The organism is Lactococcus protaetiae (assembly GCF_006965445.1).
In the GTDB taxonomy this organism is placed as follows: domain Bacteria; phylum Bacillota; class Bacilli; order Lactobacillales; family Streptococcaceae; genus Lactococcus; species Lactococcus protaetiae.
Genome location: NZ_CP041356.1, coordinates 980414 through 1095756 on the forward strand (window position 1 = coordinate 980414; position 115343 = coordinate 1095756).

Below are 115343 nucleotides of genomic sequence, written 5' to 3' on the forward strand. Positions count from 1 at the left end.
ATTTCTTTGATTTTCTAAATTGTTCTGAGTACGCGCAATATTTTCATCAAGACTCTGAATTTTGTTATAAAGTTCAGTAAATTCACTGTCTCCTTTTGGAGGGTTATTCTTTGATAAGTTTCCATTTTTGATGTCATCCATTTGTTTAGAGACATTTTGGAGTGCTTGATGTTGTTGAACAACAAAAAATAATACGAAAAGTAAAGAAAAAAGATAGTAGCCAAAAAAAGAACCAAAATGAGCAATATTATACTCAGGTTGACTAACAAAAAGAATGACAAAAAGAAGTAGATGAATAGCTACTCCTTTAAAGATGATTGAGTGAAAAAATTTAATCATGTGGGTTGCTCATGTAATAGCCGACACCACGACGTGTTGAAACATATTGTGGGCGACTTGGGGTGTCTTCAACTTTTTCGCGTAAGCGACGAACGGTAACGTCAACAGTACGAACATCACCAAAGTAGTCATAACCCCAAACAGTTTCGAGGAGGCTTTCACGAGTAATAACTTCACCAAGATGTTGTGCAAGATAGTAAAGTAACTCAAATTCGCGATGAGTAAGGTCAAGTTGTTTATCGTTTTTGTATGCAGCATAGTGAGTTGGGTTGATGCGGAGGTTTCCGATTGTCAATTCTTTTTTGACATTATCATTTGACTCAGCAGGGCTAGCATTGACACGACGTAAGTTAGCTTTAATACGAGCTAAAAGTTCACGATTTGAAAATGGTTTTGTAACGTAATCATCTGCACCGAGTTCAAGACCAATGACTTTGTCAAATTCACTATCTTTTGCTGAAACCATGATAATTGGTGTGTCAGAAGTTTTGCGAATTTCACGAGCAACATCAAGACCATCAATTTTTGGTAACATGAGGTCAAGTAAGATAAGGTCAGGTTGAAATTCTTTGAAAGCTTCAAGCGCTGCTTCACCGTCGAAAGCTGTAAAGACTTCAAAGCCTTCTTTAGTTAGATTAAATTTTACGATGTCAGAGATTGGTTTTTCATCGTCAACAACAAGGATTTTTTTCATAGTTGCCCTTTCAGAGAGGTTATTTTTTATTAGTGAATATTTCTTGCATTTATTTGTATTGACAAATAAAGAAAGCTGTTTCAGATATATTATACAATTTTTAGTAAAATTACGCAAAAAGTGATGCTTTTCGTTCAAAAAAAAGCGGATAAAATGTTCGATTTTTGGTATAATAAAGCCTATGAATGGAATTTTAATCACCCTTGAGGGTCCAGATGGCGCTGGTAAAACAAGCGTTTTAAAAAATATCTTGCCTGAATTAGAGAAAATGAAGCAAGAGGTTGTCGCCACACGCGAACCTGGTGGTGTTCGTATTGCTGAGGAGATTCGCCAAATCATCTTGAGCACTGAAAATAGAGAGATCGACTCTAAAACAGAACTAATGTTATTTGCGGCTGCGCGCCGTTTACACATGCAAGAGAAAATGTTACCCGCTTTGCGAGAGGGTAAATTGGTTATTGTTGACCGATTTATTGATTCATCAGTAGCTTACCAAGGCTATGGACGTGGTTTGGGTGTTGAGGTGGTTAATTGGCTGAATGAATTTGCTACAGATGGCTTGAAACCTGATTTAACACTATATTTTGATATTGATACAGATCTTGCTCTTGCGCGTATTATGAAAAATCGTTCAGAAGAAGTTAATCGTTTGGATCTTGAGCGTGCAGAAATGCATCGCAAAGTTCGTCAGGGTTATCTTGAGATTGTAGCAAAAGAGCCTGAACGCTTTGTGAAGATTGATGCAAGTCAGTCTCTTGAAAAAGTGGCTACTGATGCATTAACGGCAATAAAAGAACGATTTAACAGCAAATTTTAAGCTGTTTTGTTAAAATTCGATAGGATTTTATATCACGGGTGTCCATTCGTTCCATCTCCGCTTTGCTTCGCTGTCGATTTCACTAAGCCACCCACTAGGTGTAACAACTAGCATATCCGTTGCTGCTTTAGCGCAAACGGCTATCCTATAAAGTGGCAAGTTCAAATCGCAATTTGCTGAAGCAATAAGGCGAAATGGTTCACTACGACACGAAAATGTCTAGTCGAAGTCGCAACTCGCTGAAGCGATAAGTCGAAGTTCCTAGTGGTAAATGCAATTAGTGTAGCGTGGCGCCGTTTGTGTGCCATAAGGTTTGCGCAAGCAATGTCAATCTGTTCTTGGTTTTTACTACGGATTAGCTATAGTTAAGCAGCTCAAATTACTTCAGGTTTGAGCTGACTAATCCTGAAATGTACTGACAGAAAGTTGTCAGTAATCAAAAAAATTGTCAGTGAGTATTTTTTGATTTTTACTGACGAGAAGATTGCTAGTGAGAGAGGTTTTAATGGAGATAGCTGAAATACAACCCCGACTTTTTGGCCAATTTTCTGCGATATTGCGGCAGAAAAAATTGAGTCATGCCTACTTGTTTTCAGGTAGTTTTGGTTCTTTTGAAATGGCAATTTGGTTAAGTCAGGCGATATTTTGTGAAAATTTGACGGATGGAATTCCTTGTGGTCAGTGTCGTCCTTGCAGACTTGTTGTTAAGCAGGAATTTGCGGATTTACATCTCATTGTACCAGAAGGGCAAACGATAAAAACAGCACAGATTCGTGAGTTAACGCAAGTTTTTTCAGAAGCGGGTTATGAAGGGACAAGGCAGGTTGTTTTGATTCGTGATGCAGAAAAAATGCATCCGAATGCGGCGAATGCTTTATTAAAGTCTATCGAAGAACCTGAGAGTGATGTCGTCGTATTTTTGTTAACAAATAATGAAAATATGATATTACAAACGATAAAGTCTAGGACACAAGTGATTATATTTCCCAAAAATACCCTGTATTTGCAGGAGCTTTTGGAAAAAGAAGGAATTTTACGAACTCAAGCGGAGCTTCTTGCGGAAACTTCTGACTCGCTAGAGACGGCACTTAGCATTTCGCAACAAAGTTGGTTTATCGAGGGACTGAAGAAATTGCAGCAATTTGTAAAATTGTTAAAAACATCAACTGATGAAACTTTTTTGTATTTGTCAGAGCTGACAGATACTTTTGATGATAAAGAGAAGCAAAATCAGGCATTTGACTTGCTTTTGCAATTGTTAGCTCAAGAGAAAATGAGCTCATATCTTTTGAAAACATTTAAAGCAGTAAAAATGTGGAGAAGTAATGTGCGATTTGAGTCGTGTCTTGCTTTCGTGGTAATTGATGTTTATGATAATTGAGTTCGCACCACCAGAAGCTATGAAAAAAGATAAAATGGAACCTGCTCTACGAGCAGATCTACGCGACCTTGTCGCTCCGCTGTCCGTTTGCTTAGGAGCTGAGCTCCAAGAGCAAAAGGCAACCACATTTTTCTATCTACGTGCTTTCAGCACTACGCTGTCCATTGGATTGCCATTTGGCGTTGCTGCTTTAGCAGCTTACAGCTAATGGTCATGCGAAGCTATGTGCTGAAGCACAAAGAGCCAAATGGCATTTTTCTACGCTTCTTAGCGAGGTTGCTCATATCTTGATATAATGGTGGCACAAAGCATCGGAGGATTAAATGATTTATGAAGTGAAATTTGAACATGGTGAAGCAAACGCTTTTGCAGAGTCAAACCTTGAACTTGTGGCTCAAACAGGGGTCATAATGCAATCGGATAAAGGATTATTTTATGGCAAAATTATTCGAAAAATTGATGCGAACGTGGAAACCTGTTTCGATGTGTTAAAAGAAGTTTCAACAGAGGATAGAGAAGAGATAAAATCACTTGAAGTACACTCTTTAGAAGCTAAGACAAAAGTTCGGGAGTTGGTTAAAGCACAAGATTTGGATATGAAAGTGATTAATGTTGCTTATAACTTTGATAAAACTCAGTTGTTCATTTCGTTTACTGCGGAAAATCGTGTTGATTTTCGTGTTTTGCTAAAGGAATTAGCAACGACTTTTAAGACACGAATTGAGTTGCGTCAGATTGGAACGAGAGATGCGGCTCAACTTTTGGGAGGCATTGGACCTTGTGGGCGTCCTCTGTGTTGCACTAATTTTATGTATGAGTTTCCCAATGTGTCCATTAAAATGGCGAAAAATCAAAATTTATCTTTGAAACAAAGTAAGTTGAATGGACTTTGTGGTCGTTTGATGTGCTGTTTAACCTACGAGGATAAGTTTTATCAGGAAGCACAGGAGTTTTTCCCTGATTTTGGGGAAGCTGTTGCTACCGAAGAAGGTCGTGGCAAGGTAATCGGACTTAACATCTTAAAAAATCGTGTGAAAATCAGATTTGAAGAGTATAGCAAGGAATTTGACCTTGCGGAAATTGAGGTGAATCGTGGCTGAGAAATACGAAATTTTTGAACAATTGGGTGAACTGGAAAATACATTAAATACGACATTGGCACAAGTATCTAGTATTCGTCAGGTGTTAGAGGCATCAATGACAGAAAATGCAACGCTACGCATGGAGCTTGAGAAATTGCGTGAGCGCTTAGCGGAATTTGAAAAGAAGGAAGTCAAAAAGAGTCAGACTAAAGACCAGCCCAATCCAAATTTGATTCAGATTTTTAACGAAGGTTTTCACGTCTGTCACTTGCATTATGCAGAACGCTTGGCTGAAGGTGAGTCTTGCTTAGACTGCTTGGAGTTGTTATATCGATAATGGAAAAATTTAATATTCAGCGTTCATTCAAAGGCGAAAAAGTAGCAGGAACGCTCTATTTGGTCCCTACTCCGATTGGAAATATGCAGGATATGACGTTACGTTCGTTGGAAACGTTAAAAACTGTGGATTTAATTTGCTCGGAAGATACGAGAAATACGCTCCGTTTGCTCAATCATTTTGAAATCAAAGTGCCGCAAGAGTCCTTTCATGAACATAATTCACACGAGAAGATTCCTAAGTTGCTTGAATTTTTGCATTCTGGAAAGTCGATTGCACAGGTGTCTGATGCAGGAATGCCTTCAATTTCAGACCCTGGTCATGATTTGGTCAAGGCTGCGATTTCTGTAGGGATTGATGTGGTGGCTCTGCCTGGAGCTTCTGCTGGGATTACAGCGTTGATTGCTTCGGGATTGGCACCACAACCGCATATTTTTTATGGCTTTTTGCCACGAAAAAAAGGGAGCAACGGCAGTTTTTTGAGAGTAAGCGATACTATCCTGAAACTCAAATTTTTTACGAGAGTCCTTTTCGTGTGGCGGATACGTTAGAAAATATGAAGGAAAGTTATGGAAATCGACAAGTTGTTTTAGTGCGAGAATTGACAAAAATCTATGAAGAATATCGGCGAGGAACGATTTCTGAAGTTTTGTCATCGCTGACAGAACAAGCGATAAAAGGGGAATGTTTGATTATTGTATCGGGTGCTGATGAAAATGTTGTCAGTACTGACGAACCTGAGCTGACCGCTTTAGAAGCTGTCAGTACGCTGATTAATGAAGGTTTGAAGACTAATGTTGCAATTAAACAGGTTGCTAAAGAGCGTGGCTTGAATCGTCAGGAGTTGTATGCTCAATTTCATGATTTATAAAAATAGAAACCACCATAGTATTTTTTTATGGCGGCTTTTTTTAGTTTGTGTTAAGATAGTGTTTATATTGGCTTACATTTGTGAGTGAACAGTAAGATGTAATGAAGCAAAGACTTATTCAGTAGGAGTTTCAACTCCTACTGAATTTAGTCGGGCGAAATTCAAAGCTTAGAGCTGCTTCATCTCCCACCTGCAGGGTGGGAGTGTTAGCACGCTCTTGTTTTGATATAATCGCTCAAATCTTTCTGTCAGTACTGACAGCTTTTGATGTTTATAACTTGAGTCACTGAAAAAATTTTGACTCAAATGTTCAAGGAGAAATGGATGAAAAAAATAAAACTTATAGCTGTTGCAACACTTGGGCTTGCTTCTATCTCTCTGCTTGTGGCTTGCTCATCTCAAAAGAGTTCAGGCGCAGCTAAAGATAAGGTAACAACGGTAACCGTGGCGACTTCGGGAGACTCAAATCCGTATGAGTATACGACAAGCAACGGGAAAATGACGGGCTTTGAATACGACATTTTGAAGCAAGCAGACAAAGATTTGAAGGATTATCAATTCAAATTCAAGGTTTATGATGACAGTGCCATTTTAGCAGCTTTGGATGGTGGTCGTGCACAGATTGCTGCAAATAATTTTGGTAAAACAAAGGCGCGTGAAGAAAAATATTTATTTAGTTATCCGGTTCGCCAAGGGATTGATGCGATTTTCTCAACATCGAAAGAAAATATCACAAAAATTTCACAACTTGCGGGCAAAACAACAGAGATTCCGACAGGGACAAACTATGGAGATATGTTTGAAACTTGGAACAAGAATCATCCTGACAAAAAAATTAATGTTAAGTATAGTCAGCGTCCACTGACAGACCGGCTGTCAGCAATTTCATCTGGTCAGATTGATTTCTTATTTGCTTCAAAGTCTGCTGCTGAAAATTTGGTAAAAGAACACGCCATAACGGGTTTGGTGGATACTATTCCAACCGACTTGGATAAACAACCTGAATTTAAAACATACGATTATTTTGTGCTTGACAACAGTCAAACTAAACTTCAAAAAGCTTTAAATGCAGAACTTAAAAAGCTTTACGAAAATGGCACATTGAAAAAACTGTCAGAAAAATATTTCCATGACAGCCATATTCCAGCTGCTGATCAATTTCAATAAGTTGAAGTGATTACTTTATTGGTGGGGCTCTCTCCTCCACTAATGTTAGCACGCACTTGCTAAGTTAAAAATTACTGACAGTTTTTTGTCAGTAATTTTTTTGTTTTGGAGTGTTTATCAAAGCAAGGACGTGCTATCTCCGCCTTGCGGCTCCGCTGTCGATGCTTGCCAAGGCGCTACGTGCTTCGCACGCCGTTCTATGAACGGTCTATGCACCTTCGTTGATCCGCTGTCCGTTTGATTGCGACTAGAGAAAATGGACAAATGTTTTACGGAACTCCCACTGAATAAGTCTTGCATTCATTTTTAGCAATGACCATCCACATTCTCATTTATCCACTGATTTTTCTCATCATCAAAAATACGTAAATGTTTGTCAGCGCAGACAAAGTTAATAATTTCTTTTCGATTTAATCCTGTTTTATCAATGGCTGAACGGATGGTAACGATTTCCATTTTCTCAAGTGCAAGACGTAATTCTTCTAATTTATTTTCCATAATTTTATTATACTTTATTTTGTCAGTACTGACAGAAATTTGTCATTGACGAATTTTATGGTAAAAGCTTGATTTTCGTGTGGAAATTTTATAAAATTGTCAAGTACGTTTTCGTATCTATCAGGTTAAATGTGATGAGCTATGCTACAAGGCGAAGTATTTAATCGGTGAATAAAGCTTTGCGTAAGCAAAGTGTCGGAGGCAAAATGACAATTAACAAAATGGGCATAGGAATTGCTCATTCCAAATTAATTTTGATTGGCGAACACTCTGTTGTCTACGGACAGCCAGCGATTGCGCTTCCTGTCACAATCTTAAAGACAACAGTGACAATTACCGCTTCAAAATTTGGACAATACATTGAAAATAATGAATTTCGTAGAAGATTAGACTTGATGGGTGATGAGTTTGAAGGAATTCGTCAATTGATTATGCGCTTGCTTGCCAAATTTCATTCTTCAAGCATGCCATTTTCTTTAGAAATTGACTCAAATATTCCTCTAGGTCGTGGGCTTGGTGCATCAGCATCACTTGCGACAGCGATTACAAGAGCAATCTATGATTTCTTCGATACTGAACTTTTAGAAAAAGATTTAATCTTTTATGCCAATTTTTCAGAAAATATTACTCATGGGAAATCTTCTGGAATTGATGTGGCAACAGTCAACTCTGAACACCCACTTTGGTTCATCAAAGATGAAGCTATTGAGCCGTTTGAGCTAAATCTCCACGGTTTTATCGTCATCGGAGATACAGGAGTTCATGGATTCACAAGCCAAGCGATTAATATTGTTAGAGAAAAACTAGTAGAAGAAAAACAAGTGACACAAGCTTATATTGACCAACTTGGTGACTTGGCGAAAGCTTCAAAAAGTTTCCTCATGACAAATAAATTATCAGAACTCGGACAAGTCATGAATAAAGCACACTCCGTCCTATCTAGTCTTGGTGTTTCTCATCCAAGATTGGAAACTTTGGTTGATGTAGCACTGAAAAATGGAGCGCTCGGAGCGAAGCTTACAGGTTCAGGACTGGGTGGTGTGATGGTTGCCTTAGCTGAAAATGAAAAAGATGCGATTCGAATCAGCCAGCGTTTGTTGAAAAGTGGTGCAAAAAACACATGGATTTACTCTTTTTAGCCAAGCGTTTAACTTAACAAGTGCGTGCTATCTTCCGCCCTTTGGGTTCCACTGTCCATCCTCGCTACGGTGCTACGTGCTTCGCAAGCTGTTCTGTGAACGGTCTACGCAACTTCGTTGCCCCGCTGTCCATTCGTTCTAAGCCAGCAAAGCTGGCAAGACGAAATGGTAAGAGCAAAAGGCAAAGCACCTAGTAGGAGTGGCAATTCCCCCACCAATGAAGTAATTACTTCAAAAATTCAAACCTTATGCTTAGTACTGTCTATAAAGTAGTTTGTTTTAAATTTTTTATAAACAACTCAAAAATGAGTAGTATAAGAATTGGAATATTTTTGGAAAGTTTGGTCCAATAAGTAAAAAACATTGCTTGATAGCAGTGTTTTTTCATTCTAAGGCATCAACTAATCATCTGTTTCAAAGCTATCGTTCAATAAGCAGATTTAGCTAAAAAATAGTATAAATAATGTATAATTGTGGAACTGATACTGTTTAACTTTTGAAATGGTCTAATATATTTCTTACGGTATCGGGGAGCTAATGAAGAGAATCAGATGTTCTATGGTGTTCCGTTTGCAAAGGAGAAAGTAATGCGTAAACTTGTTTTGTTTTTACACTCGTCATTGGACGGGTTTGTTGAAGGTCCCAAGGGCGCGATGGATATTGGCTTTGTATCTTATGATGCTGACTTGGAAAATGAAGCTAAAAATATTCTGAGTACAGTGGATACGGTGGTTTGGGGACATGGCACCTATGAAATGATGTATAGTTATTGGCCGACCGTTCCAGAAAATCCTGATGCTTCGTCGTATGAGCGCAATCACGCAAAATGGATTGAACAGGTGGAGAAGCTTGTCTTTTCAACGACTTTGGATGAAGTAAAATGGAACAATACACGCTTAGTGAAAGAGAATATTGTCGAGGAGATTCAAAAACTTAAATCAACGTCAGGTGGTGATTTGCTGATTTTAGGGAGTCCGCGCTTAGCACATTTTTTGATGACACATGATTTGATTGATGAGTATAAAATTACAGTTTCTCCCGTTCTAGTAGGCGGTGGTTTGAGATTGTTTGAAAAAGGGGTCCACCCTACCAAACTCAAATTAATATCACAGAAAACTTTTGATTCAGGCGCTATGAGTCTTGATTATGAAGTGATAAGATAAGTGATGCTCTGGTTATCAGAGCATTTTTATATTTTAAAAGAGTTATTTTTCAAAGTGACAAAACTTATTACATTTTTGTTATAATAAATTAGAAAACGCATTCATCAATAATTTGGTGAAAAATAAATAACTTGAAATTTTCTATTTTAGTTGGTAGGATAAGCATCACTACAGATGATTCTGTGTACTTTAACGAGTTTACTAATTATCAACTGAACATTTAGTGGATGGATAATTGTGGTCCGAAATGCTCTTGAATTTTAAAGTGAGGCAGTATACTCACTATTTTTGTTTTTTTGCGAGTTTAGCTTCTAAATCATTAAACATGATGGAGAAAAAAAGTATACATTGCTTTTGTTCTGCTTCGGAAAGAACATTTCTTGTATTTTGAAAAGGAGATTAAAATGAAACAATATTTTTTAACAGAGGTGTCTGGTGGAGTTGTTCAAGGACATGATTTTGGTTCGTCAAAAATGGCAACAGATTATTTTGACCAAGCACAAAAGATTTATCCACAAGCTGAATTTGTAAATTTAGTTCGTTTAAATATTGCTTTACAAGATAAAGAGGGAAGCGAAACAGAGATTGTTTTGAACAAATATAATAACCAGCTTGAATCAGAACTAAAAATAAAATATCCAGAAGCAGAAATCAGTCACTTTGACCAGTTTTAAAAGGCTAATATTATCGTTAAGATTGTGTAAAAACTGAGTTTAATGTTTGAAATTTGTTCTAAACCATAATTTTTTTATCAAAACAAGTGTGTGCTATCTCCGCCTTATGGTTACGCTGTGGATGCTCGCTACGCCACTAGATGTAACAACTAGCATATCCGTTGCTGCTTTAGCGCAAACGGCTATCCTATAAAGTGGCTAGTCGCAATCGCAATACTCCGACCTCTTGGCTCGGAGATAAAGCAGCACTATCTTCGCTGCGTTACGCTGTCCATACTCGCTATGGTGCTACGTGCTTCGCACGCCGTTCTGCGAACGGTCTACGGCCACTGTCCGTTTGCTCTTGCAGGGTTCGCCTGCTAAGCAAACGGACAACGTAGCGTAGCGAAGATAGCGACTAGAGAAAATGGACAAATGTTTTACGAAACTCCCACTGAATACGTCTTGACTTCATTTTTTACTAGCTCTTATCAATCATGGTCATATTTTGATATAACTGAATTCGTACGATTAGAAATGAGAGAAAAAAGATAAATCTCCGTGCTTTCAGTACTACGCTGTCCGGCTTATGTTGCTTTCGTACAAAGAGCCAAATGGCATTTTTCATCATTTCTTGTCAATCGTACTCACATCTTGATATAATTGAGTTCGCAACACCAGAAGCTATGAGAGAAGATAGCTCCGCTGTCCATTCTCGCTACATCGCTGAAGCGATGAGTCGAAGTGGCAACTGGAACCTGCTCTTTGAGCAGAACCACATTTTCCTATTTCTCTCCGCTTCTTGACGGTGTTGCTCACATCTTGATATAATAGTTTCATGAAAAATATTGTCACTGCTAGAGCGCATACGAATATTGCGCTAATTAAATACTGGGGAAAGTCAAATATTGACCTTAATCTTCCAACAACGAGTTCTTTGTCAATGACGTTAGATTCTTTTTATACAACGACTTCAGTGAAGTTCACGGATAGAGCTACTGACAGCTTGATTTTAAATTCTGTCAGTGCTGACAGAACTCGTATCAGTAAGTTTTTGGATATGATGCGCACTCAATATGGTGATTTTCCAAAAATTTCAGTGACTTCTAAAAATCATGTACCAACTGCTGCAGGATTGGCTTCAAGTGCTTCAAGTTTTGCTGCCTTGACTGCAGCAATGTTTGGAATTTTGGAGCTGGAAAAAAATGAACAAGAAATGTCCAGAATTGCTAGACGAGGCTCTGGATCAGCTTCGCGCTCTATTTTTGGAAACTTCGCAGTGTGGAATAAAGGATGGGATGATGCATCGTCTTATGCCGAGTCTTTCTATGATCAAGATATCGGTTTATCTATGATTGTTGCTGAGATTTCGGCTGACCAGAAGAAAATGTCTTCAACAAAAGGAATGCAACTTGCTCAAACAGCTCCTACCTACAGTACATGGGTAAAAAGATCAGCGCTTCAACTTGAAGAGATGAAATCAGCAATTATTCAAAAGGATATTGAAAAAATTGGTCTCATTGCTCAAGACAATGCGTTAGGAATGCACGAACAAAATCGGTTATGCAAAATACCCTTTGACTATTTTACTAATCAAACAAGACGAATTATTGATTTTACCAATCACTGTTACAACAGCGGTTTGTTCGCATTTGTCACTATTGATGCAGGGCCAAATGTAAAAATTATAACAGATAGAGCAACTGAGCAGGAACTCTTGGCTCAATTTCGTGCTGAATTTCCAGAAATGACTTTTGATGTAGCTCACGCTGGAGGCGGCTATGAATATCTCTAATAAAGCTGTTACGGTAAGAGTGCCAGGTAAGCTGTTCTTTGCGGGAGAGTATGCTGTGACGCGTCCTAATGGGCTTGCGCTTGTCACAACAATCGAAACAGATTTTGTTGTGACGATTTCCAAAAGTGAAGGAAAATCGCGTTTACACACTAATGTCAACCTTCCTGACTTTGAATTTATGCTCGCTCATATAAGCTTTGACAAAGAAAATATGTGGAATTTTGCACTGACAACTCTTTTGAAAACGCTGTCAGCACAAATAAGAAATCTGTCAGTACTGACAGAAGAAATTTGTGTGGAAATACAAAGTGAAATGGGCTTTGGGGTGCAAAAAAAAGGCTATGGTTCAAGTGCCTCCGTTGTTTGTGGTATGGTCAATGCAGTAAACGAATATTTTGGTTTGGAGCTTACTCTGGAGGAACGTTTTGAAATCGCAGCAACCACGCACTTTGAGGTTCAAGGCAGCGGTTCAATGGGTGATATTGCAGCAATTATGTATGGTGGGAGTGTTTTTTACCAAAATCATCATCGAGTTATTCCAGTAGAAATTCCATGGAAAACTTATGTTCTTCAAACAGGAAAATCAGCGAAAACGAGTGAAAAGCTAAAAATTGATTTATCAGAAGATTTTTTTGTCGCATCAGATGAATTAGTCATTGAGATTGCCACAGCAATTGATATCAACGATTTTGAGTTATTTAAAGAAAAATTACTCGAAAATCAGTTGCTTTTATTAAAAAATATTCCAGATGGCTACATGACTTATAAATTGTCAGTAGGTTTAAATTTGGTAAATAGTCATCCTGAATTAGCTGGCAAGATTTCAGGAGCAGGATTTGGTGAGAATATTATTATCTTTGCAAAAAGTGATGAAAACATTGATGAACTGCGGGAAAGATTAAAGAATTATGAAATCGAATTGATAGAATCAAAGATTTCAATGAGAAATAAATAATGAAAAACGAAAAAGACATTCACCAACATCGTAAAGATGAACATCTTTCATTGGCCATTAAATATTGGAAAGAGGGAAGAAATCAGACTTCTGGTCTGGCTTTTTCTGATTTGCGCCTGATTCCCAATACACTTCCAGAACTTGCAATAGACGATATTGACTTGACGACAGAACTTTTTGGTGCAAAATTCGACTTTCCGTTTTATATTGAAGCCGTGACAGGCGGTACTGAGCGATGCGATAAGATTAATCAACAGTTTGCGCAAGTGGCTAAAAATCAAAATCTTGCAATGGCAGTTGGCTCTCAGTCTATCGCGCTAAAATTTCCAGAGCTTGCCAGCGGATTCAAAAAAGTTCGTGAAATTAATCCAAATGGTTTCTTATTTGCTAATCTTGGTGCGGGACATTCACTGGAAAATGCTAAACGAGCAGTTGATATGATTTCGGCCGATGCATTAGAAATTCATGTGAATACAGCACAAGAACTACCAATGGATGAAGGGGATAGAAGTTTCTATTGGTTAGAAAATATTAATGAGATTGCTACAAAATTAGAGGTTCCTGTTGTTGTAAAAGAAGTTGGTTTTGGTATTTCTCAGAAAACATTTAGACAACTTTCTGAAACAGCTATTTCAGCAATTAATGTTGGTGGTAATGGCGGGACAAATTTTGCTTGGATTGAACGTAGGCGCGGGAAAAATGGGTTTAATATTGACGAATTTGGTTTATCAACAGTAGAAAGCTTGTTTGAGGCAAAGTTTGCTGACAATAAAAAACCGTTGATTGCAACAGGAGGAATTTCCTGTGCGCAAGATATTCTGAAAAGCTTGATTTTAGGCGCAAAAATGACAAGTTCAGCTGGTTTCATCCTGTCAGTACTGATGGAATCGGGTTCTGAAGCTGTAGAACAGATGTTGAAAAATTGGAAGCAAGATTTGGAAAAGCTTTGTGTGCTGACAGGTTCGAAATCACTGACAGAGCTTCAAACAGTAGAGTTACTATTCTCAACGAACACATTGAATTTCATTCAACAACGAAAATAAGCAAATTATTTGGAAATGGAAGCGAAATCAACTATAATGTGAATAGAATTAAAATAAAATGAAGAGCTGAAATTCACAATAGAGTGAACAGTTCCCCATATTTTAAAGGAGAATGACCATGGCATTTACATTACCTGAACTTCCATACGCACACAATGCGCTTGAACCTTTCTTTGACGAAGAAACAATGCGTCTCCATCATGGAAAACACCATCAAACTTATGTGAATAATCTTAATGCAGCGATTGAAAAGCATAATGAACTTGATGACAAAACACTCGAAGAATTGCTTACAAACTTAGACACGATTCCTGAAGACATTCGTGCTGCCGTTCGTAACAATGGTGGTGGTCACTTGAATCACTCAATGTTCTGGGAATGGCTCTCACCAAATGGTGGTGGTGTTGCAACAGCAGAAATCGGTGATGCGATTACAGCGAAATTTGGTTCATTTGAAGAATTCAAACTTCAATTTAAGGCAGCTGCAACTGGACGTTTCGGTTCTGGTTGGGCATGGCTTGTTGTTAAAGATGGTGAACTTGCGATTACATCGACTGCAAACCAAGATAATCCAATTTCAGAAGGTGCAAAACCAATTCTTGGTCTCGATGTTTGGGAGCATGCATACTATCTCAAATATCACAATGTTCGTCCTGACTACATTGAAGCATTCTTCAACCTTATCAATTGGGATAAAGTGAATGAGCTTTATGCAGCAACTAAATAAAGATAAAAAATACTGATAGGATTTCTGTCAGTATTTTTTTGTTCTGTATCCTAATATGTTTTTTAAAGAAATAGAGGGAGTCAGCTATCTCACAGGTGGGTACAATGCGAGCGAGCTTGGTTACATGACGCACTATCTCTGCTCTTATGGTCAGCACTTAGTTATCGAATTTCCCGAAAATCTAAAGGTAAGTTATCTGGAGTAACTCCGAAAAATGCAGACATTGCAACAATAAAAACAAGTATCTTAAAAGTTTATTTTCTGTTATAATAGGTTGAAGTCCCTTCCATGGATAAAATAAGGTGTAAAGCCGATAAATGAAAGAAAAAAATGAATTTTACAGACTTTAATTTTAAAAAAGAAATCAATCAAACATTGGAAAATATTAATTTTCAAAAACCAACAGAAGTACAGGAAAAATTAATTCCGATTGTGCTTTCTGGACGTGATCTTGTAGGTGAATCAAAGACAGGTTCAGGAAAAACGCATACTTTCTTGCTTCCAATTTTTCAAAATTTAGACATGACATTAAACGAAGTTCAGGCAGTTATTACAGCACCATCAAGAGAACTTTCGACTCAAATTTATAAAGCTGCTCAGGAATTTGTAAAAATCAATCCATCAATTCGAGTATCAAACTTTGTGGGTGGAACAGATAAAGCTAGACAAATCAAGAAATTAGAAAACGGTCAACCACATATTGTTATTGGTACACCTGGACGAATTCATGACCTCATCAAGTCTGGAGCTTTGATTGTTTATACCGCAAATACGTTTGTCGTAGATGAAGCAGATATGACACTCGATATGGGATTTTTATCAGATGTTGATAATATTGCATCAGCTTTTGGCAAGAAGGTTCAAATGTTGATTTTCTCAGCAACAATCCCTCAAAAATTACAACCTTTTCTCAAAAAATATTTGCACAACCCAGTGATGCAAACGATTGCTAATAAAACAGTGATCTCAGATACTATTGAAAACTGGCTTGTTTCAACAAAAGGAGCCTCTCACAATCAACTTTTGTTACAAATTTCCCAAGCGATTAATCCTTATATGGCAATGATTTTTGCCAATACCAAAGGTCGGGTTGATGATATCCATCATTTCCTTGTAAGCAATGGAATTAAGGCGGCAAAAATTCATGGTGATATTCCTCCACGGGAACGCAAACGTATCATGAACAGTATCAAAAATCTTGATTATCAATATGTTGTTGCAACTGATATTGCTGCGCGTGGTATTGATATTGAAGGAGTCAGTCATATCATCAATGATGAGATTCCAAAAGATCTTACTTTCTTCGTGCACCGTGTTGGTCGTTCAGGACGTAATGGATTGACAGGAACAGCGATTACTCTATACAGTCCATCTGATGATTCAGCGATTCGCGAAATAGAAAAAATGGGTGTCACTTTCCAACCTAAAGCTGTAAAAAACGGTGAAATTGTTGACAGTTATGACCGTGACCGCCGTGAAAAGCGTGAGAAAAAACGGGACGAAATCTCATTGGCTACCAGAGGGGCATTAGCCAAAGGTAAAAAGAAAGTTAAGCCAGGCTATAAAAGAGCTATCAAATGGCAAATCGAAGAAGAAAATAAGAAAAAACGCCGTGCAGAACGTAATAAAAATGCACGCAAACAACGTGAAAGTCGTAAACAAAGTTTTTAACCTAGTAAATGCATGTTATCTCCGCCCTTTAGGCTACGCTGTCCTCTATTCGTGTGCAAGCATAGCTTGCAACGGTAGAGACAAAGCAATCAGACAAACTGGCAATCTCTGATTTCGTTCTACTGCCTTAGAGTCTTAGTTAGGGACAGAGTGACCTTATATTTTGTTAACATTGGTTGGAGAAAGCATCTCCCACCAATGAAGGAATCACTTCAATTTATGATGAAAAAAATATTAAAAATTTTCTTTGCCATCATTAGTCTAGGAATTATCTATGCCGTAATTTGTCTAGGATTGGTGCTGACAAAAATCAATACTCGTCCGTCAGTGCTGACAGGCTATCAGACTATTCTAATCTTAGGAAGTAAAATTGATGGAAACAATTTACAACATTCTAAACCGGCTCAGATGACTAGAAATCGATTAGATGCAGGGATAAAGTTAGCAAAACTTAATCCGGAAGCTAAAATCATTGTTACAGGTTATAAAGCTTCAAATGAAAATGTTAATGAGTCTGCTGGTATGGCAAAGTATTTAGAGGATAATTCTGTCAGTGCTGACAGAGTCATAAAAGAGCCAAAAGCACGTAATACCTATGAAAATTTACGCTATTCAAGTCATTATTTTAAAGGTAAAGTTATCTTAGTGACTAGCGATTTTCATTTAGAACGAAGTTTAGTTTTAGCTGAAAAACAACATTTGATTCACATTTCAGGATTTGCGGCAAAAACGACCTTAAAAAATAAGTTGGAGATTATGAGTGCTTATTTTCATGAAACGTTAGGACTAGGACGAGCTTTGATTTTTGGTCATTAACATGAGTTAGCTTACTTAATAAGTATTATTTAATTTCATATATTCTACACGAGAGGAAAAATATGTTTCAGCCTGAACAAATAAGTAAATTAAACGATCTCGAAACACTTGTATTTGATTTTATTATTAAATCACCTGAGCAGGTACAGCAGATGACTATTCGAGATTTAGCAAGTCATGTTCATGTTTCAACTTCTACAATTGTTCGTCTTTGTACCAAGCTTGGCTTTGAAGGTTGGGCAGATTTAAAATTTTATCTAAAAAATCAGACACGTGAAAAAACACCAGAGGAACAGCATTACGATAATATGCTTGAGTTCAATATGTTTCTCAGGAGAATGAATACAGATGCTTACCAATCTCGATTAAATAAGGCCGCACAAATGATCTCAGAAGCGGATTATACTGTATTTTTAGGATTAGGCACGTCAGGCTCTTTGAGCGATTATGCAACAAAATATTTTGTTAATACAGGACTTCGTAGTTTTGTGATAACAGACCCATTTCAAGCGATTCAAGTAAAAGGGATTGGAAACATTGTAGCGGTTATTTTGTCTGTATCTGGTGAAACAGAGCAAGTAGTTAACAAAGAGCTCGAATTTAAAGCGAGCGGAGCAAAAATTATTTCAATCACAAATCATGAAGATTGTACGGTCGCTAAATTAGCAGACCATCAACTTTCATATCATTTGATTAATGAATGGTCGAAACAATATCCTTTAGGCAATCTAACAACTCAACTTCCTGTATTAGCGATATTAGAGATTCTTGCTCATAAATCAATTGACTACCTTGTTAATAAAGAAAAATAAGTGTTTCATTGTAGCAGTAAAATTCTGTTTCAAAATTAGAAACATATTTTAAGAAAATTTCTGCTTTAGGCGGAAATTTTTTTTACAAAAATGTGAAAAAGCTCAAAAGAATAAGAGTTCTAAAGTATCGTATTTTGTTTTTTTATTGGTTGAATTCCTAGTTTAATCAATTAGATAACGCTTGCATTTCTAAAATGAAAACGTTATAATAATTTCATGGAAACGTTAATATGAGACGTTAAGAAAAGGAGAAATAATTATGGCAGAAAAAGTTATCGCACTCGCATGTGCCGCTGGTATGTCTACTTCATTGTTGGTTTCTAAAATGCAAAAAGCAGCAGCAGAGGGAGGAAAAGATTACGAAATCTTCGCTAAATCAACTGCAGATATTGACAATATGCTCGCTGGAACAGGTTCACCAAAACCAGATGTATTGTTGTTAGGACCACAAGTTGCATTCATGAAGGGTGAAGTTGCCAAAAAGGCAGAAGCCGCAGGTGTTCCTATGGAAGTTATCAAAATGCAAGACTACGGTATGATGCGTGGAGATAAGGTTCTTGCAGCAGCAGAAGCAATTATGAAATAGGATTCAATTTAACAGTTAAAAGTGGGGAGCGTTAAGCTCCTTTGCTATATCTTGGGTTTTGTAATTTGTTTTGACTTTTGAAACAAAAAAACAAGCGATATACAATCAAAAATAAGCGATTTATTGCAAATACTCTGTGATAAATTGACTAAAATGTAGCGAACAATAAAGTTTTGAGCGTCTGAAGTTATGGAGAACCTGATACCAAAATAAGCGCTCTCACATTTTAAAGGAGAAATTATGAGTGATAAATACGAAAATCCAACCAGTGATGAATACATGGGAGTAGTAATGGGAATCATCATGAGTGGTGGTAATGCCAAAGGGTTGGCTTTTCAAGCGATTCAACAAGCTAAAGATGGTGATTTTGAAGCAGCTGAAAATTCATTGAACGATGCAGGAGAACAACTTCGTGAAGCACATGATGTTCAGACAGACCTTTTGACGCGTCTAGCTCAAGGGGAAAAGATTGGTTGGAATCTTTATATGGTTCACGCTCAGGACCACTTGATGAATGCGATTACTTTTAAAGACCTTGCGGTTGAAGTTGTTAATCAAGAAAAACGCATCCAAGCCTTGGAAAATAAATAATTTTTAAAAGTTGCGTCTAACGCAGCTTTTTTATACTAGCTCCACTTTAAAATACAGCAGGATATTATATTACGACTATTCATACACAGTGACTATCCGTTCTATCTCCCTTTTGCACTGCTTCCGAGTTCACTAAGCCATTAGGAGAAACAATTAGCATATCCATTGCTGCTTTAGCATCCTATAAAGCCCGGAAGTTCAAATCGCAATTCAGCAAAGCTGGCAAGACGAAATGGTAAGAGCAAAAGGCAAAGCATTAAGGCGAAAGTGTTTGATACAGGAGTTGGAGTCGCAACCTGTTGGATAACAAGATAAGAAATGTCTCATTCACAGTCATAGAGTGAAGGAGAAGTGTCATCCAATTATAGTTTGTGAGACGAGTTGTTAGTGTGAAAAAATTTTTATCTTATCTTATCTTATTTTTAAATAGTTTATAGTAAATCTTATCCAAATCACAAAAGGAGGAAAATATGAGTTTTTTTGGGAATGTTGATTTTCAAAAACTGACCTACACAGAGCGTATAATCTATAGTTATCTACGTGATAATGTTGATAAAATTCCATACCTACATATTCGGGACATTGCCTCAGAAGCTCATGCTGGAACTTCGAGCGTCATGCGGTTGGTACATAAGATGGGATACAATTCTTATACAGAATTTAAAGAATATGTGACCAAGAAAAAACAACTTGAAGAAGTAGAACCTAGTGCCTCAACACCGTTTTCTTTAGATATTTTTCCAGAAAACTTTGAGCAACGTTTGGGTGAATTAGCACATCGAATCATGGAGAGCGATAATATTATATTTACAGGAGTGGGTTCCAGTGGCCTGATTTGTGACTATGCAGCCAGAAGACTTGCAGGAGTTGGAATTAATACTTTTTCATTTAGTGATGTGACTTATCCTATCACTTCAAAACTCCGTAACACGACAAATACATTAGTGATTGCACTGTCTATTTCAGGAGAAACTAATGAGATTATTGAGGTATTAAATAGTTTACGACCAAATAAAGATGTCTATATCTCGTGTATCACGCCAAAACTAAGTTCAACTATTGCCCAGTTGAGTGATTTTGTGCTTAATTATCGTGTCACTGAACGCAGAATTAACACACATTATGATTTGACAAGTCAGCTTCCGACGGTATATCTTGCTGAAAGACTTACTGATTTGGTATATGAATTATCCGAGTAAAAGCCAAGCCTGGCTTTTTTATTTTCTGTTTTGGCTAATAAGCCAGCAATAATTTGTAGAAAAATTGAATGAAACGAGGATTTTATCAAAAATATCTGTTCCAAAAGCTTAGAATCATAAAACAAAATAACATTAAAAATAGATGACAAAAATAACACAAAGTCCTAAAACTACGAGTTTAAGAATAGTTTAAGATGACATTTTTTGGTACAAGATAATTCAAAATTGGCACGAAACCTAATTAATGAAAACGCTTTGAATTTAATGGGAAATACTTGATAAGAAAGCGTTTTAATAATACAATGAAGATGTGAAAAATATGAATGGAATATAAATATTGTTTGCTGGACAAGCTTTATAGACCATTTGAAAAGTAAAGGAGACTGTTCTAATATGAACAATTTTATTCAAACAAAAATCATGCCTCCAATGATGAAATTTTTGAATACACGTGCTGTTACAGCAATCAAAAATGGTATGATTTATCCAATTCCATTTATCATCATTGGTTCGGTATTCTTGATTCTTGGACAATTACCATTCCAAGCAGGTCAAGATTTCATGAACAAAATTAAGCTTGGCCCCTATTCTTACAAATTAATAATGCTTCATTCGGTATTATGGCGTTGCTTGCCGTATTTGGGATTGCCTATGCTTGGGTACGCGATGCAGGGTATGAAGGCGTGCCTGCTGGTTTGACTGGTGTGATTGTTCACATCTTGCTTCAACCAGATACTGTCCATCAAGTAACAAGTGTTACTGACCCAACAAAAACTTCAACTGCTTATCAAGTCGGTGGTGTCATTGACCGTGCCTGGCTTGGTGGTAAAGGGATGGTTCTTTCAATCATCGTAGGGCTTTTAGTAGGTTGGATTTACACAGGATTTATGCGTCGTAATATCACAATCAAGATGCCAGAGCAAGTACCAGCAAACGTTGCGGCATCGTTCACAGCCCTTGTTCCTGCGGGAGCAATTATTACTTTGGCCGGTGTTGTTCATGGTATCACAACAATTGGCTTTAATACAACTTTTGTCGAATTGGTTTATAAATGGATTCAAACACCATTGCAACACGTAACTGATGGTCCTGTCGGGGTATTTGTTATTGCCTTTATGCCAGTATTTATCTGGTGGTTCGGTGTGCATGGTGCTACAATCATCGGTGGTATCATGGGTCCATTGCTTCAAGCAAATGCTGCTGATAACGCTGCACTTAATAAAGCGGGTCATCTTGATCTTGCTCATGGTGCGCATATCGTTACTCAATCATTCATGGACCAATACTTGACAGTTACTGGTTCTGGGTTGACCATTGGTCTTGTTGTATTCTTACTTATTGGTGCAAAATCTGTTCAAGGTAAGACACTTGGTAAGATGGAAATTGGACCTGCAGTCTTTAACATTAATGAACCTGTGTTATTTGGTCTTCCAATCGTTTTGAACCCAATCCTCGGTATTCCATTTATCTTGGCACCTTTGATTTCAGGTATCTTGACATATCTAGTTATCTATCTTGGTATTATTCCTCCGTTTAATGGGGCAGTAATTCCTTGGACAACTCCTGCTATCTTATCTGGCTTACTTGTTGGTGGATGGCAAGGTATGGTGTGGCAAATTATCATGCTTGCAATGACAGTTGTCCTTTATTGGCCATTTGCTCGTGCCTATGATAATGTCTTACTCAAAGAAGAAGCTGAAACAGAATCAGAACTTCATGCTGCAGAATAGTTTTTAAGGTAAAAAAGAGATGAGCTCAAGTATATCTTGGCTTGTCTTATTAAGAAATAAAATTTAACCAAGCAAGTGCCTGCTAATCCCCCCTCTCTTTTAGGTGGAGGGCTAAGCAGCACTATCTACGCTGTCCATTCGCTCTATCTCCGTTTCACTGCGCTGTCGATTCTCGCTACGGCACGGACGTGCCTAGTCGAAGTCGCAACTCGCTAAAAGCGATAAGGCGAAATGGCAAGCTTTGCTTTCGTTCTACTTCATTGGTGGGGATTCTTTCTCCCCACCAATGAAGTAGTCACTTCAATAATTTTAAAAAATATAAGGGAGAAAATATGGCTTTACGTAAAGATTTCCTCTGGGGAGGAGCTGTTGCTGCTCATCAACTTGAAGGAGGATGGAATGCTGGTGGAAAAGGACCATCGGTAGCCGATGTGATGACAGCAGGAAGTAATGGTGTTGAACGACGAATTACGGATGGTGTCCTTGCAGGGGAAAATTATCCGAATCATGAAGCAATAGACTTTTATCATCGTTACAAAGAAGATGTTGCTTTATTTGCCGAATTGGGTCTAAATTGTTTCCGTACATCTATTGCGTGGACGCGTATTTTTCCAAATGGAGATGAAGAAGAACCCAATGAAGAAGGATTGCAATTTTATGATGATTTATTTGATGAATGCTTGAAAAATGGGATTGAACCTGTGATTACACTTTCTCATTTTGAGCTACCTTATCATTTAGTGACAGAATATGGTGGTTTCAAGAATCGTAAATTGATTGATTTCTTTGTCCATTTTGCTGAAACGGTCATGACACGCTATAAAGATAAAGTCAAATATTGGATGACTTTTAATGAGATTAATAATCAAGCGAACTTTATGCGTGATTTTGCTCCTTTTACTAACTCAGGTTTGAAATTTCCAGAGGGAGCAAGTGATGTAGAACGTGAAGAAATCATGTATCAAGCGGCTCATTACGAGCTTGTTGCCTCTGCTAAAGTGGTTGAACTTGGGCATAATATCAATCCTGACTTCCAAATTGGGTGTATGATTGCGATGTGTCCGATTTATCCAGAATCTTGTAAACCAGAAGATATGATGGCAGCGACTGTTGCGATGCAAAGACGTTATTGGTTTGCCGATGTTCATGTTCGCGGACATTATCCAAACTATTTAAAGGCCTATTTCGACCGTAAAGCGTTTAAATTAGACATTACAGATGAAGATATTACAGCTTTAGCAAATGGATGTGTGGATTATATTGGCTTTAGTTATTATATGAGTTTTGCCATTAAGGATCATGATAAAGCGCCTTTCTTTGATTACAGTGAAGATAAAGATTTAGTTAGAAATCAGTTTGTTGAGGCTTCTGAATGGGGCTGGCAAATTGATCCTCTAGGCTTACGGTGGAGTATGTCATGGTTTTATGAGCGTTATGAAAAGCCCCTTTTCATTGTAGAAAATGGTTTTGGCGCTGTAGATGAATTAGAGGCTGATGGTACGATTCATGACCAATATCGCATTGATTATCTTAGTGCACACATCAAAGCGATGAAAGAGTCTGTCGAGTATGATGGTGTAGACTTGATGGGTTATACGCCTTGGGGCTTCATTGATTTAGTTTCTGCAGGTACTGGCGAAATGAAGAAACGTTATGGTTTTATCTATGTTGATAAAGACAACGACGGAAACGGAAGTTTATCACGGTCTAAAAAAGATTCTTTTGCGTGGTATCAAAAAGTAATTGCTACAAATGGTGAGAAGCTCTGAAAGTGATGTGACTTTTTTATACTAGTTTTATTTTAAAATCTGATAGACTTTTATACTCACGGGTATTCATTCGCTCTAAGTCGTTGAAGCGACAAGGCGAGGCAGCTGGCAGGTCATAGTCATGTTTTTGTGTCATGAAGTTGCGGAGTAAGGTTAATCTGTTGTTGATTTTTACGATGGATTAGTTGTAGCAGTAGGATTTGAATCAAGATTTACTTTTGAGATATGAGAATATCCTATACGAGAAATTTAGTGATTAGTAGGATAAAATAGATAGAAATGATACTTAATAAATTAAAAAGACGGTTATTCGTCTTTTTAATTTTAATTTTATTAAATTGTAATAAAACAATTCTTTTGAAAAACAAAAGAAGCTATACATAATTCAAAGAATACGCTGTAAAGAGTTTTGGTTTTTAATAGGACTGAGATACAAAGATTTTAAGGCTTAAATGAAAAAAATGAAATTTAGATGTTACTTTTTTATCATTATATTTCAAAACTGCGTATGATGGAGTTGAAAAGGCTTTGACATATTTTTTCATTTTGCTAAAATGAGTTTACTAAAAGTGCTTGATGTACTGGAAAGGAAACGCTATGCAGGCAAAATTTAAAGGTAAGCTTGTGGATGTTTGGAAAATTTCTCACAGGCCAGTCTATGAAACTTGGGTAAAGCAAGCTTTTGAGAAGTCAATACTTTCTTGGAATGAGAGAAATCAAAATGTGCTGAATTTTGAATCGGGTGATTTGGCGCTTGTTGGTGATTTTCTAGTGAGAGAGCAGTCTGGAGAATTTCAAGTTGTGAGCGAGGAGCGTGTAAGCCAAAAACTTGATATTTTGGAATTCAATATGTGATGGTGATTGTCGTTAGGGACAATTAGGGTCAAATTTTGGATTTTGGTTATGACAATTTAAAAATGTTTTTGAAAAAAATCTATTGAGGTTGCTAGTTGTAGTTCATGCTTGCCTTAAACTTAATTTTCCGCTATAATAGTTAATGTTGTGGCGGCGTAGTGAAGTGGTAACACATGGCTCTGCAAAAGCTTAATCGTCGGTTCAAATCCGATCGCCGCCTTAATAAAGCATGCTCTCTTGGGTATGCTTTTTTTGATGAATTTGTGTTAAAATATGGACATGAATATTGAGTCAAGAATTAAAGAATTAACAGAGTTACTTAATAAATATGCCTACGAATATTATACGTTAGATAGACCATCTGTAGAGGATGATGAGTATGACCGCCTTTATCATGAACTTGTTGCATTAGAGAGTGATAATCCACAGTTGATACGGGCTGATTCGCCAACTCATAGGACTGGTGATGTGATATTGGATGGTTTTGAGAAGTTTCGGCATCCGTACAATCTTTATAGTTTGGGGATGTTTTTTCTCGTGAAGAATTAGCGGTTTGGGAAGAACGTGTTCGTAAGGATATTCCCAATCCAGAATATATTTGTGAATTAAAAATTGACGGTCTCTCTCTTTCCCTTTATTATGAAGAAGGGATATTGGTTACTGCAGCGACACGGGGTGATGGTTTAGTTGGGGAGAATATTACTGAGAATGTAAAGAGGATAAAGGATGTGCCTCTTCAACTGTCTGAGCCGATTGATATTGTGGTACGTGGTGAGGTTTATTTACCTAGAACGAATTTTTCTAAATTGAATGCTGAACGTGAACAGGAGGGCTTGGCTGCTTTTGCTAATCCTAGAAATGCGGCGGCGGGAACGTTGCGGCAGTTGGATACGAAAGTTGTAGCAAAACGTGGTTTGGCAACTTTTCTCTATCAAGAAGCTAGTGATGCTACAAATGATACTCAAGAGGAGGTGCTTGAGTATTTCGTGCGGCTTGGTTTTCAAGTGAATCCTGTGCGGAAATTTGCACGCAATATGGATGAGATTTGGGAATTTATAGAGCAAGCAACCCTACTGAGAGATGAACTTGCTTATGATATTGATGGTGTGGTTGTAAAAGTAAACAATCTTGCACAACAAGAGGAACTTGGTTTTACTGTAAAAGCACCAAGATGGGCGATTGCTTATAAGTTTCCTGCTGAGGTTGCAGAAACAGAAATTTTGGATGTAGAATGGACAGTAGGACGCACAGGAGTTGTTACTCCGACAGCGGTAATGACACCTGTGCTTCTTGCACAAACAGTGGTAGCTCGTGCAACTTTGCATAATGTGGACTATATCAAAGAGAAAGATATTCGTAAACATGATAAAGTATTGATTTATAAAGCGGGAGATATTATCCCCAAAGTGAGTCGTGTGCTTTTTGAAAAGCGGAAGCCAGCTGAGCGTAAACGTAAAGGCGAGATGGTCACAAGGACAGTTTGGACAAGGTTTGGAAGACGTACTGTGAAGAAAAGGTCTGTTTTTTCAGAAAGAATAGATAACCAGCTTGATATTCCAACGAAGTGTCCAGAGTGTGATTCGAAGTTGCTCCATTTTGAGGATGAAGTAGCCTTGCGCTGTATCAATCCTCTTTGCCCGCGCAAATACGAGAAAAATTGATTCATTTTGCTAGTCGTGACGCGATGAATATCGTAGGACTTGGACCGTCGGTTATTTCACAATTATTTGATAAGAAATTGGTGGCAGATGTGGCGGATTTATATCAGTTGAAGGCTGAAAAACTGGCTGAGTTGGATAAGATTCAGATGAAGTCTGCTCAGAAAATTGTTGATGCGATAGGAAGTAGTCGTGAAAATTCTTCTGAAAAGTTACTTTTTGGTTTGGGGATTCGTCATGTTGGAGCAAAAGCTGCTAAGCTACTCTTGGAGCGCTTTGGTAATTTACGACAATTATCTTTGGCAACCGAGGAGGAGATTGCTGAGATTCCGTCTTTAGGTGGGGTAATTGCGACAGCACTTACAACGTATTTTGCAACTGATGGAGCAAAGCAATTGCTAGATGAGCTTGAAAATGCTGGGCTTAATTTTAATTATTTGGGTGCTGTCAGTACTGATGGAATTTTATCAGGGAAAACGGCAGTGCTGACAGGAAAATTAGTGACACTGAAGCGTTCTGAAGCTAAAGCAAAGCTCGAAAGCTTGGGAGCGAATGTATCGGGTTCGGTTTCTAAGAAAACAGACCTTGTGGTGGCTGGTGAGGATGCTGGCTCGAAGTTGACTAAAGCTCAAGAATTGGGTATTGAAATTTGGTCAGAACAAGATTTGTTGGATTTGTAGTCTGTCAGTATACTGACAGAAGGTTTTTTCTATAATTCAGTTGTTGTAAAAATAATGACGCTATGGTTTAACTTCATGGCGTAAAAACGGTGTTATGACAGGCGACTTGATGATCGTTTTGCGAAGCGGAGATGGAGCGAGCGATTTCGTCTTGTTGCTTTGCATTTTGCAAACGTACAGCGGAGCAACGAAGTTGCGGAGGTAGTGAAATCGGAAGTAGATCAAAGCGGAGATAGAACGAATGGACATCGTGGTATGGACCTCTGTCGGATTATAAAGTGGAACTGGCTAGTATAATACTGTTTTATTTCTGAGAGTTTTTTAGAAGTGAAAAGCTTGTGTAGAATGAATACCTTCATAATGTAAGGATTCAGCACACGCTCCTACTCGGCTTATTTTGCTGAGGAAGGTGTATAAAGAGAATGAGAAAGAGTGGGAAAATGAAGGCAAGATTGATTTATAATCCGACGTCGGGTCAAGAAATCATCAAAAAACATATTGCAGATATTCTTAACCGGCTTGAAGAGTATGGTTATGAAGCGAGTGCATATCAAACGACGCCGGAATCTAAATCAGCAGAAATTGAAGCTGCACGCGCAACGGAGGCTGGTTTTGATTTGATTATTGCTGCTGGTGGTGATGGAACGATTAATGAGGTCGTTTCAGGGATTGCTCCCTTTGAAAAGCGACCAAGACTTGCTATTGTGCCTACTGGAACGACGAATGATTTTGCTAGAGCTCTGAAAATTCCACGTGGTAAACCGCTTGAAGCGATAGAAATTATTGGTAAGAATCAGGTATTGAGTATCGATGTGGGTCATTCCACACGTGGTCTTGCTGAAGAGGATAAATACTTTATCAACATTGCTGCTGGTGGTGGGCTTACTGAGCTGACATACAGTGTGCCTAGTCATCTGAAAACAGCTTTTGGTTATCTTGCTTATTTGGCAAAAGGTGCAGAACTTTTGCCACGAGTCAGAAAAGCTCCTGTGCGTATCACACATGATAATGGTGTTTTTGAAGGTGATATTTCAATGTTTTTCGCAGCATTAACTAATTCTGTAGGTGGTTTTGAGAAAATTGCGCCAGATGCAAAATTGGATGATGGACTATTTACTTTAATTTTAGTTAAGACGGATAACCTTTTTGAGTTGATGGCTTTGCTTGCGATTGTTGCAAATGGGAAACATTTGGATGATATCAATATTGAGTATATCAAGACGAGTATGATTGAGATTGAGCCGATGGCGGGTCAGCGGATGTTGCTTAATTTGGATGGTGAATATGGTGGAGATGCACCTGTGAGATTTGACAACCTCAAGGGACATATCGATATGTATGTCAATCTTGATGAGATTAATGATGACCATTATATTGGCGATGAGGACACATTAGCACTTGAAGCTGTGGCGCAACGTTTTGCAGAAGAAACGAGTAAGATTAAAGATGAAGATTAATACTTTTGTATTAGGCTAACTTTGAAGTGATTACTTCATTGGTGGGGGATTCTCTCTCCACCAATTGTTAGAATATAACCTCTAGGTGTAACATCTAAGCGGCCTGTATGGACAATCTGTTTATCGCGCGGAGACTTGCTAGATTAAAAATTCAATAGGATTTTTTAATGACCCTATAAAAAGAATGGCTTCGCTGGAAATAATTTGTCGTAAAAAACAATATGCTAGTGTAAGTGCCAGTGTAGAAAAATATGAATTCTGTCAGCATACTGACAGTTTTTCTTTTTACTGACAAAACTTTTCTTTATGAAGTCAAGACTTATTCATTGGGAGTTTCGTAAAACATTTGTCCATTTTCTCTAGTCGTTGAAGCGACTGATAAAAGAGCAACTCGCCACGGAATTTAAGGCACAACCTCACATCTTCGATATGAGGTCACACCTCCGCTTTGCTACGTTGTCGATTTTACTAACCGACTAAAGTCGGAAGTTCAAATCGCAATCGACTAGATGAAACAACTAGCATATCCGTAAGCGCTAAAGCGCAAACGGCTATCCTATAAAGTCGCAAGGCGAAGTGGTCTTGTCCAAGAAGCCTAGGCCCTATGGCAGTCGGACGAAATTCAAGGATTGCCATTCCGACTAGGTGCTTCAGCACCGTAGCGAGGATGGACAGCGTAGCGCAGCGAAGATAGTGCTGCTTTGATAAAATGTGCAATTTGTATAAAGAAAATGTGCAGTTCAATGCTTGTTAGGAGAAACCGTTTGCATTAAAATGGATAGTATAGAAAGTGAATACAGGAGAAAAAAATGACAACACTTAGTTTAGACAAGATTTACAAAAAATATCCTAATGCAACTCAGTATGCAGTGGAAGATTTTAACTTGGATGTTAAAGATAAAGAATTTATCGTCTTTGTAGGACCTTCAGGATGTGGTAAATCAACTACTTTGCGTATGATTGCTGGTTTGGAAGATATTTCAGAAGGTGAGTTCAAAATTGATGACAAAGTCATGAATGATGTAGCACCAAAAGATCGTGATATTGCGATGGTTTTCCAAAACTATGCCCTTTATCCACATATGACTGTTTTTGACAACATGGCTTTCGGGCTTAAATTGCGTAAATATAAAAAAGATGAAATTAAAAAACGTGTTGATGAAGCCGCTGCAATTCTTGGATTGACAGATATGCTTGACCGTAAACCTGCCGACTTGTCTGGTGGTCAACGTCAACGTGTGGCGATGGGACGTGCTATTGTGCGTGATGCCAAAGTCTTCCTTATGGATGAACCTTTGTCAAACTTGGATGCGAAACTTCGTGTATCTATGCGTACTGAAATCGCAAAAATTCACCGTCGTATCGGTGCAACAACGATTTATGTTACCCATGACCAAACAGAAGCAATGACACTTGCAGACCGTATCGTTATCATGTCTTCATCACCAAATGTGGACAAGACTGGTACTGTTGGACGTATTGAGCAAGTAGGTTCACCTCAAGAACTTTATAATGAACCTGCATCAAAATTTGTCGCAGGATTTATCGGAAGTCCAGCGATGAACTTCTTTGAAGTGACGGTCAATGGCAATAAATTATCTAATGGTGAAGGTTTAAGCATCGAAATGCCAGAAGGTAAAGAAAAGTTGCTTAAAGATAAAGGATACAATGGCAAGAAAGTATGGCTCGGTGTTCGTCCAGAAGATATCTCGGCAGGTGAGCTTCAAGCGCAAGCCTATCCTGACTCACGTGTAGATGCTGAGGTTGTCGTATCAGAGCTTCTTGGCGCAGAAACAATGCTCTATCTCAAGACAGGTTCAACTGAATTTGTTTCTCGTGTTGAAGCACGTGATTTTCGCAATCCAGGTGAAAAATTGACAGTGACATTGAACTTGAATAAAGCACATTTCTTTGATGTTGATACTGAAAAACGTATCACAGAATAATCTTAATTACGGTTTTCCTCTTAAAAATAACTCTGTCAGTACTGACAGGGTTTTTTGTCAGTAAAATAATAATTGACAGAAAATTATAAAAATATTATACTGTTTTAAATGATGATTTTGAATAGTGAAATTCATATACATCAATCAAATTTAAGCAAAAATTTGCTGACTAAACTGTAAGTAGTTTTTGCGTTTTTATAGTTGAGGAGAAGAAGATGCAAGAAGTAAAAAAGAAACATCCACGTTGGATAAGATGGAGTTTGTTGATCTACAGTTTTATAGCATTTTTGATTACGGGGATTTATACTGTTTTTCATCTGTATTTTTTCAATATAAATTGGACACGTTATCAAGATGACAATGCCTATTGGGCTAAAGCCAATAAAATTTTGCAACATGGTGTTTTTAGGATAAAAGGTCAGGAACTTGCATTACATTCATTGTTATTGATAGGGATTTTGCTTCTTGGGATTTTAGTTTCTATTGGTCTTTTTGTCTTTGCTCGGAGAACTTATTATGCTCGCACGTGGACACCATTGATTGCTACGTTTGGATTTATGCTTCCTTTAATTCCCTTTGGGACAAATGTTCTGTTGACATTGATTATTGCTTATCTGTTCATTTTAGTAGGAAGCGCCTTGTCTGTGAGTGCTTTAAAATTGCTTTAACTTAGCAAGTGCGTGCTATCTCCGCCCTTTGGGCTACGCTGTCGATGCTCGCTCCGCCACTAAAGTGGCTAGTCGCAATCGCAATTCCCCACCTAAGGGGTGGCGGGATAAGCAGCACTATCTCCGCTTCGCTCCGCTGTCCATTCGCTCTATCTCCGCTTTGCTCCGCTGTCGATTTCGCTAAAGCGCTAAGACCCTAGGGCAGTAGAACGAAAGCAGAGATTGCCATTTCGCCTTATCGCTTGCCTTTTGCTCTTACTGCTTTAGCAGTTAGCTTCGCATGACCATTGGCTGTATGCCAATGCCAAATGGCAATCAAACGGACAGCGGAGCAACGAAGTTGCGGAGACCGTTCGTAGAACGGCGTGCAGAGCACGTAGCGAGTTGCGACTTCGACTAGGCACGTTCCGTTCATGCCGTAGCGAGAATTGACAGCACAGTGAAACGGAGATAGAGGGAATGGACAGCGTAGCGAAGCGGAGGTGTGACCTCATATCTTTGATGTTAAGCAGACTGTTGCAGCTTTAGCTGCGTACAGGTCGCTTAGTTGTTACACCTAGAGGTTGTGCCCTAACATTGGTGGTGGAGAAAGAATCCCCCACCAATGAAATAATCACTTTAAGTCAGCCAAATGTAAAAGAAAATTGACAACATACCGTTGTCCTTTTTTTCTTGTAAAATGCTAAAATAAATTTAGTCAAAATTTAATATCATGGGGAAGCTATCGATTTTTTCTGATTTATATTTAAGTCACATAAAGAACACCGACACCGCTCTTTATGCAGAGAAAAGGTTGAATAAATGCTCTCTCAAAGAAAGTTTGAAAATGAAAAAAACAATGGATGGAAACATGGCGGCGGCACATATTGCCTACGCTTTTTCAGAAATTGCTGTAATTTATCCAATTACTCCAAGTTCACCGATAGCAGACTATACGGATGCGTGGTCTGTAGCAGGACGCAAAAACATTTGGGGACAAACAGTAAAAATTACAGAAATGCAATCAGAAGCCGGTGCAGCAGGTGCCATGCACGGTGTTCTCAAAGCAGGAGGAATTGCGACAACATACACAGCTTCACAAGGGTTGCTTTTGATGTTGCCCAATATGTATAAAATGGCAGGCGAACTACTCCCTGCGGTGATTCATGTAGCAGCGCGTGCGGTAGCAACGGGTGCGCTCAATATTTTTGGTGATCAGTCGGATGTGATGTCTGCGCGTTCCACAGGCTTCGCCATGTTAGCTGAGTCAAGTGTGCAAGAAGTGATGGATTTATCAGCCGTCGCACATTTAGCTACGATTGATGGTTCAGTTCCTTTCATGAATTTCTTTGATGGTTTTAGGACAAGCCATGAAATTCAAAAAATTGATGTTATTGATTATGAGGATTTGGCACCGCTTATCAATACTGACAAACTGACAGCTTTTCGTCAGCGTGCGATGAATCCTGACCATCCAACAGTTTCAGGAACCAATCAAAACGCCGATATTTATTTTCAACAGCGAGAAACAGTCAATGCTTATTATGATGAGTTGCCACGCATTGTGCAAAAATACATGGACAAAATCAATACCTTACGAGGTACAGATTATGATTTAGTCAATTATTACGGTGCTTGTGATGCAACTGAGGTTATTGTCAGCATGGGTTCAGTTGCTGGGACTATTGAGCAGACGGTAGATTATCTGAATAGCAAAGGACGTAAAGTTGGTTTTTTGAACATTCACTTGTATCGTCCGTTTCCAACAGAAAATTTCCTTGAGAAATTGCCGAAAAGTGTGCAAAATGTTGCAGTGCTTGACCGTACAAAAGAGTCAGGCTCAAATGGTGAACCGCTCTTTCTTGATGTGCAGTCTGCACTATTTGATGAAAATATAAAAGTTATTGGTGGACGCTATGGTGTGGGTGGAAAAGATACACGTCCAGAGCATATTGTTGCTACTTTTGATGAACTTTTAAAATCAACTCCTCGTCGTCAATTTACCATCGGAATCACTGACGATGTCACAAATTTATCTCTGTCAGTGGCTTCCAAACTTGATTTGACACCATCAGACACTTTTCAAGCGAAATTTTGGGGCTTCGGCTCTGATGGAACAGTCGGGGCAAACAAAGCGGCAATCAAAATCATTGGCGATCACACCGATAAGTATGTGCAAGCAGCCTTCGAGTATGATTCCAAAAAATCAGGCGGACTGACCATCAGCCATCTTCGTTTTGGGGATAGTCCAATCAAGTCGGAATACATGACTGCAACGCTTGATTTTGTCGCGTGCCACAACACGACCTATGTCAGAAAATATGACTTAACGAAAGATTTGAAAGCAGGTGGAATCCTCCTTTTAAATACCTCTTGGGATGATGAACATCTTTCAAAAAATTTGCCAAGCAAGTTAAAACGCTACATTGGCGAAAACTATATTAAATTCTATACCATTGATGCAGTAAAAATTGCAAGAGAAACAGGCTTAGACCGCAGAATCAACATGATTATGCAAGTCGCATTTTTCAAACTTGCTCAAGTGATGCCATTTGATACAGCCTACGAAATTCTGAAAAAAGATACTCAAAAATATGCGCGTAAATCACCCAAGATTGTTGAGCAAAATCTGAATGCTATGGAAATGGCGCTTGATTATCTTCATGAAGTGCAGGTTCCAGAAGATTGGGCAATTGCAAAAGAACGCGAACTAAAGCCAGTTTCAGCGGCAAGTGCGACGAAAAAATATGTTTTTGAGATTGTCAACAAAACAAATGCTTTTGAAGGCGATGAGCTTTCGGTGCAAGATTTGGTGGATAATGGAATGACGACAGGTAGTAGTCCACTCGGCACAGCAAGCTATGAAAAGCGAGGAATCGCGCTTGAAGTCCCTGAATGGAATCTTGAAGCCTGTATTCAGTGTAACGAATGTTCATTTGTATGCCCACACGCGGCGATACGTCCGTTTTTAGCAGATGAAGATGAGTGGAATGTTGCACCAGAAGGCTTCCAAGTCATGGATTATAAAGGAAACGATGGCCTGAAATATCGGATACAAGTTTCTGTCGAAGACTGTACAGGATGTGGTTTATGTGTCGAAGCTTGTCCGAAAAAAGGTGAAGCGCTAAAAATGGTTCCTTATGAGTCGCAGCAAGAGCAAGCGGTCAATTGGGCTTTTGCGCAAACTTTGAAAACAAAAGAAAATCCAATGGCTGGACGACTCACAGCTGCAAGCACGCAGTTTGAAAAGCCTTTATTTGAGTTTTCAGGTGCTTGTTCAGGTTGTGGTGAAACACCTTATATCAAACTTTTGACACAAATGTTTGGTGACCGGATGATGATTTCAAATGCGACAGGTTGCTCATCAATTTATGGAGGAACGCAAGCGACGCCTTATACCACAAATGATGAGGGACAAGGCCCCGCTTGGTCAAACTCACTTTTTGAAGATAATGCTGAATACGGCTATGGGATGCATATGGCATCGGTGACTCGCCGCCAAAAACTTGCTGACGAAGTTCTGTCAGTGCTGACAGAAATGTCAGAGGACTTACAACTCCTTGCTAAAGACTGGGCAACGCACCTTTTTGATAGTGAAGGAACCAGAGCGCGTGCTGAGAAGTTCAAGGCATTGCTCAAAGAAGAACTGACGGTTTTAGTGAATCAGGAAAAGACAGATGAAGTCGCTGACAGAAAGCTGTCAGTATTAAATGCAATCTATCAGCAAAAAGATCAATTTGTCAAACCGACCCAATGGATTTTTGGCGGTGATGGTTGGGCTTATGACATCGGATTTGGAGGTCTAGACCATGTCATTGCCTCAGGTGCTGATGTAAATATTCTCGTGATGGATAATGAAGTCTATGCCAATACAGGAGGACAGGTCTCAAAAGCCACACCTGCTTCTGCCATTGCTCAATTTGCCGCAGGAGGTAAGGGTGGAGCGAAGAAAGACTTAGGTGCTATGGCGATGACTTATGATGATGTGTATGTCGCTCAAATTGCTTCAGGAGCGAATATGATGCAGACCATTAAAGCGTTTGATGAGGCAGAAAAGCACAAAGGACCAAGCCTTATCATTGCTTATACACCATGTATCAGTCACGGTGTCTATGAAGGAATGCATATGGTGCTCGACGAAGCCGAACACGCTGTAAGAAGTGGCTATTGGCAACTTTACCGATATAATCCAGAACTTGAATCAAAAGGAAAAAATCCAATGATTCTTGACTTCAAGAAGCCAGATTTTTCAGAAGTACGCGGACTTTTGCTCAAACAATCTCGTTTTGGAAATCTTTTAAAAGTCAACAAAGAACACGCAGAAGCTTTATATGATAAAGCCGCTACAGATTCAAGAAAGCGATTCATACGTTACGCACGTTTATCAGGAGATTTAGAAAAATTTTTAGAGCGTGAAGCAAAAGCAAAAGGTGAAACAGTAGAAATCAATCAAAAACCTAGAAGAGAACGAACAGTTGATCCCGAACGTGAGGCTAGACGTGCAGCAAGAAAAGCTCAAAAGCTTGCAGATAGGAACAAATAATCTAATTTCATTTTGAAGTAATCACTTCAAAATGAATAGAACCTTACTGACAGTTTTTATCAGTAAGGTTCTATTTGTATAAGTGACAATATTTTCAGTGAAGCATTTATCATTTATCAGCAGGGAACATAAAATTTTGGTATAATTAAACTAATTAATTATGGATACTGTCAGATTTTTGACCCGTCTGTTGTATTGCGCGTAACATCAATAAGTGGTGAAAATTCTCATACAAACAGTATCTCTACAGTTCAATATCTAACTACTAGTTCGTTTCTAATTGACTCATTACATCAAAGTGAAGATATGAAAAGTTGCAATTATCTCTGTAATCGAGTTGTTCTCATTGTTTAATCACACCAATCAACAAGAAGAGTAAATTGCACAGCCTTTTTACAGGCGATCAAGTAAACAACAGTATAATTGACATTGAACGAGTATATAAGGAGGAAAAAATTTGAGCGATTTTAATCAATTTTTTAACCTTGAATTTTGGCAAAAGATTTTTGAGCTGAATGAATCACCGCTACGTATCATGATTGCGGTGTTAGACATTGCTATTGTAAGTTTTTTCCTCTATAATGCGATAAGATTTGTCCAAGGAACAAAATTAATGACGCTAGTGCGCGGAGTAATTATTTTCCTTTTTATAAAAATTATTGCAGGACTCATTGGTTTAACCACAGTAGAGTGGTTGCTTAACCAGGTCATTACTTATGGGGTGATTGCAGGGGTTATCATCTTCCAGCCTGAGATTAGACGGGCGCTTGAAAGTTTGGGACGTACCACAACTTTATTTACACCGACAAAAAAAGCTTCTAAAGATGGGCATATCACGGCCTATGAAAAATCTTTTGCCTATATGTCTGAGCGTAAGATTGGTGCTTTGATTGCTATTGAGCAGTCCCAAAATCTTAATGAATTTGTATCCACGGGAATTCGGTTAGATGCGGATATCACAAGCGAATTAATTATCAACATCTTCATTCCAAATACCCCTTGCATGATGGTGCAGTCATCGTTCAAGGAGATAAGATTGCCGTGACAAGTGCCTACCTTCCCTTGACTGAACGCAGAGGAATTTCCAAAGAATTTGGTACGCGACATCGTGCAGCTATTGGTCTTTCAGAAGTTTCAGACGCTCTAATTCTTGTCGTATCTGAAGAAACAGGGGGCATTTCGATAGCACATAACGGTGAGTTTTTTGCCGATATTTCTAAAGAAAGATTTCATGATATATTAGTCAGCATTTTAACTCCAAAAGTGGAAAAAACACTCCCGCGTTTAGGCAAAAATTCAGGGAAATCTAGTAAAGATTCGGAGGCTAAAAATGGGAAATAAATTTTTTACTTCAAAAATATTTTATATCTTGACTTCTGTATTTTTTGCAATTGTTCTCTTCTTTAACGCCAATGCAACCTCTATCCGAAATCAAGGAACGAACCAATCAGGAGAGGTTTACACAGCTACAATTAATAGCGTACCAGTTGAGTTAAAATATGATACAAATAAATACTTTGTCAGTGGCTACAATAGTAGCGCAACGGTACATTTATCAGGTTACAATCGAATCTCGATTACCAATGAAGAAAATCCCGATACAAGAAATTTTTTCCTGAGTATTGATTTGACCAGTGTTAAATCTGGAAAAGTTGACGTTCCCGTACGAATCGAACAGCTTCCAGGAGGGGTTAATGCATCAATTGAACCAAAGACGATGAACGTAACGGTAGAAAAAAGAGCTTCTCGAGAATTCGAAGTGACTCCCAAAGTGGACTCAACACAGATTCCAACAGGATTTAGTATTGATACGATTGATTTGAGCGATGAAAAAGTCAACGTCGTTGCTGGTGAAGAAGGTATCAAAAAAATTCATGCCATTGAAGCAGCTCTTCCTAGCGATGTGAATCTCACAGATAATTATTCAGGAACGGTTACCTTACATGCTGTAGATAGTACAGGAAAAATTCTTCCCGCACAAATCACACCTTCGACAGTTCATATCAAAGTGTCTGTAAACAAACCAAGTAAACAAGTGCCAGTCAAACTAAAAGTTACAGGCACACTTGATACAACACTCTCTAGCATGAAAACAAAACTATCTGATGAAAAAGTCACCATATATGGCGAGCAAAGTAAGTTAGATGAGATGAGTAGTGTCGAAGCAAATGTAAGTATTACAGGGATAACTAAAGAAACAAAAGTTTCTGTACCACTGCAGCAATCAGGTATAAGCATCCGTCCGCGAACAATAGATGTGACATTGACGCCAGTTAAAAAGAAGTAATTTTGTAAAGACGATTCTGATTATATTGGTTCCACATTGAAGTAATTACTTCATCGGTGAGAGATTTTTTCTCTCCCACTGATGTTAGGGCACAACCTCTAGGAGTAACAACTAAGCGACCTGTACGCAGCTAAAGCTGCAACAGTCTGCTTAACATCTTCGATATGAGGTCACACCTCCTCGCTCTATCTTCGCTTCGCTCCGCTGTCAATTCTCGCTACGGCACGAACGGCGTGCGAAGCACGTAGCACCGTAGAGCGAATGGACAGCGGAGCCCAAAGGGCGGAGATAGCGGGCACTTGCTTGGTTAAAAACTTAAAGGCTGTTACCATGCGAGCTTTGGTAGAGTTAGGGCACAATATCATATCAAGGATTATGATTTGGTTGTAGTAAGCTGTAAGAATATGACTATTAGTTATACGTGATGGCTTGTGCCACAGATTCTGCATTATGGGGTAGAAAAGCAAGTTATTTTTGAAGCATTAAGAGAATTTTGAGATAGATTTAGTAAATCGAGGAAAATGAGATAAATCATGATAAATATCATGAAAAAATAAATTGGAGACAAAAAAATGGGTAAATATTTTGGAACTGACGGTGTGCGTGGAGAAGCAAATGTTGAACTTACGCCAGAAATGGCTTTTAAGTTAGGGCGTTTTGGAGGCTATGTTTTAAGCCAACACGAAACTGATACACCGAAAGTTTATGTCGCCCGAGATACACGTATTTCAGGACAAATGCTTGCAACAAGCCTCATTTCAGGACTTTTATCCGTTGGGATTGAAGTTTATGATCTTGGTGTTATTGCAACACCTGGTGTCGCTTATCTCGTGAAAAAAGATGGAGCGTCAGCAGGGTTATGATTTCAGCCAGCCACAATCCAGCTCTTGACAACGGTATTAAATTCTTTGGGGTGATGGTTATAAACTTGAAGATGCTAAAGAATTAGAAATTGAAGCTTTGATTGATGCACCCGAAGACACGCTGCCTCGCCCGTCTGCAGAAGGGCTTGGAATATTACATGATTATATTGAGGGTGTCCGTAAATATCAAGCTTTCCTCAAGACTACAGCAGAGGGTGATTTTGAGGGATACAAGGTTGTTCTTGATACTGCAAACGGAGCTGCCCATACTTCAGCACGTGCCGTGTTTGCAGATCTTAATGCAGAGTTGACTGTTATTGGTGAAAACCCTAATGGGCTTAATATTAATGTTAATGTTGGCTCAACTCATCCAGAGCAAATGGCTGAGAAAGTCCTTGAAGTGGGGGCAGACATTGGATTGGCATTTGATGGAGATGCTGACCGTCTAATCGCAGTAGATGAGTTAGGGCATATTGTAGATGGTGATAAAATCATGTTTATTGTTGGTAAATATCTACTTAGTCAAGGCAAGTTAGCCCAAAATACAGTAGTTACAACAGTAATGTCAAACCTTGGCTTTCATCTTGCGCTTGAAGAAACAGGGATTAATTCAGTTGTGACAGCAGTAGGTGACCGCTACGTTGTTGAAGAAATGAAAAAAAATCACTATAACTTCGGTGGAGAGCAATCTGGTCATATGATTTTTCTTGATTATAACACAACAGGAGATGGACAACTTTCCGCCATTCAATTGTTGAAAGTGATGAGAGAAACAGGAAAAACTTTGTCTGAACTTGCAAGTGAAGTAACAATTTATCCACAAAAATTAGTCAATGTTCGTGTTAAAGACAATGCTGCCAAAAAATCTGCAATGGAAGTACCAGAAATTCAAAAAGTAATTGTCGACATGGAAGAAAAAATGAATGGCAAGGGTCGTATTCTTGTTCGCCCTTCTGGGACAGAGCCACTCTTACGCGTAATGGCTGAAGCACCAACTCATAATGAAGTCAATGAAGTTGTTGATAGTATAGTAGAAGTCGTGGAAGAAGAAATTGGGGTAAAATGAAGTCAAGACTTATTCAGTGGGAGTTTCGTAGAACATTTGTCCATTTTCTCTAGTCGCTATCTTCGCTGCGCTACGCTGTCCGTTTGCTTAGCTGCTAAAGCAGCAAGAGCAACAGGTGATTCGACTGATAAAAGGGCAATTCACCACTGAATTTAGTCGGACGAAATTCAAAGATTGCCATTCTGACTAGGTGGTTCAGCACCGTAGCGCAGCGGAGATAAAGCACGCACTTGCTTTGATAAAAAAGAGAGTATATGCTCTCTTTTTTATTTAAAATATTTGAATTTGGTACAACAAATTAGCCATAGTATGGCTTTTTTTATTTATCTTTTTTGGCGTCTTGCGAATTCTGTGAATCTAAAACGGTCAACTTGGTGTCTGGATTCTGTATATTGAAACAATGTGTTATCAGCAAGGTAAACCCTGGATTTAACAGAAACAATATGACGGTCTTTGGGATTTAAGTCCAATAAATCAAAATCTTCTTCACTTGCGAAATCAATTGTAATTTCTTTTTGGGCATAAGCGATATCCAGTCCAAGTTTTCCTTCTAAATATTCATAAGTTGAATTTTTAGCATCTTCTGGAGTTAGGTGATCGGCATAATCTTTTAAGAAAAAATCACGGTCTAAGATTGAGTATTTTCCTTCGACTTTCCGACGTCTAAGGATATGAAGTGCTTTGCTCCCGATAGGAAAACCTGTTAATTCTGACAGTTCGGCTTCAATATCAATTGATCCAAATATGACAACCTCAGTCTCGCTCTCAAATCCCATAGAAGTTTGCAGTTCTTTATATGAAGTTAGACCTGAAATGGGGAAAAGCAATTTATCATGAGCGATAACAATACTACCAAATCCATGACGACGTTGAATTACACCATTTTCTTCTAATATTTTTAAAGCTTGTCTAACGGTTGAACGGCTACTATTATAAATTTTTGAAAGTTCGTTTTCACTAGGTAAAACATCATTTTCTTTATAGATATCATCGAAAATTTTCTTTTCTAAATCTTGTAAAATCACTTCATATTTCTTCATTCCTATATTTTATCATAAAAATAGATGCTAGCGCTTGCTGAAAACACTTTCATGTGGTACAATGTTTTTATCAACTTGTACGTACAAGCTGCAAAATGATAGGAGGTTCATATGTTTGGACTAGGAAAAAAGAAAGAACTTCAGGATGATAAAGGGCTTTATGCACCGATTTCTGGAGAGGTCATTGAAATTTCAGCTGTTAATGACCCTGTTTTTTCAAAGAAGATTATGGGTGATGGTTTTGCCGTTGAACCTACGGGAAATAAGATTTATTCGCCTGTAGCTTCCACAGTAACTTTGGTTCAGGGTCATGCGGTTGGCTTTACTCGAGCAGATGGTCTTGAGGTATTACTCCATATTGGGATTGATACTGTTTCACTCAATGGTTCACCATTTAAACTCAAAGTTAAAGTTGGTGATATAGTCAATGGTGGAGATGAAGTTGGAAGTGTTGATTGGACTCAAGTTGAAGCAGCAGGTCTTGAAAAAACAACAATGGTCATTTTTACCAACTCTGATAAGCTAGATTCTTTTGATGTTCGCTATGAAAAAGTTGAAGCAAAAGAAACGCTTGGAAAAGCTCAAACAAAATAATTGGAATTTTTGGAATGCTAAGGCTCTAACATTTTATATGTGTTGGGAGTTAACTGTCACGAAAATATTTTTGTGCAGTTATACTAGTCAAACTTTATACAGTATTAGGCTAGTACAAAAAGTGGATGTAAATATCCTTTAATTTCTGAGAGAAATGTTGGGAATTAAATATTATGGGATAAAAGTTAATAAAATAATTTTCCTTTTTAAGAGGGAAAGCAGGAGGTCTTATGGCAAATTATTCACAACTTGCGACAGATATTATCGCAAAAGTCGGTGGCGCAGAAAACGTCACAAAAGTTATTCACTGTATTACCCGTCTTCGTTTCACTTTAAAAGATAAAGACAAAGCTGATACTGCGGGGATAGAAGCATTACCTGGTGTTGCAGGTGCAGTATATAATGCAAATCTCAACCAATACCAAGTGGTCATCGGTCAAGCTGTTGAAGATGTCTATGATGAAGTGATTGCACAGCTCCCCGATGGATTAGCAGGCGGAGAAACAGAAGCTGATGATGCAGGTGGTGCACCTGTAGGTGGAAGTAAAAATCCTATTGTCCGTGGTTTCCAAGTTGTTATTGGTACAATCACGGGTCTATGATTCCAATCATTGGATTACTTGCTGGTGGTGGTATGATCAATGGACTTTTGGCTATGTTTGTCAAGGGAAATCATATCTTCAATGTGATTGATCCAACAAGTTCGACTTACATTATCATTTCAACAATGGCGATGGCGCCTTTCTATTTCTTACCTGTGTTGGTTGGTTTCTCAGCTGCACGGCAATTAGCTCCAAAAGACGGAAGCTTACAATTTGTTGGAGCAGCTGTTGGTGGATTTATGATTGCTCCTGGTTTGAATCCTTTAACTCAGGCAACAATCAGTGGCACAAGTGTTGTACCTGCGCCTAACGCAGTGGCACATTTGTTAGGTGTTACTTTCAATACGAGTTATTTTGGAATTCCTGTGGCATTACCTAGTTATGCTTACACGATTTTCCCAATCATCGCTGCAGTCGCAATCGCAAAACCTTTGAATGCTTGGTTGAAGAAAGTTTTACCTTTGGCTTTGCGTCCGATTTTCCAACCTATGATTACTTTCTTTATCACATCTTCTATTGTGCTTTTAATCGTAGGACCAGTGATTTCTACACTTTCTTCACTTCTGTCAAATGTTATCAGTTTCTTTCTTGGACTTAATTTGGGTATTGCAGGGCTTGTCATTGGTGGATTCTATCAATGTTTGGTTATCTTTGGTTTGCACTGGCTCATTGTTCCTATCATTTCGCAACAAATCGCAGCAACTGGTGAATCTTCACTTAATATGATTGTGTCATTTACGATGTTGGCACAAGGTGCAGGGGCGCTTGCAGTCTTCCTGAAGACTCGCAAATCAGATATGAAAGGTCTTGCTCTTCCTGCTGCAATCTCTGCATTTTGTGGGGTTACTGAACCTGCAATGTATGGGATTAATTTGAAATATATGCGTGTCTTCATTATGAGTTCTATTGGTGCCGCTGCTGGTGGTTTGGTTGCTGGATTGATGAATCTGCGTATGTTTGGTTTCTCTGGTTCATTGATTGGTTTCCCTAACTTTATCTCTAATCCTAAAACGCATGAAGCTCCAGCTGGTAACTTGGCTACATTTTGGATTGCATCTATTGTATGTATCGTAGTAGCAATGGTCTTGGTATGGTTCTTTGGATATAAAGATACTGACGAAATGGGTACTGGCGTTGAAAAGAAAAATGCTTTCAAAGATGCAGTTAAATAATTTATAAATTTCATTTGGAGTCAGGGCCAGTGGCTTCTGGCTCCTTTATTTTTGAGAGAAAGAAAGGCAAAAAATGACGGAAACGGATAAAGACTGGATGATCCAATATGATAAATACGAAGTAGGAAAACGTTCGTATGGACAAGAATCATTAATGACTTTAGGAAATGGGTATCTAGGTTGGCGTGGTGCTCCTGTGTGGTCATCTTTTTCAGAACATCATTATCCTGGGCTTTATGTAGCTGGTGTGTTTAATTGTACAACGACTGAAGTTGTTGGTCATGATGTAGTCAATGAAGATATGGTAAATTTACCTAATCCACAGTTGATAAAAATTTTTATTGGTAATCAGTTGGTTAAGTTTACTGAACAGACGATAATTAGTCGCCAGTCAGCAATTAATTTTAAGAATGGCACTCAGAGGGATAAATATGTCGTGAAAGTTGATGAGGGTAAGTTGACTTTGACAACGACAAAATATGTTGATCCAATTGATTTCCATTGTTTAGGATTTGAAGGAGAAATCCTTACAGACTTTGATGCAACACTTCGTTTGGAAAGCTTGGTTGATGGTTCAGTTTTAAATCAAAATGTAGAACGTTATCGTGCTTTTGATAGCAAAGAGTTTGATGTGCTTTCTATTTCTGAAAATATTTTAGTGGCAAAAACAAGGACAACGGATATTGAGTTTGCGTTTGCTGTGAAGACAACTTTGGCAGGTAGTTCGGTTGTTTTAGCTGAGTCAGGGCATCAAGAAGTTTTATTAGAAAGTGGACAAGTTGAACTGCATAAAAATGTTCCTGTTCATTTTGAGAAAGTTATTGTATTAGCAACGAGTGCTGAAGAGAAGCAGCCTGTTGATTTTGTGAGAAATGAACTAGCAAAGTTATCAGTAAGCAAAATCAGAGAAAACAGCGCAATATATTGGTCAAAAGTTTGGGAAACAGCTGATATTGTCATTAAATCTGACGATAAAGATTTACAACGAATGGTGCGGATGAATGTTTTTCATATTCGTCAGGCGGCACAACATTTGGCAAATCAATATTTGGATGCTTCTGTTGGTTCACGTGGTTTAACTGGTGAAGGTTATCGTGGTCATATTTTTTGGGATGAAATTTTTGTTGTGCCGTATTATGCGGCAAATGAACCTGAAACAGCGCGTGATATTTTGCTTTATCGCTTGAATCGTTTACGTGCGGCACAAGATAATGCAAAGGTTGATGGAGAAATCGGAGCAATGTTTCCTTGGCAATCAGGACTTATTGGAGATGAACAATCGCAGTTTGTTCATTTGAATACGGTCAATAATGAATGGGAACCTGATAATTCGCGACGTCAACGTCATGTTTCACTTGCGATTGTCTATAATTTATGGATTTATACTCAGTTGACAGGAGATTTGAGCATTTTACATGAGGGAGGTCTGGAACTTTTACTTGAAACAACGAAGTTCTGGTTGAATAAGGCTGTGCTTGGAGAAGATGGTCGCTATCATATTTCTGGTGTGATGGGTCCAGATGAGTATCATGAAGCCTATCCTGGAAAAGAGGGAGGAATTACGGACAATGCGTATACCAACCTCATGCTTGTCTGGCAGTTGAATTGGTTGACTGAGCTACAAACTAAAAATATGTTTGATTTTTCAAATGTTGATGTGGAATGGCTAGAAAAAGCTCAAGATGTTGCACATAAGTTGTATTTGGATATTGATGAAACTGGAGTCATTGCTCAATATGCAGGCTATTTCGATTTGAAAGAGGTTGACTTTGCTGCTTATGAAGCGAAATATGGTGATATTCATCGGATTGACCGCTTGATGAAAGCGGAGGGGATTTCGCCAGATGAATATAAGGTTGCTAAGCAAGCAGATACACTAATGTTGCTTTATAATTTAGGTGCTAATCATACAGAAAAACTTGTAAAACAGCTTGGTTATAGACTTCCAGAAGATTGGCTTAGAGTAAACCGAGATTATTATCTTGCGCGTACGGTACATGGCTCAACAACATCACGCCCAGTTTTTGCAGGAATTGATGTGACGATTAATCAGGTGGATGAAGCAGTGGAGTTTTTGACTGAGGCAATTGGTTCAGATTATTACGACATTCAGGGCGGAACGACAGCTGAGGGAATCCATATTGGGGTAATGGGAGAGACACTTGAAGTCATTCAAAATGAATTTGCTGGGGTAACTTTACGTGATGGTGAATTTGGAATCGCACCACAGTTACCAAAGCATTGGTCTTATTTGAAATTTACCCAGCTTTTCCGAGGAAATAGAGTGACGGTTGAGATTTCTGACAAGGAACTTTTACTGACAGCTGACAGAAAGATGGTAGTCAGAGTGTATGACACGTTATTCCAGCTAGAGTCAGGAGAAACAGCTGTTTTTGAAGTAAAGCAATAAAGTGATAAATTATACTAGTTCGCCTCTAAATCTACGCAGCAGATTTGGTAGATGAACTGCAAATATACTACCTTGCGACGTAAGGGAAAAGCGTAGATTTTCTTAATTAGAAAGTTACTGACAGAAATCTCAGAAGTCTGTCAGTAACTCGGTGATTGACAATTAATGCAAGCGATTGCGTTAAATGATATTATTTGATAAAATATACTAGTTCCACTTTAAAATTCAACAGGATTTTATTGATTTTAGTGGTAACTGTTTTATCAGTCTTCAGTGGTGAGATAAAACAGACAACGAGCATTGACCATGTAGTATGATAGCATGGAGATAATAGGTGTAACGTGTGGTGCATGGAGTGTGTCATTGTCATGAAGTTAGACCGTATAGGATTTAATTAAATTTGTCCGCTTGAAGTTGGGCTAATAATTGATGGAGGAATGTAATGTTTAAAGCAGTTTTATTTGACTTGGATGGTGTAATTACAGATACAGCAGAGTACCATTTCCGAGCTTGGAAGGCATTGGCAGAGGAAATAGGAATTGACGGTGTGGATCGTGCATTTAATGAACAGTTGAAAGGTGTTTCTCGGGAAGATTCTCTGAAAAAAATTTTGGCGTTAGGAAATAAGACAGTGTCAGATGAAGCGTTTGCATCGCTTGCGAAACGTAAAAATGATAACTACGTTGAAATGATTCAAGATGTATCGCCTCAAGATGTTTATCCAGGTATTTTGACTTTGTTGAAAGACTTGCGGAGTCTTGGGATTAAAATTGCCTTAGCATCTGCATCTAAAAATGGTCCATTTTTGTTGGAGAGAATGGGTTTGACAAATTATTTTGATGCGATTGCAGACCCGTCAGAAGTTGCGGCTTCAAAACCAGCTCCAGATATTTTCATTGCGGCGGCGCACGCAGTAGGTGTTAATCCAGAGGATTCTATTGGCTTAGAGGACTCTCAAGCTGGGATTCAAGCGATTAAGGATTCTGGGCATTGGCGATTGGTGTTGGTCGTCCAGAAGATTTGGGAGAGGACATTGTTGTTGTGCCGGACACTTCACATTATACGTTTGATTTTTTGGTCAAAGTGTGGTCTGAAAATAGAAACTGAAGCTGAGTATATCTGTCAGTACTGACAAAGGCTAATCTATACTGTAATGGGAGATTCTTTCTCTCCCATTGATGTTAGGGCACAACCTCTAGGTGTAACAACTAAGCGACCTGTACGCAGCTAAAGCTGCAACAGTCTGCTTAACATCTTCGATATGAGGTCACACCTCCGCTTCGCTTCGTTATCCATTCGCTCTATCTCCGCTTTGCTGCGCTGTCGATTTCGCTAAGTTGCTAAAGCAACAAGCTCAAATCGCAATCGCTAAAGCGCTAAGACCCTAGGGCAGTAGAACGAAAGCAAAGCTTGCCATTTCGCCTTATCGCTTTAGCGAGTTGCGACTTCGACTAGGCACATTCGTGCCGTAGCGAGAATCGGCAGCGCAGTGAAACGGAGACAGTGCTGCTTAGCCCTCCACCTTAAAGAGGTGAGGGAGTTGCTACTCCGACTAAGTGCTTTGCCTTTTGCTCTTGTTGCTTTAGCAGTTAGCTTCGCATGACCCTAGGACATTTGTCCGTTTGCTTAGGGCTAAAGCCCCAAGAGCAAAAGGAATTGGCTGTAAGGCACCAAAGTGCCGATGAACATTTGTCCTCTATCTCTAAGTCACTAAAGTGACAAGAATAGAGGCAACGCTAAATGGCAATCAAACGGACAGCGGAGCAACGAAGTTGCGTAGACCGTTCATAGAACGGCGTGCGAAGCACGTAGCACCATAGTGAGGATGGACAGCGTAGCCCAAAGGCAGACACTTGCTTGGTTAAAATTGAGAAAGATTTTATATCAAAGTGTCTGTCTGTTCTAAGTTGATAAAGTAGCAAAATGAAGTGGTTAGTAGTAACTACAAGTGCTGTCTCTTTTTATCAGTCAATTTAGCGATAGATACAAAGAGTGTAACGAATGGAGAATGTTCATAAAACCATGTATCATAGTACTGTGCTATGGCGGTCAATTTATTGTCGTTTTTTACAACAAATTAGTTATAGTTTTATAAAAATAAAATCCTGTCAGTATACTGACAGGATTTTTTTAACTTTCATTAGTGAGTTGGATTTGTTTTTCAAGCCATTGTACTGCCCACAACAACCAACGCTGCACAGATGGTTTAATATAATTGTCATCAGGCGCTGTAACTCTGTTAGCTAAAGACAGTCCATGAGGACCATCATCAAAAAAATGCGCTTCAAAAGGAATATGGTACTTAGCAAGACGATCACAGTATTTTAAACTGTTATAAATCGGAACACTGCAATCATTTCCTGTATGCCAGATAAAAGTCGGAGGAGTTGATGAAGTTACCATTTCTGCTGTATTATATTCGGCAGAGCTAGGAAGAGCAAAGTTGAAATGAGTCATATTATTTGGCCAACCAAAAGTGAAAGAAGTTACGGGGTAACAGAGAATGACACCTTTGGGTTTATAAAATTGATACTGGTTACTGTACCAGGAGGCAAGATGTCCACCTGCTGAACAGCCAAGTAAAAAGATTTGCTCAAGGTTAATATCCCATGTTTCATAGTTTTCATGGATAAGTTCAAAAACATGATGAAGTTCAAGCAATGTTTCAGAGAGAAAATTATGAGTTGTTCCTTTATTCATGACTGTATAATTAAGGACGAAAACCTGATAGCCTTGTGCGAGAAAAGCAAAGGCAAGGGTTCTGATTCACGTTTGGAAATATGTTCATAGCCACCACCGGGACAGATGATGATAGACGGGAAGGAATATTGAGTCGGTCTAGGATTCTCCTGTTGATAGAAGTCCACCCAGGCTGTATCGTTAATTGTATGTCTTGATTTGTTCATGTTTTTATTGTATCAAAAAGGGGCATTATTTTGCAAAAACAATGAAAACGAATACAGATAATCTACTGGTATTTAGTATGTTGAAAAGCATTTAATATTGGAGTTGAGTTAAACTAACCTTGACGTAAAAGCGCACGAGTTTTGTCATTTTAGTGCATTAGCAGATGTAGGCATCTCATCTTTAGCGAAGAAATGTATGAACCAGCACAGAATTTTAATCCCACAATAATAGTAATTTATAAAGAAAATGCTGAAAAGTGTTATTTTTAAGTTAGCTTAAGGAAAATGACATAGAATTTTCTGTATGAAGAAATTGATTTATAGTATTACTTTATTTACGATGGTAAGTTTTCCAATCGGGATACATGCGGACACCACTACCGGTGGACAGGAGACACAGACTGCTACAAGTGCTGCAAATGAAAATACTCAATCGTCACAATCAAGCACATCATCAAGTTCGACATCAAGTAGCTCTAATTCGAGTGATTCAACTGGTACGGCAGAATCTACTCAAACGCCAGCAAGTACAACGACCGCGCAACAAAACGTCACAGAAAATTCTCAAGCACAAAATAATCAAACGCAGAGAGAGAATAATGCACAGGCGACTACTCGGAATACAACAACTCAAGAACCTACAAAAGGTTCAACGACTATCATTAATGAAACAGTCAACAACACAGGAAAAAATTCAGCAAATATTTGGACAATTATATTAACGAGTCTATCAGCAACAGTTACGATTATTGGGGAGTTACAGCGCTCATTCGGCATTTCCATAAAAAAATAAAAGCTAAAAATGCTCCGAATGATAAATCATTGACAAAAGTTGTGAAAAAATCACAAACAGAAGATTTTACTAAAGAAACAGCGATACTGACAGCCTCTCCATCACTGACAGAAACTCAAAAAATGAACTTACAAGCTGACAGAATTCTAAAAAACCAGAAAAAACAATCTGATTTCCGGAGAAGAAGGAGGTAACTGTTGGGCGCTAAGTTTGTGTTGTGAAGTGCAGAATTGAAGTGATTACTTCATCAGTGGGAGATTCTTTCTCTCCCACTGATGTGAGGTTGTAACTCCGCTTCACTTCGTTATTCATTTGCTCTATCTCCGCTTTGCTCCGCTGTCGATTTCACTAACCGACTAAAGTCGGAAGTTCAAATCGCAATCGCTAAAGCGGCAAGAGCAAAAGGCAAAGCACAAAGAGCCAACTGGTATTTCTCTACGCTTCTTGACGGTGTTGCTCACATCTTGGTATAATAAAATCATGAAATTTAACGAAGAAGAAATGCTGAAATTTGCAGAGAAGTTAGGACGTTTATTGAAAGCACAGGATGTGATTGTACTGACTGGTGAATTGGGTGCAGGTAAAACAACATTTACTAAAGGATTAGCTCTAGGGCTTGATATTCATCAAATGGTAAAAAGTCCGACTTATACAATTGTTCGCGAACTTGAGGGACGGTTGCCGTTATATCACATGGATGTTTATAGAATTGGTGATGATCCTGATAGTTTTGATTTAGATGATTATTTGTTTGGTGATGGAGTCTCCGTCATCGAATGGGGCGAAATGTTAGGAACGGATTTACCTCAAAATTATTTAGAAGTTGTTTTTGACAAGTATTCTCCTGAAATTGTTAATGACAAAGAACGCGAGATTGTGTTAAAAGCTCATGGTAAACGTTATGAAGAACTCATAGAAACATTATAAGTGAATGTTGTAAGCTTTATTTTTCAAAATAATCCTAACGCGATATAAAAGTCAAATTTTATGATAATGAATGACTCCAAAATTGTCTAAATTTTTTCTTTTATATTGTTAAATATAAAAAATTTGGTATAATGCTAATATGAAACTATGGATAAAAACGCTCCTAATGTTAGGGAGTATCATTTTGGTGACAGGTGCCGCTGTTGCTGCTTATACACTTACAGTGTTAAACAGTACCACTCAAGCCTTTAAAATGACTTATACGAATGCAGGAAGTAAGCAAACAGAACAGGTCATCAAAGCAACGAAACCTCTAACGATTTTGGTAATGGGGATCGACACAGGTGGAGCAGGACGTGGACGGCAGATTCATGGAACGGAAATTCCGACTCTCAAATCCTTATCACGCTTGATCCTACAAAAAATACGACGACTATGGTTTCGGTTGAGCGGGATACCATGACGAATATCCTCGATGGCTCTGGAAATATTGTTTCTAAAGAAAAGTTGAACGCTGCTTATCCGTTAGGGTACAATGCAGGTGGGAAAACTAAAGGATTAGAAACAGGCGTTTCTTATGCGATGAAAACAATTGGAGAACAAACTGGGATTAACATTGATAATTTTATCACGATGAACTTTGATGGTTTGATTAACTTAGTTAATGACGTTGGTGGAATTGATGTGTATAATGACCCAAATTCTATTGCTCCGAGTACACCTGACTATCCTAATCCCAAGCATGAGATTTTTATTTCAGATACCGAGCCCCAATATACTGTAACGATTCCTGCTGGAGAGCAACACTTGAATGGGGAACAAGCACTTGTCTATTCACGAGACCGCCATCATCGAGTTGGTGGAGATTATGGGCGTCAAATCGCTCAACGTCAAGTTATTGAAGCGCTTATGAAAAAGATGCTTTCGCTTGATAACATTACTCAGTATCAAAAAATTCTTAACGATGCTTCTAAAGATTTTAAAACAAATATTCCAATTAATGCCTCTACGATTTCTTCTTTATTGGGTTATAAGGATTGTTTCAAGAAAGTTATTTCAATTCAAGCGAGAGGAGTGGGAAATATGGTTGATGGAGTCTCATATGAGTTCTTCCCTCAAGATGTATATCTCGCCATGCAAAATGCAATGAGACGATCATTGGGAGAGAGTACTCTAACGGTTCTGCCTTCGAATTTGATTACGTATGAAAGTTATTTTGGGACAGCTTCAACTTATTATCTCCCTTCGGCTACAGTAACTGAAAACGGAAAATCCACGACATATGGTATAGACACAGAAGGCAATTTTGTAAATATTACTTCTCAAAACCAAGATGAATTCATTTCTGGAGCGACTGGAAGTGGTGGAGAGGCAAGCACTTCATCAAGCTCAAGTGGAACAAGTAGCTCTTCAAGTACAGCTAGCAGCTCATCTCTAGATTCTACAACATCAGATACTAACTCAGGTAGCGGTACAAGTTCTAACGACTCTAGCAGTTACGGAAATAATACTGGAACTTACACAGGACAATAATTGAAAAAATAAAAATAATATGATAAACTGGTTTCTGGAAGTCGCTTATGGGCAATCAGATTTTGCTGATTACTCTGTAAGTTGCTGACAGGAACCATATTTGGTCCAGTAGCTCAGTTGGATAGAGCATTCGCCTTCTAAGCGAACGGTCGGGGTTCGAATCCCTCCTGGATCATGGTGCCAAACCTCGCCTCACTTTCGTAGTGGGGCTTTTTGTTTACTTAAATATTCAATTGTTAAAGTTGAGGTGCTATGATGAATCATCGTTGTTATGTGATTTGACTTTTAAGTGAGGAGTTTAACTTAGCAAGTGCGTGCTATCTTCGCCCTTTAGGCTCCGCTGTCCATCCTCGCTACGGTGCTAAAGCACCTAGTCGGAGTGGCAACTCCCTCACCTCTTTAAGGTGGCGGGATAAGCAGCACTATCTCCGCTTCGCTCCGCTGTCGATTCTCGCTACGGCACGAACGTGCCTAGTCGAAGTCGCAACTCGCTACGTGCTCTGCACACCGTTCTACGAACGGTCTCCGCAACTTCGTTGCTCCGCTGTCCGTTTGCTTAACTGCTAAAGCAATAAGAGCAAAAGGCAAAGCGATAAGGCGAGATGGCAAGCTTTGCTTTTGTTCTACGGCGCTTTAGCGATTGCGATTTGAGCTTGTTGCTTTAGCAACTTAGCGAAATCGACAGCGTAGCAAAGCGGAGATAGAGCGAACGGACCGCGAAGTGAAGCGGAGGTGTGACCTTATATCTTTGATGTGAGGTTGTACCCTACATCGGTGTGAGAGAAAGAATCCCCCACCAATGAAGTAATCACTTCAAAAATTAAACAGTACGAGTATTAAAAAACTCCAATCTTATCATCAGAAAAACAAATGAAAGTCAATTAATAAAATGTGCTATAATAGAAAAATGACAAGATACAAAGCTACGATTGCCTATGATGGTACGGATTTCGCAGGTTTTCAAACGCAGGTTAACCAACGCACAGTCCAAGCAGAGCTTGAAAAAGTATTAACCAAATTGAACTCGTACGAGCCAGTAATTCTGCAAGGTTCTGGTCGTACTGATGCAGGCGTACACGCTTTTGGACAAGTGATTCATTTTGACCTTTTAGGACAACCACGTGATTTGGAACGACTCCGATTTGGACTTGATACTCAAACTCCTGCTGACATTGCTGTAAAAAAAATAGAGCAAGTGGATGAGCAGTGGCACGCACGTTATTGTAAGCATGAAAAAATCTATGAATATTATCTTGAAAATGCAGTGACGAGGAGTCCTTTCAGCAGAAATGCAAAAGCATATTTCCGTTATCCGTTAGATTTTGACAGGATGCAAGAAGCTCTGTCAGTGCTGACAGGAACACATGATTTTACTGGTTTTACAGCATCAGGCTCATCAGTAGACGACAAGGTTCGAACAATTTCTCAAGCAGAAGTCATTCAACTTGATGAAGAAAATTTTAAATTTGTCTTTAGAGCGAACGGCTTTTTATACAAACAAGTTCGTAATATGGTCGGAACTGTCATCAAAATTGGTAATGACAGAATGCCTGTCAGCCAGATTGAAAAGATTTTGATGACAAAAAATCGTGATTTTGCTGGACCAACGGCAGCCCCAGAAGGCTTATATCTCAAAGAAGTGATTTACGACCAAGGGGAATAAATCAGCGGCGGATGAAGTTTTACGCAGCAAAATGTCAAAAGGAGTGTTATGACAAAAAATAAAAAGATATTGACGATTGCAGGCTCTGATATTTTATCAGGTGGAGGAATGCAAGCGGATTTAGCAACATTTGCTCATGATGGTTTTTACGGATTTTGCGTACTAACAAGCATTGTTACAGTCCGTGAAGATAAATTTTTTGTTCATCCAGTTGAAGAACAAGTTTTTAAAGAGCAACTTAGCAGTCTTCAAAGCATTGATTTTTCAGCAGTAAAAATCGGACTTTTACCCAATAGAAAACACTTACAGCTGACAAAAGAATTTCTGTCAGTACTGACAGAGACACCTATCATTCTTGACCCTGTCATTGTTTTTAAAGAAAATGATGATTACAGTGTCAATGAAATGCGGGAGTTATTCATCAGAACGCTCATTCCAATTTCGACAGTGATTACTCCCAATCTACGTGAAGCAGAAATTCTGTCAGCGACTTCCATATCCACAATTGATGACATGAAAGAAGCAGCCAAAATTCTTTATCGTTTTGGTGCCAAAAATGTTGTCATTAAAGGTGGAAATCGTTTTAATCCAAAATATGCCATTGACCTCGCTTACGACGGAGAGCATTTCTATGAATTGAGCAATCCTGTTTTGGATAAAAATAACAATGGTGCTGGATGTACTTTTGCAGCAAGTATTGCCACCCATCTCGCACAAAGAAATACTTTTGAGCAGGCAGTAAGTAAAGCTAAAAACTTTGTTTATCAAGCGATTCAGAATTCTAACCCATACGGCGTTTTTCAAAACGCAAAATAAATCAACTCAGTAGATAACCAAGCTTCTATACCCCCAAAAAATTCTTTACTTTTTATCAAGGCAAGTGCGTGCTATCTCCAACTTACGGCTCGCTACGCCACTAGATGAAACAACTAGCTATCCGTCAGCACTAAAGTAGTTTGCTACGCAGTCAGAACCTGCTAGTTGTAATCACACTAGGTAGAATTGTTAGATGAACTAGTATAAAAAGTAAAAATCAAACTTTGTTAGTATTCATATCATAGGAGATGAAACTCATGAATCAGACCAACACCAATATCAAAAAAATTACAATTCTTGCCATCTGGACAGCCATCAGTTTTGTTCTCGGCAGAATTTTTACTTTCCCCATTCCAGGTTCGGCTGGCAATATTCTAACGTTACTAGATGTTGGAATTTACAGTGCTGTTTTTCTACTAGGAAAACGTGAAGCTGCTGTTATCGGCGGACTCTCTGCCTTTCTATTAGATTTCACAGCAGGTTACAGCAATTATATGTTTTTTAGCTTGATTATCCACGGGTCGCAAGGTTATTTGGCAGGATTAACACGCTTTAAAACACTTAATTTTATTCTCAGCGCGATTGTTATGGTGGGTGGATACTTCATTGTAGGTGGATTTATGTATGGTTGGGGTTCTTCTATTGCGGGACTTTGGGTCAATATCGTTCAAGTTGCAATAGGCTTTATCCTCGCAAGAGTTGTTAGCCCATTAATCAAAAAGGCAGGTATTTTAAATGGATTTAGAAAAGCTTAAAAACGAAACACAGCTCATCATCAACGATGTCCTTGAAAAATCTGAAATAAAAGCAGGACAAATCTTTGTCCTAGGTCTCTCCTCATCAGAAGTAAATGGCGGTCTAATCGGTCATGCCAGCTCCGCTGAAATTGGTGAAGTCATTGTCGGTGTCATTCATGACACACTGACAGAAAAAGGGATTTACCTTGCTGTTCAAGGTTGTGAGCATCTCAATCGCGCTCTTTTAATCGAACAAGAATTAGCAGAGAAAAAAGATTGGGATACCGTTTCTGTCATCCCACAACTTCATGCAGGAGGAAGTGGACAAGTCGCAGCATACAAACGATTTAAACACCCTGTAGAAGTAGAACACATCATTGCTCAAGCAGGACTTGACATTGGTGATACTTCGATTGGGATGCACGTCAAGCACGTCCAAATCCCAATTCGTCCAGTTTCGCGTGAATTAGGTGGTGCACACGTGACCGCACTGAAAAGTCGTCCTAAGCTTATTGGTGGCGAACGTGCGAGGTACAAATAAATGAACGAAATGCTCATCATGACACCTGGACCGACAGCCGTTGCGGAAAATGTTCGACTTGCAAGAAGCCAAACAACAACAAATCCAGACATTGACCTTGATTTTTATGACTTTTACAAAGCAACCTGTGAAAAATTTGGAAAATTTCTCCAAACAAAAAATGACGTCCGTATTCTAGCTGGAGAAGGTATTCTAGGGCTTGAAGCAGCCTGCGCCTCATTAACTGAGCAAGGAACACGTGTCCTCGTGTTAGATAATGGCATTTTTGGGCATGGATTCGCTGATTTTGTGACAATGTATGGTGGAGCGCCTATTTTTCTGAAAAGCTCTGAGACAGCAAGCTTTGACCTCACACTTTTAGAAGAATTTTTGGAAAAAGACCACAATTTCAAATATGCTACGGTCGTTCATTGTGATACCCCTTCAGGTGTGCTCAACGATATCTCAAAAATCTGTCCTTTACTTAAAAAATATGGTATTTTAACTGTGGTTGATTCAGTGGCAGCGATGGGGGCGAACCTTTAGCTGTTGATGAATGGGGGATTGACCTTGTACTCGGAGGTTCACAGAAAGTCCTGTCGGCGCCTCCTGGATTGACTTTCGTATCAATTTCACAAGCAGCTTATCAAGCAATGGAAAATAGAAAAACACCAATTGCTAGTTTTTACTGCAATCTTCTCGTATTCAAAGATTATTTTGAGAAAAAATGGTTTCCTTATACAATGCCAATTTCGGATATCTATGGTTTGGACCAAGCAATTGATAATCTATTGGCAGATAAAGCGATTTTAAAACGCCATGCGGATATTGCTGAGGCAACGAGACAGGCGATTGTACACTCATCTTTGCAGCTCCATCTGGAAAATGGTTTTTCAAATACGGTCACAGTCATCAATGTTCCTAAAGAAACAACGGCTCAAGCGATTTTAAAAGAGATGAAAGAACATTACAATGTCATGATTACAGGCTCATTTGACCGCTTAGAAGGAAAAGTCCTGCGTATCGGACATATGGGCGAAAATGCTAGAGCAAGCAAAGTGGCTTATACCCTCTATGCCCTTCAACAAACATTGGAAAATCAAAGCGTGAACCTTTTAAGTAACCTACAAGATGATTTTTTGAAATATTATCAAAAACTGACTTTTGACAAAAAATAAAAAATCGTATATAATTATTTTCGGGCACTGGTTTTTCATTTTTGAAAAACTGGTAACGGTAGGAGCTCCCCTTTGGGGAGCTATTTTTTTATTTTCCCCTACGATTGTTTGGAAAAATCGAACAGACTGAATTGAAGTGATTACTTCATCAGTAGGGAACTCTTTTGTCCTACTGATGTTAGTAGAACGAAAGCAAAGCTTAGTGCTGCTTATCCTCGCGCCTGAGGATTTAGCAAGCACTTGCTTGGTTAATTTGAGTTTTACTCTGCTGAAAACTTATCGTTTAAGGGAGTTAGGCTTACATCTTAGAAGGAGAAAACATGGCAACTAAGTATATTTTCGTCACAGGTGGTGGAACTTCATCAATGGGTAAAGGGATTGTCGCAGCATCACTCGGCCGTCTACTTAAAAATCGTGGGCTTAAAGTAACGGTTCAAAAATTTGACCCATATCTTAATATTGATCCAGGAACAATGAGTCCTTATCAACACGGTGAAGTATTTGTTACTGATGATGGCGCTGAAACCGACCTTGACCTTGGTCACTATGAACGTTTTATTGACATTAATCTGAACAAATATTCAAATGTGACTTCTGGTAAAGTTTATAGTGAAATTCTCCGCAAAGAACGTAAAGGGGAATATCTTGGAGCGACAGTACAGATGGTACCTCACGTAACCAATATGCTCAAAGATAAAATTAAACGTGCAGCAACAACAACGGATGCTGATGTTATCATTACCGAAGTTGGTGGAACAGTTGGTGATATGGAAAGTTTACCTTTCATTGAAGCTTTGCGTCAAATGAAAGCCGAAGTAGGTGCTGATAATGTCATGTATATCCACACTGTGCCTATTCTTCACTTGCGTGCGGCTGGCGAATTAAAGACCAAAATTGCGCAAAATGCAACAAAAACTTTGCGTGAATACGGGATTCAAGCCAATATGTTAGTTTTGCGTAGCGAAGTACCAATCACGACAGAGATGCGTGATAAAATTGCGATGTTTTGTGATGTGGCACCAGAAGCTGTCATTCAATCACTTGATGTGGAACATTTGTACCAAATCCCACTGAATTTGCAAGCGCAAAATATGGACCAAATCGTCTGTGACCATTTGAAACTGGATGCACCAAAAGCAGATATGACTGAATGGTCAGCTATGGTGAATCATGTGATGAACTTGAAGAAAAAAGTTAAAATTGCGCTTGTTGGTAAATATGTTGAATTACCAGATGCATATATCTCAGTGACAGAGGCCTTGAAGCACGCAGGCTATGCCGCAGATGCAGAAGTTGACATCAATTGGGTTAATGCTAATGATGTGACGGACGAAAATGTCGCAGAACTTGTAGGTGATGCAGCAGGAATTATCGTTCCTGGTGGATTTGGTCATCGTGGCACGGAAGGTAAAATTGCAGCGATTAAGTATGCGCGTGAAAATGACGTGCCAATGCTTGGTATCTGTCTGGGAATGCAGTTGACCGCTGTTGAGTTTGCACGTAATGTTCTTGGCTTTGAAGGGGCTCATTCTTTTGAGTTAAATCCTGATACAAAATATCCAGTGATTGATATCATGCGTGACCAAGTGGACGTTGAAGATATGGGCGGAACCCTACGTTTAGGTCTTTATCCAGCCAAACTAAAAAATGGTTCTCGTGCTAAAGCAGCATACAACGGTGCTGAGGTTGTGCAACGTCGCCACCGTCATCGTTATGAATTCAATAACAAATATCGTGAAGATTTTGAAAAAGCTGGCTTTGTCTTCTCAGGTGTATCACCTGACAATCGCTTGGTTGAGATTGTAGAACTTTCTGATAAGAAATTTTTTGTTGCTTGTCAATATCATCCAGAGTTGCAATCACGACCAAATCGTCCAGAGGAACTTTACACAGAATTCATTCGTGTATCCGTAGAAAACAGCAAATAAAGTCAAGACTTATTCAGTGGGAGTGTCGTAAAACATTTGTCCATTTTCTCTAGTCACTATCTTCGCTTTGCTCCGCTATCGATTTCACTAAGCTACTAAAGTCGCAAGGCGAAGTGATTTTGTCCCAGAATCCTAAGTACTAAAGCACTAAAGTCGAACGAGATTCAAAGGTTGAACTCCAGCTAGGCGTTTTAGCGAGGATGAACAGCGGAGCAGAGTGGAGATAGTGCTGTTTTGATAAAATAAAAAAACTCTAACAATCTTTGGTTAGAGTTTTTTATAGTTTAATGACTTAGACTGATGAGGTAATATGAAGTTGTAGAGTATTGCCAATCGTTGTTTTAACAAATAAAAGGAAATTAAAATTCTTTTTTGTTTTCACGCTTTAGTGGCAGGACAATCACTTTAATTTGTTGTGAGTTCATCATCGTCACTAGTGTTTTCTTCAATATTATCAAGGGATTCTTCGAAATCGTCCAATGCATCTTCGACATCGTCAAGTCGTTCTCTGATATCTTGATTTTGCTGATAAACTTCATTGAGTAAGATTTGGATGTCACCGAGCATCTCAGTTTGAATTTTTTGGATTTGCATATTAGATGACTGGTCGTCCATCATAAGATGGTCAAGTTTATCATGCAAAGCGGCTACACCTTTTTCAGACTTGATATTGACTTGGAAGTCATTTTTTGCGGTCAATCGGTCATGGTCGGCTGCACGATTTTGACTCATCATGATAAGAGGAGCTTGTAAGGCTGCAGTGATTGAGAGAAAAAGATTCAGCAAAATAAAAGGATAGCGATCCCACTCTAAGTGGAAAAGAAGTCCTGTGACATTAAGAAACATCCAAACAATGAGAATGCCTAGATATGTAAGGATAAAAGCCCAAGAACCAACAAATTCAGTAACTTTGTCTGCAGCTTTTTCACCCCAAGTTTCCTGAGCTTCAAGCTGTTCCTCAACGTCACGGATTTGAAAATTTGCCTTTTCGAGTTCTTCATTTAGCCGGTCATTAACGGTAAAATTTTTCTGTAAGTCTAAATGGAAAAGAGTGTCTAATACTTCTAGCCGAAACTTAACCTGGTGTTCATTACAAATAAAGTCATGCGCTGTTGCATTGGGATAATCGCGCGTGATAACAGTTTGGAGACTTGGGTCAAGATTTTCGAGAAAGTCACCGCCTGATACGCGGTGAACACGACCGTTGACGAGACATACGACTTTGTTTTTATTGATTGGAGTTGGAGCCATTTTATAGCACAGCTCAAGCTTGATATGAATGGTTACTTCTTATCTATCTGTAAAATGGATTTTTACGCTATTGTCCTAAATATACAGATATAACTTTATGACAGTTTATTCCCAGTTTTCTCGAGACGGTTTGATAATTGAATCACAGTTAGACTGGTTTTCTTATCTAAAATCTTATTAGGAATTAAACAGTAATTAGAAGCCAATTGGACTTAGCTTGTCAAATTGTTCAAGGAATTATTGCTAAATGTGGCACATAAAAATTGGGCGCAAGAAGAGCGCCATTTTGGTCAATTTGACAAAATAAGTCAGTTGAAAATTCGGGTTTGGGTCGACCTTTCAAAGCTTGAGCGCTCTCCTTCCTTTTGATTTTTTATAGCGAATTGCCGAGAGGAACTTTTGTTCCATATTAGATTATAAGATATTTTAAAATATTTGCAAGCCCTAGAATAAAAAAACGTCCCATTGGAACGCTTTTTTATAATTTTTAGTTAGCTTTGGCTTCTTTTTTCCACAGCAATTGCCTGGAAAATGTAAACAAAGAATCCAAAGATAAGCGAGATGAGTGTTGTCCAAAGTTCAGGATCTGGCACGCCAGCTAGGGCTGTCATGATATAACCAGCAACTTGACCGATGGCGAGCGACCAGAAAAGTGTGACAATAAGTTTCATATTTACGCTTCTTTCCATTATTTCTTTATCCAATTTAGTATAATATAAATAACGAGAAATTTCAAATTTTTGAAAATGGCTTTCATAAATTTATTGACAGAATTTGGTCAGTAAAAGTTTCTATAAAAAAGTTGTCAGATGAATCTCAGATATGATGTAGTAGGATGTTTAAAAGTACGGAGTACTAGCTAAATAGAAGAGGTTGATGTGAAATAGAGAGAAGTTTTCATATTTTAATCAATTGAGTTCTAAAGGCTAGAAATTGCGAAAAAAGATAAAATTTTGAACCTGTGTTGGAGCAAAACCAAAAACTTCCCTATTTTTCACAGTTTCTGAGCGAGACTTCCTCACATCTTAAATGAAAGGAGATGCGATGTTTATACAAATCAATACAAAAACAGAGTATAGTTTTTTAGACAGTGTCGTCAAAGTTGATGATTATCTGGAAACAGCGAAGCAAATGGGCTACCAAATGCTTGGGATTTGTGATGTTGGCAATCTTCATACTGCTTTTCGTTTTGTAAAAAAAGCTGAGACAGTGGGGGTTCAGCCTATCATTGCTATCGAGCTAAATTTTTCCTACGATGGTATACCAATTTCCTTTTCTTTTATCGCCAAAAATACAGCTGGTTACAAAAATTTATTAAGAATTTCGACATTACATAATTACGGACGACGCCAATTTGATGAAATTAAGGGTTACTTATCGGATATCGCACTAGTAGTTCCAGAAACTTATGGCACACTCAGCGGAATTTCTGCTCTGTCGCTACTTACAGAAACTTATGTCGCGATCAGTATGCTGACAGACAAAGAAGCGCATTTTAATTTGCCAACATTGCCGTTTCCATCTGTCCGTTATTTGTCTTTTGGGGACAATGAGACACTTTCGATTTTACACGCAATACGTGACGGTGTACCTTTTGATGAAAGCTTAACTTCAAATAATGCAGAGCTTTTGCAACGACCAGAAATTTATGAAAAATATTTTCGTCAGTATTTTCCACAAGCTGTCACAAATCTGTCAGTACTGACAGAAAAAATTTCATATCATTTTGATGAAAAACTAGAATTACCACGATTTGATAAAACTCGTGATGCAAGAGAATTGCTGCGTGAGGGGTCTCTACAAGGTCTGTCAGCGTTTTTGAAAAGACGGTCAGTGCTGACAGAGCAGCAAACCGTCTATCAGGAACGTCTGGATAAAGAATTATCTGTGATTCATCAGATGGGATTTGATGATTATTTTTTGATTGTGGCAGATTTGCTCCGCTATGCTCAGGAACAAGGGATTTATTGTGGGATGGGACGTGGTTCGGCAGCAGGCTCACTCGTTGCATTTCTTCTCGGTATTACGCACGTTGACCCTGTGGCTAACAACTTATTCTTTGAACGTTTCCTCAATCCTGAACGCGTAGCAATGCCCGATATTGATATTGATATGCCAGATGATCGTAGAGCTGAGTTACTCTCTTACATGAAAAATCGCTATGGCTCTGACCATGTCGCACAAATCGTAACTTTTTCAACACTTGGGAAACGTCAAGCTTTACGTGATGTGGGGAAAGCCTTTGGAATGAGTGAAGCTGAATTGACTAACTTGACACGAATGCTTGCTTTTCGTTTTGGTAGTCTTGCTTCCGAATATGAGGGAAATCAGCGTTTCAGAGCTGAGATTTTGAAAAATCCACGTTTAAAAAAAATTTATGAAGTTGCACGCCACATTGAAGGAATGCCACGCCAAACCTCAACTCACGCTTCAGGAGTTGTCCTTGCCAATGAATCATTAGTTAATTATGTTGCGTTAAAACCTTCAGAAGATTTGGCGTTGACTCAATATGAAGCACCCGATGTAGAAGCTATCGGTTTGTTAAAAATTGATTTTCTAGGGCTTAGAAACTTAACGATTATTGCAAGACTAAGGGAGCTCGTAAAGCTAAGAAAGCAGATTGATATTAATCCACTTGATATTAATCTTGAGGATGAAGCGACCTTAGCGCTCTTTAGAGCGGGTAACACAATGGGAATCTTCCAGTTTGAAAATCCACAAATGCGGAGGTTTTTACGTAATCTTCTCCCTTCAAAATTTGATGATATTGTAGATGCAACTTCAATTTTTAGACCAGGTCCATCACAATTCATTCCACAATTTATCGCTCGTCGTCATGGAAAAGAAAAAGTGGAAATTATTGATCGCGCGATTTCAGAAATTCTCGCACCAACATATGGAATTATGATTTATCAAGAGCAGATTATGCAGGTAGCACAAAACTTTGCGGGATTTTCTCTTGGGAAAGCTGACCTTCTTCGCCGGGCAATCTCTAAGAAAAATAGCTCAGAACTCACAAAATTAAGAGAAGAGTTTTTAAATTCTTCTGTGAGTACAGGACATTCTCTTGAAAAGGCGGAGCAAATTTATGATTTGATTGAACGCTTTGCAAATTATGGTTTCAACCGCTCACATGCTTATGCTTATGCTGCATTAGCGGTTCAGATTGCCTATTTTAAAGCTCATTTTCCAGATGAATTCTACGAGATTCAGCTTCGTGATCGTAAACGTGAAGTGATGATACTAGATGCGCTAGATAATGGTTTTACGGTACTTTCGCCTTCAATTAATAAGATGACGATTTATGATTTTGTTGACAAAAAGAAGATTCGATTAGGACTTACTCATATTCAAGGGATATCTCGTGATTTAGCACGTTGGATTGTTGAACATCGTCCTTTTCGCGATTTATCGGATTTTGTTAAGCAACTTCCAGCCCAATTTCAACGTGAAGAAATGGTGCTGCCACTTGTTCAAATCGGTGCCTTTGATGATACTGATGGTGAAAATCGTGGAAAGTTAGCTGATAATCTTGGGCAATTGATTGCCTATCATCAGACTTTCCAGCTTGATTTGTTTGGCCACACAGAGTTGAAATTTAGCTATCAGCAGGCAGAGGATTATACTCAAACAGAGAAATATGAGTTTGAGAAAGACTTGTTAGGAATTGGGATTACACCGCATCCCTTACAACGCTTATCAACACAGCTTGAGGGAAATTTTACACCCTTATCACTACTTACCAAAAATCAAAAAGTGACAATTTTGGTCGAACTCAGCTATATTCGAACACATCGAACCAAAAACGGACAAACTATGGCTTTCCTCTCAGTGACGGATAGTCGTGAAAAACTTGATGTTACACTATTTCCAGAAGTTTATCGACAATTTTCTCAAGAACTTGAAAAAGGGAAGTTTTATCTGATTACTGGGAAAGTATCTGAGCGAAACGACGAGTTACAGTTAGTTGCTGAACGGCTTACTCAAGCATTTGAAACGACACGTAAATTTTGGCTAAACCTTCCTGATAATAGATACAACCAAAAAATCTATCAAATATTGAAAGAATTTAAAGGAAGTCACCAAGTCATTTTGCACTTTGCAGATAGTAAGATAACAACACAAACCAAACTCTATGTAGAGGAATCAGAACTTTTGAAAAAGCGCCTCGAAGCTTATGTATTGAACGCTGTTTATAAATAAAAATAGTTCCATATGATGAACTATTTTTATTTATGTATGGTTCTTATAAAAGTGATAGTAAACATTATGGATATGAGTAGCCTCCAAAAATTTTAAGATATGCAATGAATGGTTCATCATTTGATTTCCAAGGACTTTATCCTGATAAATATAATCCCAATAACCTAACATAAAATGATAAAGTACTCTAGCAAATAAATCGACTTCAAAAAATTGGTTTTCCATTTGCCTTAATACTTTCCTTGCTGCCTCTTTTTGATTATTACGAATTAAAAAAGCAACCGCATTATTTGCGGCTTGAATAATAAGACGATTGTACTCATATATTCCTTGATAGTATTTGGATTTTATCAGGAATTCATTTAATAGTAAAATTACTGTAGATAGAGAAAGTTGGTCAATTGTATCTGTGAAAATCCATAATTCTTTTGCACCCCAATGCTCAACACTAAAGAGGTAATCGGAAATATTTTCCTGTTCTTTCTCTGTTAGAGTTTCGTAGCAAGCTTTAGCACTTAGGGCAAATAATCTGTTTTCAGGATATTGGATATTTTCCTCATAGATATTTTTTAGTCGCGCAATGTCTTCCGAATAAAAAGCATTGTCAATTTCTTCAAACACATCAATGAAATAATCGTTTACACCGTCATTTAGCAAATAACTATATTCATGGAGAGAAACATTCATCATCTGGAGAGCCTCGTCAAGTTTATCGAAAGCTAAGTTTCCTCTTCCAGATTCAAATTTGTCAAGTGTCGATTTACTGATTCCATATTCTTTGAAATCGGATGTTTTCAATTCTCTTTCCTCTCTTAGCATTTTAAATACTTCACCGTATCGAGCATAAACTATAGCTTTCTCCTTAAGAATGTTTCATTTTTTATTTCTATGTAATGTATAATTAAAATTATTTTTTGACAGCTAGAAGTTTATCAAAACTATCAGCTATCTGTAGCGCTTCTTTTACAAATCTATTTCTTTCACCCTCGCCAGTCAAAGTGGGTGTTTGGAAAAAATTGATTTTTTTTGTTTCTCCAGAAGATAGCTGGAACTCAATCCATAATGAGAGAAATGACTTATATGCTAGGTAGTTATTAATACTATCAATCCGTTGCTTTAAGGCTTCTTTTGTCGTAGTGGAACCAGATGCATAAATTTTGTATCCAATTATTTCACTAAAATTATAGGTCATTTGATTATTACTTAATTGTACAATTAATTTTTTGTTTTCAGTGTCGAAAAACACCTTTTCTTTTTTTGAGAACATATTTTATCTCCTTTCAGTCAGCATATGCAAAATTATTGGCAATAATGTAAAATACCGTTTCGGCAACTCCACGAGTTTGCTCATATACATATTTATGTGTTGAAGTATTGTAAAGAAGAACACCATTGCTTACATTCTCTATGAATTCTAAATTACCTGCGGGAGCTGATTTTGAAGGAGTTCCTAATGTTGCTACGACTAATTTCCCTTGTGCATTAGGAAATGCCATCTGACCTCCTGCGGATAGAGTCACTGACAAAATTTGCTTTGGAGCAGCACTTTTAATGGTAAGTGCTGTTGAGGCATTGACGGTGACGGTAGAACTGACAATTCCTACACCAATGAGTGAAAGAAGGACGGTTGAGATTGCGAGATTTGTTTTTAAAGCTGACATAATATTTTCTCCGAAATTCTAGTTAGCGAAGCTAACGACAATCTGAGTTTTCCGTATTTAATATTAGACGTCTTTATTTCTCATGAGTTATCTTTATGACGCTATAATATCATAAAAAAGTAATATTTTGAAAAAAGTGCCAAATTTTGAATTGAGTTTTATTTGGGCTTGTTTAGACCTTTAAAAAGTGGTAACATTAGAAAAAATATGCAGTGGGATAATAGAATTGGAAAAAGAAATGAAAAAAGTAACGATTAAAGATGTTGCGCTAAAAACAGGGCTTTCAGTAAGCAGCATTTCTAGAGTATTTAATAACTATGGAGATATTAGTGCTGAAACAATCAAAAAGGTGACATTAGCAGCTAAAGAACTAGGTTATACTCCAAATAGTGCAGCAAAGCAGCTTTCAAGTAAAAAGAAAAAAATCATCGCCTTAATCTTGAATGAAATCAATGTGACACGTGGTGTAGCAATGCCGCTTGAGATTTTAGGAGGTGTTGTTGATAATTTAGATAAAACGGATTATGAATTTGTCTTTTATGCAACGAACTCAAAAAAACAAAATCAAAAAAGTTTGAGGCAATTTTGCAATGAACGGGACATTACTGGTTTGATTATCCAAGGATTACGTATTTCTGACCCTTATTATCAGGAGCTAGAAACATTTGATTTACCAACTGTTGCGATTGATTTGGATATAAAAAATGAAAAAGTTGGGACGGTATCAACAGATAATACAAAAGCGGCTTTTGAGATGACTCAATTGCTTGATAAAGCAGGGTATCAAAATATTCTTTTTCTAAATGGAACAAAGACTGCGACGGTTGCTCAAGCGCGGGAGGCTGGTTATCGTGAAGCGGTGGATAATGCTCAGGTTTACTATGCAAATTTCTCTGAAAATGAAGCTTGTAAATGGGCGATTGACTATGCAAAAATGAATAATTTTAACAAAATTGATGCAATTTTTGCAGCGAGTGATTTGATGGCGATTGGGGTGATTAAAGCTTTTAGAATGCTGGATTTAGAGAAAAATATAGCAGTGGCTGGTTTTGATGATATTACTTTAGCGAGCTATGTTACCCCCTCTTTAACGACAGTTCGGCAAGATATGGGGAAAATCTCTGAATATGCAGTCAAAGATTTGATACGCCAAATAGAAAAAGATGAGATCAAACATCGTTTTGTTCCATACCAGATTATTGAACGAGAGAGCGCTCGACTGACAACTGATAAAATCAATACTAAATTTGAGGCATAGTGCTATAAAATCTTTCGCTCAAGCGGTGGAAGATTTTGTTTAGTTAAAAATTAGAGAGCAGATGAATTTATTATTGATTTTTTATGCTGAATGAGTGAGAGAACGAAGTTGAAAATGAATACACACTTGCTTTGATAAATAAATTAAAATTTCTACTTGACAAATGAAAACGATTACTATATAATACTTTTTAGAAAGCTAAAACGTTTTAGGTGATTGTTAATTTTATCTCTCGAATCGTTTACAAAAAGGAGGATAATATGAATTTGTTAATGCTTATCCAACGATTTTTGGCAACATTGATTGATTTGATTATTGTTTATCTCCCATTTTTGCTTCTCGTTCACATTATTTTTACAGGTGAAGAGTTTTCAAGTATTGCCAATCTGCTCGCTGGAATTTTATTTGTTTTGTATAATATGATTTCAGAAAGTAGCTTTTCAGGAAAGACAATCGGAAAGTTCTTTGCGAAATTGAGAGTTAAAACCGTGTCAACGGATTTAATGGAAATTGGTCAGCGAGAGTTTGCTAAGTTGCTTTATTTTCTACCAGTCGTGGGTTGGATTTTTATTGTGGTTAGCGTTGTAATGTACTTTACAGGTGGACGATTTTTACATGATAAGATTGGAAGAAGTGAGGTTATTGTAGGTGTTTGATGGAAATGATATGCCAGCGATTGTTAAGATGCCTGTCTTACCCTTATTTTCAGTTTTTATCTTGACAATTATTGTGGCTTATGTCATTGCTTGGTTTTACCGCAATGATTACGATCCAATGAAAATGATAAAAGCTTATTTGATTTATGTGCTTCCGTTTTTGGTGATAAGTGTGCTTTTACATGTGAAAATTATGCTTATTATTGGAATTTATATTTTGGGATTAATCATTTTGGTTTTTCGAAATCAACATTATTTTGACCATTAAGGTGGTGAAAATTGTTTGTTTTATCCCATTTGGAACAGTGAATGACAAGGGAGACAGCTAGGAGTGCTGTTACGTTGCACATTTAATGGAGGTTTGGGTAAATTTTTATCATTAACTAAAACGTTTTAGTTAAGAATTAAGCTCGTCTTCTAGAAATATGTGAAGTCGTGCTTGTATCTTGAAGGAGAAATATATTGAGTTTGATGCACTATGACAAAGAAAATCTTTGGCAAATTGAACAACAAGGTTTTGATGAGCAACTTTTAGGAAAAACAGAAGCTGTCATGGCTTTGGGAAATGGATATCTTGGAACACGGTCAAGTGAAGAAGAAGCTTATATTGGGGAAACTCGTGATACTTTTGTAGCTGGAACCTTTAATTCATTTGATGAAAATGAAGTGACAGAACTGCCAAATGTCCCCGATATGTGGGGAATGGAGTTTAGCTTCGATGGTCAGCGTTTCTCATTGTCACATGGAGTTGTAAGAGACTATAGCAAACGGTTGAACTTGAAAAATGGAGAATTGATTCGTGCGTTCATTTGGGAATTTGAAAACCTTAAATTGAAATTTGAGTTTAGAAGATTTGTTTCAAAAAATCGTCGTCATTTGTTGTTTAGCCATTTGCAACTTACGAATCTTTCAGAGCGTGCTGTCAATGTCAAAATGCGTTCGGGGATTAATGGACAGGTGTCCAATGAGGGAAGTCAGCATTTTACAGATGGTGAAAAAGGATTGATGGATGGTAAGTTCATCCAGATGATGCCTGTGACGACTCATTCTCGGATTCAATTTGTCCAAACGGTCGAACATAAATTTGATAGAATGGTATCAGAACGACCTGAAACTGGTCGACGTTCTTTCTTTATGAATTACAGCTTTGAGCTTGCTGCTGGTAGTGACGTTAGCATTGAGAAACGTGGATCAATCTACACATCAAATGATAATGATATTGAAAATCATGAATTGAGTTCAATTCGAGAAGTTGCAGTACAAGAGCTTCATGATATTGATGATTTGAGTTATGAGCAGCTTCTTTCAGAATCACAATGTGCTTGGGAAAAAATATGGGATAAACATCCGATTGAGATTGAATCTGAAAATTTCCGTGACCAACTCGCGATAAGATTTGCCAAATATCATTTGCACGCGATGGCACCGTGCCATGATGAACGGATGAATATTGGGGCTAAAGGCTTGTCTGGCGAGGGCTATAAAGGCCACGCTTTCTGGGATACTGAGGTCTTCATGTTGCCGTACTTTAATTTCACGCATCCTGATATTGCCAAAAAACTCGTGACTTATCGCTATCTTGGACTTGACGGAGCGCATAAAAAAGCGGCGAGTAATGGCTATGAGGGCGCGCAATATCCGTGGGAGGCAGCTAATCCTGCTGACGGTGAGGTGACACCAGTCTGGGGTGCGGCGGATATTGTCACAGGGCAAGCGACTAAAATCTGGTCGGGCTTCATTGAGCAGCATATCACATCTGATGTGGCATTTGGGGTCAAGCAGTATATTGATGTCACGGGTGATGATGAGTTTGAGGTGGAAAAAGGTTATGAAATTTTAATTGATACGGCGAAGTTTTGGGCGAGTCGTCTGGAATACAATGAAGCGACTGACCAATATGAAATCCGTGATGTCATTGGACCTGATGAGTACAAAGAACACGTCAACAATAACAGCTATACCAACTACACGGCACATTGGAATGTGGCTTATGTCCTCAATCTGATTGCCCATCTCAAGTCTGAAGAACCTGAGATTTATGCGCGGTTGGATGCAAAATTTGACCTGTCAGTACTGACAGAAAAGCTGTCAGCAAAAGTGGATAAGATTTTCCTACCAAAAGCGACTGCTGACGGAATTATTCCGCAGGATGACAGCTATCTCAGCAAAAAAATACTAGACTTGCGCAAATACAAGGCGTCTGACGGTGTGGATAGTCTTTTTCATGAGTACAATCTGGAGCAGGTCAATCAGATGCAAATTACCAAACAGGCGGATGTTTTGCTCTTGATGCTGTTGTTTGAAGATTTGTTTGATCGTGAGCAGAAGTTGAAAAACTTTGACTATTATGAGCCAAAAACAACACATGATAGTAGCTTGAGTTTATCGACACACGCGATTTTGTCCGCAGATTTAGGCAAACTTGAACAGTCTTATGACTTTTTCAATCAAGCCATTAATATTGACATGGGTGAATACATGAAGTCCTCTGATGCGGGGATTCATGCAGCTTCGCTGGGTGGCATTTGGCAGATGATCGTCTTTGGCTATGGTGGTGTACGTATGGTCAACTCGAAGCTACGGATTGAGCCGCATTTGCCAAAAGAATGGTCACATCTGGAGTATGGTTTTGATTATCAGGGTGAGGAAATTTCTGTCAGTGCTGACAGAAAACAAATGACACTGACAAAACCAGATGATGGGCATGAGATTCATTTTTTGAACAATAATCAAGTATATACATTGAAAAACCAATTAACCATTTCCATATAGGAGGAAAACATAATGAAAACTTGGAAAAAAGTAACACTGACAGGTGTTGCATTGATGGCAGCAGCAAGCTTGGTCGCTTGTGGAAATTCGTCAGCAAAAGCTGGAAAATCAGGCTCTGTCAAAGGACAAACGCTGACGGTCGGCTACTGGAAAGGCTCTGACACAGAAAATGCAACTTTTGATAAACTGGTCAAAACCTTTGAAAAAAAATATGATGTGACAGTTAAACCAAAAGTCTATACCAACATCACTCAACAACTCCCGACAGACTTGTCAGGAGGTACTGCGCCTGATGTTTTCTATATTGACTCAAGTTTCTATCCTTATCTGCAAAAAGAAGGTGTGCTTAACAAATTGAGCAAATCAGTAGCAAATCCGAGTGATTTTTATAAGACATCAATCGGTGCATTTACTACTGATGGAAATGTTTACGCCGTACCAAAAGACGTGTCCACGCTCGCTCTTTATGTTAATAAAGATATTTTTGCCAAAGCTGGTATTGATATCAACTCTATTCCAAAATCTTATGAAGATTTTCTAAAATGGGCGCCTGCACAACAAGCCAAACTTGATGCAACATATGGGAAAGGCAAAGTGTATATGATGAATATGAATGCTGATTTGACCCGTAACTGGCAATTCATCACGGCAGGAAATCAAAACCCTATTACTAAAGATGGTAAAGGTGTTTCTAAACTTTCTAACCCAACAATTTTGAAAAATTTGACCTTTGTGCAAAAGATGTTTAACGAAGGAATCGTAGCTACTCCTCAACAAGTTGGTGCAGGTGATGAGGGAACAGGATTTGCTACAGGTAAATTTGCTATGGCGTTAACAGGAAACTGGAATTACCAAGTTTATAATACACAATATAAAGATTTGCACTACACAATTATTCCTAACATGACTTACGATGGTCAAAAACAAACGATGCAATATACAGTAGGTTGGGGCGAATATAAAAATACAAAAGTTACAAGTCTTGCTAATGACTGGATTAAATATGTTACAGGTAAAGATGGAATGACAACTTGGACATCTGGTGTTGGAACCCTTGCGACTCGTGCGGATGTCAATGATAGTTCAGAATTTATCAAAGAAAACCCACTTCTGAAAGTTCACTCTGACGAGTTGAGCTATGCTCAACCGTGGCAAGATGGTGTGAACCTGACAACAGTTGTAACTTCTTATGACAACTTTATCACTAATGCTTTCAAGAAAGATGCAACACCAGCACAACTTAAATCAGCGTTGAAACAAGCTGACCAAGATGCAAATAGTAAGTTGAGTAAATAAGCGGCTCAGAGATTCGCTTTGATAAAAAATTACTGACAGACCGCATCATCAAGTCTGTCAGTAAAATTTTTATCTTAGTAAAAGCGATTTACACAAATGAAGTTAAGACTTATTCAGTGGGAGTTTCGTAAAACATTTGTCCATTTTCTCTAGTCGCTGAAGCGACTGATAAAAGGGCAACTCACCACTGAATTTAGTCGGACGAAATTCAAAGTTAGTGCTGCTTCATCCCCCACCTAAGAGGTAGGGGTGTTAGCACGCACTTACTTCGATAAAAAGGAGTTTTCTATGGAAATGAAACCGTCCAAACCTAGACGCAGTAAAAGAGCGTTTGGCGAGATGATTCAAGGTTATGGCTTTCTTGCTCCCGCTTTGGTTATCATTTTGATTTTCTTTGTACTTTCAATCCTATTTGCAGTGTATCTGAGTTTTAACAATGTTGATTTAATTTCTCACACTTACACATGGAATAATTTTAAAAACTGGGCAAATTTGCTCACTGATAAGCAGTTGATTCGTGCACTTCAAAATACAAGCTTTTTTGCTTTGATTGTGGTTCCAGTACAGACTTTTATCGCATTGGTCATTGCTTATATTCTTGCCAATAAGTCTATTCATGGTAAAAAGATTTTCCGATTGGTTTATTTCTTACCTACATTGACAAGCTCTGCCGCATTAACAATGATTTTCATGTTTTTGTTTAACTTAAATGGTCCCGTTAATGGTGTACTGGAAAGTTTGCATTGGATTAATCAACCGATTAACTTTATTAATGATACACATTGGACATTGAAGATTATCATGGTGATGAATATTTGGTCGACTGTTCCTTATTTTATGACAATCTATCTTGCCTCACTTGTAGATTTGCCAGATTCAATGTATGAAGCAGCAGAAATCGACGGCGCTAATGTTATTGACAAGTTGCGCTATATCACGATTCCTTATTTGCGTCCTATCACGACTTTTGTACTTTTGACAGGAATTATTGGGACTTTTCAAATGTTTGACCAAGCTTACATCTTTTCAGGTGGTACAGGAGGTCCTGCTAATTCTACATTGACAGTTAGTCTTTTGATTTTCCAATACGCTTTTGGGACTAATAATCAAATGGGTTATGCTGCCGTACTTGCGATATTGCTTGCAGTAATTATCTTTATCGTGACACGTATCGCTGAAAAACTCAATGGAGGAAATGGAATCAGATGAAAAAAACAAAGAAACAAAAAGTGTTGAAAAGTCTGCTTTATATTGTTCTCATCCTTTATGCCATCATTACCTTTTACCCATTTTTGTGGGCAGTTGCGGCGAGTTTCAAACCCTTATCAGAAATAACAAGTGGCTCTATGTCGTTAATCTCAAAACATTTCACAACAGAGCAGTATCAATACTTATTTAGCCCAAAATCAGGCTCAATGTTTGTGACATGGTTCTTTAACTCAATGATTGTGTCGGTCATAGGGACAGCTATCAACGTTTTCTTGAATACAATGGCGGGTTACAGCTTGGCACGTCTTAGTTTCCCAGGGCGCAAGCAATTTTATTACGGAATTCTTGCGATGATGATGGTGCCTGCTCAAGTGCTTTTAATTCCCAATTATTTGATTGTCAAAAACTTGGGGATGTTAGATACTTTCTGGGCACTGATTTTGCCTGCAGCGATTAATATTGGAAACATTTTCATGATGAGGCAATTTTTCTTGAGCTTTCCTAAAGATGTTGAAGAAGCAGCGCGTATTGATGGTTTATCGCGTGTGGGTACTTTTTTCCGAATTGTTATGCCACTTGCCAAACCCTCTATTGCGACACAGGCGGTATTTGTCTTTATGGGATTCTGGAACAATTTCTTAGCACCTATGCTTTATATGCATACACCAAGTAAATTTACGCTGACGCTTGGTTTGCAGGTCTTACAATCCGCAGACCAAGGTGGACAAATGTGGAATCGTGTCATGGCAGCATCAATACTGACCATTATCCCAATTATCATCTTGTATATCCTATTTAACGGTTATTTCTTGCAAGGTGTACGGATGGATGGCGAAAAATAATTCTGACAACATTTTTGTCAGCAAATTAGTCTATAATAAAGTCTGTCAGTATACTGACAGACTTGTTTTGAAAGAAATGAAGGAAAAGAAATGAAAACTTATACCCTCACACTTGACGACTTAGGAAATATTGAAACACAAAATGTTGAAACAATTTTTGCGCAGGCCAATGGTTTTATGGGAGTTCGCGCAAGTTTACCCATTCAGGAGAGCGACAGCTTGCCAGGCACTTTTATCAATGGATTTTACGAAACACATCCGATTATCTACGGTGAAAATGCTTACGGTTATGCAAAAAATCATGAAACAATGGTCAAGTGTTTTGACTTACGAACGCTAGAGTGTTTTGTCAATGATGAAGCCCTGTCAGTACTGACAGAACGTGATTTAAAACTTAATTTAATGACAGGAATTCTGTCAGAAACGTATCTCTATGAAACAAATTCAGGGCAGCAAATAAAGCTTGAGTTGGAAAGTTTTGCGAGCCATTTTAACCGCACAGCTTATGCTCAGAAAATCAAAATTACGGCGTTGAACTTTTCTGGAGAAGTTCATGTAAAAAAAGAAGCAAAATTATTGCTTCCAAATGCTTCCAAAGCCTTTGACCCAAGAGTTCGTGAGGCAAGTGTTAATCTCCAAAAACAAGGGAATCAATATACTACCCCTAACAGCAAACTCAGCCTTTACACCAAATTTGACCAGATTGATCAAACTTTCAAACTCAATCAAACTCAATCTTTTGAATTTGAACAAATCAATCAAATTTCTAAAGAAAATCAATTTGAAACTGTCAGCTATGAGCGGTTAAAAGCAGAGCAAATCAAGATTTTTGATACTTTTTGGTCTGTTTCAGACATCGAGATTGACGGAGATGAAACACTTCAAAAAGGTGTCCGTGTCAACCTTTATCACCTTTTTAACTCGGCAGGTCGCGATGGAAAAACAAATTTTGGAGCAAAAGGTCTGACAGGCGAAGGCTATGAAGGACATTATTTTTGGGATACAGAGATGTATTTACTCCCCTTTTTTACGCACACTCAGCCCGAGATTGCCAAAAGTTTGCTAACCTATCGGCTGAACATTTTGCCTCAAGCTAAGCAAAGAGCAAAAGAACTCGGCTTTGCAGGTGCATTGTATGCTTGGCGCACACAAAGTGGGCACGAAACCTCAGCCTATTATCCCGCAGGAACAGCACAAGTTCATATCAATGCAGACATTGCCTATGCCCTCGAATTGTATGAAAAAATAACGGGTGATATCATTTTTATCCAAAAAGCCAAAGCTATCATCTATGAAACAGCCCGATTTTGGATTTCTTACGGATTTATGAGTAAACGAGGATTTGAAATTCATGAGGTCACAGGTCCAGATGAGTACACCGCACTTGTGAATAACAACTACTATACAAATAAAATGGCTCAAAATAACCTTCTCTATGCGGTAAGACTCGCTCATACCTTTAAAGAAAATCAAGAAGAAGCAAAAATTTGGCAGCTAGCTGCCGATCAAATGTATTTTGGATATGACGAAACAAGCAAAATTACCAAGCAAGACGATAGCTTTTTGGATAAAGAAGTATGGGATTTTGCACACACTCCAAAAGAAAACTATCCGCTACTTCTTCATTATCACCCCATGAAAATTTACAAACATCAGGTACTCAAACAAGCCGATACAATTCTTGCTCATATGCTTTTTGCTGAGGATAAAGCACAGGTGGCACGTGATTTTGATTTTTATGAGCCATTGACGACGCATGATAGTAGTTTATCAAGAGCTATTCATGGTGTTGTAGCAAGCCGTCTAGGACGTACCCAGCAAGCCTATGATTTCTTTGCTGATAGTGCAACAATGGATCTTTCGGATATGCAAGGGAATGCAAGTCACGGCATACATGCAGCAAATATGGGTGGGACTTGGTTAGGATTAATCTATGGTTTTGCAGGATTGCATATTGACAATGGTGAATTAAAAATAGAAAATCATTTACCAAAACAAATCAAAGCTTTAAGATTTAACATCCTATATCAAGGAAAGTTACAAAGTTTTGAGTTAAAAAATGAAAAGAACTGAATATTGATGGAGGAATGTAATGTTTAAAGCAGTTTTATTTGACTTGGATGGTGTAATTACAGATACAGCAGAGTACCATTTCCGAGCTTGGAAGGCATTGGCAGAGGAAATAGGAATTGACGGTGTGGATCGTGCATTTAATGAACAGTTGAAAGGTGTTTCCAGAGAAGATTCTCTGAAAAAAATTTTGGCGTTAGGAAATAAAACAGTGTCAGATGAAGCGTTTGCATCGCTTGCGAAACGTAAAAATGATAACTACGTTGAAATGATTCAAGATGTATCGCCTCAAGATGTTTATCCAGGTATTTTGACTTTGTTGAAAGACTTGCGGAGTCATGGGATTAAAATTGCCCTAGCATCTGCATCTAAAAATGGTCCATTTTTGTTGGAGAGAATGGGTTTGACAGATTATTTTGATGCGATTGCAGACCCGTCAGAAGTTGCGGCTTCAAAACCAGCTCCAGATATTTTCATTGCGGCAGCGCACGCAGTAGGTGTTAATCCAGAGGATTCCATTGGCTTAGAGGACTCTCAAGCTGGGATTCAGGCGATTAAGGATTCTGGGGCATTGGCGATTGGTGTTGGTCGTCCAGAAGATTTGGGAGAGGATATTGTTGTTGTGCCGGACACTTCACATTATACGTTTGATTTTTTGAAAGAAACTTTTGAAAAATGATAAGTATTACGATTTTTGGAGATAGTATCACAGCAGGATATAGTCGTGAAGCAGGAATGCCACGAATTGCTCCTATTCTAAAAGAGAGGCTTGAAGCAAGACTGACAGAGCTTCAAGTTCAAAGTGAGGTCTTGCTTTGTGGTGTGTGTGGTGAGGATACTGATGAGGCGCTACTTCGTCTGAAAGTTGTGATAGATTTACAAAGTGATTGGACGATTCTCTTTTTTGGAGCAAATGATGCTGCCACTGATCACACAGTTTCTCCGGAGCGTTTTTATAAAAATCTTCAAGTGATGGTAGAGAATTTTGGAGTGGATAAGGTTGTCATTGTTAGCCCGCCTTATCATAATGATAGGGTAGAAAACCAGTTGAGAAATAATGAACTCGTTCATCAATTTTGCGAATCTGCAAAACGTGTCGCTAGTGATTTTGAGGTTCCATTCCTCAATCTTTATCAGGAAATGTGTGAAACAAAAGAACCAGAGCAGTTGTTACAGAGTGATGGTCTGCATTTTTCAAGACAAGGCTATGAGTTACTAGCAGAGAAACTCTCATTACTTCTGGCTAATTTGTAAATAATGAAGTTGAGACTTATTCAGCGGGAGTTTCGTAAAACATTTGTCCGTTTTATCTAGCAGCTAAGCAAACGGACAAATGTTTATCGCGTAGCTGCAAGGCGGAGATAGCACGCACTTACTTCGATAAAAAACCGCCATTTTGACACGGCGGTTTTTAGTTTATCAACTTATTGATTCTTGGTTAGCCCACAAATCCATAGACAGAAATAAACATGAGGGCTGCTGCAACGAGAACGAAGAGATGCCAAACAACGTGAGCAAAGGGGAATTTGAAGTGATAAATAAGAGCCCCAACAGAATAGATGACACCACCGATAACTAATAACCAGAACGCCAGTGGATTCAGAGCATTCCAAAGCGGATAAATCTCAATCAAAATCATCCAACCCATCACGACATATAAAATTGTAGAGAGTTTTGGTGTTTTTCCCCATTTTGGTAGATAAATTGAGGTCAGTACAATACCTAGAATGGCACATATCCAAATGATAGTAAGTACAATCCAACCGAGCCAATTATTGAGCGCGACAAGGCAATAAGGGGTGTAAGTTCCAGCGATTAAAAAATAAATGCCATTATGGTCAAAGACACGAAAGACCTTGACTGCTCGTGTAAAATGTAAACTATGAGCAAGGGTAGAGCAAAGAAATAGAATGATTAAGGCAGCACCATAAATTGAAAAAGCTGTAACTTCAAGTGCGGAACCCGATTCAACGCCTTTCAAAATGAGTAAAATAAGTGCTACGATAGCTAAAATAGTTCCCGCCCCGTGAGTAATTGCGTTGAAGACTTCATTTAGGATTTGATAAGTTTTTGATTCATAAGTTTTCATGGGTAAAATGGCTTCTATTGAGAAGCGCTCTCCTTTGGAGGTAAGATACATTTTCAGCTATAGTATAAGAATTTCAGTGGCAATCAGCTAGATGAAACAATCACAACTAGAGAAAAAAGCAAAAATTTCAGTATAGGATGTAATTGAACAGATATGAGATAGTGTCTATTTTCTTGCTTGATCTTGATGTAAGGTTAAGGTGCAAGTATAAATATTAAGACTCTATAGGATTGAAAATATAAGGAAAGAATTGTTGGGTAAGATTAATGTTGCCTTAGTCTGAGCTTTGTCTGCTCTGCCTATCACTTTAAAGCGATATTTTAAACAAAGCAAAACAAATTGCCTTGTAAGCTTTGGATAATTTTAACCTTTTTTGTTCTTTCCACCTGAAAATTTGTTATAATATATGATAGCACAAATTGTATAGAAAAGGAATTGGACTTTGTCGTTTGCCATAATGGATTAAACTAAAAGAGTTCAAGTAGTAATTATGCCAATAAAAATTGTGACAGATTCATCCATTACGATTGAGCCGGAACTTGCGCGTGAACTGGACATTACGATTGTCCCATTATCAGTGACGATTGATGGAACAATGTATTCAGACGATGACCTGAGTTTTGAGGATTTCATGGTCAAGATGGCCGCAACAAGGAGTTTGCCTAAAACAAGTCAGCCACCAGTTGGGGTTTTTGCTGAAGTTTATGAAAATATTGCAACTAAAGACGATGAGATTATTTCTATTCATTTGACAGAGGCTTTATCAGGAACAGTTGAAGCCGCACGTCAGGGAGGGATGCTTTCTGGTCGTGATGTAACGGTGATTGATAGTGATTTTACTGACCAAGCTCAGAAATTCCAAGTGGTTGAAGCCGCAAGACTTGCAAAGTTAGGCTTGAGCAAAAATGAAATTTTAGAGAAAATCAAACATATTCGCGAATCAACGGAGCTGTATATTGGTTTTTCAACATTGGAAAATTTGGTTAAAGGTGGTCGAGTAAGCCGTATGACGGGGCTTTTTGGTAGCCTTTTAAATGTTCGAGTGATTGGAACTTTGAAAGATAGAGAGTTAAGCACAATTTTGCGAGGTCGAGGAAACAAGACTTTTTACAAATGGCTTGAGGAACTTACTGACCATATGAGTACGTCGGGTAGAAAAATACGAGAAATTGCAATTTCACACGCACAAGGACTTGAGTTTTCTCAGAAAGCAAGGGATGTTTTGCAAAAATTTGTTGAAAAGCCGATTTCGATTATGGATACGAATACAACGATTGCGACACATACAGGACCAGGTGCTTGGGCAATTATGATTGATTACGAGTAAGAAGGAAGTTGGACTGAGTTCAACTTTTGGAAAAACTTTGCGTTGAAGTGATTACTTCATTGGTGGGAGATTTTTTTCCCCCACCAATGTTAGGGTAACAACTAAGCGATCTGTACGAACAGTATACTTAACATCAAAGATATGGGGTCACACCTCCGCTTCGCTTCGTTATCCGTTCACTCTATCTGCGCTTTGCTCCGCTGTCGATTTCACTAATCGACTAAAATCGGAGGTTCAAATCGCAATCAACTAAAGTCGCAAGGCGAAGTGGTCTTGTCCCTGAAGTCTAAGCGCTCTCTCACGCTGTCCACACCACGGCTATCTGCAACAACTAGCGAGCATCGATAGCGTAGCCCAAAGGGCGGAGATAGCACGCACTTGCTAAGTTAAAAATCAGAGTTGACTTGGCGCGATGATTTAAAGTTAAATAAAAATAGTTTGCAAAGGATTGCAAGATGAAAAAACAATTACAAATATTTGCCGGCTTTCTGCTGGCAATTTTGCTAATTTTTGGATTGTTATGGGTAATATTTCCAAAAGCAGAGAATAGATTTGCTGACAAAAAGCCATCAGTACTGACAGAAAAAACGGTCAAATATGCTGCGCTCGGTGATTCACTGACAGAAGGAGTGGGTGATGCTACGGCACAGGGCGGATTTGTACCACTTTTTTCCAAAGAGCTTGAGAATACTTACAATATTTCTGTCAGTAGCGAAAATTTTGGTAAGGCTGGTGATACGAGTACTCAGATTTACAATCGGATGATGAAGCAGCAAAAGATAAAAGACGGGTTGAAAAGTGCCAACATTATCACCATTACTGTTGGTGGTAATGATGTTATGAAAGTGATTCGGGATAATGTTTCTCACCTGTCAACGATGACAGCAAAAGATTTTTCGAAACCAGAGGTAGCGTATCAAAAACGCATAAAAAAATTGCTTGACACGATTAGAGAAAGCAATCCGAAGGCAGAAATTTATGTTTTAGGAATTTATAATCCGTTTTATATTAACTTTCCAGAAATTACAGTGATGCAAGATGTGATTAATAATTGGAATGATGCTACAGATAGTGTTGTCAGTAAGGAAAAAAATGTGTATTTTGTTCCGATTAATGATTTACTATACAAAGGAACTTCGGGTCAGCAAGCCGTAGAGTCTGACAGCAATTCAGACTCAGTTCAAAATAATTTACTTTATACTGGCGACCATTTCCATCCGAATAACACAGGTTATCAAATCATGGCAAATGCTGTGTTTGCAGCCTATAAGGAGGTTAATCATTAATGAAAAAAAGAAAGCAAAAGCGAAATAAGAAACGTTTGTTTATTGGTGGTGGTTTTGCTTTCCTCATAGTGATTGCGGGATTGCTTGGCCTTATCTTAAAACTTAAGCCTCATCCTGAAAACTCCAGAACTCAGACTTCATCCATGGATAAGCCATTAATTTCTTCTTCAAGCAGTAGCACTAAAGCAGATGACACAACACGATCTAAGCTTGATTTGACACTTGAAGAAGAAATTGGACAGTTGATTATGACAGGTATGCCCGCTAATAATTATAGTCAAGCAACGCTGAATGCGATTAGTGATTATCATATTGGTAGTGTTATTTTGACAGGACGTTCTTATCTGGATATTTCTTCGATGAAAGAAATAACTGAAACACTGCAGAATTTAGCACCGAAAAATCTCAAGTTATTAATTTCATGTGACCAAGAGGGAGGAAATGTCCAAGTTCTTCAAGGGAAGGGATTTACGGCAATTCCAGACGGACTAACACAGGGAGGCTGGGCGCCAGGTGTTTTAGAAAAATCAGCTCAAGTGTGGGGAAGCGAGCTGATACAAGCTGGTGTAAATTTTGATTTAGCACCTGTTGCTGATAGCGTTCCATCAGCAGCTTTTGCTCCTCACAATGCTCCTATAGGGTATTGGCATCGTGAATATGGCTATGGCACAGATACTATTGTCAGCCATACAGGTGCCTTTTACAAAGGAATGAAAGCTGCAAAGGTCTTAACAACGGCTAAACATTTTCCTGGGCTAGGTAATGTCACTGGGAATACTGATACGACATCAAATGTGACAGATACACAAACTTCTGCTGATAGTGCTTCTGTCATGGTATTTAAACGTTTGATTGATGAAGGAATACCCTCCATCATGACAGCCACAGCAATTTATACAAAGATTGACCCAACACTTCCAGGAGCGTTTTCTCCTAAAATGGTTCAGGGATTGCTTAGAGATAAACTTGGCTTTGACGGATTAGTGATTACGGACGATTTGTCAAATGCTATCCAGGTTCAAGCTTGGACCCCTGAAGAGCGAGCAGTACTTGCATTGAATGCGGGAAATGATATGATTCTTGTAGGAGATGCAACTCAGATTCCAGAAATAGTTTCGGCAATTTTAGCAAAAGCAAAAGAGAACCCAGATTTTGCAAATAAGATACATCAAGCTGCTACAAGAGTAGTTAAGATAAAACAACAAATGAAACTCGCAGAATAGAGAGAAATCATGGATAATCAAGAAAATCAAACACGAAAAGCAAGACAAAATAACGCTAAAAAAACTGGTACAGAAGTTGGAGTAAAAAAAATAAAACCAATATGGAAATGGCTTTTTCTCTTACTCTTAGCTTTGAACATTGCAGGAGTTCTATTTGTTGCAGTACGCGTGATGACTCCACGTGATCAGACCGTACTCAATCAAACTCAAGTGGCAAAAACAGACCAGAGAGTGGCTCAAATCACGACAACAACGACCCAACTCAATCAATTGATTAATAGTTACTTAGTTCCTTATCAATCAAAAGAAATGAGCTATAAATTTTATATCTCAGGTCAACAAGCCGTTCTTGAGGCTTCCTACAAACTTTTTGGTACAAAAATTCCTCTATATGTCTATTTTGAACCTTTAGCACTTCCAAATGGAGGAGTGAGTCTTTCTGTTCAAAGTATTTCAGCAGGTACGTTAAGTTTGCCGACTTCTGATGTCTTGGCGATGGTTAAATCTTACAATCTGCCAAATTTTGTTCAGGTAGATAGCAAGGAGAGTCAGGTTATCATTAATTTACCAAAAATTAAGATGGCGACCGACTTGTATCTTAAAACAAACCAGATTGATTTAGTGAAGGGAAATTTTACCTTTGATTTAATGAAAAAAGCCTGAAAATCAGCTTAAAACGGCATTTTGGCTTGCAAACTTAGTTCCAATTTGCTAAAATGAAAAGTGCCTAAGGTTAAAGGTAAAAAACAAATGGAGGACATTTCTAAAATGGCTAACAAACAAGATCTTATCGCTGAAGTTGCAGCAAAAACAGGATTGACTAAAAAAGATTCAGAAAAAGCAGTTAACGCTTTTGGTGAAGTTGTAACTGAATTCCTTGCAAAAGGTGAAAAAGTTCAATTGATTGGTTTCGGTACTTTTGAAACTCGTGAACGTGCAGCTCGTGAAGGCCGCAACCCACAAACTGGTGAAGCAATCAAAATCGATGCTACAGTTGTTCCTGCATTCAAAGCTGGTAAAGCATTGAAAGATGCAGTTAAATAATTAGTTTATAAAAACTTCAAGTACCACGAATTTCCGTGGTACTTTTTGTTTTGTAAAAATGACTTAGCTTAGTACCATAGATAAAAAACAATTCAAAAGTCTGTGGCTAATTCTTGTCATAGTTGTCGAGCTTACCATGCCCCCAATTCTAAGAAGTTAAAGTGACAAGTCTTTGGAATCTTAGTCGTAAGATTTGGTACTTTAAGTCTGCAGATAAAAATTCAATGTTTTACTCAGTTGTGGTCATTTTTTGAGCGAGTGATGGTGGTTTATCTATCAAAAGTTACTGACAGATTCTTATCAGTAACTTTTTGCTGCTGACGGTCATAAAATTATGTTAAAATAGATGAGTTGAATTCGAAAGAAGGATAAGGATAATGATTTATTTAGACAATAGTGCAACGACAGCGATTGACCCGCAGGTCCTACGCACTTACATGGATGTGGCAACAAAAATGATGGGAAATCCATCAAGCTTGCACGCACTTGGCACTACTGCGACTCGACTTTTAGATGCTTCACGTCGGCAGATTGCTGAGTTGCTTGGAGTTGGTCAACACGAGATTTTTTTTACAAGTGGTGGTACTGAGGGAGATAATTGGGTACTCAAGGGTGTAGCGTTTGAAAAGCGCCCTTATGGTAAGCACATTATCATATCAAGTATTGAACATCCTGCAGTTAAAAATACAGCAGAATGGCTTGCTACACAGGGTTTTGATGTGGATTTTGCTCCTGTCAGCACTGATGGATTTGTCAAAATTGATGAATTGAAAAAATTGATTCGTGAAGATACGATTTTGATTTCTGTTATGGCGGTCAACAATGAAGTGGGCAGCATCCAGCCAATTAATGAAATTTCAGAGCTTCTAAAAGACAAACCAACCATTAGTTTTCATGTGGATGCCGTACAAGCGATTGGGAAAATTCCTGTCAGTGAATTTATGACTGACATAGTGGATTTTGTGACATTGTCAGCGCATAAATTTCACGGTCCACGTGGTGTCGGAATTGTGGTGGTCAAGTCTGGCAAACGCTTGACACCGCTCTTACATGGTGGAGGTCAGGAGATGAATCGTCGTTCTACCACTGAAAATCTGGCAGGTATTGCAGCGACATCAAAAGCATTACGCTTTGTATTGACAGATGATGAAGCCAAGCGAAATAAAGTTCATGCGATGAAGCAAATCATTTTTGACGAGCTGAAACAGCATAAAAAGGTCATTCTATTTAGTAAAATGGATGGTTTTGTGCCAAATATTTTGACTTTTGGTATCCGTGGTGTGCGTGGCGAGGTCGTTGTTCATGCATTTGAAAAGCATGATATTTATATCTCTACAACGAGCGCGTGTAGCTCTAAGAAAAATGCAGCTGCAAGTACTCTAGTTGCAATGAATACACCAAGCAAGTTGGCGACTAGTGCAGTTAGAATCAGTCTTGATGCAACAAATAACATGGCAGAAATTGAGCAGTTTCTGACAGTTTTCAGACAAATTTATCAAGAACTTGAAAAAGTGAGTGGATGATTAAGATGTGAGGGGCGCTCGCTTTACAAAAACGTTGCAATGAATCTCATTGCAACGTTTTTATTTTTCAGCATTTTAGAACAGTCAAGTTCATACTTTATAATTGAGTTCAGGGTGCTGGAAATTAGTAAAAATTGACAAATTATAGAACAGTGCTTTCGCATGAACCTGTAATTTCCTAATTTTCCTAATTTCAGAACGAGCGCCCCTCACATCTTAATCATTATTTTGATAAATGTGCATGACGTAAATCAAAAATCATGGCGGAGTTATAGGTTGAAACACCCGAAAGTTTAGGATTCATCAAAAGTGATACAGATTCTGTGGCAAGTGGTAAAACGTTTGAGTTCTTGTAGAGTTCATTTTCTGCAGCCTTATAATCAGCATAACGTTTGCTTGCGTTTAGAACATCAGGAGCAGTCGTAGCAGCAGTGTAGGCTTTGTCAAAAGCACTATTACTTACTAAGCCGTTATTCATCGTACTTCCCGTGACAAAATTCATCAAAAAGTCAGAAGGTTCATTGTAATCAGCACCCCAACTTGTCAAAAGAATTTGGAAATTATGATTTTGTGCATCTTTAAGACGTTGAGCTGCGGGGACAAGATTTTCGTTGATTGTAAGTCCAGGGAGTGCTTTTTCTAAGTTGCCTTTGAGATAATCTACAGCTGATTTGGCAAAAGTATTATCGCTTGCCCCCTCGAGATCAAGGGTCAATGAAGTTTTTCCGAGTTCTTTCAAACCTTCTTTGAAAAGTGTAGCAGCTTTTGTAGCATCATAAGTATAAGGTTGAGCTGCATATGTTGCAAAATCTTCACCATTTGGCGCAGTATCAAGCTTTTTAGGTGTTACAGTATTGGCGATAGAAAAGCTTGGTGCAATACTTGAAAGGAGTGCTTTACGATTAGTTGCAAGGTTTAGCGCTTCACGAATTTTATCATTTGAAAGTGCTGGAACTTTTCCTGATTGATTGTATTCGAGGACATCCACTCTTGGAGAAGATAGTGTTTTGTAGCCTTTGGTGTCCTTGTTTGCAGCAACGAGTTCGGGTGTTGAAAGGTCGGCAACATCAAGTTTTCCTGATTTGTAAAGACTTACTGCTGTTGTAGGATTATTGACGATTTGGTAAGAAACACCAGGGATTTTAACGTTTTTAGCGTCATAGAAATTATCATTTTTTACAATTGAGAAGTTTTTATTTGTTCCCGTCCAATTATCTTTACCTTTGACAAACTTGAATGCACCATTATAAAGTGTGGTATCAGAAGAAGTCCCATATTTGCTTCCCATTTTTTTGACAAAAGCTTGATTAACTGGATAATAAGCAGGCAGTGTCAATAATTTTTCAAAATATGGGGTTGGAGTAGCTAGTGTGATGACCAGATGTGTGGCATCAATCGCTTTGATTCCTAGTGAATTTACAGGTTTTTTACCTGTCATGACAGCATTTGCGTTCGCTACTGGACTGAGCGCAAAGGCGTATTCTGAACCCGTCTTGGGGTCAACTGTCCGTTGCCAACCATAAACAAAATCTTGAGCTGTGAGTTTAGCACCATTCGACCATTTAAGGCCATCGCGTAAAGTGACATTGTAGGTCAAACCATCTTTTGAAACATCAATTGATTTTGCGAGGTCATTGACAGGTTTAGCATCCATATTCCAGCGGACAAGCCCTGCATCAACATTGAGCAAAACATCAATAGAATTGACATCAGCAGCAGTACTAGTGTCAAGTGTCAAGATATCCGTTCCAAAACTGTAATTCACATTGCGACTCGTTGCGCTAGTCTTGTTGTCAGCATTTCCACAAGCTGTCAGTATGCTGACAGCAGAAAGAGTAACGAGTGTCAAAGCGCTTATTTTATATTTATTCATGGTCAATTAAATTTTTCCTTTTTCTAATTTTGCACATTATAAGTATAATGTGTGTTTAATAAAATGTCAAAGATTTTTTACGTTTTGTTTAAGAAGAAATTACTGACAAACAGAAAAAATCTCTGTCAGTACTGACAGAGACATTATTTTGACTGATGAGATTATTGAAGTAAGTGCGTGCTAACACCCCCACCTAGGTGTAACAACTAGGATATCCGTAAGTTGCTAAAGCAACAACGGCTATCCTATCTTAGGTAGGGGATGAAGCAGCACTAACTTTGAATTTCGTCTGACTAAATTCAGTGGGGAGTTGAAACTCCCACTGAATAAGTCTTGACTTCATTTAGCAAAAGAAGCATTACGTAAATCATAAATCAAGCCAGAGTTGATCGTCGAAACTCCTTTGAGTTTGGGGTTCATCAAAATTGGGGTAGCGTGGGTATCAAGTGGATCAACATTTGCTTCTTCATAGAGTGCCTTTTCTGCAGCTTTATAATCAGCATAAAGTTTGTCAGGTTGAGTAATATCTGGTAGCGTTGAAGCAGCCTTCATTGCTTTATCATAGGCAGGATTATTAAATCGACCATCATTCATGGGGCTGCTTGAAACAAAGCTAGTCAAGAAATCTGAAGGCTCATTATAATCAGCACCCCAACTTGAAACAATGATTTGGAAATTATTATTTTGTGCATCTTTAAGGCGTTGAGCCTTTGGTACGAGGACTTCATTAATCGTGAGACCGGGCAATGCTGTTTCCAAGTCTTGCTTGAGATAATCTACAGCAGCTTTGTGGAAAGCATCATCACTATCACCCTCAAGATTTAGAGTAAGCGAACTTTTCCCTAGTTCTTTCAAGCCTGACTTAAATAAAGTCGCCGCTTTAGTTGCATCATAAGTATAAGGTTGAGCTGCGTATTTCGCGAAGTCCTCACCATTTGGTGCAACATCTAGTCCGTTTGGTGTAATGGTCTTGTTAATCGAATAGTACGGTGCAGCAGTATCAAGGAGTCCTTGACGGTTAGTTGCAAGATTAATTGCCTCACGAATTTTGAGATTAGAGAGTGCAGGTACTTTTCCTGATTGATTAAATTCAAGTGCATCAACACGAGGTGAAGAAAGGACTTTGTAACCTTTAGTATTTTTGTTTGAAGAAACGAGTTCAGGAGTATCAAGGACAGCTAAATCAAGTTTTCCTTGCTTATAAAGCTCAGCAGCAGTAGTCGTATTTGAGATAATTTGGTAAGTGACACCAGGTACTTTCACTTCTTTTGCATCATAGAAATTTGGATTTTTTACAAGTGAGTAGGTTTTATTTGTACCTGTCCAGCCTTTGTTTCCATTGGCAAATTTGTAAGGCCCATCATAAAGTGTCTTATCAGATGTTGTGCCATAAGCTTTACCCTGTTTTTCAACAAATTTTTGATTGAGTGGATAAAAAGCTTGTTCGGTCATTAATTTTTCAAAATATGGGGTGGGAGTTGCAAGGGTGATGATCAGATGAGTATCATCTAACGCTTTGATACCAAGGCTCGAAGCTGGAGCTTTGCCAAGATTGATTGCTTCAGCATTTTTTACTGGGTAGAGTGCAGAAGCATATTCTGATGCTGTCTTTGGGTCAACCGTCCGTTGCCAGCCATACACAAAATCTTGTGCAGTCAATTTGTCACCATTTGACCATTTTAAACCAGAACGGAGTGTGACATTGTAAGTGAGTCCATCTTTTGAAATACTAATAGATTTTGCCAAATCATTAGCAACATTTGCATTTTTATCAAAGCGAACTAAGCCAGATTCAACATTGAGCAAAGTATTGATTGAAGTAGCATCAGCGGCAAGACTTGAATCTAATGTAAGAATATCGGAACTTAGACTGTACTGCACATTTCTGGAAGTTTCTGAAGCCGTGTTTTGATTACCGCAAGCACTCAGTAAAATAGCGGTAGAGAGTGAGAGGGCAGAAATAACAACAACTTTATATTTTTTCATTTATTTTCTCCAAATTTTCTTCATAAAGTTAATTTTAACTTAGCAAGTGCGTGCTAATCCCCCACCTCTTAAAGGTGGGGATTAGCAGCACTAAGCTCTGCTTTCGTTCTACTAACATTGGTGGGGGAGAAAGAATCCCCCACCAATGAAGTAATCATTTTAACGGATAAAAATCACTGACAGAATTTCTGTCAGTGATTTTGGTCAGCTGTCAGTGATAGATTTATTCACCAAAATCATAGAGAACAGTTGACAAATAGCGTTCTCCATTGTCAGGGCTAGTGCAAGAACTTTTTTGCCTTTGCCCAATTTTTTAGCGACTTCAAGAGCAGCATAAATTGCAGCACCAGATGAGATACCAACGAGGAAACCTTCTTTACCACCAAGCTCGCGAGAAGTCAAAATAGCATCGTCGGAAGCAACATCAATGACCTCGTCATAAGCTGTTGTATCAAGGTTTCCAGGTACAAAACCAGTTGAAATTCCTTGAATTTTATGTGGGCCAGGTTGACCACCTGAAAGAATTGCAGATTCACCAGCTTCAACCACGTAAGTTTTGATTGCTGGATTTGCTTTTTTGAGCGCACGAGAAACACCTGTGATAGTACCACCTGTTCCGGCACCAGCAACGAAAGCATCTAATCCGTCGGCACCAAAAGCTTCAAGAATTTCTGCACCAGTCGTTTCTTCGTGAATTTTCGGATTAGCCGAATTTTCAAATTGTTGTGGAAGGAACCAACCATTTTCTTCAGCAAAGCCTTGAGCTTTTGCGATGGCTGCTTTGATTCCTTCTGAACCTGGAGTTAATACTAATTTTGCACCATAAGCTTGAATTAATTTACGACGTTCAATTGAAACATTATCAGGCATGACAATAACCACTTTATAACCTAGAGCAGCGCCAACGAAAGACAAACCAATTCCTGTATTTCCAGATGTAGGTTCAACAATTGTTCCACCAGGTGTGAGTTTACCGTCAGCTTCTGCTTGACGAATCATTGCAAGAGCAATACGGTCTTTTACAGACCCACCAGGATTAAAAGCTTCTAGTTTTACATAGACATCAGCACTATCTTCAGGAACATGTTGCAATTTTACAATTGGTGTGTGACCAATCAAATCAGTAATGTTTTCATAAATCTTTGCCATAATTTTTCACCTCTAAAATATAGAAATTTGATACACTATTATTATAAAGCGAAAAAATATATTTTGCGCGAAACAAGTCTTATCATGGTATTAAAAAATTTTTATTGCCCTTTATGAAATGAAGTCAAGACTTATTCAGTGTGAGTTAGCACGCACTTACTTCGATAAAATGAAAACCCAATCACTTTACAAAATGCTAAAAAATTCTTATACTAATAGGTAACTATAAAAGAAAATCAGCTCAGTATGATGAAGGAAATTTTGTTCAAATCATGCTAGAAATTGAAAATCAGAGGAGCCTTGATGAAAAATAAATATAAACTAGCCTTGGGAGCGTCTATCGTTGCTTTAGCGAGCCTTGGTGGTATTAAAGTCCATGCCTCGTCAGTTCAGGAAATTGTCAATGCGGCTGTGCCAGTCGCAAATGAGTATGGACTTTATCCATCGGTCATGATTGCCCAAGGTATTTTGGAATCTAATGGAGGGCAAAGCGCCCTTGCGAGTAATTATAACAATATTTTTGGAGTGAAATACACTTCAGGAACTCCTGTTTATCTACCAACCCAAGAGTATCTTAATGGTCAGATGACGAATGTTGTGGAACCTTTTCAAGCTTATGCCTCTATTTATGAGGCTTGCTTAGCACAAGCAGAGCTACTCAGAAGTTCATCTTATTATTCAGGAGCTTGGCGTGAGAATACAAGTTCTTACGTTGACGCTACTGCTTGGCTTCAGGGAAGATATGCGACAGATCCGAACTATGCTGCAAAATTAAATAATTTGATTTCTGAACTTGGGTTGAGTGTTTATGATCAGGGTGGTGAAATTTCAGCGTCGCAGACAAGTATGACAAGCTCTTCAGTAGGAAATTACAAAGTTCAAGAAGGCGATACATTGTCAATGATTGCTGCGCAATATGGAACGACAGTAGATGCACTAGTTTCTGCAAACGATTTGGAGAATGCTAATGATATTCATGTTGGTGAAGTGTTGCAGATTGCTTCTTCTTCAAGTGCAGGTAGCTCATCAACTACTTCTTCACAAGCAGGGAATTATACCGTACAATCTGGAGATAGTCTTTACTCCATTGCCGAACAATATGGGACGACAGTTTCTGCGATTATGTCGGCTAATAATATCTATGATATTGCTACAACGCTTCAAGTGGGTCAGAGCCTTCAAATTCCAGCGGGAAGCTCTACGAGTACAGTAAGTAGTATAAGCTCAAATAGTTACACCATACAAAATGGTGACAGCCTTTATTCAATCGCAACAGCAAATGGAATGACAGCAGACCAGTTAGCAGCGATTAACGGTTTTGGATTAGACCAAATGATTCATCCAGGACAAACGATTCAAATTTAACCTAGCAAGTGCGTGCGATCTCCGCTACGGTGCTACGTGCTTCACACGCCGTTCTATGAACGATGAACGGTCTATGCAACTTCGTTGCTCCGCTGTCCGTTTGCTTGGCTGCTAAAGCAGCAAGAGCAAAAGGCAAAGCGATAAGGCAAAATGACAATCTCTGCTTTCGTTCTACATAACATTGGTGGTGGGAAAATGATCCATCAATGTTAGAATCACTTCAATGAAAAAAATCACTGACAGAAAATTTTGTCAGTGATTTTATTTTTGTCAGTATGCTGACGAATGTTAGTGTGTGCTAAAAAAAGGGTTATGACGTTTTTCATTGCCAATCGTTGTGGACAAACCGTGTCCAGCGTAGACTTTCATTGTATCAGGGAGAGTAAAAAGTTGTTTGCGAACAGAAGTTATTAATTGCTCATAATTACCTGTGGGTAAATCCCACCGTCCCACAGCGTTTTTAAATAAAGCATCACCAGTAAAAACAATATTTTCATCATCAAAGACAAGACTTACGCCTCCGATGGAATGACCAGGTGTAGGCAAAACTCGAAACCTGAATCCATCAAGTTTGTAAGTTTTGCCGAGCTGATAAAACTTGTCAGCACTAGGGGCGATGACAGGTCGACCTGTCAGTAATAAAGAAGCATTTAACTCGGGGTTTTGCATCCATTCTTTTTCTGACTCGTGAAGGTAAATCTGTGCATCAGGAAAAGTGTCAAGCAATGCCTGAAGTCCCATGATATGGTCAAAATGAGCATGGGTGAGTAGGATATTACTGACAGGTTTGTCAGCAGATATTTTTTCTGTCAGTGCTGATGGATTGCTCCCAGGGTCAATGATAAGACTAAAAGCAGAATTGCTCAGGAGATAAGTATTTTCCTGAGCAACGGCATTAATAATTTTTTCGATTTTCATAGGAATGTTAATTTGAACTTGATTGAGGAATTGTTTGTCCGTTTGTATCTGTCTTGACAATATTTATCCCTTGTTGGACAACACCATCAGGCATTTCCCAAGGAGTAATTGATGATGGATTTGGATAAAGTTGGGTCATCATCGCTTTAAAGACTTTGGTTGCAATGGAAGTATCTTGCCCATAAATCGGAGTCATTCGGTTTTTATAACCTGTCCAGACTGCCATTGAGTACTGAGGAGTATAGCCAACAAAGTTTTCATCGGGGGAAACCATGCCAGGTAATGTTCCGTATTTCTCAGTGATTTGGCTCATTTCATCATCAGAGTAGTTTGAGGTTCCTGTCTTGCCGGCGGTAGGAAGTCCAGGGACTTGAGCGTTTGAGCCAACAGATTGTGAGAGCGGCAAAGATAAAACACCTTGAAGAATATTGGTCATGATATAGGCAGTTGAAGCTGACATTGCACGAGAGCGCTCGGGTTTGTAGTCAACTTCGCGCCCATCTGGAAAGACAAGTTTGGTTACATAGTAAGGCTTTGTATAAATTCCGTTATTTGAAAACGCAGCATAAGCAGCAGCCATTTTTTCAGAACTTGCGCCATATTTACTAATATTTTTCTCACTCTCACCAGTAGGTAAAGTCGGATAGCTTGAGATAGCATTAGAATACTGCATATTTCCAAGATTAATCCCAACATTTTTCAAAAAAGCTTCTGATTTGGCAAATCCCACACTGATTAAAGTTTTTACAGCAGGAATATTCCGAGAGAGGTCAAGCGCATTTTTCACAGTTAATGTCCCCATATAGTTATTATCCCAGTTTTTAAGAGGAGTACCATCAGGGTAGGTGGTTGGTGAGTCTGTGACATAGTCACCAGTTGAAGTATAAATATTGTTTTCAAAAGCGGGACCATAGTCAACAAGCGGTTTCATGGCAGAACCCCAGTCACGGTCAGTTTGCACGGCATAATTATAACCGAAAGTAACATCAGTCGGTTGCTTACGTCCCCCAATCTGTGCAACAACAGCACCTGTTTGAACATTGATAAGTGTTGAAGCGACTTGCATCGTGTCATTTGAGAAAGGAACATAGTCATTGGTGTTGACGATATTATAAAGGTTTTGTTGAGCTGATGTATCAAGCGTGGTGTAGATTTTGACCCCTTCGCTCAAAATATTTTTTCCACCAATTTGCTCCGCTTGAGCGAGTGCTTGCTTTAGGAAATTATCAGCAAAGCTTGGTATTGTTGCGCTTTGTTTAAGGGGCTGTAAACCATCATCAATTGGTGTATTGATTGCCTGTTTAGCTTGGCTCGCGGTAATCTTACCATATTTTTTCATGGCATTGATAACTAAATCACGACGCCATTTTGCAGATTTCGCATTAGTATAAGGATTATAGGTATTAGGCGCTTGAGGCATACCTGCGAGTAAAGCAAGTTGGGCAATGGAAAGTTTGGTCAAATCTTTACCATAATATGCTTCGGCGGCTGTGCCCATCCCATAATAACCGTTTGCCATATTGACCTTATTGACATAGGCGGTAAAAATTTGCTCTTTTGTCCACTGTTGGTCAAGCTCAAGTGCCATCCAAGCTTCTTGAATTTTCACGCGGAGTGTTTGGTCAGAAGTTGAAGTTGAAAAGAAAGAGAGTTTGATGAGCTGCATATCAAGGGTTGAACCACCATTAAGTGACCCCCTTTAACATTATTGAGAAATGCACCAGCAATACGAATTGGGTCGACACCGCGGGTATTGAAGAAACGATGATCCTCTATAGAGGTAACAGCATTAACCAGCATCACAGGAATATTGTCCGTTTGAACAAGATTTCGCTGCTCGGAGCCAAGTGTTGCAATGACTGTGCCGTTTTTGTCATACATTTTTGGTGAAGGATACGATTCCAATTTATTCAGCTCAAGTTTGGGGGCATCTTTGGCAAAATAGACAAAGACGGCACCTCCAGCAATAAGTCCAAGGATAATTGCTGAAAAAATTGTAATCAAAAATATTTTTAAAGCAGTCCACCATTTCGTTTTTGCGGAACTGCGTTTAGGATATTTTTTCTGTTTTTTTGAATTAGGTTTGGTAGAAATTTTAGTGTACCTCACAGAGTTTATTCACAATTTCTAGATATGGAATTCTAGGAATTTGATTGGTTTCAATTTTATAACCTTTATCACGGATATAGTGAATAGGTATGGACTTCAAGCCTTGCTTCTCACGATAAAATGTAATGAGATGTGAGGAAGGAAGGAGATAAGTTTCGTTAATTGTTGCAAAATGTAAAAGAACAAATGCGATGCCATCTTGAGCAAGGACATTACTCATGTGAACAATTTGATGCTCATGGAAATTTTTTAAGGGAAACACTGTTTTTTGTTGTGTTTCTTTAGCTTCAAAATCGATGTAATGCCCTTTATAAACGCCAGAGTAGTCTGTTGTCGAGGCTTGTCTAAAGTAGGCTTCGGTAATTTTTGCACGACTTCTCTGTGGATAATCAACTTTCACAATTTGAATAGGTGTTGGTTTTTTGTGAATCACTGCTAAACCATGTGAAAGGTAATATTCATTTGTTGCATTGATTTCGGCTTCAAAATTCATACCGCGTTTGCCAAAAGCTACTGATTTTTTATTTCTGTCAGTGCTGACAGCTCTTTTAGGAACTTTTGTAAGTAGCGACGAAGTTGATTTTTCCGTAGGAATTCGTGATAAACCTCTAGGGTAATTAAACATTATTATACCTTTATAAAATCTTCAGTTAATTATATAATGACATTATAGCATAAAAATTACGAGGGGAAAATATTTATGAATTCATTGCTAATCATGGGTTACAGCAGTTTCGATTTAGGTATTTTTAATGAAAAAGATATTAAAATTTCTGTGATAAAAAAAGCAGTCAAAAAAAGATTGATTGGTTTCTTAGAAAACGGTCTAAAGTGGATTATATTTACAGGAAATCTAGGCTTTGAGTATTGGGTACTTGAAGTGGCAAAGGAGCTAAAAGAAGATTATGAATTTCAAATTGGTAGCATTTTTGCTTTTGAAACGCAGGGGCAAAATTGGAATGAAGCCAATCAAATCAAGCTTGCATCCTTCAAACAAGTAGATTTTGTGAAATATGCTTATGAAACTTATGAAAACGCAGGACAATTCCGTCAGTACAATGATTTTCTACTAGAAAACACGGAAGGCGCATTTGTATTTTATGATGAAGAAAATAAAACAAAGTTAAAATATATGGTTGACAGAATGAAAAATACATCTGATTATGAGCTATATTTACTGGATTTTGAAGATTTGCAAGAGACTTTTGAAGAAATGAATGAGTAACTTTTGTCATAAAAAGAAATGTTATTTGCCTCGTTCACTTTTTTTGCGGTGTTAATTTTGATATAATACTCAAAGATGTAAAAAATTTCTGTCAGTACTGACAAAATATTCAGAAACACTATAAGTGTGTGATCGTAACTGATAGAAATGAGATTTTGCTGAAAAATTGATGAGAATAGGAAATAAGATTGTGATTGATTTATATTTGTCGCCTTCATGTACAAGTTGCCGTAAGGCGCGCGCTTGGCTGCAAAGCCACAAAGTTCCCTTTGTAGAACATAATATCCTAACACAACCCATGACAGCAAATGATTTGCGCCATATTTTGACAAAAACTGAAAATGGGACAGAAGATATCATATCAACAAGGTCAAAAGTTTTTCAAAAATTGGCTGTGGATGTTGATAATTTAACAATTAATGAGTTGATTGAACTTGTAACAGAATTTCCAAATTTATTGAGAAGACCAATCATTACTGATTCAAAGCACTTACAAATTGGTTTCAATGAAGACGAAATTCGTGCATTTTTGCCGCGAGAATACCGCCGTGCCGAAATGTTAAACACGATTGAAGAATGAGTGTTTAATCTGCAAATGGAACTTTGCAAAGCAAAGTGTCGCCGTACACGATTGAAGAGTGAGTATTTAACTAGCAGATAGAATTACGAAGTAAAATGAATTCAAGACTTATTCAGTGGGAGTTTCGTAAAACATTTGTCCACTTTCTCTAGTCGCTATCTTCGCTAAGCGAACGGACAGCGTAGCACGGCGTGCGAAGTACGTAGCACCGTAGAGAGCATCGATGGCGTAGCCGCAAGGCGGAGATAGCACGCACTTACTTCGATAAACTAGCAATGTGCCATGACTAATTTATGTGAACAATAAATTAGTTTTGCAGTATAATTTTGCCGTGCATAAGTTGCAAAAGAGCTGTTTCAATTTGATTGCCACAGTGTGAATAACTGTTGCTATCACGATGAGCATGGACCCTAGTGGTATTGGGGGTTAAAATAAAAATATCGCTATGACACGCCAAATGCAGTTATCACTAAGTATAATTATGACAAAAACAGTGCTGATAGAAATTGTCAGTACTGACAAGATTAAATGAGGAAAAATGAAAGAAAACTATAACTATCCTCTGGATTTTAGTTGGAGTACCGCTGAAATGACAGAGGTGCTCTCTTTTTTCAATCAAGTTGAAAAATTTTACGAAAGTAAGGTTGAAAAAGAAGAATTTTTGAACGCCTATTCTGCTTTTAAAAAAGTAGTTCCATCAAAAATGCAAGAAAAACAATTGGGCCACGAATTTGAGGGAAATAGTGGTTACTCGCTTTATAGAGCCGTTAAGGAGGTACAGGCAAGTGGAAAACGATTTGTCAGTGCCAACTAATTCTTGTCAGGAAGAAGATTTATTGACAAGACTTGAGTTAGCTAAAGATTGGATTCGCGATGCTGGGAATTTTCTTAAAGAGAATTTGACAGAACCATTAGAAATTACAGAAAAAACAAGATATGATGACTTGGTCACCAATTTTGACCATGAAGTTCAGAAGATGATTGTCAAAAATATTTTGCATCATTTTCCATCTGACAAAATTCTGGCAGAAGAAGATAATAAAAAACTCAGTTTTGATGAGCAAATTCCTCATTTATGGATTCTTGACCCCATTGATGGCACGACCAATTTCATTGTTCAAAAAGATAATTTTGCCATCATGATTGCTTACTATGAATTTGGAGTCGGAAAATTTGGCTTGATTCTGAATGTCACACAAGATAAACTTTATTGGTGTGATAGTCATAAAGCCTTTTGTAATCAACGGGAATTAGAACCTAAATTTTCTCCCCTGCGCCATAGCTTGTTAGGTGTGAATAGTTATATGTATAGGGCAAATGTTGGAGGAGTATTAGATTTAAGTCGTCAAACATTGGGTGTTCGTATTTTAGGTAGCGCAGGAATTAGTTATGGACAATTATTAGAAGGCAAAATTCTAGGCTACTTTAGTAATCTTCAACCTTGGGACTACGCTGCTGGAAGTATTATCGCGGAAAAGCTAGGCTATATTACATTAACCTTATCAGGTGAAAAACCTAAATTTGATGACCGTGAAAAAGTATTTACAATCCCTAAAATGCTGCTTCCAGAAATTCAAAAATATATTAAAAATTAATCAAACAGAAATCTTTTGTCAAAACTCATAAGACTTTTGTGCTATAATTTAAAAATAATCAAAGAAAATTATAGGAAAATAGACAAAATGGATAAAATTATTGTAAAAGGCGGGCAAACTAAACTTCAGGGCGAAGTTGAGATTGAAGGAGCAAAGAACGCTGTTCTTCCACTTCTTGCAGCAACCCTGTTAGCCAGTGAAGGAGAAGTTGTACTCCGCAATGTTCCTATCTTGAGTGATGTTTTCATGATGAATAATTTAGTTAATCATCTTGGAGTTGACATTACATTTGACCAAAAAGAAAAAGAAATTATCGCAAAGGCTGGCGTACAAATAAAAACAACAGCTCCTTACGAATACGTTAGTAAAATGCGTGCTTCCATTGTTGTAATGGGACCAATTCTTGCTAGAAATGGACAAGCGAGAGTTTCAATGCCTGGAGGATGTTCCATTGGTTCGCGTCCAATCGATTTACATCTCCGTGGCTTTGAGCAAATGGGTGCAAAAATTACGCAAAATGCAGGTTACATTGAAGCTAAAGCGGATAAACTTAAAGGTGCTTATATTTATATGGATTTCCCATCAGTTGGGGCAACTCAAAATCTAATGCTTGCGGCAACACTCGCAGAGGGCACAACTACTTTAGAAAACGCAGCTCGTGAACCAGAAATCGTCGACCTCGCTAACCTTTTAAACAAAATGGGAGCCAATGTAAAAGGAGCGGGAACCGATACAGTGATTATCAAAGGTGTTGAAAAAATGCATGGTGCTCGCCATGCTGTAGTTCAAGACCGAATTGAAGCAGGAACATTTATGGTTGCTGCTGCGATGACAGAAGGTAACGTTCTCATAAAAGATGCAATTTCAGAACATAACCGTCCTTTGATTTCAAAATTGAGTGAAATGGGTGTGAATTTCATCAAAGAAGAAGAGGGGATTCGTGTGATAGGTCCTAAACGTCTCAAAGCAACAAGCGTTAAAACTCTTCCACATCCAGGCTTTCCAACTGATATGCAATCTCAAATGACTGCTGCTCAAGCTGTAGCTTTAGGAGAGTCAATGATGGTTGAAACAGTTTTTGAAAATAGATTTCAACATCTTGAAGAAATGCGTCGGATGGGTCTAGATGTTGATATTACACGTAACACAGCATTGATTCAGGGAAATGCAGAACTTCAAGGGCAGCCGTAAAATCAACAGACTTGCGTGCAAGCGCAGCGTTAATCCTTCTTGGGTTAGTTGCCAAAGGACAAACCACAGTGAGAAAGCTAAGCCATCTTGATCGTGGTTACTATAAATTCCATGAAAAATTGAAAGCACTAGGAGCCAATATTGAACGTATTCATGATGAAGACGAGGATGAAGATTAATGTTTAAGCGAACCGTAAAATTTTTAGGGGTCAGATTATCATTTGTAATTCTTATTGCGATACTATTGGTTGTATCAGCGGTTCTAGGACTTATGCTAGGTTATGGTGTACTTGGAGGTGGGAATCCTTCCCATGTTTTCAATCATAATTTATGGACAGAAGTGCTAGACAAACTTAATCCAGCAAAATAAGAGAACCGAAAGGTTCTTTTTACTTATTATAAATCTGGAAATAGCAAGGGAAAAGCAATAAACACTTGAAATAGTAGCGATTTTATGCTATTCTTGGGAGGTATGAATTTCTGAGCAATAGCTCAAAATAAGGAGAAAAAAATGACTGTAAGTTTTGAAAAAACTAGTGATACAAAAGGTACACTCTCATTTTCAATCGATCAAGAAACAATCAAAAAAGGTCTTGACAAAGCTTTCAATAAAGTAAAAGGAAACATCAGTGTTCCAGGTTTCCGTAAAGGTAAAATTAATCGCCAAATGTTTAACAAAATGTATGGTGAAGAAGCGCTTTATGAAGAAGGCTTAAATGCTGTCCTTCCAGAAGCATATGATGCAGCTGTAAAAGAAGCTGGTATCGAGCCAGTCGCTCAACCAAAAATTGATGTAACTAAAATGGAGAAAGGTTCAGATTGGGAATTGACAGCAGAAGTTGTTGTTAAACCAACAGTAACCCTTGGAGATTACAAAAACCTCACGGTAGAAGTGGATGCTAGCAAAGAAGTTTCTGACGAAGATGTTGAAGAGCGCTTGACTAGTGCTCAAAATAACTTGGCAGAACTTGTTGTGAAAGAAACAGCTGCAGAAAACGGAGACACAGTCGTAATCGATTTTGTTGGTTCAGTTGATGGTGTTGAATTTGAAGGTGGAAAAGGTGCGAACCATAGCCTTGAACTTGGTTCAGGGCAGTTTATTCCAGGGTTTGAGGAACAACTTATTGGTTCAAAAGCTGGTGAAACAATCGAAGTTAAAGTTACTTTCCCAGAAGATTATCAAGCCGAAGACCTTGCTGGTAAAGAAGCACTTTTTGTTACAACAGTTAATGAAGTCAAAGCAAAAGAACTTCCAGAACTTGATGATGAACTTGCAAAAGACATTGACGAAGAAGTTGAAACATTGGATGAACTCAAGGCTAAATTCCGCAAGGAACTTGAAGAATCAAAAACAGAGGCATTTGATGATGCAGTAGAAACAGCAGCTATTGAAGCAGCAGTAGCTAATGCAGAAATCAAAGAACTTCCAGAAGAAATGATTCACGAAGAAGTTCACCGTGCAATGAATGAATTCCTCGGAGGAATGCAACAACAAGGTATTTCACCAGAAATGTACTTCCAAATCACTGGTACAACTGAAGATGACCTTCATAAACAATATGAAGCAGATGCTGACAAACGTGTTCGCACAAATCTTGTTGTAGAAGCTATTGCAGCTGCTGAAAACTTTACAACTACTGATGAAGAAGTGCAAGCAGAAATCGCTGATTTGGCTGCACAATATAATATGCCAGTTGAACAAGTTGAAAAACTTCTTCCAGTTGACATGCTTAAACACGATATTGCAATGAAAAAAGCAGTAGAAATTATCGCTTCAACTGCTACAGTAAAATAATTAACCTAAATAAAAGGCCACATTTAAGTGGTTTTTTATTTAGAAGTAAGGAGTGATTGTATGGTTAAAGGGAGTAACAAAAAGGATGAATAAAAAAAGTTTTGTCAAATCACAACAAATAATTGACAAAGGGTGTGTAGTTTGATAGAATATAATAGTTGTCGCGAGAGAGGGAAGCCACTCAAGCGTTTAGACCCTTGAAAACTGAATAAAGAAGAATGACTCATGTGATGTCGTAAAGACATCAAAAATCTGTCAATCAATAATGAAAGACAAGCCAGTCACAAGTGTGACTTAAATACTTTATTTGAGAGTTTGATCCTGGCTCAGGACGAACGCTGGCGGCGTGCCTAATACATGCAAGTTGAGCGCTGAAGGTTGGTACTTGTACCGACTGGAAGAGCAGCGAACGGGTGAGTAACGCGTGGGGAATCTGCCTTTGAGCGGGGGACAACATTTGGAAACGAATGCTAATACCGCATAAAAGCTTTAAACATAAGTTAAAAGTTTGAAAGATGCAAATGCATCACTCAAAGATGATCCCGCGTTGTATTAGCTAGTTGGTAGGGTAAAGGCCTACCAAGGCGATGATACATAGCCGACCTGAGAGGGTGATCGGCCACATTGGGACTGAGACACGGCCCAAACTCCTACGGGAGGCAGCAGTAGGGAATCTTCGGCAATGGGGCAACCCTGACCGAGCAACGCCGCGTGAGTGAAGAAGGTTTTCGGATCGTAAAACTCTGTTGTTAGAGAAGAACGTGTGTGGGAGTGGAAAATCCATGCAGTGACGGTATCTAACCAGAAAGGGACGGCTAACTACGTGCCAGCAGCCGCGGTAATACGTAGGTCCCGAGCGTTGTCCGGATTTATTGGGCGTAAAGCGAGCGCAGGTGGTTTATTAAGTCTGGTGTAAAAGGCAGTGGCTCAACCATTGTATGCATTGGAAACTGGTAGACTTGAGTGCAGGAGAGGAGAGTGGAATTCCATGTGTAGCGGTGAAATGCGTAGATATATGGAGGAACACCGGTGGCGAAAGCGGCTCTCTGGCCTGTAACTGACACTGAGGCTCGAAAGCGTGGGGAGCAAACAGGATTAGATACCCTGGTAGTCCACGCCGTAAACGATGAGTGCTAGATGTAGGAAGCTATAAGTTTTCTGTATCGCAGCTAACGCAATAAGCACTCCGCCTGGGGAGTACGACCGCAAGGTTGAAACTCAAAGGAATTGACGGGGGCCCGCACAAGCGGTGGAGCATGTGGTTTAATTCGAAGCAACGCGAAGAACCTTACCAGGTCTTGACATCCCGATGCTATCCTTAGAGATAAGGAGTTACTTCGGTACATCGGTGACAGGTGGTGCATGGTTGTCGTCAGCTCGTGTCGTGAGATGTTGGGTTAAGTCCCGCAACGAGCGCAACCCCTATTACTAGTTGCCATCATTAAGTTGGGCACTCTAGTGAGACTGCCGGTGATAAACCGGAGGAAGGTGGGGATGACGTCAAATCATCATGCCCCTTATGACCTGGGCTACACACGTGCTACAATGGATGGTACAACGAGTCGCGAGACAGTGATGTTTAGCTAATCTCTTAAAACCATTCTCAGTTCGGATTGTAGGCTGCAACTCGCCTACATGAAGTCGGAATCGCTAGTAATCGCGGATCAGCACGCCGCGGTGAATACGTTCCCGGGCCTTGTACACACCGCCCGTCACACCACGGGAGTTGGGAGTACCCGAAGTAGGTTGCCTAACCGCAAGGAGGGCGCTTCCTAAGGTAAGACCGATGACTGGGGTGAAGTCGTAACAAGGTAGCCGTATCGGAAGGTGCGGCTGGATCACCTCCTTTCTAAGGAATATATACAAGGATGAGCATTCAACTTTATTCAGTTTTGAGGGGTCTAGAGATAGACCACGCAAGAATCAACTTCTTGATTGTGGGGCCTTAGCTCAGCTGGGAGAGCGCCTGCTTTGCACGCAGGAGGTCAGCGGTTCGATCCCGCTAGGCTCCATGAAGATACGAAAGTAAGTGTTGAGATTAGTTTCAGCCGAAGGTATCTTGTCAGAAAAGACGTTAAAATCATCTTGAACCTTGAAAACTAAATAACAATATCTAATAACGATAAATAAACCGAAAAGCTGTGAATTTTAAAGAATTTACAAACTTATACTTGAAAAAAGATGATTGAATCATCATGGCAAAGTTAATAAGGGCGCACGGTGGATGCCTTGGCACTAAGAGCCGAAGAAGGACGTGACTAACGACGATATGCGACGGGGAGCTGTAAGTACGCTTTGATCCGTTGATTTCCGAATGGGGAAACCCAGCTGCTTCTAGCAGTTATTCATGAGTGAATACATAGCTCATGTAAAGGTAACGCAGAGAACTGAAACATCTAAGTACCTGCAGGAAGAGAAAGTAAAAACGATTTCCTAAGTAGCGGCGAGCGAACAGGAAGAAGGGCAAACCAAGAAGCTTGCTTCTTGGGGTTGTAGGACTGCAACGTGGACTTAAGGTCTATAGAAGAATCATCTGGGAAGATGAGCCAAAGAGAGTAAAAGCCTCGTATTCGAAATAGACCTTATACCTAGCAGTATCCTGAGTAGGGCTGGACACGCGAAATCCAGTTTGAATCCGGGAGGACCATCTCCCAACCCTAAATACTCCTTAGTGACCGATAGTGAACCAGTACCGTGAGGGAAAGGTGAAAAGAACCCCGAGAGGGGAGTGAAATAGCACCTGAAACCGTGTGCCTACAAGAAGTTCGAGCCCGTTAATGGGTGAGAGCGTGCCTTTTGTAGAATGAACCGGCGAGTTACGTTATGATGCGAGGTTAAGTTGAAGAGACGGAGCCGTAGCGAAAGCGAGTCTGAATAGGGCGCTTTAGTATCATGATGTAGACCCGAAACCTAGTGACCTATCCATGAGCAGGGTGAAGGTGTGGTAAGACGCACTGGAGGCCCGAACCAGGACACGTTGAAAAGTGTTTGGATGACTTGTGGATAGCGGAGAAATTCCAAACGAACTGGGAGATAGCTGGTTCTCTCCGAAATAGCTTTAGGGCTAGCGTCGAAATGTAAGTGTATTGGAGGTAGAGCACTGTTTGGGTGAGGGGTCCATCTCGGATTACCAATCTCAGATAAACTCCGAATGCTAATACACATGTTCGGCAGTCAGACTGCGAGTGCTAAGATCCGTAGTCGAAAGGGAAACAGCCCAGACCAACAGCTAAGGTCCCAAAATATATGTTAAGTGGAAAAGGATGTGGGGTTGCACAGACAACTAGGATGTTAGCTCAGAAGCAGCTATCATTCAAAGAGTGCGTAATAGCTCACTAGTCGAGTGACCCTGCGCCGAAAATGTACCGGGGCTAAACATATTACCGAAGCTTTGGATTGATATATTATCAATGGTAGGAGAGCGTTCTTAACCGCGAAGAAGGTATACCGTGAGGAGTGCTGGAGCGTTAAGAAGTGAGAATGCCGGTATGAGTAGCGCAAGATAAGTGAGAATCTTATCCACCGTAAGACTAAGGTTTCCAGGGGAAGGCTCGTCCGCCCTGGGTTAGTCGGGACCTAAGGCGAGGCCGAAAGGCGTAGTCGATGGACAACTGGTTGATATTCCAGTACTAGATATGATCGTGATGGAGGGACGCAGTAGGCTAAGAGATGCCAGTTAATGGATTCTGGTCTAAGCAGTGAGGTGTGAGATGTGTCAAATGCATTTCTCTTTAACATTGAGCTGTAATGGGGAAGCAACTACGGTTGCGAACTCTCTGATGTCACACTGCCAAGAAAAGCTTCTAGCGTAAAGTCATATCTACCCGTACCGCAAACCGACACAGGTAGTCGAGGCGAGTAGCCTCAGGTGATCGAGAGAACTCTCGTTAAGGAACTCGGCAAAATAGCCCCGTAACTTCGGGAGAAGGGGTGCTGGTGTAAAAGCCAGCCGCAGTGAATAGGCCCAAGCAACTGTTTATCAAAAACACAGCTCTCTGCTAAACCGCAAGGTGATGTATAGGGGGTGACGCCTGCCCGGTGCTGGAAGGTTAAGAGGAGGAGTTAGCGTAAGCGAAGCCCTGAATTGAAGCCCAGTAAACGGCGGCCGTAACTATAACGGTCCTAAGGTAGCGAAATTCCTTGTCGGGTAAGTTCCGACCCGCACGAAAGGCGTAATGATTTGGGCACTGTCTCAACGAGAGACTCGGTGAAATTTTAGTACCTGTGAAGATGCAGGTTACCCGCGACAGGACGGAAAGACCCCATGGAGCTTTACTGTAGTTTGATATTGAGTACCTGTAAGTCATGTACAGGATAGGTAGGAGCCATTGAGATAGGGACGCTAGTTTCTATTGAGGCGTTGTTGGGATACTACCCTTGACTTATGGTTACTCTAACCCGCTGGCAATATCGGCCAGGGAGACAGTGTCTGACGGACAGTTTGACTGGGGCGGTCGCCTCCTAAAGAGTAACGGAGGCGCCCAAAGGTTCCCTCAGATTGGTTGGAAATCAATCGTAGAGTGTAAAGGTATAAGGGAGCTTGACTGCGAGAGCTACAACTCGAGCAGGTAGGAAACTAGGGCTTAGTGATCCGGTGGTACCGCATGGAAGGGCCATCGCTCAACGGATAAAAGCTACCCTGGGGATAACAGGCTTATCTCCCCAAGAGTTCACATCGACGGGGAGGTTTGGCACCTCGATGTCGGCTCGTCGCATCCTGGGGCTGTAGTCGGTCCCAAGGGTTGGGCTGTTCGCCCATTAAAGCGGCACGCGAGCTGGGTTCAGAACGTCGTGAGACAGTTCGGTCCCTATCCGTCGCGGGCGTAGGAAATTTGAGAGGATCTGTCCTTAGTACGAGAGGACCGGGATGGACCTACCGCTGGTGTACCAGTTGTTCCGCCAGGAGCACGGCTGGATAGCTATGTAGGGAAGGGATAAGCGCTGAAAGCATCTAAGTGCGAAGCCCACCTCAAGATGAGATTTCCCATTCGTAAGAATTAAGAGCCCAGAGAGATGATCTGGTTGATAGGCTGGAAGTGGAAGCCCTGTGAGGGGTGGAGCGGACCAGTACTAATCGCTCGAGGACTTTACCAAAAGAGTCAACTATAAAATGCTTAAGGTTTAGAAGTTAGAAGGATTGTTATTTAGTTTTGAATGTTCAAAGGAACATTTAAAGATTTGGTCATCATTGCGATGGAGATACACCTGTTCCCATGTCGAACACAGCAGTTAAGTCCATCTACGGCGGAAGTACTTGGGGGTGCCCCCTGGGAGATAGGCGAGTGGCCAAGTTTGGGGAGTTTAGCTCAGCTGGGAGAGCATCTGCCTTACAAGCAGAGGGTCAGCGGTTCGATCCCGTTAACTCCCATAGGTTGATTCAGCCTTTATTTGAATAGGTTCCGTAGTGTAGCGGTTATCACGTCGCCCTGTCACGGCGAAGATCGCGGGTTCGATTCCCGTCGGAACCGTTAGTCAATAGACTAATGACTCGTTAGCTCAGTTGGTAGAGCATTTGACTTTTAATCAAAGGGTCGCTGGTTCGAGCCCAGCACGGGTCATAATTCCTCGCGGATGTGGCGGAATTGGCAGACGCACTAGATTTAGGATCTAGCGCTTAACAGCGTGGGGGTTCAAGTCCCTTCATCCGCATCTTTAGGTATTAGCCGACTTAGCTCAGTTGGTAGAGCATCTGATTTGTAATCAGAGGGTCGCGTGTTCGAATCATGTAGTCGGCATTGTCGGAAGACACAAGCGTTGCGAACGTAGTTCAGGGGTAGAACACAACCTTGCCATGGTTGGGGTCGCGAGTTCGAATCTCGTCGTTCGCTTTACTAGGTGTTACTAGTATCTATATAATAGTGTTATTTGCAGGCGTGGCTCAACTGGATAGAGTACCTGACTACGAATCAGGCGGTTGTAGGTTCGAATCCTACCGCTTGCATATAACGGGAAGTAGCTCAGCTTGGTAGAGTACTTGGTTTGGGACCAAGGTGTCGCAGGTTCGAATCCTGTCTTCCCGATTGATGCTTTGCATCATTTGACTTAGGTCAATATGGCGGTGTAGCTCAGCTGGCTAGAGCGTTCGGTTCATACCCGAGAGGTCGGGGGTTCGATCCCCTTCGCCGCTATATTTTATCAGCTGGATCTTTAGCTCAGTTGGTTAGAGCTATCGGCTCATAACCGATCGGTCGCTGGTTCGAGTCCAGCAAGATCCATTAATTTTTGGCTCGGTAGCTCAGTTGGTAGAGCAATGGATTGAAGCTCCATGTGTCGGCGGTTCAATTCCGTCTCGCGCCATTTCTTTAATTAGCGGATGTAGTTTAATGGTAGAACCCCAGCCTTCCAAGCTGGCTACGCGAGTTCGATTCTCGTCATCCGCTTAAATGAATACTTTGGGAGTTTAGCTCAGTTGGTTAGAGCACTGTGTTGATAACGCAGGGGTCCCAGGTTCGAATCCTGGAATTCCCATATGGTCTTAGGATCTTTACATTGTGAATAAGCCTGTGGGGAGTTACTCAAGAGGCTGAAGAGGACGGTTTGCTAAATCGTTAGGTCGGGAAACCGGCGCGAGGGTTCGAATCCCTTACTCCCCTTTGTTTGACGTCTATTGTCTAATAGACGTCTTTTGGATTTTATAGACTGTAAACTATACGGTTGGTTACTCCTGTGTATTGTGTGATGGGAAGGGGGTGTAAATGAAATGGCTTTTCTAGAAACTGATGAAGTTAATATGTTGAAGGCGCAGGTGAATATCGCGGATTTGATTTCACAATACGTGGCTCTTTCTCGGAATGGTAAAAATTTTATTGGACTGTGCCCTTTTCATGGGGAAAAAACCCCTTCTTTTAATGTAAATGCAGAAAAAGGATTTTATCATTGTTTTGGTTGTGGTAAGTCAGGTGATGCAATTGAATTTTTGAAAGAATACAAGCAGATTGGATTTGTTGATGCGATCAAAGAGTTAGCTGATTTTGCGGGAGTCCAGCTTAATATTTCTGATGATAAGGAGGAGAAGAAAGATCCTAACGGCCCTTTGTATGAAATTCATAATCAGGCAGCTCGACTTTACAATATATTGTTGATGTCAACTGAATTGGGAAAGGCGGCTCGGAAGTATCTTTTAGATAGAGGAATTTCTTTAGATATTATCAAGAGATTCAATATTGGGTTAGCTCCGGATGAGGAAGACTTTATTTATAAGAATTTATCCAATAAATTTGATGAGGAGATTTTGGCGAATTCTGGACTATTTCATTTTTCTAATAATAAGGTTTTTGATGCTTTTTCAAACCGTATTATGTTTCCAATTACTAATGAATATGGTCATACTATTGGTTTTTCTGGAAGAAAATGGCAAGAGAATGATATGGCAAAAGCAAAGTATGTGAACACCTCTGTAACACCAATTTTTGATAAGTCGTATGAATTATGGAATTTTGATAAGGCTAAACCTACTATTAGCAGAAATCATGAAGTTTATTTGATGGAAGGCTTTATGGATGTTATTGCAGCATATAAAGCTGGAGTAACGAATGTGGTCGCTTCTATGGGAACTGCCTTAACTGAAAAACACGTGCGACGATTGAAACAAATTGCAAAAAAATTCGTATTAGTTTATGATGGAGATTCCGCTGGTCAAAATGCGATATATAAAGCTATGAATTTAATCGGAGAGGCAAGTGTTCAAATTGTCAAGGTACCAGAGGGGCTTGACCCAGATGAATACTATAAATCTTATGGTGCTGGGGGATTATCAAGATTGATGATTTCTGGTAGAATTCAACCAATAGAGTTTTTAATTGAATTTTTAAGACCAGAGAATTTAGCGAATTTACAGGTGCAACTTGATTTCATTGAGAAAATTGCCCCTATGATTGCACGAATTCCGTCAATTACGGCGCAAGATGCTTATGTAAGGAAATTAGTTGAGATTTTACCTGATTTCGAGTATAATCAAGTGGAACGCGCGGTAAATTTGAGACGGGAAAATATGGTCAGTACTGACAACAGTTTCGTCAGAACCGACGAAACTGATTTTCCAGAATTTGTGCCGCCTGCTCCAGAAAGTTTCGACGAAGGGTATTTTGCAGGATTTGGTAATAGCGATGAAAGAAATTTTTCAAATGTTGCTGTTACAAATGTTCCAAAATTATCCAGAATTGAGCGAGCGGAGGAGCAGTTATTGAATCGTATGATTAATCATTCGGCTGTTTTGAAAAAATTTGCTCAGGATGAAAATTTTAGGTTCGTTCATAAGCGTTATCAAGATTTATTTGACAGAGTTATGCTTGAAGGAATGGCATTTGAGGAGATTGATTATTCTCATCTTGCAAGTGAGCTTGAGGGAGATGAGAGAAGTTTACTTTATCAGATTATAGGATTGGACTTGCCAGAATCGGCATCAAGTTTAGAGATAAATGATTTGGTTGCTATTTTTTCAAGAGAAATGGAGCAGCTAAAATTTGAAGAATTAATCGCTCAATTGGAAGTAGCTAAAAAGGCTGGAAATAAAGAACGTGAGTTGGAATTAACACTTCAAATTATTAATCAGAAGAAAAAATTATTATAATTTTTTAGTGCTGTCAGTACTGACAGAAGTTTTAACCATTGAGGAGGGTTGAATTGGCAGGAAATAAGAAAAGAATTAGTCAAATTTCAAAAGAAACTGGTGTTCAAAACCGTGTGCTAGTTGAAAAAGCACAAGAAATTGGCTTACTTGTAAAATCACACTCAAGCTCTATTGGTCCTGGTGAAGAACGCCGACTTCTTGAGGCTTTGGATGTTAAGCCAGTGGTTGTAGAAAAAATGGCGGATTCAGACACTTTGGCTAAAGTCGAAGTCAAAGAAAATGGCGAAGTTTTTGATATGAAGGCTTATGAAAAGGCCGTGAAAGATTACATTGCGAAGCGTAAACCGCTTGGTGAAGCATTAGATATTGAAATCATGGATGAATTGTCTGTGAAATTTGGTATCGTGGATGATGCACTTGAAGATTTGTTTAAACAAATTCAAGATGCAGGAATTTCTATCGTCGATAAGGAAGGAAATCCAAGTCCCCTGGCACTTGTCACGGAAGAAGCGGAGCAAGAAGATTTATCTGATAATGCGATGGATGAGATTGTCACTAATGTCCGTATTGATGACCCAGTCCGTATGTATTTGAAAGAAATAGGTCGTTATCCATTGATTTCTCTTGAGGAAGAAACGAAATTGGCCGAGGCAATCATTGCAGGTGGTGAAGAAGCTGAATTTGCTAAACAGATGCTGGCTGAAGCAAATTTACGCTTGGTTGTTTCAATTGCAAAGCGTTATTCTGGACGTGGGATGCAATTTTTAGACCTCATTCAAGAGGGAAATATGGGCTTGATGAAGGCTGTGGATAAGTTTGACCACACGAAAGGTTTCAAGTTCTCAACTTATGCAACATGGTGGATTCGTCAGGCGATTACGCGTGCGATTGCAGACCAAGCGCGTACAATTCGCATTCCAGTGCATATGGTTGAAACAATCAATAAATTAATTCGTGTGCAACGTAATCTTTTGCAAGATCTTGGACGTGATCCATCGCCTGAGGAAATTGGAAAAGAGTTGCATATGGCACCAGATAAAGTGCGTGAAGTTTTAAAAATTGCACAAGAACCTGTATCGCTTGAAACACCTATTGGTGAAGAGGATGATTCTCATCTTGGTGATTTTATTGAAGATGATGTGATTGAATCTCCAGTAGATTATACGAATCGCGTTTTGTTGCGTGAGCAGCTTGATGAGGTCATGGACACCTTGACTGACCGTGAGGAAAATGTTCTGAGGATGCGTTTTGGGCTCGATGATGGTCGTATGCACACCTTGGAAGATGTTGGGAAGCAATTTAAAGTCACACGGGAACGTATTCGCCAGATTGAAGCAAAAGCAATCAAAAAATTGCGTCATCCTCGTCGTTCTAAACCATTACGTGATTTTATGTAAATTAAGCAATTAGTGCAGAGATAAACGTATTTATACTACATTGAGCTTAATGAGTTAAAAACTTACTGACAGAATTCTGTCAGTAAGTTTTTTGTTATCATATCAGTGTATCTTTAATTTAGTACTAAGTTCAGCTTGCGTTCTACTGCCCTAGGGTCTTAGCGCTTTGGCAGGGACAAGACCACTTCGTCTTGCGACTTTATAGGATAGCCGTTTGCGCTAAAGCAGCAACGGATATGCTAGTTGTTTCATCTAGTCGCTTGCGGATTTGAACTCATATTTTTGATGTTAAGCAGACTGTTGCGTACAATTCGCTTAGTTGTTACACCTAGAGATTGTATCCTAACTAACATCGGTGGAGGAGAAATAAATTCCCCGCCAATGAAGTAGCACTTCAAATTTGCTGTGTTTATGAACAAGTTAACGTCTAAAGAAAGTGTTGGGAATCAAGCAGTATCAGTAATTTTTTGTCAGTACTGACAGAAAAAATATTTTCTCAGATTAATCAAATGATTTGCTAATTTAAAAGAAAATGATTATAATAAATTTATCAAAGGTCAAAAATGGTCAAACTTTTTAGTAAGTTAATCGGATAAGATACTTTGATTTTTAAAATTTGATGTAAAATAAGGGTAATCGCTGTCAGTACTGACAGGTTTAAGAAGGAGGAGCAATGACGAGTTCTGTCTATATTGACTCAAATGGAGCAATTGATATTGAACTTGAAGGGGCAAGAAAAGTGCTTTCAATGCGACGGCATCTACTTATTGAACCTTGGCAAGTTGAAAAAATTGAGTTGGTCTCTGATTTGAAAAAGCCCAGGTTTTATACCAAAGTGATGGGAACAAATGCTTGGTACTATGGTGGTTGGTTCCGTGAAAATGGAGAAAATGAGTTTTGGGATGTAAAAAATAACGCCCATGTGCTTGTTATCACTACTAAAGATTTTAAATATAGACATATCTATATTGAAGTCGATTCTGATTTTAAGTTAGACTAATGGAGTTGGTCTGTAAAAGATAAACATTTTTTCTTAGACTCATTGTAGAAAGTGGTATTTGAAAACACTATATTTTCTAAGGTTATTCTCATCAAATGGATGATCACTTATTTAAAAAAACGAATTGGAGTGTTAGAAGTTGGTAAAAATAGAATTGTAATTTTCTATTTTTTGCATTTTCTATTGGCTCCTTGGATTATAGGAGGAAAGCTATGCTTTGTCAAAATTGTAATATCAACGAGGCGACCATTCACCTCTATACAAATGTTAATGGTCAGAAAAAACAAACAGACCTTTGCCAAAATTGTTATCAAATCATGAAATCTGGTGGACAAGAGGCGCTATTCGGTACAAATAATAATGGCACTAGGGGAGATATGGACGAACCATTCAACCCATTTAATGATATTTTTAGTGCATTACATGGTAATGATTTACCAAATGGGCCAGGAACACCTCAAAATCCAGTTCCTCCTACTCAAGCAGGAGGGCGTGGTCCGCGTGGTCCGCAAAATCCTAGAGCTAAACAGCCTAAGGGAATGCTTGAAGAATTTGGAATTAATGTGACAGACAGCGCACGCCGTGGCGAAATTGACCCTGTCATCGGTCGCGATGAAGAGATTAAACGTGTTATTGAAATTCTCAATCGTCGGACGAAAAATAATCCTGTACTAATTGGAGAACCTGGTGTTGGTAAAACAGCAGTTGTTGAAGGTTTGGCGCAAAAGATTGTAGACGGAGATGTTCCACAAAAGCTGCAAAATAAAGAAGTCATCCGACTTGATGTGGTTAGTCTAGTGCAAGGCACAGGTATTCGTGGACAATTTGAAGAACGAATGCAAAAACTGATGGATGAAATCAGAAAGCGCAATGATGTCATTATGTTCATTGACGAAATCCATGAAATTGTTGGTGCTGGCTCTGCTGGTGATGGCAATATGGATGCTGGAAATATCCTAAAACCTGCACTTGCTCGAGGTGAATTACAATTAGTTGGAGCTACGACGCTTAACGAATATCGGATTATTGAAAAAGATGCAGCGCTTGAGCGTAGAATGCAGCCTGTGAAGGTTGATGAGCCTTCAGTTGATGAAACAATCACGATTTTGCGAGGAATTCAACCGCGCTATGAAGATTATCATCATGTAAAATACACAGATGAAGCGATTGAAGCAGCGGCACATTTGTCTAATCGCTATATCCAAGACCGTTTCTTGCCTGATAAGGCGATTGACCTTTTGGATGAATCAGGTTCAAAGAAAAATTTGACTTTGAAATTTGTTGACCCTGAAGATATCAAAAATCGGATTAATCAAGCGGAACAACAAAAAAATGAAGCGATGCGTACTGAAGATTTTGAAAAGGCGGCTCATTTCCGTGATCAAATTGCGAAATTGCGTGAACTGCAAAATCATGAAGTTTCAGACGATGAAATTCCTGTGATTACAGAAAAAGATATTGAACAAATTGTTGAACAAAAAACACACATTCCTGTCGGGATTTGAAAGAAAAGGAACAAACTCAGCTGATTCATTTGGCAGAAGACTTGAAAGCACACGTCATTGGGCAAGATGAAGCAGTAGATAAGATTTCTAAAGCTATCCGTCGGAGTCGTGTCGGTTTGGGTAAGCCTAATCGCCCAATTGGTTCTTTCCTCTTTGTTGGACCTACTGGTGTTGGTAAAACAGAGCTTGCTAAACAATTGGCACAAGAACTTTTTGGTTCAGCAGATAGCATGGTTCGTTTTGATATGTCGGAATATATGGAAAAACATAGTGTGGCGAAACTGATTGGAGCGCCTCCAGGATATGTTGGCTATGAGGAAGCGGGTCAATTGACTGAACAAGTAAGACGTAATCCTTACACGCTGATTTTGCTTGATGAGATTGAGAAAGCTCATCCAGATGTGATGCATATGTTCTTGCAAATCCTTGATGATGGACGTTTAACGGATGCTCAAGGACGTACAGTTAGCTTTAAAGATGCTATTATCATCATGACCTCAAACGCTGGTACAGGTAAGGCTGAAGCCAATGTTGGTTTTGGTGCAGCACGTGAAGGTCGGACGAATTCTGTGCTTGGGCAGCTTGGTGATTTCTTCAGTCCTGAGTTTATGAATCGTTTTGATGGTATCATCGAATTTTCTGCCTTGTCTAAGGAAAATCTATTGAAGATTGTGGACTTGATGCTTGCAGAAGTTAACGAACAAATTGGTCGCAATGAAATTCATCTTGAAGTGACGCAGGCTGCTAAGGAAAAATTAGTTGACCTCGGATATGACCCAGCGATGGGTGCGCGTCCACTTCGTAGAACGATTCAAGACCACATAGAAGATGCGATTGCTGATTTTTACATTGAACACCCAGAATATAAAAACTTGGTTGCTGATTTGATTGACGATGAGATTGTCATTTCAAATCAAGCGCAGGAACCTGCTGAAACAGCGGATGAAGAAGTTCCGGCAGAGTAGGGTGAAAATTAATGTCAAGTGCTGATGGTTTCAAATATCAGATGATGGGAAAACTGACAAGATTTTTCTGAGTCTGTCAGTACTGACAGAAATATGAAGTCAAGACTTATTCAGTGGGAGTTTAACCAAGCAAGTGTCTGTTAAATCCCCCACCTCTTTTAGGTGGAGGGATAAGCAACACTAAGCTTTGCTTTCGTTCTACTAAACATCAGTGGGAGAGAAAGAATCTCCCACTGATGAAGTAATCACTTCAAACTCACCACTGAATTTAAGGTACAACCTTTAGGTGTAACAACTAAGCGACCTGTACACAACAGTCTGCTTAACATCTTCGATATGAGGTCACTTTATCCAAGAAGCCTAGGCGCTAAAAGCGCTAATACCCTAGGGCAGTCGGACGAAATTCAAAGTTAGTGCCGCCTCACTCTCTACCTAAGAGGTAGGGGGTAGTACGCACTTACTTCGATAAAAGCTAACTGATAGATGATCAGTTAGCTTTTTGTATAATGATGAGATTTTCAAATCATTTTCTCATTTAATTCTCATGTGTTAAAATTATAAATGAGAATGAAAGGAAATGAAATGAAAGTAATAAAATGGATAATAGTTATCGGAGCCTCACTTATGATTGGTTGGGGAGCAGGATATATGTCAGCTTATCAGTGGGATTTTCTAAGTGTTTTTGGATTACGTAGCACAGCTCAGATTGATACTGGGGCTGTGAATATTCCACTCGCTGACAATGCTGATGGAAATAGCCCCGATACTGACGGAAATGCTAATGCTGCTGACAATAATACCAATATTGACAACGGTCAAACAACAGCTGACCAAAATTTGACAGGTGAAATCACTTTAGCGCGTGCTCGTGAAATTGCCGAAGCTGATTTGAAGGCACGGGGGATTAATGCCCAATTTCATGCTGATTCGGGAATTGGTATGGAATATGGTCGAAGAGTATGGGAGTTAGAATTCCGCAGTAATGGGCAGTCTATTGAGTACTACATTGATGTGGAAAATGGAAATATTATTAAATTTGAAAAGTGGTAGAATGATAAAAAGTTACTGACAGAATTTCTGTCAGTAACTTTTTATGTTGTTTTAATCTATTTCATCAATCCACTCATCCAGATATCCAAGATTGTAATTGTATTGTGTTTCTTCTGCGACTTGAGCGAGAGAAACATTTGATAAAGTTGAAACAAGAGTATTTTCGATTTCGTCTAATGCAGTCGTGATAGCACAACGTTGGGCTTTTCCAGACTCAGCACCAATGAAATTTTGTAGCAAACCTTGACTTTGAAAAATTCTTCCTCGCCCTTCAATTGCAAGAAAAACATCATAGAAACTAATGTCGTTCAATGATTTATTTAGTGAAAAACCACCGTTTTTACCTGGTGTTGAGCGCAAAAGTCCTTCGTCAACAAGTGACTTGATAATCTTTTTTAGATAAGAGGGAGAAACTTTTAAACGATTAGCAAGAGCGAGAGAACTCATTGTACGATTTTCAGGAAGTCGTGCTAAAATGAGCAGAACATAAACGGATTGTTCCCAACCAGATGATAATTTCATAATAAACTCCTTAAAAATTTTAACTTAGCAAGTACGTGCCAATTCCACACCAATGAAGCAATCACTTCAATTTGTACTCATTCACCTCTAAAGCTACTAAAATCGGATTTAGTAGTTGAACTGTAAAGATATTGACTTTTGATCTTGCAGGCTTTGCTCCCTGAGTAAACGGACAGCGTGGTG

Annotated in this window: 85 protein-coding genes, 17 tRNA genes, 3 rRNA genes and 11 pseudogenes (1 of these 116 cut by a window edge); 98 read left to right on the top strand and 18 right to left on the bottom strand. The window is 38.9% G+C overall.

Features of this window, described 5'->3' with window-relative positions; all coding sequences use genetic code 11:
• Positions 1 to 339, bottom strand: the beginning of a protein-coding gene (locus tag FLP15_RS04865; protein ID WP_142766218.1) for an ATP-binding protein. The gene continues 1095 nt to the left of window position 1, outside the view; only the first 339 of its 1434 coding nucleotides appear in the window; its start codon is at positions 337 to 339; the stop codon falls past the left edge of the window.
• Positions 332 to 1033 (bottom strand): response regulator YycF, encoded by a 702-nt coding sequence (gene yycF, locus FLP15_RS04870; RefSeq protein ID WP_120773178.1) that lies wholly within the window; start codon positions 1031 to 1033, stop codon positions 332 to 334. The genes FLP15_RS04865 and yycF overlap by 8 nt, the downstream gene beginning before the upstream one ends.
• A gap of 181 nt (positions 1034 to 1214) precedes the next feature.
• On the opposite strand from yycF, the gene tmk reads away from it, so the two are divergent.
• From tmk to FLP15_RS04905, 7 genes and pseudogenes are all read left to right on the top strand, one after another.
• On the top strand, positions 1215 to 1850 hold the full coding sequence (gene tmk, locus FLP15_RS04875) for a dTMP kinase (protein ID WP_142766219.1): 636 nt from the start codon (positions 1215 to 1217) through the stop codon (positions 1848 to 1850).
• A gap of 505 nt (positions 1851 to 2355) precedes the next feature.
• Positions 2356 to 3231: a DNA polymerase III subunit delta' gene (locus tag FLP15_RS04880; RefSeq protein WP_142766220.1), complete on the top strand. Its 876-nt coding sequence runs from the start codon at positions 2356 to 2358 to the stop codon at positions 3229 to 3231.
• A complete protein-coding gene (locus FLP15_RS04885) occupies positions 3221 to 3439 on the top strand; it encodes a hypothetical protein (RefSeq protein WP_223804731.1) in 219 nt (72 codons plus the stop codon). The genes FLP15_RS04880 and FLP15_RS04885 overlap by 11 nt, the downstream gene beginning before the upstream one ends.
• A gap of 115 nt (positions 3440 to 3554) precedes the next feature.
• Positions 3555 to 4331, top strand: coding sequence for a PSP1 domain-containing protein (locus FLP15_RS04890; protein WP_142766222.1), 777 nt, complete (start codon positions 3555 to 3557; stop codon positions 4329 to 4331).
• Complete coding sequence (yabA, locus tag FLP15_RS04895; RefSeq protein ID WP_142766223.1) at positions 4324 to 4650, top strand: DNA replication initiation control protein YabA; 327 nt, start codon at positions 4324 to 4326, stop codon at positions 4648 to 4650. Before FLP15_RS04890 ends, yabA begins: the two co-directional genes overlap by 8 nt.
• Positions 4650 to 5521, top strand: a pseudogene (gene rsmI, locus FLP15_RS04900) (16S rRNA (cytidine(1402)-2'-O)-methyltransferase). Before yabA ends, rsmI begins: the two are co-directional and overlap by 1 nt.
• 324 nt (positions 5522 to 5845) lie before the next feature.
• Positions 5846 to 6688, top strand: a complete 843-nt coding sequence (locus tag FLP15_RS04905; protein ID WP_142766224.1) for an amino acid ABC transporter substrate-binding protein — start codon at positions 5846 to 5848, stop codon at positions 6686 to 6688.
• A 306-nt stretch (positions 6689 to 6994) separates the two neighbouring features.
• On the opposite strand, the gene FLP15_RS04910 is transcribed toward FLP15_RS04905, so the two are convergent.
• Entirely contained in the window at positions 6995 to 7186 is a 192-nt protein-coding gene (locus FLP15_RS04910) for a hypothetical protein (protein ID WP_120773184.1), read from the bottom strand.
• Positions 7187 to 7392: 206 nt separating this feature from the next.
• On the opposite strand from FLP15_RS04910, the gene mvk reads away from it, so the two are divergent.
• The 26 genes and pseudogenes from mvk to FLP15_RS05035 all read left to right on the top strand — a co-directional run bounded on the left by mvk (position 7393) and on the right by FLP15_RS05035 (position 39837).
• Positions 7393 to 8325, top strand: a complete 933-nt coding sequence (mvk, locus tag FLP15_RS04915) for a mevalonate kinase (protein WP_120773185.1) — start codon at positions 7393 to 7395, stop codon at positions 8323 to 8325.
• A 587-nt stretch (positions 8326 to 8912) separates the two neighbouring features.
• Positions 8913 to 9488, top strand: coding sequence for a dihydrofolate reductase family protein (locus FLP15_RS04920; protein WP_142766225.1), 576 nt, complete (start codon positions 8913 to 8915; stop codon positions 9486 to 9488).
• A 404-nt stretch (positions 9489 to 9892) separates the two neighbouring features.
• Positions 9893 to 10162: a hypothetical protein gene (locus tag FLP15_RS04925; RefSeq protein ID WP_142766226.1), complete on the top strand. Its 270-nt coding sequence runs from the start codon at positions 9893 to 9895 to the stop codon at positions 10160 to 10162.
• 817 nt (positions 10163 to 10979) lie between these two features.
• Entirely contained in the window at positions 10980 to 11936 is a 957-nt protein-coding gene (mvaD, locus tag FLP15_RS04930) for a diphosphomevalonate decarboxylase (RefSeq protein ID WP_142766227.1), read from the top strand.
• Positions 11923 to 12891: a mevalonate kinase family protein gene (locus FLP15_RS04935; protein ID WP_142766228.1), complete on the top strand. Its 969-nt coding sequence runs from the start codon at positions 11923 to 11925 to the stop codon at positions 12889 to 12891. Before mvaD ends, FLP15_RS04935 begins: the two co-directional genes overlap by 14 nt.
• Positions 12891 to 13934 carry a type 2 isopentenyl-diphosphate Delta-isomerase gene (gene fni / locus FLP15_RS04940; RefSeq protein WP_142766229.1) on the top strand — a complete coding sequence of 348 codons (1044 nt, stop codon included), beginning with the start codon at positions 12891 to 12893 and terminating at the stop codon, positions 13932 to 13934. Before FLP15_RS04935 ends, fni begins: the two co-directional genes overlap by 1 nt.
• A gap of 118 nt (positions 13935 to 14052) precedes the next feature.
• Positions 14053 to 14661: a superoxide dismutase gene (locus FLP15_RS04945; protein WP_142766230.1), complete on the top strand. Its 609-nt coding sequence runs from the start codon at positions 14053 to 14055 to the stop codon at positions 14659 to 14661.
• A gap of 330 nt (positions 14662 to 14991) precedes the next feature.
• On the top strand, positions 14992 to 16332 hold the full coding sequence (locus FLP15_RS04950; RefSeq protein ID WP_142766231.1) for a DEAD/DEAH box helicase: 1341 nt from the start codon (positions 14992 to 14994) through the stop codon (positions 16330 to 16332).
• Positions 16333 to 16530: 198 nt separating this feature from the next.
• A complete protein-coding gene (locus FLP15_RS04955) occupies positions 16531 to 17148 on the top strand; it encodes a YdcF family protein (protein WP_223804732.1) in 618 nt (205 codons plus the stop codon).
• 62 nt (positions 17149 to 17210) lie between these two features.
• Positions 17211 to 17960: a MurR/RpiR family transcriptional regulator gene (locus FLP15_RS04960; protein ID WP_142766232.1), complete on the top strand. Its 750-nt coding sequence runs from the start codon at positions 17211 to 17213 to the stop codon at positions 17958 to 17960.
• Between the two features lie 259 nt (positions 17961 to 18219).
• A complete protein-coding gene (locus FLP15_RS04965) occupies positions 18220 to 18546 on the top strand; it encodes a PTS sugar transporter subunit IIB (RefSeq protein ID WP_142766233.1) in 327 nt (108 codons plus the stop codon).
• Between the two features lie 240 nt (positions 18547 to 18786).
• Positions 18787 to 19137, top strand: coding sequence for a PTS lactose/cellobiose transporter subunit IIA (locus tag FLP15_RS04970; protein ID WP_120773196.1), 351 nt, complete (start codon positions 18787 to 18789; stop codon positions 19135 to 19137).
• Between the two features lie 470 nt (positions 19138 to 19607).
• Positions 19608 to 20336: a MurR/RpiR family transcriptional regulator gene (locus FLP15_RS04975; RefSeq protein ID WP_142766234.1), complete on the top strand. Its 729-nt coding sequence runs from the start codon at positions 19608 to 19610 to the stop codon at positions 20334 to 20336.
• A gap of 393 nt (positions 20337 to 20729) precedes the next feature.
• Positions 20730 to 22066: pseudogene (locus tag FLP15_RS04980) on the top strand (PTS sugar transporter subunit IIC).
• Between the two features lie 332 nt (positions 22067 to 22398).
• On the top strand, positions 22399 to 23835 hold the full coding sequence (locus FLP15_RS04985) for a 6-phospho-beta-glucosidase (protein ID WP_142766235.1): 1437 nt from the start codon (positions 22399 to 22401) through the stop codon (positions 23833 to 23835).
• A 597-nt stretch (positions 23836 to 24432) separates the two neighbouring features.
• A complete protein-coding gene (locus tag FLP15_RS04990; RefSeq protein WP_142766236.1) occupies positions 24433 to 24690 on the top strand; it encodes a hypothetical protein in 258 nt (85 codons plus the stop codon).
• A 149-nt stretch (positions 24691 to 24839) separates the two neighbouring features.
• Positions 24840 to 24910 (top strand) — tRNA-Cys (locus FLP15_RS04995).
• Positions 24911 to 24969: 59 nt separating this feature from the next.
• Positions 24970 to 27028: pseudogene (ligA, locus tag FLP15_RS05000) on the top strand (NAD-dependent DNA ligase LigA).
• Positions 27029 to 27468: 440 nt separating this feature from the next.
• Complete coding sequence (locus FLP15_RS05005) at positions 27469 to 28485, top strand: diacylglycerol kinase family lipid kinase (protein ID WP_142767435.1); 1017 nt, start codon at positions 27469 to 27471, stop codon at positions 28483 to 28485.
• A gap of 809 nt (positions 28486 to 29294) precedes the next feature.
• Positions 29295 to 30431 (top strand): ABC transporter ATP-binding protein, encoded by a 1137-nt coding sequence (locus tag FLP15_RS05010; RefSeq protein ID WP_142766237.1) that lies wholly within the window; start codon positions 29295 to 29297, stop codon positions 30429 to 30431.
• Positions 30432 to 30646: 215 nt separating this feature from the next.
• Positions 30647 to 31099, top strand: coding sequence for a transporter (locus FLP15_RS05015; RefSeq protein ID WP_142766238.1), 453 nt, complete (start codon positions 30647 to 30649; stop codon positions 31097 to 31099).
• Between the two features lie 826 nt (positions 31100 to 31925).
• A complete protein-coding gene (nifJ, locus tag FLP15_RS05020; RefSeq protein ID WP_142766239.1) occupies positions 31926 to 35621 on the top strand; it encodes a pyruvate:ferredoxin (flavodoxin) oxidoreductase in 3696 nt (1231 codons plus the stop codon).
• 535 nt (positions 35622 to 36156) lie between these two features.
• A pseudogene (cdaA, locus tag FLP15_RS05025) lies at positions 36157 to 36962 on the top strand (diadenylate cyclase CdaA).
• Positions 36952 to 37908, top strand: a complete 957-nt coding sequence (locus tag FLP15_RS05030; protein ID WP_142766240.1) for a CdaR family protein — start codon at positions 36952 to 36954, stop codon at positions 37906 to 37908. The pseudogene cdaA and the gene FLP15_RS05030 overlap by 11 nt, the downstream one beginning before the upstream one ends.
• A 635-nt stretch (positions 37909 to 38543) precedes the next feature.
• A pseudogene (locus FLP15_RS13815) lies at positions 38544 to 38857 on the top strand (hypothetical protein).
• Positions 38858 to 38868: 11 nt separating this feature from the next.
• Positions 38869 to 39837 carry a phosphohexomutase domain-containing protein gene (locus FLP15_RS05035; RefSeq protein ID WP_425351487.1) on the top strand — a complete coding sequence of 323 codons (969 nt, stop codon included), beginning with the start codon at positions 38869 to 38871 and terminating at the stop codon, positions 39835 to 39837.
• Between the two features lie 323 nt (positions 39838 to 40160).
• On the opposite strand, the gene treR is transcribed toward FLP15_RS05035, so the two are convergent.
• The gene (gene treR / locus FLP15_RS05040; protein ID WP_142766241.1) at positions 40161 to 40877 is read right to left on the bottom strand and encodes a trehalose operon repressor; all 717 of its coding nucleotides are present in this window, start codon (positions 40875 to 40877) and stop codon (positions 40161 to 40163) included.
• A gap of 111 nt (positions 40878 to 40988) precedes the next feature.
• On the opposite strand from treR, the gene FLP15_RS05045 reads away from it, so the two are divergent.
• From FLP15_RS05045 to pgmB (FLP15_RS05060), 4 genes and pseudogenes are all read left to right on the top strand, one after another.
• Positions 40989 to 41471 (top strand): PTS sugar transporter subunit IIA, encoded by a 483-nt coding sequence (locus tag FLP15_RS05045; RefSeq protein ID WP_142766242.1) that lies wholly within the window; start codon positions 40989 to 40991, stop codon positions 41469 to 41471.
• A 230-nt stretch (positions 41472 to 41701) separates the two neighbouring features.
• Positions 41702 to 43245, top strand: a pseudogene (locus tag FLP15_RS05050) (PTS transporter subunit EIIC).
• Between the two features lie 73 nt (positions 43246 to 43318).
• Positions 43319 to 45655 (top strand): glycosyl hydrolase family 65 domain-containing protein, encoded by a 2337-nt coding sequence (locus tag FLP15_RS05055; RefSeq protein ID WP_142766243.1) that lies wholly within the window; start codon positions 43319 to 43321, stop codon positions 45653 to 45655.
• Positions 45656 to 46097: 442 nt separating this feature from the next.
• Positions 46098 to 46762 (top strand): annotated as a pseudogene (gene pgmB, locus FLP15_RS05060) (beta-phosphoglucomutase).
• Between the two features lie 1023 nt (positions 46763 to 47785).
• On the opposite strand, the gene FLP15_RS05065 reads toward pgmB (FLP15_RS05060), so the two are convergent.
• Positions 47786 to 48355, bottom strand: a complete 570-nt coding sequence (locus FLP15_RS05065) for an alpha/beta hydrolase (RefSeq protein ID WP_223804733.1) — start codon at positions 48353 to 48355, stop codon at positions 47786 to 47788.
• A gap of 510 nt (positions 48356 to 48865) precedes the next feature.
• On the opposite strand from FLP15_RS05065, the gene FLP15_RS05070 reads away from it, so the two are divergent.
• From FLP15_RS05070 to FLP15_RS05115, 12 genes and pseudogenes are all read left to right on the top strand, one after another.
• Entirely contained in the window at positions 48866 to 49354 is a 489-nt protein-coding gene (locus tag FLP15_RS05070; RefSeq protein ID WP_142766244.1) for a hypothetical protein, read from the top strand.
• A gap of 41 nt (positions 49355 to 49395) precedes the next feature.
• Complete coding sequence (locus tag FLP15_RS12705; protein WP_190288349.1) at positions 49396 to 49548, top strand: hypothetical protein; 153 nt, start codon at positions 49396 to 49398, stop codon at positions 49546 to 49548.
• Positions 49549 to 49834: 286 nt separating this feature from the next.
• Positions 49835 to 50281, top strand: a complete 447-nt coding sequence (tsaE, locus tag FLP15_RS05075) for a tRNA (adenosine(37)-N6)-threonylcarbamoyltransferase complex ATPase subunit type 1 TsaE (RefSeq protein ID WP_190288350.1) — start codon at positions 49835 to 49837, stop codon at positions 50279 to 50281.
• A 139-nt stretch (positions 50282 to 50420) separates the two neighbouring features.
• Positions 50421 to 50744 carry an LCP family protein gene (locus tag FLP15_RS13030; protein WP_223804734.1) on the top strand — a complete coding sequence of 108 codons (324 nt, stop codon included), beginning with the start codon at positions 50421 to 50423 and terminating at the stop codon, positions 50742 to 50744.
• Positions 50717 to 51814, top strand: a complete 1098-nt coding sequence (locus FLP15_RS05080) for an LCP family protein (protein ID WP_245392063.1) — start codon at positions 50717 to 50719, stop codon at positions 51812 to 51814. Before FLP15_RS13030 ends, FLP15_RS05080 begins: the two co-directional genes overlap by 28 nt.
• Before the next feature lie 102 nt (positions 51815 to 51916).
• Positions 51917 to 51989: transfer RNA gene (locus FLP15_RS05085), tRNA-Arg, on the top strand.
• Positions 51990 to 52721: 732 nt separating this feature from the next.
• Positions 52722 to 53477, top strand: coding sequence for a tRNA pseudouridine(38-40) synthase TruA (truA, locus tag FLP15_RS05090; RefSeq protein WP_142766245.1), 756 nt, complete (start codon positions 52722 to 52724; stop codon positions 53475 to 53477).
• A gap of 48 nt (positions 53478 to 53525) precedes the next feature.
• Positions 53526 to 54293, top strand: a complete 768-nt coding sequence (locus FLP15_RS05095; protein WP_142766246.1) for a bifunctional hydroxymethylpyrimidine kinase/phosphomethylpyrimidine kinase — start codon at positions 53526 to 53528, stop codon at positions 54291 to 54293.
• Positions 54294 to 54541: 248 nt separating this feature from the next.
• Positions 54542 to 55048, top strand: coding sequence for an ECF transporter S component (locus FLP15_RS05100; protein WP_120773216.1), 507 nt, complete (start codon positions 54542 to 54544; stop codon positions 55046 to 55048).
• Positions 55029 to 55571: a TIGR01440 family protein gene (locus FLP15_RS05105; protein WP_142766247.1), complete on the top strand. Its 543-nt coding sequence runs from the start codon at positions 55029 to 55031 to the stop codon at positions 55569 to 55571. The genes FLP15_RS05100 and FLP15_RS05105 overlap by 20 nt, the downstream gene beginning before the upstream one ends.
• 18 nt (positions 55572 to 55589) lie before the next feature.
• Positions 55590 to 56728, top strand: a pseudogene (locus FLP15_RS05110) (pyridoxal-phosphate-dependent aminotransferase family protein).
• Between the two features lie 320 nt (positions 56729 to 57048).
• Entirely contained in the window at positions 57049 to 58656 is a 1608-nt protein-coding gene (locus FLP15_RS05115; RefSeq protein WP_142766248.1) for a CTP synthase, read from the top strand.
• Between the two features lie 405 nt (positions 58657 to 59061).
• Here the strand turns inward: FLP15_RS05115 and FLP15_RS05120 are convergent, their stop codons facing one another.
• Together FLP15_RS05120 and FLP15_RS05125 are read right to left on the bottom strand one after the other, a co-directional pair.
• The gene (locus FLP15_RS05120) at positions 59062 to 59907 is read right to left on the bottom strand and encodes a DUF1003 domain-containing protein (RefSeq protein WP_142766249.1); all 846 of its coding nucleotides are present in this window, start codon (positions 59905 to 59907) and stop codon (positions 59062 to 59064) included.
• 491 nt (positions 59908 to 60398) lie between these two features.
• The gene (locus FLP15_RS05125) at positions 60399 to 60596 is read right to left on the bottom strand and encodes a DUF2929 family protein (RefSeq protein ID WP_142766250.1); all 198 of its coding nucleotides are present in this window, start codon (positions 60594 to 60596) and stop codon (positions 60399 to 60401) included.
• 355 nt (positions 60597 to 60951) lie between these two features.
• On the opposite strand from FLP15_RS05125, the gene FLP15_RS05130 reads away from it, so the two are divergent.
• Positions 60952 to 64110, top strand: a complete 3159-nt coding sequence (locus tag FLP15_RS05130) for a DNA polymerase III subunit alpha (protein WP_142766251.1) — start codon at positions 60952 to 60954, stop codon at positions 64108 to 64110.
• A 30-nt stretch (positions 64111 to 64140) separates the two neighbouring features.
• Here FLP15_RS05130 and FLP15_RS05135 read toward each other — a convergent pair whose 3' ends face one another.
• The 3 genes from FLP15_RS05135 to FLP15_RS05145 all read right to left on the bottom strand — a co-directional run bounded on the left by FLP15_RS05135 (position 64141) and on the right by FLP15_RS05145 (position 65771).
• The gene (locus FLP15_RS05135) at positions 64141 to 64908 is read right to left on the bottom strand and encodes an Rgg/GadR/MutR family transcriptional regulator (protein WP_190288351.1); all 768 of its coding nucleotides are present in this window, start codon (positions 64906 to 64908) and stop codon (positions 64141 to 64143) included.
• Positions 64909 to 65017: 109 nt separating this feature from the next.
• Positions 65018 to 65377 carry a hypothetical protein gene (locus tag FLP15_RS05140; RefSeq protein ID WP_142766253.1) on the bottom strand — a complete coding sequence of 120 codons (360 nt, stop codon included), beginning with the start codon at positions 65375 to 65377 and terminating at the stop codon, positions 65018 to 65020.
• A 13-nt stretch (positions 65378 to 65390) separates the two neighbouring features.
• Complete coding sequence (locus tag FLP15_RS05145) at positions 65391 to 65771, bottom strand: lactococcin family bacteriocin (RefSeq protein ID WP_142766254.1); 381 nt, start codon at positions 65769 to 65771, stop codon at positions 65391 to 65393.
• A 238-nt stretch (positions 65772 to 66009) separates the two neighbouring features.
• On the opposite strand from FLP15_RS05145, the gene FLP15_RS05150 reads away from it, so the two are divergent.
• The 10 genes from FLP15_RS05150 (at position 66010) to FLP15_RS05195 (ending at position 77128) form a co-directional block, all read left to right on the top strand.
• Positions 66010 to 67029, top strand: coding sequence for a LacI family DNA-binding transcriptional regulator (locus FLP15_RS05150; protein ID WP_142766255.1), 1020 nt, complete (start codon positions 66010 to 66012; stop codon positions 67027 to 67029).
• A gap of 260 nt (positions 67030 to 67289) precedes the next feature.
• Positions 67290 to 67685: an RDD family protein gene (locus FLP15_RS05155; protein ID WP_142766256.1), complete on the top strand. Its 396-nt coding sequence runs from the start codon at positions 67290 to 67292 to the stop codon at positions 67683 to 67685.
• Entirely contained in the window at positions 67678 to 67953 is a 276-nt protein-coding gene (locus FLP15_RS05160) for a hypothetical protein (RefSeq protein ID WP_223804735.1), read from the top strand. Before FLP15_RS05155 ends, FLP15_RS05160 begins: the two co-directional genes overlap by 8 nt.
• Positions 67954 to 68156: 203 nt before the next feature.
• Complete coding sequence (locus FLP15_RS05165; protein WP_142767438.1) at positions 68157 to 70457, top strand: glycoside hydrolase family 65 protein; 2301 nt, start codon at positions 68157 to 68159, stop codon at positions 70455 to 70457.
• 12 nt (positions 70458 to 70469) lie between these two features.
• Positions 70470 to 71753: a sugar ABC transporter substrate-binding protein gene (locus FLP15_RS05170; protein ID WP_142766257.1), complete on the top strand. Its 1284-nt coding sequence runs from the start codon at positions 70470 to 70472 to the stop codon at positions 71751 to 71753.
• A 294-nt stretch (positions 71754 to 72047) separates the two neighbouring features.
• Positions 72048 to 72962: a carbohydrate ABC transporter permease gene (locus FLP15_RS05175; protein WP_142767439.1), complete on the top strand. Its 915-nt coding sequence runs from the start codon at positions 72048 to 72050 to the stop codon at positions 72960 to 72962.
• Positions 72959 to 73804 (top strand): carbohydrate ABC transporter permease, encoded by an 846-nt coding sequence (locus tag FLP15_RS05180; RefSeq protein ID WP_142766258.1) that lies wholly within the window; start codon positions 72959 to 72961, stop codon positions 73802 to 73804. Before FLP15_RS05175 ends, FLP15_RS05180 begins: the two co-directional genes overlap by 4 nt.
• Positions 73805 to 73894: 90 nt before the next feature.
• Positions 73895 to 75877, top strand: coding sequence for a glycoside hydrolase family 65 protein (locus tag FLP15_RS05185; RefSeq protein ID WP_142766259.1), 1983 nt, complete (start codon positions 73895 to 73897; stop codon positions 75875 to 75877).
• A gap of 19 nt (positions 75878 to 75896) precedes the next feature.
• On the top strand, positions 75897 to 76553 hold the full coding sequence (gene pgmB / locus FLP15_RS05190) for a beta-phosphoglucomutase (protein ID WP_142766260.1): 657 nt from the start codon (positions 75897 to 75899) through the stop codon (positions 76551 to 76553).
• Positions 76550 to 77128 (top strand): GDSL-type esterase/lipase family protein, encoded by a 579-nt coding sequence (locus FLP15_RS05195; protein WP_142766261.1) that lies wholly within the window; start codon positions 76550 to 76552, stop codon positions 77126 to 77128. The genes pgmB (FLP15_RS05190) and FLP15_RS05195 overlap by 4 nt, the downstream gene beginning before the upstream one ends.
• Before the next feature lie 184 nt (positions 77129 to 77312).
• On the opposite strand, the gene trhA is transcribed toward FLP15_RS05195, so the two are convergent.
• Positions 77313 to 77963, bottom strand: a complete 651-nt coding sequence (gene trhA / locus FLP15_RS05200) for a PAQR family membrane homeostasis protein TrhA (protein ID WP_142766262.1) — start codon at positions 77961 to 77963, stop codon at positions 77313 to 77315.
• A 490-nt stretch (positions 77964 to 78453) separates the two neighbouring features.
• Here trhA and FLP15_RS05205 point away from each other — a divergent pair, with 490 nt between their 5' ends.
• The 6 genes from FLP15_RS05205 (at position 78454) to FLP15_RS05230 (ending at position 84366) form a co-directional block, all read left to right on the top strand.
• On the top strand, positions 78454 to 79290 hold the full coding sequence (locus tag FLP15_RS05205) for a DegV family protein (RefSeq protein ID WP_142766263.1): 837 nt from the start codon (positions 78454 to 78456) through the stop codon (positions 79288 to 79290).
• Positions 79291 to 79745: 455 nt separating this feature from the next.
• Positions 79746 to 80576, top strand: a complete 831-nt coding sequence (locus FLP15_RS05210; RefSeq protein ID WP_142766264.1) for an SGNH/GDSL hydrolase family protein — start codon at positions 79746 to 79748, stop codon at positions 80574 to 80576.
• A complete protein-coding gene (locus tag FLP15_RS05215; RefSeq protein ID WP_142766265.1) occupies positions 80576 to 81799 on the top strand; it encodes a glycoside hydrolase family 3 N-terminal domain-containing protein in 1224 nt (407 codons plus the stop codon). Before FLP15_RS05210 ends, FLP15_RS05215 begins: the two co-directional genes overlap by 1 nt.
• A gap of 9 nt (positions 81800 to 81808) precedes the next feature.
• The gene (locus FLP15_RS05220; protein ID WP_142766266.1) at positions 81809 to 82462 is read left to right on the top strand and encodes a YpmS family protein; all 654 of its coding nucleotides are present in this window, start codon (positions 81809 to 81811) and stop codon (positions 82460 to 82462) included.
• A gap of 105 nt (positions 82463 to 82567) precedes the next feature.
• On the top strand, positions 82568 to 82843 hold the full coding sequence (locus FLP15_RS05225) for an HU family DNA-binding protein (protein WP_120771024.1): 276 nt from the start codon (positions 82568 to 82570) through the stop codon (positions 82841 to 82843).
• Between the two features lie 377 nt (positions 82844 to 83220).
• Positions 83221 to 84366 carry a cysteine desulfurase family protein gene (locus FLP15_RS05230; protein WP_142766267.1) on the top strand — a complete coding sequence of 382 codons (1146 nt, stop codon included), beginning with the start codon at positions 83221 to 83223 and terminating at the stop codon, positions 84364 to 84366.
• Between the two features lie 223 nt (positions 84367 to 84589).
• Here FLP15_RS05230 and FLP15_RS05235 read toward each other — a convergent pair whose 3' ends face one another.
• The 3 genes and pseudogenes from FLP15_RS05235 to cysK all read right to left on the bottom strand — a co-directional run bounded on the left by FLP15_RS05235 (position 84590) and on the right by cysK (position 89374).
• A complete protein-coding gene (locus tag FLP15_RS05235; protein WP_142766268.1) occupies positions 84590 to 86239 on the bottom strand; it encodes a peptide ABC transporter substrate-binding protein in 1650 nt (549 codons plus the stop codon).
• 339 nt (positions 86240 to 86578) lie between these two features.
• The gene (locus FLP15_RS05240; protein ID WP_142766269.1) at positions 86579 to 88225 is read right to left on the bottom strand and encodes a peptide ABC transporter substrate-binding protein; all 1647 of its coding nucleotides are present in this window, start codon (positions 88223 to 88225) and stop codon (positions 86579 to 86581) included.
• Between the two features lie 223 nt (positions 88226 to 88448).
• Positions 88449 to 89374: pseudogene (gene cysK, locus FLP15_RS05245) on the bottom strand (cysteine synthase A).
• 303 nt (positions 89375 to 89677) lie between these two features.
• On the opposite strand from cysK, the gene FLP15_RS05250 reads away from it, so the two are divergent.
• The gene (locus tag FLP15_RS05250; protein WP_142766270.1) at positions 89678 to 90739 is read left to right on the top strand and encodes a LysM peptidoglycan-binding domain-containing protein; all 1062 of its coding nucleotides are present in this window, start codon (positions 89678 to 89680) and stop codon (positions 90737 to 90739) included.
• 288 nt (positions 90740 to 91027) lie between these two features.
• Here the strand turns inward: FLP15_RS05250 and FLP15_RS05255 are convergent, their stop codons facing one another.
• From FLP15_RS05255 to recU, 3 genes and pseudogenes are all read right to left on the bottom strand, one after another.
• Positions 91028 to 91657 carry an MBL fold metallo-hydrolase gene (locus tag FLP15_RS05255; protein ID WP_142766271.1) on the bottom strand — a complete coding sequence of 210 codons (630 nt, stop codon included), beginning with the start codon at positions 91655 to 91657 and terminating at the stop codon, positions 91028 to 91030.
• 7 nt (positions 91658 to 91664) lie between these two features.
• Positions 91665 to 93766 (bottom strand): annotated as a pseudogene (locus FLP15_RS05260) (transglycosylase domain-containing protein).
• Positions 93753 to 94391, bottom strand: coding sequence for a Holliday junction resolvase RecU (gene recU / locus FLP15_RS05265; protein ID WP_142766272.1), 639 nt, complete (start codon positions 94389 to 94391; stop codon positions 93753 to 93755). The pseudogene FLP15_RS05260 and the gene recU overlap by 14 nt, the downstream one beginning before the upstream one ends.
• A 75-nt stretch (positions 94392 to 94466) precedes the next feature.
• Here recU and FLP15_RS05270 point away from each other — a divergent pair, with 75 nt between their 5' ends.
• The 31 genes and pseudogenes from FLP15_RS05270 to FLP15_RS05415 all read left to right on the top strand — a co-directional run bounded on the left by FLP15_RS05270 (position 94467) and on the right by FLP15_RS05415 (position 114638).
• Positions 94467 to 94991: an SLOG family protein gene (locus FLP15_RS05270; protein ID WP_142766273.1), complete on the top strand. Its 525-nt coding sequence runs from the start codon at positions 94467 to 94469 to the stop codon at positions 94989 to 94991.
• Positions 94992 to 95181: 190 nt separating this feature from the next.
• Positions 95182 to 95571, top strand: coding sequence for a transcriptional regulator Spx (gene spx, locus FLP15_RS05275; protein WP_120773234.1), 390 nt, complete (start codon positions 95182 to 95184; stop codon positions 95569 to 95571).
• 538 nt (positions 95572 to 96109) lie between these two features.
• Positions 96110 to 96385, top strand: coding sequence for a UPF0223 family protein (locus FLP15_RS05280; protein WP_142766274.1), 276 nt, complete (start codon positions 96110 to 96112; stop codon positions 96383 to 96385).
• Positions 96357 to 97166, top strand: coding sequence for an inositol monophosphatase family protein (locus tag FLP15_RS05285; protein ID WP_223804737.1), 810 nt, complete (start codon positions 96357 to 96359; stop codon positions 97164 to 97166). Before FLP15_RS05280 ends, FLP15_RS05285 begins: the two co-directional genes overlap by 29 nt.
• A gap of 87 nt (positions 97167 to 97253) precedes the next feature.
• A pseudogene (gene murA, locus FLP15_RS05290) lies at positions 97254 to 98536 on the top strand (UDP-N-acetylglucosamine 1-carboxyvinyltransferase).
• Positions 98536 to 98727: a DNA-directed RNA polymerase subunit beta gene (locus tag FLP15_RS05295; RefSeq protein WP_142766275.1), complete on the top strand. Its 192-nt coding sequence runs from the start codon at positions 98536 to 98538 to the stop codon at positions 98725 to 98727. The pseudogene murA and the gene FLP15_RS05295 overlap by 1 nt, the downstream one beginning before the upstream one ends.
• 141 nt (positions 98728 to 98868) lie before the next feature.
• Positions 98869 to 100152, top strand: a complete 1284-nt coding sequence (gene tig, locus FLP15_RS05300) for a trigger factor (RefSeq protein ID WP_142766276.1) — start codon at positions 98869 to 98871, stop codon at positions 100150 to 100152.
• A gap of 303 nt (positions 100153 to 100455) precedes the next feature.
• Positions 100456 to 102001: ribosomal RNA gene (locus FLP15_RS05305) — 16S ribosomal RNA — on the top strand.
• 90 nt (positions 102002 to 102091) lie between these two features.
• Positions 102092 to 102164 (top strand) — tRNA-Ala (locus FLP15_RS05310).
• Between the two features lie 185 nt (positions 102165 to 102349).
• Positions 102350 to 105246: ribosomal RNA gene (locus FLP15_RS05315) — 23S ribosomal RNA — on the top strand.
• Between the two features lie 83 nt (positions 105247 to 105329).
• Positions 105330 to 105444, top strand: a 5S ribosomal RNA gene (gene rrf, locus FLP15_RS05320).
• The 16S, 23S and 5S rRNA genes sit together here with 15 tRNA genes alongside, the layout of an rRNA operon.
• Positions 105445 to 105447: 3 nt before the next feature.
• Positions 105448 to 105520: transfer RNA gene (locus FLP15_RS05325), tRNA-Val, on the top strand.
• Between the two features lie 27 nt (positions 105521 to 105547).
• Positions 105548 to 105620: transfer RNA gene (locus tag FLP15_RS05330), tRNA-Asp, on the top strand.
• 17 nt (positions 105621 to 105637) lie between these two features.
• Positions 105638 to 105710: transfer RNA gene (locus FLP15_RS05335), tRNA-Lys, on the top strand.
• A gap of 9 nt (positions 105711 to 105719) precedes the next feature.
• A tRNA-Leu gene (locus tag FLP15_RS05340) sits at positions 105720 to 105801 on the top strand.
• 13 nt (positions 105802 to 105814) lie between these two features.
• Positions 105815 to 105887 (top strand) — tRNA-Thr (locus FLP15_RS05345).
• Between the two features lie 21 nt (positions 105888 to 105908).
• Positions 105909 to 105980 (top strand) — tRNA-Gly (locus FLP15_RS05350).
• A 39-nt stretch (positions 105981 to 106019) separates the two neighbouring features.
• Positions 106020 to 106093, top strand: a tRNA-Arg gene (locus FLP15_RS05355).
• A gap of 5 nt (positions 106094 to 106098) precedes the next feature.
• A tRNA-Pro gene (locus FLP15_RS05360) sits at positions 106099 to 106172 on the top strand.
• 34 nt (positions 106173 to 106206) lie between these two features.
• A tRNA-Met gene (locus FLP15_RS05365) sits at positions 106207 to 106280 on the top strand.
• Between the two features lie 13 nt (positions 106281 to 106293).
• Positions 106294 to 106367 (top strand) — tRNA-Ile (locus FLP15_RS05370).
• A 9-nt stretch (positions 106368 to 106376) separates the two neighbouring features.
• Positions 106377 to 106449: transfer RNA gene (locus FLP15_RS05375), tRNA-Phe, on the top strand.
• Between the two features lie 12 nt (positions 106450 to 106461).
• A tRNA-Gly gene (locus FLP15_RS05380) sits at positions 106462 to 106532 on the top strand.
• A 14-nt stretch (positions 106533 to 106546) separates the two neighbouring features.
• A tRNA-Ile gene (locus FLP15_RS05385) sits at positions 106547 to 106620 on the top strand.
• A gap of 37 nt (positions 106621 to 106657) precedes the next feature.
• A tRNA-Ser gene (locus FLP15_RS05390) sits at positions 106658 to 106745 on the top strand.
• Between the two features lie 107 nt (positions 106746 to 106852).
• Positions 106853 to 108721 carry a DNA primase gene (gene dnaG, locus FLP15_RS05395; protein ID WP_142766277.1) on the top strand — a complete coding sequence of 623 codons (1869 nt, stop codon included), beginning with the start codon at positions 106853 to 106855 and terminating at the stop codon, positions 108719 to 108721.
• A gap of 53 nt (positions 108722 to 108774) precedes the next feature.
• The gene (gene rpoD, locus FLP15_RS05400) at positions 108775 to 110118 is read left to right on the top strand and encodes an RNA polymerase sigma factor RpoD (protein WP_142766278.1); all 1344 of its coding nucleotides are present in this window, start codon (positions 108775 to 108777) and stop codon (positions 110116 to 110118) included.
• A 673-nt stretch (positions 110119 to 110791) separates the two neighbouring features.
• Entirely contained in the window at positions 110792 to 111118 is a 327-nt protein-coding gene (locus FLP15_RS05405) for a hypothetical protein (RefSeq protein ID WP_142766279.1), read from the top strand.
• A 212-nt stretch (positions 111119 to 111330) separates the two neighbouring features.
• Positions 111331 to 112623 carry an AAA family ATPase gene (locus FLP15_RS13820; protein WP_425351488.1) on the top strand — a complete coding sequence of 431 codons (1293 nt, stop codon included), beginning with the start codon at positions 111331 to 111333 and terminating at the stop codon, positions 112621 to 112623.
• Complete coding sequence (locus FLP15_RS13825) at positions 112620 to 113588, top strand: AAA family ATPase (RefSeq protein ID WP_425351489.1); 969 nt, start codon at positions 112620 to 112622, stop codon at positions 113586 to 113588. Before FLP15_RS13820 ends, FLP15_RS13825 begins: the two co-directional genes overlap by 4 nt.
• Positions 113589 to 114170: 582 nt before the next feature.
• Positions 114171 to 114638: a PepSY domain-containing protein gene (locus FLP15_RS05415; protein WP_190288352.1), complete on the top strand. Its 468-nt coding sequence runs from the start codon at positions 114171 to 114173 to the stop codon at positions 114636 to 114638.
• Between the two features lie 51 nt (positions 114639 to 114689).
• Here the strand turns inward: FLP15_RS05415 and FLP15_RS05420 are convergent, their stop codons facing one another.
• A complete protein-coding gene (locus FLP15_RS05420; RefSeq protein ID WP_142766281.1) occupies positions 114690 to 115160 on the bottom strand; it encodes an Rrf2 family transcriptional regulator in 471 nt (156 codons plus the stop codon).
• Between the last annotated feature and the right edge of the window lie 183 nt (positions 115161 to 115343).

Bases quoted from the DNA above. Each gene is read 5' to 3' on its own strand.
- yycF (WP_120773178.1), bottom strand. From the start codon at position 1,033: ATGAAAAAAATCCTTGTTGTTGACGATGAAAAACCAATCTCTGACATC.
- tmk (WP_142766219.1), top strand. From the start codon at position 1,215: ATGAATGGAATTTTAATCACCCTTGAGGGTCCAGATGGCGCTGGTAAA.
- FLP15_RS04880 (WP_142766220.1), top strand. From the start codon at position 2,356: ATGGAGATAGCTGAAATACAACCCCGACTTTTTGGCCAATTTTCTGCG.
- FLP15_RS04885 (WP_223804731.1), top strand. From the start codon at position 3,221: ATGATAATTGAGTTCGCACCACCAGAAGCTATGAAAAAAGATAAAATG.
- FLP15_RS04890 (WP_142766222.1), top strand. From the start codon at position 3,555: ATGATTTATGAAGTGAAATTTGAACATGGTGAAGCAAACGCTTTTGCA.
- FLP15_RS04905 (WP_142766224.1), top strand. From the start codon at position 5,846: ATGAAAAAAATAAAACTTATAGCTGTTGCAACACTTGGGCTTGCTTCT.
- FLP15_RS04910 (WP_120773184.1), bottom strand. From the start codon at position 7,186: ATGGAAAATAAATTAGAAGAATTACGTCTTGCACTTGAGAAAATGGAA.
- mvk (WP_120773185.1), top strand. From the start codon at position 7,393: ATGACAATTAACAAAATGGGCATAGGAATTGCTCATTCCAAATTAATT.
- FLP15_RS04920 (WP_142766225.1), top strand. From the start codon at position 8,913: ATGCGTAAACTTGTTTTGTTTTTACACTCGTCATTGGACGGGTTTGTT.
- FLP15_RS04925 (WP_142766226.1), top strand. From the start codon at position 9,893: ATGAAACAATATTTTTTAACAGAGGTGTCTGGTGGAGTTGTTCAAGGA.
- mvaD (WP_142766227.1), top strand. From the start codon at position 10,980: ATGAAAAATATTGTCACTGCTAGAGCGCATACGAATATTGCGCTAATT.
- FLP15_RS04935 (WP_142766228.1), top strand. From the start codon at position 11,923: ATGAATATCTCTAATAAAGCTGTTACGGTAAGAGTGCCAGGTAAGCTG.
- fni (WP_142766229.1), top strand. From the start codon at position 12,891: ATGAAAAACGAAAAAGACATTCACCAACATCGTAAAGATGAACATCTT.
- FLP15_RS04945 (WP_142766230.1), top strand. From the start codon at position 14,053: ATGGCATTTACATTACCTGAACTTCCATACGCACACAATGCGCTTGAA.
- FLP15_RS04950 (WP_142766231.1), top strand. From the start codon at position 14,992: ATGAATTTTACAGACTTTAATTTTAAAAAAGAAATCAATCAAACATTG.
- FLP15_RS04955 (WP_223804732.1), top strand. From the start codon at position 16,531: ATGAAGGAATCACTTCAATTTATGATGAAAAAAATATTAAAAATTTTC.
- FLP15_RS04960 (WP_142766232.1), top strand. From the start codon at position 17,211: ATGTTTCAGCCTGAACAAATAAGTAAATTAAACGATCTCGAAACACTT.
- FLP15_RS04965 (WP_142766233.1), top strand. From the start codon at position 18,220: ATGGCAGAAAAAGTTATCGCACTCGCATGTGCCGCTGGTATGTCTACT.
- FLP15_RS04970 (WP_120773196.1), top strand. From the start codon at position 18,787: ATGAGTGATAAATACGAAAATCCAACCAGTGATGAATACATGGGAGTA.
- FLP15_RS04975 (WP_142766234.1), top strand. From the start codon at position 19,608: ATGAGTTTTTTTGGGAATGTTGATTTTCAAAAACTGACCTACACAGAG.
- FLP15_RS04985 (WP_142766235.1), top strand. From the start codon at position 22,399: ATGGCTTTACGTAAAGATTTCCTCTGGGGAGGAGCTGTTGCTGCTCAT.
- FLP15_RS04990 (WP_142766236.1), top strand. From the start codon at position 24,433: ATGCAGGCAAAATTTAAAGGTAAGCTTGTGGATGTTTGGAAAATTTCT.
- FLP15_RS05005 (WP_142767435.1), top strand. From the start codon at position 27,469: ATGAAGGCAAGATTGATTTATAATCCGACGTCGGGTCAAGAAATCATC.
- FLP15_RS05010 (WP_142766237.1), top strand. From the start codon at position 29,295: ATGACAACACTTAGTTTAGACAAGATTTACAAAAAATATCCTAATGCA.
- FLP15_RS05015 (WP_142766238.1), top strand. From the start codon at position 30,647: ATGCAAGAAGTAAAAAAGAAACATCCACGTTGGATAAGATGGAGTTTG.
- nifJ (WP_142766239.1), top strand. From the start codon at position 31,926: ATGAAAAAAACAATGGATGGAAACATGGCGGCGGCACATATTGCCTAC.
- FLP15_RS05030 (WP_142766240.1), top strand. From the start codon at position 36,952: ATGGGAAATAAATTTTTTACTTCAAAAATATTTTATATCTTGACTTCT.
- treR (WP_142766241.1), bottom strand. From the start codon at position 40,877: ATGAAGAAATATGAAGTGATTTTACAAGATTTAGAAAAGAAAATTTTC.
- FLP15_RS05045 (WP_142766242.1), top strand. From the start codon at position 40,989: ATGTTTGGACTAGGAAAAAAGAAAGAACTTCAGGATGATAAAGGGCTT.
- FLP15_RS05055 (WP_142766243.1), top strand. From the start codon at position 43,319: ATGACGGAAACGGATAAAGACTGGATGATCCAATATGATAAATACGAA.
- FLP15_RS05065 (WP_223804733.1), bottom strand. From the start codon at position 48,355: ATGAATAAAGGAACAACTCATAATTTTCTCTCTGAAACATTGCTTGAA.
- FLP15_RS05070 (WP_142766244.1), top strand. From the start codon at position 48,866: ATGAAGAAATTGATTTATAGTATTACTTTATTTACGATGGTAAGTTTT.
- tsaE (WP_190288350.1), top strand. From the start codon at position 49,835: ATGAAATTTAACGAAGAAGAAATGCTGAAATTTGCAGAGAAGTTAGGA.
- FLP15_RS13030 (WP_223804734.1), top strand. From the start codon at position 50,421: ATGAAACTATGGATAAAAACGCTCCTAATGTTAGGGAGTATCATTTTG.
- FLP15_RS05080 (WP_245392063.1), top strand. From the start codon at position 50,717: ATGGTTTCGGTTGAGCGGGATACCATGACGAATATCCTCGATGGCTCT.
- truA (WP_142766245.1), top strand. From the start codon at position 52,722: ATGACAAGATACAAAGCTACGATTGCCTATGATGGTACGGATTTCGCA.
- FLP15_RS05095 (WP_142766246.1), top strand. From the start codon at position 53,526: ATGACAAAAAATAAAAAGATATTGACGATTGCAGGCTCTGATATTTTA.
- FLP15_RS05100 (WP_120773216.1), top strand. From the start codon at position 54,542: ATGAAACTCATGAATCAGACCAACACCAATATCAAAAAAATTACAATT.
- FLP15_RS05105 (WP_142766247.1), top strand. From the start codon at position 55,029: ATGGATTTAGAAAAGCTTAAAAACGAAACACAGCTCATCATCAACGAT.
- FLP15_RS05115 (WP_142766248.1), top strand. From the start codon at position 57,049: ATGGCAACTAAGTATATTTTCGTCACAGGTGGTGGAACTTCATCAATG.
- FLP15_RS05120 (WP_142766249.1), bottom strand. From the start codon at position 59,907: ATGGCTCCAACTCCAATCAATAAAAACAAAGTCGTATGTCTCGTCAAC.
- FLP15_RS05125 (WP_142766250.1), bottom strand. From the start codon at position 60,596: ATGGAAAGAAGCGTAAATATGAAACTTATTGTCACACTTTTCTGGTCG.
- FLP15_RS05130 (WP_142766251.1), top strand. From the start codon at position 60,952: ATGTTTATACAAATCAATACAAAAACAGAGTATAGTTTTTTAGACAGT.
- FLP15_RS05140 (WP_142766253.1), bottom strand. From the start codon at position 65,377: ATGTTCTCAAAAAAAGAAAAGGTGTTTTTCGACACTGAAAACAAAAAA.
- FLP15_RS05145 (WP_142766254.1), bottom strand. From the start codon at position 65,771: ATGTCAGCTTTAAAAACAAATCTCGCAATCTCAACCGTCCTTCTTTCA.
- FLP15_RS05150 (WP_142766255.1), top strand. From the start codon at position 66,010: ATGAAAAAAGTAACGATTAAAGATGTTGCGCTAAAAACAGGGCTTTCA.
- FLP15_RS05155 (WP_142766256.1), top strand. From the start codon at position 67,290: ATGAATTTGTTAATGCTTATCCAACGATTTTTGGCAACATTGATTGAT.
- FLP15_RS05165 (WP_142767438.1), top strand. From the start codon at position 68,157: ATGCACTATGACAAAGAAAATCTTTGGCAAATTGAACAACAAGGTTTT.
- FLP15_RS05170 (WP_142766257.1), top strand. From the start codon at position 70,470: ATGAAAACTTGGAAAAAAGTAACACTGACAGGTGTTGCATTGATGGCA.
- FLP15_RS05175 (WP_142767439.1), top strand. From the start codon at position 72,048: ATGAAACCGTCCAAACCTAGACGCAGTAAAAGAGCGTTTGGCGAGATG.
- FLP15_RS05180 (WP_142766258.1), top strand. From the start codon at position 72,959: ATGAAAAAAACAAAGAAACAAAAAGTGTTGAAAAGTCTGCTTTATATT.
- FLP15_RS05185 (WP_142766259.1), top strand. From the start codon at position 73,895: ATGAAAACTTATACCCTCACACTTGACGACTTAGGAAATATTGAAACA.
- pgmB (WP_142766260.1), top strand. From the start codon at position 75,897: ATGTTTAAAGCAGTTTTATTTGACTTGGATGGTGTAATTACAGATACA.
- FLP15_RS05195 (WP_142766261.1), top strand. From the start codon at position 76,550: ATGATAAGTATTACGATTTTTGGAGATAGTATCACAGCAGGATATAGT.
- trhA (WP_142766262.1), bottom strand. From the start codon at position 77,963: ATGAAAACTTATGAATCAAAAACTTATCAAATCCTAAATGAAGTCTTC.
- FLP15_RS05205 (WP_142766263.1), top strand. From the start codon at position 78,454: ATGCCAATAAAAATTGTGACAGATTCATCCATTACGATTGAGCCGGAA.
- FLP15_RS05210 (WP_142766264.1), top strand. From the start codon at position 79,746: ATGAAAAAACAATTACAAATATTTGCCGGCTTTCTGCTGGCAATTTTG.
- FLP15_RS05215 (WP_142766265.1), top strand. From the start codon at position 80,576: ATGAAAAAAAGAAAGCAAAAGCGAAATAAGAAACGTTTGTTTATTGGT.
- FLP15_RS05220 (WP_142766266.1), top strand. From the start codon at position 81,809: ATGGATAATCAAGAAAATCAAACACGAAAAGCAAGACAAAATAACGCT.
- FLP15_RS05225 (WP_120771024.1), top strand. From the start codon at position 82,568: ATGGCTAACAAACAAGATCTTATCGCTGAAGTTGCAGCAAAAACAGGA.
- FLP15_RS05230 (WP_142766267.1), top strand. From the start codon at position 83,221: ATGATTTATTTAGACAATAGTGCAACGACAGCGATTGACCCGCAGGTC.
- FLP15_RS05235 (WP_142766268.1), bottom strand. From the start codon at position 86,239: ATGAATAAATATAAAATAAGCGCTTTGACACTCGTTACTCTTTCTGCT.
- FLP15_RS05240 (WP_142766269.1), bottom strand. From the start codon at position 88,225: ATGAAAAAATATAAAGTTGTTGTTATTTCTGCCCTCTCACTCTCTACC.
- FLP15_RS05250 (WP_142766270.1), top strand. From the start codon at position 89,678: ATGAAAAATAAATATAAACTAGCCTTGGGAGCGTCTATCGTTGCTTTA.
- FLP15_RS05255 (WP_142766271.1), bottom strand. From the start codon at position 91,657: ATGAAAATCGAAAAAATTATTAATGCCGTTGCTCAGGAAAATACTTAT.
- recU (WP_142766272.1), bottom strand. From the start codon at position 94,391: ATGTTTAATTACCCTAGAGGTTTATCACGAATTCCTACGGAAAAATCA.
- FLP15_RS05270 (WP_142766273.1), top strand. From the start codon at position 94,467: ATGAATTCATTGCTAATCATGGGTTACAGCAGTTTCGATTTAGGTATT.
- FLP15_RS05280 (WP_142766274.1), top strand. From the start codon at position 96,110: ATGAAAGAAAACTATAACTATCCTCTGGATTTTAGTTGGAGTACCGCT.
- FLP15_RS05295 (WP_142766275.1), top strand. From the start codon at position 98,536: ATGTTTAAGCGAACCGTAAAATTTTTAGGGGTCAGATTATCATTTGTA.
- tig (WP_142766276.1), top strand. From the start codon at position 98,869: ATGACTGTAAGTTTTGAAAAAACTAGTGATACAAAAGGTACACTCTCA.
- dnaG (WP_142766277.1), top strand. From the start codon at position 106,853: ATGGCTTTTCTAGAAACTGATGAAGTTAATATGTTGAAGGCGCAGGTG.
- FLP15_RS05405 (WP_142766279.1), top strand. From the start codon at position 110,792: ATGACGAGTTCTGTCTATATTGACTCAAATGGAGCAATTGATATTGAA.
- FLP15_RS13820 (WP_425351488.1), top strand. From the start codon at position 111,331: ATGCTTTGTCAAAATTGTAATATCAACGAGGCGACCATTCACCTCTAT.
- FLP15_RS05415 (WP_190288352.1), top strand. From the start codon at position 114,171: ATGAAAGTAATAAAATGGATAATAGTTATCGGAGCCTCACTTATGATT.
- FLP15_RS05420 (WP_142766281.1), bottom strand. From the start codon at position 115,160: ATGAAATTATCATCTGGTTGGGAACAATCCGTTTATGTTCTGCTCATT.